Here is a 110,540-nt window from a genome sequence, read left to right as displayed (position 1 = left end):
CCGCTGCACCTGTTCGTGGTGACCAACTCGAACGACGATGGGATCGGCCTGGGAACGGTCAATACGTACCGGATGCTGGAAGCGCTGGGGCGGGCCGATACCCTGCCCGGCGTCGCCACATTGGAGCGGGAAGACGCACGCCAAGCCTCATTGGGCAAGCAGCGCGCGCAAGCGATCGATCAGCAGAATCAGGCCAATCAGGTCATTGAAGACGCGAACGCGTTTCTCAAGACCGAGGACACGGCGTCCACGCGGCAATGGCTGGCAGACGCGCAGCAGAAGCTCAAGCGCGCCACGGCCAAGCGGGCCGAGCTGGAGGCGGAGATGAAGAAGACGCTGCCGAAGACCATCCAGTCCGTGAAGATCGACGGACTGGAAGTGCACATTTGCACGCTGGTTGCCCCGGACTCGCCGCCGAACAATTGGGACTACGTGTATGTGCACGCGAAACTGATGATCGTGGATGATGTGTTCATGACACTGGGCTCGGCCAACATCAACACGCGCAGCATGCAGGTCGACAGCGAATTGAACATCTGCCATGAGCATTCGGGGGTGACGCAGCCGCTCAGAAAGCGGCTCTGGGGAATCCACACGCGGCCCAGTCCTTCGGAGCGCGCTGCTGGCAACGCTCAAAATCCCATGTATGTGGCGGCTGCGAGTGACGATGCTGCTGAAGCGTTCAAGGGATGGGGACAAATCATCAAGCAGAATGCCGATAACCAAGGCAAAAACCGTGCGCCCTGCGCCTCCCTGGTCGGCTTCATGCGTACTTCGAACAAACGCAGCTACCTGGACTGACCGATGAACAAATGCATTCTGATTGTTGCGCTCGCGCTTCTCACTGGCGCCTGCACGAAAGAGGAGAACCCGTTGGCTTCGTTACCCAACATGAGCGCCGTGCGCGCCAATCTTGCCTTCACCTGCGTTCATGAGGCCGATCACCTGCCGCCGCTCGATCCCGAGGTAGACCAACTCTTCCAGTATGGGCGCTATTTGCAGAAGAAGGAGGGGCCGAAGAATTTCAACGAAGTCGCCCGCTATTACCGGATCGCAACAGCGCATGGGCACTACAAGGCGAACAGTAACTTGCAAGGGCTCGTCTCGCAGGGAATCGCGGAGTCGCCGGACGCGCCCAAGGAAACGATTGACCTGGCCGCGCAACTGGTGAACCAGGGCATCCCCGGCGGCTACTACGATATTGGGCACTACCTCGAACTCGGGTACGGTTTGAAGCAAGACGCCGAAATGGCGCTGCGCTACATCCGCAAGGCCGCCGACCTGGGCAATCCCGATGCCCAATACTACGTCGGCAAACTGCTTGCTCCAATTGGTAACGCGCCCGAGATTGCCCGTCAGATGCGCCAGTGCGCGGCGGATCAAGGCCATGGCGAGGCTGCCGTTGAATTGGGTATCGATTTAAAGTCGGACAAGCTTTACTCCGAGGCCGCCAAGGCTTTCCAGCAGGCTGCGGCGGCAGGCGAGACACAAGGGGCATTTGCCTTGCAGCTGGGGTTTTCGTGGGAGCGGGAAGACACCCATCTTAGCGATATCGGCGTAGCAAAGGATCCCGAGCGTTCACGTCGCTACAAGCTGATCGGCGACTTCATCGACAGAAATGCCGGCCGCAATCCCAAGGTCGCCGACATCGACAAGATCGTCCCGCTCCCCCCCGCGAAGCTGCCCCCTTGGGACGGCACCTTCCAATGGGAAAAAAACCAGGCCGCCGCCGTCCCGCCGCAGAAGCCGTCCGACGAACTCATCGAGCGCCTGAGCAAAGCCAAGCATCTCGATCCGGCTACCGGTCTGCCGTTGGCCAAGTCCGAGCAGGTCGCGCAGACTGAAACAGAACCCACGCCCCAACCCACACGTCTGCCGCTCGGTACGATTGCCCGTACTGGAGAGTCTTGTCCGCAGGACGGCGTCTGGTGCGTGAGCCTTGCCAAAGGTGTGGTGGCCGATGCGGAGCGCAGTTTCCTCAAGGGCATGGAGTTGCCGATGCTCACCGTCTACCAGCCGCGCAAATTCGCTTGGATGGACGACTGGTTAGGTGTGCGTCGGCAGACGGTGCAGGCAACGTGGAAGCTGGTCGGCTATCTCGATGAGGCGTGACGCAACGGAGACCGCAAACCGATGAAGCGCTATGTAATTCTGTCCGGCGACAAGACGACAGCCGGTGGCACGGTGCAGGCTACGGCCACGACACTGCACTTGAACAGCGTCCACGTCGCGCACGAGAACGACGACATCGCGTGCCCGGCTTGCCATTCGACCGGCAAGATCCAGTGCAGCGGCGCACCGCGCTTGCCGATGAACGGCCCGGACGGGCGCCGGGTCGCGCTGCACGACGATCTGTGTATTTGCGGGTGCCAGCCGCCGCCGCGGCTTGTGGCTTCCCAAACCGTCATGGGCGCGGGCAGTTGAGGGTTGCCACGTTTCCATTGAGCAAGGACCTATCCGGTGTTTGGTGATCTTCCGCATCTCAACGCTCCGCAGGGATTTTTTACCGCTCCGCTGACGTTCACTCATGGAAGATTTGACCAGTATGGGCACTTTCACCCGATCGTCGAGGCTTGCGGTGCAGTGCGATGCCATCTTTCGCCTGTCGATGCGTTGATCGAAGTCGTGCAGATGATGCAGATCGGCATGGAGTGCCAGGTGGTGCCGGCGGCAGTGGTGGACCACAGCCATTTCAAGGATGCACATGGCAGCGGATACCGCGCTGATATGCATCTGGGCTGGCCTGCCTGCAATGGCAAGCTGATGCTGCGGTTCACCGGGCGTCTGGCCACCTATTCCAGAGCGCTGACGAGTCATCAAGCAGCAGAACCATCGCCGCCGCGTTTACAGGCCGATGAAGGCAGCCTCGCGGAGTTTTCCCGCCTGCGCGAATTGGCCGGGCTGTTCGCGTGGCCCGAAACGATCTCGCAGGTAATGCAGTGGGACCCCGAGCGATTGACCGGAGTGGTCCGGCGGGCCCTCGACACAATCGACATCGGGCACGGGGATGCATCGCAAGTCAACCAGATCGCCATGTTCGATCCTGAGTTCGAGCAGTGGCATTTCGTGGCATTGAATCTGGCCGAACCAAACTATCCGGTTTCATAGCGTCTTGTCGAGCAGGGTCCGCTGGGGCCAATTCGGAAACCCATGGCGCGCGCATTTCCCCGAGCGCTTGACACGCCCGCGCACATCCCCAAGAATTGACCCGTCACCAAAACAGCGGTGACCGGGCGTCGAAACCCGATCAAAGTGAGGTGGACGCCCGCCGATAGGCGGCTTTTTTACGTCCATATGCCTTCGCGCGCCCTTCTCTTTTACGGCGGGCCGGGCGGGGCAGCCCTCGGGCTGGCCGGTGGCCTCCTTTGCCGGTTTTCGACCCCCGCTGTCTGGCCCGCCACCCCTCACGTCGAAATGAGCGGCGGGCCTCCCACCCAAAAAGGAGCCCGCAATGCCCAACACCCCGGCTTGCATCGAGCAAGCCCCCTTGTCGCAATTCCCCGTCCCCTCCCTTGCATTGCAGGATGTCGTCATCGGCAGGACGGAGGTGTGGCGTGCATAAGCCCATCCAGCCTCCGCAGGTACTCGCCCTGACACAGTTGTGCGAGCTGGTGCAACGATTGAGGCCGGAACCCGCGCATGGCAACAAGCGCACCGTGCCCGCCAGCGCGGCGACGCTGCGCCAGTTGGAGGCGACCGGCACTTTGATCTACATGACGACGGAGGAGGCGTGCGCACAACTGCTGAACGTCTGCAACGGCCTGGTCGGTATTCTGCAATTGCTGGATGTGTGGGGCGAGCGCTCGACGGAATGCCGTTGTCTGTACAGCCTGCTGGCGCCGCTCAAGCGTGAACTGGATGGCGCCGTGCAAGACGTGCAAGCCATGCTTTGACGGACGCACACCGCCGGCCGGCTACGGCACATCCGCCTGGCCGGCCGGACCCAGCACATACGGCGCGAACCGCACCACCTCCTCCCCCATCCAGTCGTTGACCGCCAGCAGGCGGTCCTGCAGCGGCTTCACCTCGTTGCGCGCGAACACCAACGCCGCCTTCTCCACATCGCCGAAGCCACCGTTGTTGTTCGGGATGATGCCCATCAACTGCGGCGGCACGCGATGCGCGGCGAGCTGGTCGTCACGGGTGACGTTCTTGATGTTCCAGAATTCATCCTTCGCCGCCACCTCGGACACCGGCAACAGCTGAATCCCATCCTTCTTGCCGTTGGGCGCGTACATGAACAGGTTGCGGAAATTCCCCGGCCCCTTGGCCCGCTTCATCGCCTCGCGCAGCGTGTCGACGTCCTCCTGCTTCTGCGCCGCGTCGGTCATGTAGAGGATGAAGCCCGCGTGACTACCATTCTTGTAGTACCGGCGCCGGAACAGCGTGGCCGATTCGTTGAGCCACGTGGCGTTGAGTGCGGACAGGTATTCCGGTAGGCCGTACACCTCCTGATTGATGTCCGGTTCCTGCAGGTGGAACACCGAACCGGCCGCGAAGGTGTACGGCTGCTGCCAGTTCTGCACGAAAAAATAGGTGCTCAGGTCGATGCCGCGCCGCACATACTTGGCAAGCGGTGCTTCCAGTCGCATAGGCTGGCGCAGCACGTTGTCGCGGCGTTCAAGGTAGGCGTTGCCGAACACCTGCCAGTCCAGCACCAGGCGCTCAAACGTCGCGCGCGACAACAGCGGGTGCGGAATGAACGTGCTGACCAGAATATTGCGCTTCACGTACACAGCTGAGCTGTGATGTGCGGCGGCTCGGAACGAGCGCGCCAGGCCATCCCACGGCAGCGGCGGTTCATACCACTGCCCCATGCGCATGCACTCCACGTAATCCAGCAGTTCGCGCCGATCCAGCACTTCGACCGGATCGCCGAAGGAGAACACTTCGGCTTGCGCGCCTCGGTCGGCGTGGCGCTCGGCCGGCGCCGCGGCCTCATGCACGTGGGCGAATGCCGTGCGCGCGGCGCGGCGGGTCTTGTTGTGACTCATGACAGCTCCAGAATGCTGGTGTTGGTGGCGGTCGCGCCTTCGAGCGGTTCATGCGAAAGCGCGTGCATGCAGGCCCACGCCAAGTCGGCATGGCTGGTGTCCTCCGAGCGGCCGGCCTGATAGGTGACGCGGCCGCCGGCGGCGGTGACGGTTTTCTTGATGGATAGGAAGGATGCGGCGAAATCGGTCCAGCCGGCGTCGAACTCCAATCGACCTTTGGCGATCACGTCGTGCGCCTTGAGTACCAGACGTGTCTTCACATCGACGGAGTAGGTAAAGCCTTCGGCATCCGGGCGGAACTTGCTGACGAGCTGATACACCGCGTCGCCAATACCAGTGCGGTCGATGCCGATGTAGGCCACCGTGTAACGCTCGGTGACGCGGCGGATCGCGGCGGCCTGCTCTTCGTAGTCGATGCCGCGGAACTGGTGTTTTTCCAGCACGCGGAACTTGCCGCCGGCCACCAGCGGGGGCGCGACCACCACCAGCGCGGCGCTGTCCCCGCCCCCGCCGTTTGGGTCGTAGCCGACCCACACCGGCCGATTGCCGAACGGACGCGGAAAGAACGGACGGAAGTCTGTCCACACCTCCCAACTGTCCACCATGCCGCGCATCAGCATGGAGAGCGGAAACACCGATGCGGTGTCATCGATGAAGGCGCACATGAGCAGGTTGGCGAATTCCGGCTCGCTGTACTCCAGGCGGAGCTGATCGAGGTCGAACAGGTTGCAGCCGCCGCGCAGCGCGTCCTCTACCGTCACGATCTGGCGCCACTGCCCGTCCGCGCAGCGCAGGCCATCGCGCAGCGCGGTGTGGCTGATGTCGATCTTGACCTGTGCGTCCTTCGCCTTGCCCCGGTTGAGCAGCGCGCCGGACCAGAACGGATACGCTTCATGGGCCAGGCTGGAGGGCGTGGACAAGTAGGTTTGCCGCCAATGCTTGTGGATCGCCATCCCGGAGGCAACCTTGCGCAGCTCCTGGAACTGCGGCACCCAGAAATACTCGTCGAAGTACAGGTTGCCGTGATAGCTCTGCGCGGTGCGGGCGTTTGTCCCGAGGAAGTACAGCGTGGCGCCATTGGGCAACACCATCGGATCGCCCTTCAGCTCGACCCCGGCCGCGTCCTTGGCGAACTGGACGATGTATTGCTTGAACACATACGCTTGCGCCTTGCTGGCCGATAGAAAAATCTGGTTGCGGCCCGTGGTCAGTGCGTCGATGAACGCCTCGCGCGCGAAGTACCACGTGGCGCCGATCTGCCGCGACTTCAGCAGGTTGCGGATGCGCTCGACCTGCCCCGCCTCGTACCAGACTCGCTGGTAATCGAACATCGCGTCGTGGAACGCGTCCACGAGTTGCTTGTGCTGGTCCTCGCTGACAGCGTTGCGCTCGGGCTGGCGGCGCGCTCCCTTGTTGCGGTTCGCCACCTTCGGGTTCAGGTCGGCCTCGTTGCCTGACGCCTCATACCGGCGCACGCGCGCCAGGCGCTCCATCTGCCGGCCGAGCAGGTCGATCTCCTTGTAGTCCCGCCCTTCCTTCGTGTCCTTGGCGATCAGCCGCGCCATCCGCTCTTCGATGCTGGACGCGACACGCTCCACCGCATCCGTCGCGTCCCACCCATCGCGCCGCTTCCAGCTGTGCACCGTAACGGCCTTGACGCCCAGCATTTCGGCGATGCGGGCGACGCGGTAGCCCTGCCAATACAGCGTGCGCGCAATGCGGCGCGGGTCCTTTTCGGGATCGATGGAGAGCGAGGCAAGCGGAGGCAGCGTGGTCATGCCGCCACGCTACCGATCGTGCGCGCGCGTGCCACGCGGCGCCTGTTGTGGCGCGGGTCCTCACAACATCGCTGCGTTGCCCGCACGGTGGCCGCCGCCGAAGATGGCACCACCACCACTCACCCACGACAGCACCATGGCGAAGTCCACCAAGTTCTTCCGCATTGCGACCGAAGGCGCGACGAGCGACGGCCGCGTCATCGATCGTGATGACCTGATCCAGATGGCGAAGAACTACAACCCGGAGACCTACACCGCGCGCATCAACCTGGAGCACATCCGCGGCTACGACCCGACCGGCCCGTTCAAGGCTTACGGCGATGTGGCCGCGCTGCGCGCAGAAGAGCAGGACGGCAAGATGCGCCTGCTCGCGCAGATCGACCCCACCGCCGATCTGATCGCCATGAACAAGGCGCGGCAGAAGATCTTTTCGTCGATGGAAGTGCGACCGAGCTTCGCGGATACCGGCGAGGCGTACCTGGTCGGTCTGGCCGTGACCGACAACCCGGCGAGCCTCGGATGCGAGGTGCTGCAGTTCAGCGCCCAGGCCAAGACCAACCCGCTCGCCGCGCGCAAGCAGCACCCGGACAACCTCTTCACCGAAGCCGTGGAACTGGCGCTGGATTTCTCGGAGCCGATCACGTACACGCCTGCCGGTGCGCCCGCGAGCCTGGCCGACAGCATCAAGCGGCTGTTCTCCAAACAGCGGAAGTCCGACGACGCCACCGACGCCCGCTTTGCGGACGTACAGGATGCCGTGCAGACCGTCGCGCAGCAGTTGCAGACCACCGGCGAGCAGTTCAACGCGGCATTCAAGGCCATGACCGACCAGCTCGCCGCGCTCAATGCGCAAGGCGCGGAGCGCGATCGACAGTTCCACGCTCTCAAGGCCGACCTGGACCGGACCGACGCCTACGCTGCGCGCCCGCCGGCCACCGGCGGCGACGGTAGCGCAGCCGTCATCACGACCGATTGCTGAGACAGCCGGCCCACCCCCATCCCACCGGAGCCAACACCATGCAGAACAAGACCCGCCGCCTCTTCGCGGCCTACAAGGCTGAAATCGCCAAGCTGAACGGCGTGGATCGCGTCGACGAGAAATTCACCGTCAGCCCGACAGTACAGCAGCGTCTTGAGAATAAGGTGCAGGAATCGAGCGCGTTCCTCTCCAAGATCAACGTCTATCCCGTGACCGAGCAGGAAGGCGAGAAGCTGGGCCTGGGCGTATCCGGGCCGATCGCCAGCACGACCGACACCAGCCAGCAGGATCGCCAGACGGCCGACATTTCGACGCTGGACGGCCGCCGCTATCGCTGCGAGCAGACCAACTCGGACACCCACATCACCTACCAGAAGCTGGACGCCTGGGCGAAGTTCCCAGACTTCCAGACCCGCATCCGCGATGCCATCCTCAAGCGTCAGGCACTGGACCGCATGACGATCGGGTTCAACGGCGTCAAGCGCACGCCGACTTCCAACCGTGTCGCCAACCCGCTGCTGCAAGACGTCAATACGGGATGGTTGCAGCACGTGCGCGACGGCGCTCCCGCGCGCGTTATGCGGGACGGCAAGGCACGCGATCAAATCGTCGTGGGCAAGCTCCAGAAGGACGGTAAGCGGACCCGCGCCGACTACGCGACACTCGATGCGGTGGTCTTCCAACTGGTCAACGAACTGGTGGCCCCGTGGTACGCGGAGGACCCCGAGCTGGTCGTGCTGTGCGGGCGCCAACTGCTTGCCGACAAATACTTCCCGCTCATCAATGCGGATCAGGCGCCCTCTGAGCGCCTGGCGGCCGATGTCATCGTCAGCCAACTGCGTATCGGCAACCTACCGGCGGTCCGTGTGCCGTTCTTCCCGCCCGCTAGCCTGATGGTGACCCGGCTGGACAACCTGTCCATCTACTATCAGGAAGGGTCGCGCCGCCGCACGGTGGTGGACAACGCCCGCCGCGATCGCATCGAGAACTACGAATCGAGCAACGACGCATACGTGGTCGAAGACCTGGACTGTGCTGCCATGGCCGAGAACATCGAGTTCGACCTGACGGACGCCGAGGAGGCCGCGTGACCAACCTGGCCCGCAACCACTTCCTTCGCGTGACGGCCCGACTCGCTGCCGAAGCGGCGCAGGCCGGCAACCCGCTGCGCTACGCGACCGGCCACGAGTTGATGCTGGCGCAGTTGGCCGAGCACAGGCGCCAACTCAAGCAAGTGCAGTCCATGGAACGCAAGGCCGAGGTCAAGCGCACGCTGCTGCCCGAGTACGCGGCCTGGGTGGCGGGCGTGCTGGAAGCCGACACGGGCATGCAGGACGAAGTGCTGATGACGGTCATGGTGTGGCACATCGATGCGGGCGACTTCGCCGGCGCCCTGCCGCTCGCCGCCTACGCTATCCGGCACGGGCTGTCGATGCCTGACCAGTATCAGCGCACCACCGCCTGCCTGATCACCGAGGAATTCGCCAACATGGCTTTGAAAGCGACCGAGGCCGGCGAGCCGGTGGATCTGGCGGCGCTGGGCGAAGTGGCCGAGCTGGTGGGCAGCCAGGACATGCCGGACGAGGTGCGGGCCAAGCTGCACAAGGCCATCGGCTACGCCCACGGCGCGCAGATCGGCAAGGCCAATGCCCCGGACGTGCCCGCGTTGCGTCAGTTCGTGCTGTCGCACCTGCGCCGCGCGCTGGAGCTGCACGACAAGTGCGGCGTCAAGAAGGACATCGAACGCCTCGAGCGCGACATCAAGAACGCAGCGAAGGCCACCGCCCAGGAGGGCACCGGCCGCCGCTGATACCGAGCGTGACCCCGCGCATCGAGGCGGCACGTGGCGACCTTCCGGCATGCCGCGAATCGTCGCCACGTCCACCGCCTCCCAGCTCATCAAGACCATGTCCTCATTCATCGCAGCAGCCCCCTTGCCAACGCCGGCGCAACCTGGCGGGCAGCCGATCGGCAACGACGGCTTTTTCCCGGACATCGACGTTGACCAGGCGTGCGCAGCGATGCGCCTGGACGGGACCGTGACGCCCGAGCGGCTGCGCGCCGCGCTGATCGAAGCCGCGCTGTCCGTCAATGACGAGTTGGCCGGGTGGAAGGCTCGCCAGCTCGCCGCCGGGTTCCTGGAGCTGGGCGCAGTGCCGGCGCAGTGGGTCGATGGCCGGAGCCGCTATGTGCATCGCTACCTGCGCGCGGTGCATTGCACGGCGGCGGCCTGGCTGATCGAGCGCTACCGGTCGTTCGACGCCACCGCAGCGGGCGACCGCAAGGCGGAGGCGGAGAACACATCGGTCGATGATCTGCGGCGCGACGCACGCTGGGCCGTCAGCGACATCGCCGGCACACCGCGCACCACTGTGGAGTTGATCTGATGCGCGTGAGGGCCATCCAGGGCGACACCATCGACGCCATCTGCCGGCGGGTGTACGGCCGCACGGCGGGCGTGACGGAAGCCGTGCTGGCCGCCAACCCAGGCATCGCCGATCTGGGTCCCACCCTGCCCCATGGGACCGAGCTGGTACTGCCTGACATCTCCCCACAGCCGCCCGCGCAAACGGTGCAGCTGTGGGACTGACCCCAAGGATCATCAATGGCTGAACCCATCGCAACCAGTACGTCAGCCACGGCTGTCGCCGTCACCAGCGTAGGCGCAATTTCGTTGCTGCCTGGCGTAGATGCCGGCACCGTGCTTGCCGCATTCGCTGGCGCGGCCGTCTTCGCACTCAATGCCGGCGGCGACCTGAGCATCGCAAAGAAGCTGTCCTTCCTCGTGCTGTCGATCGTGGCGGGCGTCCTGTCGGCACCGCTCGCCGCGTCGCTGATCGCCCGGGCGCTGCCCGCCAACACCGAAGTCAGCGAGGCCGTGGGCGCGCTGGTGGCCTCCACGGTGGTGGTGAAGCTGCTGCTGGCGCTGATCCGCGCGGCCGACAACAGCGACAAGCTGTTGGCCGCCCTGCGGGGTGACAGCAGCGACAACCGTGGAGGAAACCAACCGTGAATGCCCTGTTCATCGTGCAGGCGATGCTGTGCGCGCTGATCGCGCTGCGCCTGCTGCTGTTCAAGCGCGACGGCGCGGCGCACCGCCCTTGGGCGTCGCGGCTCGCCTACGCCCTGATCGTGCTGGCCGGCGCGGTTCCCATCGGCGTGCTGTTCGGTCGGTACGATTGGGCGCTGCTGGCGCAGAACGGCATCACGGCCATCCTGTGTCTGGCCGTCTTCTCGGTGCGCGGCAACGTGGTGGAGCTGTTCCGCATGGGCGGCGGCGCCGACACGTCCTGGCTGGTGCGCCTGCTGCGGAGGTCCGTATGACGATCCTGAAACCAGGCAGCACCGGCGCCGAGGTGCGCGAGCTGCAGCGTCTGTTGGCCGGCCGTGGTTTCTCGGCAGCTGACACCGGGGAATACGACGCGGCCACCGCCGCGGCCGTGCGCGCGGCGCAAGCCTGTTTCGACCTGGTCGTGGACGGCATCGCTGGCCCCAAGACCGTTCAGGCCCTGCGCGTGGGCGCCCGCCAGCCCGGGCACCTGACGGCGGCGGATCTGCAACGCGCGGCGGGTACGCTGGGCGTGCCCCTGGCGGCGGTGCGCGCGGTCAACGAGGTTGAGAGCCGGGGGAGCGGGTTCCTGCCGGACGGACGGCCCGTGATCCTGTTCGAGCGGCACGTCATGTACCGGCAGCTGCGCGAGGCCGACCAGGATGCGGACGCGCTCGCGGCCCGGTATCCCAACATCGTCAACCCGAGCCGTGGCGGCTACGTGGGCAAGGCCGGGGAGCACATGCGGCTCGCTCAGGCCATCGCCATCGACCGCGATTGCGCCCTTGCGTCGGCGAGCTGGGGGTTGTTTCAAGTCATGGGATACCACTGGGAGCGGTTGGGGTATCCGAGCGTCCAGGCATTCGCGGACGCCATGCAAAGCGGCGAGGGAGCGCAGCTCGACGCCTTCGTGCGGTTCGTCACCAGTGACCCCGCCTTGCACAAGGCGCTCACGGGCGGGAAGTGGTCCGCCTTCGCCGCGCTCTACAACGGGCCGGCCTACAAGGACAACCTGTACGACGTGAAGCTGGCGCGCGCCTTCGCACGCTACCAGGCCGAAGAGCGGGAGGCCGCATGAACCGCGCGTTCGCTGTGCTGTGTGTGCTGGCGGCCGTCGCAGGCCTGGGCGTGTGGCTGGCGCACAGCTACGCCGCCGCCGTCGATCGCGCCGACACCGCCGAGAAAGCCGCTGCTGACCTGCGCACGCAGCTCAAGGGCGCGCAGGGCAGCACCGTCACCGTCACGCAGTACGTGGACCGCGTGCAAACGATCCGCCTCAAGGGCGACACCATCATCAAGGAGATTCCGCGTTATGTCCCGATCCAGGCTGATGCTTCCTGCGTTGTTCCTCGCGGCTTTGTGCGGCTGCACGACGGCGCCGCCGCCGGCGCAGTGCCAGATTCAGGTGCCGGCGATGCTGATGCGGCCCCCTCGGGCGTTGCGCTCTCTGCCGTCGCCGGCACCGTCGCCGACAACTACACCGACAGCCACGCCAACAGCGAGCAACTGACTGCCCTGCAGCAGCTGTTGCGCGACCAGGGCGTGACCGTCATCGGGGAGGACGTCGCGCCATGATGAAGCTCACCAGCCTGCGCGACGCGCTCACGGCCGGCGTGCCGCACCTGGCCGCCAATCCCGACGCGCTGCACGTGTTCGTGGACGAAGGGCGCGTGGTCGGCACCGGCGCCCGCTCGCTGTCGTTCGAGTACCAGTACACGCTCACGCTGATCGTGACCGACTACCCGGACAGCTCGGACACCATCGTTGTCCCGGTCCTGGCCTGGTTGCGGACGAACCAACCCGACCTGTTCGCCAACGACGAGCGGCGCCGCGACGGGTTCCGCTTCGAGGCTGAAATCCTGAACCACTGCACGGTCGACCTGTCGATCAAGCTGCAATTGACCGAGCGCGTGACCGTGAAGCCGGCCGGCGGCGGCTACCAGGTCGAGCACCACCCGGAGCCGGTCAACGATGCCGACGACCCGGCGAGCTGGAGGCCGAATTGAGCGAGCCCCGCGAACTAGAGGCATGGCTGGCCGGGATGCTGACCAAGCTGGATGCACCGGCCCGCCGGACGCTGGCGCGCGCCGTGGCCGTCGAGCTGCGCCGGCGCCAGGCTACCCGCATCGCCGAGCAGCGCAATCCGGACGGCAGCCCCTACGTACCGCGCAAGCCGCAGCTGCGGCATCGCGCCGGCCGCATCCGGCGGGCGATGTTCATGCGGCTTCGGCTGGCGCGCTACATGAAGACCCAGGCCGATGCCAACACTGCCGTGGTGACCTTCGCGGGCAACGCGCAGCGCATCGCCACGGTTCACCAGTTCGGCCTTCGGGATCGCGTCAACAAAGCTGGGCTGACGGCTCAATATCCGGCGCGGGAACTGTTAGGCATGGATGGAATGGACATGGAGCACATCACTAATTTACTTCTCTTGCATTTGGGTGCCTAGCAACCGCCAACCCCGATCGCGCGCTTGGTGGCTGCAAAATAGTATCTGATTGCAAGGTCAAGTTTTCGAAGATGTCGTCATGCCTGCACGGAATGAACTCATCTTCGACCTGTATTTCCCTGTCGGTAGCATGGCGCAAAAGCGTGTTCTCTGCTTCCTCCATCTCCTTCGTCACCGATTTGTGCACTTTCTTTAGTGCAACTGAGAGTTTATCCGTAAGGATAAGTTGACGTTTTTTGCTGACGCGCTCACTAAATTCTTGCCTCAACCAGTCATTGATGTACGGCGTGTCCTTATAGGTTACGCCGTAATCAGTATCTCGCGTAACGATAATCACGTGCTTGCCGCTTTCTTTAGAGCAATGAACAATCCATTCCCAGTTTATGGAATCACCTATAGACGTATCATTCTGCTTTCTTGGTGGGTAGCCGAGCACAAAGCGCTTCCTGGCAAGATTTCTGATATTAAAACGCTCTTTCTTTGTTCGCGCCAGATTGTAGGGTGAGTGGTTCTTGAAAAGTCTTTGCAGAATCTTATAGAGCGGATCGTGGTGCGTGGGGTCACAAAGGATAGAGCGTACTTTTTCGCTAACCTTCTTGTGCTGATTTATCAAGTCCCCCTTCTTTTTTTCTATCATTTTGCATGCTTTGATGTCTGCAACAAGGGCCGGAGGCGATAACTTCCCCCAGTCAGGCAAGGAATAGCTATTCAACGCTTCGACGATTACTCGCTGGCGATTCTTCTTGAATTCCATCTCAACTTGAGAGCCGAGGATTAATCTATCCTTGCATTCCTCCAATTGCTGAAGGTACTTTATGCTCACATCGCTCTTTCGGATGCGATAGAAGTCGAGAAGTACGTTTGTGTCGACGAACAATAGAGCGTCGCCTAGCTGCGAGTTAGTGGCCATGAGAGGATGTCCTTTTTTCGATTTATTCCGATCCTATCTCTATGAGGGAACCAAAAAAGGCGTAGGCTTAATGTGTCGGCCATAGGATTCGGTGTAGAACCAAAAAACAGTTCCTTCAAGAAAAAATCGCACAGCCCCTCTCCGGGTATACCCCCCAAACGATAAAGCGGAAAGCTGTTGTAAGGCGCGCCTACACAACACGCAGTAGATGCACCGCCCACGCGCACACGGCACTCTGCGGCCATGGACACCGCAGACCTCGCCCGCCTTCTCGAAAACCTCCTGCGCCTCGGCACTATCGCCGAGGTTCGACACACCAAGCCGCCGGCCGTGCGCGTGCGCACCGGTGGCCTCACCACCACTTGGCGCCCGTGGGCCGAGCGCCGCGCCGGCCGGACGCGCACCTGGAATCCGCCGACCGTGGGCGAGCAGGTGCTGCTGTTCTGCCCCAGCGGCGACCCGGCCAACGCTGTCATCCTGTGCGGCATCCCGACCGACGACAACGACGTTCCGAGCAACGACCCCAACCTGACTGTCACGCTGTACCCGGATGGCGCGCTCACCAGCTACGACCACACCGCCGGCCTGCTGAGCGTGCAGGGCGTCAAGACGGTGTTCCTGGAAGCCGCCGCGAACGTGCTGGTGAAGGCGCCGGACACCGTTTTCGACGGCAATGTCACGGTCAAAGGCCGGTTCGCGTACGAGAACGGCATCGCCGGCCATGGCGGCGAGAACGGCAACAAGATCACCGGCAGCCTGACGCACGAGGGCGGCCAGCTTTCGTCCAACGGCGTCGTGCTGGACAAGCACGACCACGGCGGCGTGCAGCACGGCGGCGACTGGACGGAAGGCACGCGGTGACCGGCATGAACAACGCCACCGGCCGAGCGCTTTCCGACCAGCCGCACGTGGTGCAGTCGATGCGCGACATCCTCTCCACGCCGATCGGCTCGCGCATGATGCGCCGCGACTACGGGAGCCAGGTCCCCGAGCTGATCGACCAGCCGCTGAACCCGGCAACCCGCCTGCGCACCATGTCCGCCGCCGTGTCGGCGTTGGTGCGGTGGGAGCCGCGGATCCGCATCTCCTCAGTGCGGTTCTGGATCGATGCGGACGGCAAGCCCGTGATCGACATCGAGGCAGACCGCGTGGACGGCCCGCGCCGTGAAGCGGCGGGCACGCTGTCCGTGCCCCTTCGGAGCTGACCATGGCCATCATCGACCTGTCGCAGCTGCCGGCGCCGGCCGTGGTCGAAACGCTCGACTACGAAGCCATCCTGGCCGAGCGGAAAGACTACTTCGTATCGCTGCACCCCGCCGACCAGCGGGACGCCGCGCGCGCCACGCTGGAGCTGGAATCCGAGCCGATCACCAAGCTCTTGCAGGAGAACGCCTACCGCGAGCTGGTGTGGCGCCAGCGTGTGAACGACGCGGCGCGCGGGGTCATGCTGGCCTTCGCCGAAGGGGAAGACCTGGAGCAGATCGCGGCGAACTTCAACGTGCAGCGCTTGACCATCACACCGGCTGACGACACCACCGTGCCGCCGACGCCCGCCGTGATGGAGGGCGACGACTCGCTGCGCGAGCGCGCACAGGAAGCGTTCGAAGGGCTGTCCGTCGCTGGCCCGACCAAGGCCTACGAGCAGTTCGCGCGCTCGGCTGACGGCCGGGTGGCGGACGCACGCGCGATCAGCCCGGCCGGCGCGGAGGTGGTGGTCTCGGTGCTGTCACACCTGGGCGATGGCACGGCCGACGAAAGCCTGCTGGCGACTGTACGCACCGCGTTGAGCGATGACGACACCCGGCCGCTCGGCGACCGCCTGACGGTGCAATCCGCCACCATCGTCCCATACCGCATCCGTGCCACGCTGTACCTGGCATCGGGGCCGGCGGCCGAGCCGATCCTGGACGCGGCTGGCAAGCGGGCCGACGTCTACCGCACCACGCGGCGGCGCATCGGTCGCGACATCAACCGCTCGGCGATCACGGCGGCGCTGCATGTGGAGGGCGTGGAAAAGCTGGTGCTGCACGAACCGGTCGCAGACATCGCGCTCGATCTGACCCAGGCGGGCTACTGCACCGCCGTGGAGATCGTCAACGGGGGCACCAGTGAGTAGCGCAACCCTGTTGCCGCCGAACGCGACGCCGCTGGAGCGCCGCGCCGCCCAGGCGGGCGGGCGCATCGAGCGCGTGCCGGTGCCGCTGCGCGACCTGTGGAACCCGGCCACCTGTCCGGCCGAGCTGTTGCCCTTCCTGGCCTGGTCGTTTTCCGTGGACCGCTGGAACCCGGCCTGGCCGCTCGCCACCAAGCGTGCCGTGACGGCCGCCTCCTACTTCGTGCATCGCAAGAAGGGCACGATCGGCGCGCTTCGCCGCGCGGTCGAGCCGTTGGGCTTCCTGATTCGCGTCATCGAGTGGTGGCAGACCAATCCGCCCGGGCCGCGCGGGTCGTTCCGGCTCGATGTGGGCGTGCTGCAAACCGGCATCGACGAGGCCATGTATGCCGAGCTGGAACGCCTCATTGACGACGCCAAGCCGTGTTCCCGCCCGATGCTCGGCCTGCAAATCAGCCTGGAGGTGCGCGGCACCCAGGCCACCAGCGCTGCCGCCTATCTGGGCGACGTGTTGACCGTCTACCCCTACGAGCCACCCGACATCGTCGTGAGCGGCACCGCGGCTGTCTCGGCCGCTTCCCACGCCATCGATACCCTGACCGTCACTCAATAACGCCATGCCACAGACCTTCTTCATCGTGCCGACCGCCGCCGGCGAGGCCCGCGACGCCAACGCCAAGGCGCTTGGCCAGGCGCGCAAGTACACCCACATCGCCGTGGGCGACGGCGGCGGCGTGCTGCCTACACCCGACCGCGCCCGCGCCGCCTTGGTCAACGAGTGCTACCGCGCGCAGATCAACGCGCTATGGCAGGATCAAGCCAACCCCGGCCAGTTCATTGCCGAGCTGGTGATCCCCGAGACCGTGGGTGGCTGGTGGGTTCGTGAGCTGGGCCTCATCGACGCGGACGGCACGCTTGCTTACTACGGCAACTGCCCCGAGACGTACAAGCCGCAGATGGCCGAAGGCTCCGGCCGCACGCAGGTTGTGCGCATGGTCGTGCTGTCGGCCTCGGGCGCCGCTGTCGAGCTGAAGATCGACCCGTCGATCGTGCTGGCGACGCGGCAGTACGTCGACACCACCATCGCCGCCGAGCTGGCGAAGTTGGACGGCAAGCCATCGGTGCGCGTTGCCACCACCGCGAACCTGGCCGCGTTCTCCGGACTGCTGACCATCGACGGCGTGACGCTCGCCGCCGGCGACCGGGTGCTGGTCAAGGACCAGAACGCGGGCAAGGACAACGGCATCTACGTTGCTGCGGCCGGCGCCTGGGCGCGCGCGGCCGATGCCGACGCCGCGCTGGAGGTGACCCCCGGCATGCTGGTGCCAGTGGAGACCGGCGCGGCAAACGGCGATTCGCTGTGGCAGCTCGCCACCGATGCACCGATCACGATCGGCACCACCGCGCTCGCCTTCGAGCTGGTGAGCGGCAAGACGGGCGTGGCGGCCGGCACGTATCGCAGCATCACCGTGAACAGCCGCGGCCAGGTGACGGGCGGCACCAATCCGACCACGCTTGCCGGCTACGGCATCACGGATGCCGTCACGGCCGCGCAGGGGCTGGCCGCCGGTATCGGCGCCGATCTGGCGACCAGCAATAAGGCCGTGGGCGACCTCAATGCGCTGGTGACCCCGGGCGAGTACTACTACACCAGCGATAGCGCCAATGCGCCGAGCAGCCACGGCGTGCTCAAGGTATGGCGGGAGAGTGCGACGATGGTTTTCCAGATCGTCCACTCGTCGGACAACGAAGTGTTCACGCGCTACCGCGCCAGCAGCGGCACGTGGACCGACTGGCGGCAGCTGGTGGGCCAGGCGGGGCTGATCGGGTATTTCGCGCGCTCCACCGCCCCGAACGGATGGCTCAAGGCCAACGGCGCGGCGGTCAGTCGTACGACCTACGCGGCGCTGTATGCCGAGATTGGCACCACGTTCGGCGCGGGCGATGGCGCCGCCACGTTCAACCTCCCGGACCTGCGCGGCGAATTCCTGCGCGGCTGGGATGACGGTCGCGGCGTGGATAGCGGCCGCGGAATCGGCACGTGGCAGTCCGGCTCCCCGGTCGTGCATGACGACGTGGGTGGCATCGCCAGTTTCAACATCACGGCGCTGGGCGATGGCACCAACGTGGCGTGGTCGAACATCGCCGACCCCTGGGTCGGCGCCTTCCCGCTCACGATGTACGACTCATCGGCCGCAACCTTCGTTGACGCCAACAACAAGGGTTTCATCAACATGGCCCGCCCGCGCAACGTCGCGTTCCTCCCCTGCATCAAATACTGACCGATCGACGCCATGACCGACACCGTCTACCACTACCACCCCACCACCGGCGAATACGCAGGCCGCTCGCCGGCGGACCACTCGCCGCTCGAACCGGGCGTCGTGCTCATCCCTGCCCACGCCACCGACCAAATGCCGCCCGAGGCCGGCCCGCACGAGGTGGCCGTCTTCCGCGACGGCAACTGGAGCGTCGCGGCCGACTGGCGCGGCGTTGCCCTGTTCTCCAAGGCGGACGGCTCTGCCGTCACCATCGCCGAGATCGGCACGACGCCGGCGGACGTGAGCGCCACAGAAACCGCGCGGCCCAGCTTTGCACACGTCTGGAATGAAGGGAGGTGGATCGAGGACGCCCAGTTGAAGGCCTCGCAGCTGGTGGCGCTGAGGCAGCGTCTGTGCGACCAGCTCGACGCCGCGGCCGATGCGGTCCGCCTGGCGGTGGTCGGAGATCCGCTGCGCGTAGTCGAATACCAGCGCGCCGCCGACGAGGCGCAGGCGTACCAGGCCGCCGGCTACGTGGGCGATGCTCCGCCATCGGTGCAGAGTGCCGCCGACGCCAAGGGCTCGACCGCCCGGGAGGCTGCCGACGAGATCCTGGCGATGCATGCCGCGTGGAATGCTGCCCTGTACGGCATTCGGTCGCTTCGTCTCGCGGGCAAAGTGCGCATCCGCAACGCGGTATCGGAGGACGCCGCACGCACGGCCGCCGACCAGGCGATCGCCGGCGTGCGCGGCGTCTTGGCGGGCATGAGCGGGGGACAAGAATGAGCAGCGTCCAGCTACTTTTCACCACCACCAACGGCCCCCTGAGCTGGGCGATTCGTGTGTGTACCTGGTCGGCGTGGAGCCATGTGGCCTTGGTGGCCGGCGACCAGGTCATCGAATCGATGCCCGGGCACGGCGTGCGCAGCGTGCCGCTGGCCGGGGCCATCCAGTGCGCGGACCGGTACGAGCTGGCGACGATGCCGGCGCGCGACCCGGCGCGGATCATCGAGGCGGCGGCCAGCCAGATCGGCAAGCCCTACGACTACGAGGCCATCGGCGGCCTTGGCCTGCACCGCGACTGGCAGCAGGCCGATGCGTGGTTCTGTAGCGAACTGCTGGCCTGGTCATTCCACCAGGCGGGCGAGCCGCTGTTCCGCGCGGACTGTGTGCGGCGCGTGACACCGCAACACTTGTGGATGCTCGCGCCGCTCAATCAGCAGGCCTCGGCCGACGTCTTGTTGTAGCGCGCGCCGCCACAACAGCACGCGCGCGACTTCCTCGCGCGTGCGCAGCATCCTACCGGGACGATCCATCGTCGGACCATCCCGGAGGACTGCATGCCAACCGACTACCACCACGGCGTGCGCGTCGTTGAACTCAACGACGGCACGCGCCCCATCCGCACCATCGAGACCGCCGTGGCCGGCATCGTCTGCACCGCCGACGATGCCGACGCGGCCACTTTCCCGCTCGACACCCCCGTCCTGCTGACCAACCCGCAGGCCTACATCGGCAAGGCCGGCGACAAGGGCACGCTCGCCCGCACGCTCGACGCCATCACCGACCAGACGAACCCGCTCACGGTCGTGGTGCGCGTCGCCGGTGGTGCGTCCGAGGCCGAGACCACGTCCAACCTGGTCGGCACCACCACGGCGGCCGGCCGGTACACCGGCATGAAGGCGCTGCTGTCGGCACGTAACCGCTTCGGCGTCACGCCGCGCATCCTGGCCGTCCCGGGGCTCGACAGCCTGCCCGTGGGGACCGAGCTGGTCAGCATCGCCAGGAAGCTGCGCGCCTTCGCCTACCTGTCGGCGTACGGCTGCCAAACCAAAGAAGAGGCCGTCGCCTACCGCAGCAACTTCGGCCAGCGCGAAGCGATGGTGATCTGGCCGGATTTCGTCGGCTGGGATACCGCCGCCAATGCCGAGACCACCCTGTGGGCCACGGCCCGCGCGGTCGGCCTGCGCGCCAAGATCGACAACGACACCGGCTGGCACAAGACCCTTTCCAACGTGGCCGTGGACGGCGTGACCGGCCTGTCGCGCGACGTGTTCTGGGACCTCCAGGACCCGGCCACCGACGCGGGCTACCTGAACGCCAACGAGGTGACCACGCTGGTTCACCGGGACGGCTTCCGCTTCTGGGGCTCCCGCACGTGCAGCGCGGATCCGCTGTTCGCCTTCGAGAACTACACCCGCACCGCCCAGGTGCTGGCCGACACCATGGCGGAAGCCCACATGTGGGCGAACGACCTACCGATGACGCCCACCCTCGTGCGCGATCTGCTGGAGGGCATCAATGCCAAGTTGCGCATGCTGACCCGCAACGGATACCTGCTGGGCGGCGCCGCGTGGTTCGACGCGGACGCCAACAGCAAGGACACGCTGAAGGCCGGGCAACTCGCCATCGACTACGACTACACGCCCGTTCCACCGCTGGAAGACCTCACGTTCCGCCAGCGCATCACCGATCGCTACCTGATGCAGTTCGCCGAAGCCGTCAAGGCGGCTTGAGCTGCGTCCCACCACCTGACAAGGAATCTCCATGGCTCTGCCACGCAAACTCAAACATTTCAACGTCTTCGCGGATGGTGTGAGCTACGCCGGCGAATGCGAAGAAGTCACCCTGCCCAAGCTCGCGCGCAAGCTGGATCAATACCGCGCCGGCGGCATGAACGGCCCTATCGATATCGACCTGGGCAACGAGAAGTTGGAGATCGAAACCACCTATGGTGGCCCGATGCGCGAAATCATCAAGCAATACGGCATCACCACCGTCGCCGGCGCCATGATCCGCTTCGCGGGCTCCTACCAGCGCGAGGACAGCAGCGAACCCGATTCGATGGAGATCATCGTGCGTGGTCGGCACACCGAAATCGACTTCGGCGGCGCCAAGGCCGGCGAAAAAGGCGCCTTCAAGGTCAAGTCTTCGCTGTCCTACTACAAGCTGAGCGTCAACGGCGAAGTCTGGTGCGAGCTGGATTTCGTGAACTTCATCGAAATCATTTTCGGCGTGGACCGCCTGGCCGCGCAGCGCCGCGCAATCGGCCTTTAACCCGGGCGCCGCCCACCTCGCCCGGGTGGGCTGATCCGCCCGGGCACACCTCAACTCTTCATCGCTTTGACCACCATGGAAAAAAAAACCGCAACCATCACCCTGGACACCCCGATCACGCGCGGGGAACAGACGATCAGCACGATCACCGTGCGCAAGCCCGGCGCCGGCGAGCTGCGCGGCGTGAGCCTGATGGATCTGATGCGCATGGACGTAACTGCCCTGCACACGGTTCTGCCGCGCATCACCACGCCGACGCTGACCACCGCCGACGTGAGCAAGCTGGATCCGGCCGACCTGACCCAACTGGCCGTCGAGGTGACCGGTTTTTTGCTGACGAAGGCTCAGCAGCAGGACACCTTCCCGACCGAGTCGAAGACGCCGCCGCAGACATCGGCGTGATCTTCTCCTTCCGCCTGGACGAGCTGTACGCCATGGGTATCGTTGAGCTGATGGAGTGGCGCGAACGCGCGCGCGAACGCAGCGGGGCCGAGGAATGAGCGACGCCCGCCGCCTGCGCCTGGAGGTGGTGCTGGCCGCCGTGGACAAGGCCACGCGGCCGTTGCGCAACCTGATGAACGCCAACAACGACCTGGCCCGGGCCGTGAAGGCCACGCGCGCCCAGCTCAAGGACCTGGAGCGCACGCAGGCCGGCATCGACAGCTTCCGCAAGCTGTCGCGGGACGCGGCCATCACCGGCAACCAACTGAAGGCGGTGCGCGGGCGGGCGGACGAGCTGGCCCGCCAGCTCAAGGAAACCCGGGAACCATCCGCCGCGCTGACCAAGGCCTTCGAGGCCGCCAAGCGTGAAGCGCAGGCGCTCAAGGTGCGGCAATCGGAGCTGGCCGAAAAGCTGCACCAGGTGCGCGGGCGGCTGGCGGACGCCGGTATCGGCACGCAGAACCTGGCGCAGCACCAGCGCGCGCTGCGCAGCCGCATCGCCAGCACCAACGAACAGCTGGAGGCGCAGACCCAGCGCATGGCGGCCGTGACCGCGCAGCAGCGCCGCATGGCTACCGCGCAGCAGGCGGCGGACAAGGTGCGCGCGCGCGCCGGGAGCGTGGCCGCCGTCGGCGCGGGCGCCACCGCGGCCGGCATGGCTGCCGGTGCCCCGTTGCTCAAGGGCCTCGGGGAAGCCAAGCACTACGACCTGGAGAAGCTTCGCATTGGGGCGCTGGGCTTGGGCGACCAGTCCACCCAGGAAGCGCTGGCGTTCGCGCAGCAGATGAAGGCCTACGGCGTCAGCCAGGTTGAGAAAGCGGAGCTGATGCGCGACGCCATGAGCGTGTTCGCGGACACGCATCACGCCGAAATGGTGATGCCGACGCTCGCCAAGATGAAGTTCGCCAACGCCGCCGTGTTCGGCCAGGCCGAGGGCGCGGAGAACGAGCGCAAGTTTGTGGACATGCTCAAGGTGATTGAGCTGCGCGGCGGCCTGGCGAGCGAAGCCGAGTTCAAGAAGCAAGCCGACATGGTGCAGAAGGTCATCACGGCGACCGGCGGGCGCGTGCAGGCTGACGAATGGCTCAACGTCATCAAGACCGGTGGCCTCGCCGCCAAGGGCGCCGATGACAAGGCGTTCTACTACACGCTGGAGCCGCTGGTGCAGGAGATGGGCGGTAACCGCGTGGGGACAGCCATGATGAGCGCGTATCAGAACCTGTACCAAGGCAAGACGACGAAGCGGGCGCTGCACAACCTGGACAACTTCGGCCTGATCGCCGACCGCAGCAAGGTCAAGGAAGACAAGGCCGGGCAGGTGTCGTTCATGGACCCGGGGGCGCTCAAGGGCGCGGACCTGTTCCGCCAGAACCAGTTCGCGTGGCTGGAGAAGGTGCTGCTGCCGACGCTGGCCGCCAAGGGCATCACCGACCGCAAGCAGGTCGAGGACGCAATCGGCAGCATCTTCTCCAATCGCACGGCGGCGGGCCTGTTCGCGCAGATGTACCTGCAGCGCCAGCAGATCCACAAGAACATGCGCCTGAACGAAGGCGCCGCCGGCATCGATCAGCTTGAAACCAGGGCAAAGGGCACAGCCCAAGGCCAGGAGCTGGACACGCTGGCGAAGGTGCACGACCTGGAGAAAGCGCTGGGCGAAAAGGTGTTGCCGCTGTACGCGCGCGGCCTGGAGCTGGTCGGCAAGGCCGCCGAGGGCGTCACCTCGTTCATGCAGAACCACCCAACGCTGGCCAAGGCCGCCGCCGTCGCGGTCGGCGCGCTGGCGGCTTCCCTGCTGGTGCTGGGGCCGATCATGCTGGCCGTGGCGTCCGTGCTGGGGCCCTACGCGATGCTGCACATCCTTTTCGGCAAGCTCGGTGTCACAGGCGGCGTGCTGTCGGGCGTGTTGCGTGGTCTGGCGGGCGCCTTCAGCGTGGTCATGCGCGCCGTGGCGGTGCTGGGCCGAGTGCTGCTGATGAACCCGATTGGCCTGCTGGTGACGGCAATTGCGGTCGCGGCCTACCTGATCTACCGGTACTGGGAGCCGATCAGCGAGTTCTTCTCGGGGCTGTGGCAGCAGGTGAAGACGGCGTTCGACGGCGGTATCGCCGGCGTGTCCGCGCTGATCCTGAACTGGTCGCCGGCAGGCCTGTTCTACGCCGCGCTCGCGCCGGTGTTGCAGTGGTTCGGGTTCGACGTGCCGGCCAAGTTCACCGAGTTCGGCGCCAACATCGTGCAGGGCCTGGCCAACGGCATCCGCAGCGCCATCGGCTGGGTCACGGATGCGGTGGGCAGCGTGGCAAGCGGTGCGATCACGGCCTTCAAGAGCCTGCTGGGCATCCATTCGCCATCACGCGTTTTTGCCGAGTTGGGCGGGTTCACCATGGCCGGCCTTGGGGAAGGCCTCACGCGCGGCCAAGAGGGGCCGCTGCAGGCCGTTCAGCGGGTGGCCGCCAGGATGACCGGTATTGGCGCCGGCATCGCCATCGGTGCGGTGCCGGCCGTCGCATCGCCGGTGCGCTTTGACACCCGGCCGCCGCTGGCCGCCAGCTCGGGCGCTGGCACCGCGGCGCCGGCTGCCGCCGCGCCCATCACCATCGTCATCAACCCGCCGGCGGGTAGCGATGAACGGCTGATTGCGCACCTGGTGGAAGACCGGCTGCGCCAGATCGAGAACCAACGCGCGGCGCGTGGACGCTCGCGCCTCACCGATACGGATTGACCATGATGATGGCACTGGGGCTGTTTGTGTTCAGCCTGGACACGGCCCCCTACCAGGAGTTTCAGCGCCAGGTCGGCTGGCGGCACCCGTCGAACAACCGGGTCGGCCGGCGGCCGGCCCGCCAGTTCACCGGGCAGGACGACGAGACGATCACGCTGTCCGGCAAGCTGCTGCCGGAACTCACCGGCGGCGAGTGGACGCTGGCCGCGCTGGAGACCATGGCGAACACTGGCGATGCCTACACCCTCATCGAGGGCACCGGCCACTACTACGGGCAGTTCGTCATCGAGAGCATGGACATGAAGCGTACCTACTTCTTCCAGGACGGCGCGGCGCGCTCGGTCGATTTCACGATCAAGCTGGTGCGCGTGGACGATGACCTGCTGTCCAAGGTCGTGACCACCGTGACGAAGGCCCTGTCGTGACCGCATCCATGCTCACCAGCGATACCGAGCCGAAGCCCATCTACCGGCTGAAGGTCGGCGACAAGGACATCACGGGCCGCTTCCAAGACCGATTGATTGGGCTAACGCTCACCGACAACCCCGGCTTCGAGGCGGACCAGCTCGACATCGAGTTGGACGACAGCGACGGCCGGCTGGAGCTGCCCGAGAAAGGGGTACGCCTGGCGCTGTCGATCGGCTGGGCGGATACCGGCGTGGTAAGCAAAGGCACGTTCAAGGTGGACGAGCTGGAGCACACCGGCCCGCCGGATCGCCTCACGATCCGCGCGCGTAGTGTGGAGCTGGACGGCGGCCTCACCACCAGGCGGGACAACTCCTACGCCGGCAAGACCGTCGGCGCCATCGTGCAGGCGATCGCCACCCGCAACAAGCTCACGTCCATGGTTAGCAAGAAGCTGGCCGGCCAGGCGATCGCCCATGTGGACCAGACGGGCGAGTCGGACGCCAACTTCCTCACGCGCCTGGCGCGCGATTTCGATGCCATCGCCACCGTGAAGAACGGGACACTGCTGTTCATCCCGGCCGGCGAGCCGACCAGCGGATCCGGCATCGCGTTGCCGAAGGTCAGCATCACTCGGGAGGCAGGCGACACGCACACCTTCCTGGTGGCCGACCGTGAGAACTACAACGGCGTGAAGGCCTACTACCAGGACACCCGCGCCGGCACGCGCGGCGAAGTGGTGGTCGACGCCTCCAACGCCACCGTCACGAAAGAGAAGCGGGACGGCAAGGTCAAGAAGAAGACGAAGAAGGCCGCGACGGTGGCCGCGCAGCCCAACCCGGATAACGTGAAGGTGTTGCGCCACACCTACGCATCGAAGGCCAACGCCGAGCGCGGCGCGCGCGCCGCGTGGCGCAGGATTCAGCGCGGTGTCGCTACCTTCTCGATCACGCTGGCGCGCGGCCGGCCGGACCTGTTTCCCTCACTGCATGCGAGCGTGAGCGGGTGGAAGAAGGACATCGACAACACGCAGTGGAGCGTCGGCAAGGTAACGCACAGCCTGAACGATCGCGGCTACACCAGCGCACTGGAGCTGGAGATCCAGCCGGAGAAGTTGGAAGAATCGGGTACGGCCGCCGGGTGATGGTGCCGGCAGGCGCTGCCGTGTTGTGGCGGGGGCATCGACAACAGGCTGCAGGTGCTTTGCGCGCGCGCACGGGGCATCCTGCCGTTTGATCGCAGGCAACACCGGATTTTTCATGCAGGACATTCGATGCGGCGGATGCAGCCGCAAACTCGGTGAAGGCGAATACACCCGCCTCGTCATCAAGTGCCCGCGCTGTCGGGCCATCAACACCTTGCGGGCCACGAGCCCCGCCCCGGAACGCCCCCGAGCGTCAAATCTTCAGGACGCTCATGTATGCCAACCCCGACACACCGCACCACGCCCATAGCCCCACGGTCGGCAGCCTCTTCGCCGGCATCGGCGGCTTCGACCTCGGCTTCGAACGCGCCGGCTTCCGTACCGCCTGGCAGGTCGAAATCGACCCTATCCGCCGCGCCGTACTCGCAGACCGCTTCCCCCACGCCCAGCGCTTCGATGACGTGCGCGCCTGCGGACGGCGCAACCTGCTCCCCGTCGATGTCATCGTCGGCGGCTTCCCCTGCCAAGACCTCAGCACCATGGGCAAGCGCGCCGGACTCGCTGGCGAGCGCAGCGGACTCTTCTACGAAGTCGTCCGCATCATCAACGAGCTGCGGCCTCGCTGGCTGGTCCTTGAGAACGTCACGGGGCTGCTCTCTTGCAACGATGGCGAAGACTTTGCGGCAGTCATCGGGACCCTTGCCGAATGCGGGTATCTGGGATTCTGGCGGGTGCTTAATGCTCAGTATTTCGGAGTCCCCACGAAACGCCGTCGCGTTTTCATGGTCGCCGGTCTGGGATGCCAGCCCCCCATCGAGTTGCTGGCTGACGCCGGACCAGTGGACAGCCTTCCTCGCGCGCCGAAAGCGCAACAAACTGGCATCGGCCTCGCGGGATGGGCTTACCCTACCTTACTTGCTGGCAGCGCACCCGGCCAAATCAACCTCGGCGGTTCTGGCCTCGTCGCTGTCGAGGACGGATGGGGTGCGATGGTTGAGCGGAGCCGAACGATTGAGCATCATGGGCTTTGCAAGGGACTGGATGCGGCCAACTTTGCAGAAGCTCAAGGTGCCGGAAACGCCGTCAGTCCGCCGGTCGCGGAGTGGGTCGCGCGACATCTCATCGAAGAATGCGCATGACGAGCAATAGCGGCAGCCGAACGTACCTAGCGTCGATGCCCTAGTCGTGCTGTGTCAATTGGTCGTGTTCGATAGCCGGCGACCCAGGAATGGAGAGCGATATCCGCTCCCAGGCAATGCGATTGAGTCTCGCTGATTTTTATTCTGATCAGGCGCTGGGCACCCAGTACGGATCGCGATGCGCTGTTGGGTCGAGCACGCACTCAAAAGTATCCGACTCATAGGCATGCATGATGGCGCCGACAGAGTAAAAGTGGCCGTCCCACTGGCAATCGGACAGAGGCGCATCCGCGAGGACCCAACTCGTTACCAGCGCGGCAACCGCAGCACTAGTGACCGAGACCAGGGCAATCATCTTCCAACGCTGAGGGAAAGCGAGCTGCTGGCGTCTTTTGCGCCGGCCTCGCGATCCGGTAGGGGTTGCTGCTGTGTCTCGAATGGCTCTCGGCGCGAGAAAAATCGTGGTTCCGTTGATGATCTTTTTGACGTCGCCGTGAAATTCAAAACGTGACTTCATACTTCTAGTTGGCGGCCCCTCTTTTTATTGTTAGCCGCTGGTGTTAAGACGGCGGCACTCTACGACAAGCGCCACACTGCCTACTAGCCCCTCCGGAGGGGGGCGGGCTGGGAGGAACAACGGCTAATCGTCCTTGTCGGTACGTTTCTTCTTGCCGCTATCCGTGTGGACCGTCTGGTGGCGGGTTTCGTGGTAATCGCCGCTGATGTTCTTGACGTCGCCCACTGAGCCGTGGAACACCATCTCGTTACGCGTCTTCTTCACCTTCTTTTCTGCTTGAGGCTGAATGCCGCCGATAAGCGCCAGCACTCCAGATCGCCCCCGTGCATCGAGCTTGCGGTAACCCGTCAGCACCATCTCTTCATCGGGTGCCAGTTCCGCGGCCGAATGCTTGCCTGTCAGCACGTACAGGACATCGATGCCGCCTTCGGCCAACGCCATGAGGTAGTTGGCGTCTGGCGCGCGCTCAGACTTTTCATAGAGCACTTGCGTCTTCACTGACACACCGCCCAGCGCGCCGAACTCGGTTTGGTTCAGCCCCTTGCGCTTGCGCTCCTCGGTGAGACGTTCTCCCAGGAATTCCATTCGCTCCACTTTTGCTGTTGAAATTGCACCGTTCGGTGCATATACTATGTGCTGTCCAGTTGACCCGCTTAAGTATATCGACATGTCTATCGCGAAACCCCCGGTCTCTCCCGCCCGACGCGGCATTCTGACGACGCGCCCTGTCAGCGCCCGATTGATGCCTCACGAACTGGCCGCGCTCGAAGCCCAGGCACTGAAGGAGAACCGTTCCCTTTCCAGCATGGTTCGCCTCATGCTCATCAAAGGCATGGAGGCATCCGGCCTTCCGCTCATCGAGCCCTCCCAGGGCTGACTGCCCGCGCTCCGGCCCATCGATCCCGTCGTCCCGGCGCTCACGCGGAGGAACCCTCTCAATGAAACTCGTCTGCCCGCATTGCGACACGCGCATGCATATCCGCACCAGCCGCCCGGTGTCGCTGCTGTCGCGCGAGTTGTATGCCCAGTGCCCCAACGTGGACTGCGCTTACACGTGCGTGGCCATCGTCTCGCAAATCCGCACCATCGCGCCGTCCATGGCGCCCAACCCCAAGGCTTACCTGCCGATCGGCCGGACCCGCCATCTGCCCGGAAACCCGCGCCAGCTCGACCTGCTGCCCGGTTGACGGCGTAGCCCGCTAACCCCTTCCCCTCGCGTTCTGTTTTTTCGCGCCCTGCTCGGCGCGAGGGGCCTCTTTTTGCCCAAAAACCGCCGCGCATGCGGCTTTGCTTGGAGTTTTGTCATGCAACACCTGCCTGAAACCGCTGTCCTGACCTTCGAGAACGTCGAGTTCGATGTGGTCGACCTGCACAACATCCCGTGGCTAAGGGGTATGCAAATTGCCTACGCCCTGGGGTATCAGAACCCTCGGCAGGACATCAAAAACCTGTACGACCGCAACGCTGACGAGTTCACCGGCGAGATGACGCAGATTGTGGAACTGGACACGGCCGGCGGCCGTCAGCCGGTGCGCATCTTCAGTCCGCGCGGCTGCTATCTGCTGGGCATGCTGGCACGCACCGAGCGCGCCAAAGCGTTCCGCGGCTGGGTGCTGGATGTGCTGGAGGGACGCCAGTTGCCACGCAAGGTGGCAACGCTGACCGTGCCGCAGCACTTGGCCGCGCTGCGCTATCGCGGCGCCCTGGTGCGCGAGCTGGCCGCTGCGCAGGCGTTGCCGGTTGCACAGGAGCTGTACGCGAACCTGCTGCATGTCTCGCGCCTGTTGGGCATGTCCGCGCTCCCGTTGGCAAAGCTGGCGCCGATTGCCTGCCAGCAACAACTGCCGGGCCTGGCCTGAGGGGTGCCGCATGAATACCTATCTGATACGAATCACGGCCCCGAACGGTCAGCACCTCCATATGACGGTGCTTGCCTCTTCCCGTGCTGACGCATTCACGCAGGTGTTGCGCGAGCTGGAAGCCCCGGCCCCTGAGAACCCGCCAGCCCGCGACGGCTGCACCCGTCCCGCCGGGGAGGCCGCGTAATGCTCGCCCTGGCAGACCTGTGGATGCTGGCGTCCGCTCTGGTATCGGTCGCGCTGCTGAACTACGGCGCTCACACCCAGCGCTGGGGCGCGCTGGTCGGCCTGCTCGGTCAGCCGGCCTGGCTGTACCTGACAGACGTAACCGGCGAGGCTGGGATGTTCACCGCCAGCCTGTTCTTCACGCTGTGCTACGGCCACGGCGTGTGGCGCGGTTTTTTCTGCCGCCGCCATGGGTAAGCCCGACATCACGGAAGCGGACGTGCGTTGGACCCACCGCTTCCTGCGGCTCACCACGCCCTATGACGCCATGCCGCCCGAACTCCGCGCGGCCGTGGTCGCCGCCGCAAACGCGCTGGCGCCCCGCCTGCGGCGGCACCAGCGCACCAATTCCGACCCCGTTGACCTGAAGCGCCGCGCCGCCGGCGATCTGGACGACTGACTGTTCCACGTTACAACCATGAAAACATCCATCGCTTTCAACATCGACACCAACAGCCTGCAAGGCTGCACCGACGACTACCTTGCCGCTCTGTGGCATATCGCGCAGATCAATCCGGCCTGGAACGAGAGCCACGACGCCGGCGTGCTGGTGGAACACATCGGCCGCGAAATCATCCGGCGGTGGATGCGCGGCGTACCGGTGCCGCTCTGGAACATCCAGGGCGGCGACTACTACCACCAGCAGCTGATTCGTTTTGCGCAATGGAACGGGATTGACTGGGAGGCCATGCCGGTCGGTTCCCTTACCGATGTGCAACAGGCCGTACCGGAGAGCCTGTGATGCGGCTTTGCGAAATCAGGAACGTCCGCTCCGCTTCCCTATTTGGGGGCAAGGGATGAACCCAACCCTCACCGCCGACATCGTGTCCCGCCTGCTGCGCGACTACGACTTCAAGGAGCGCAACAACAAGCTGGAGGCGGGTGTCTGCCCATCCTGCGGCAAGCGCACGCTGTGGACCTTCTCCGACGCTCCCTGGGTCGTCCGCTGCAACCGCCTCAACAAATGCGCGTCCGAGTCCCACGTCAAAGAGCTGTACCCCGAGCTGTTCGCATCGTGGAGCGACCGCTATGTGCGTTCGCCCGACGCCCCCAACGCCGCTGCGGATGCCTATCTGCGCGACGCCCGTGGCTTCGATCTGGCACGCATTGCCGGCTGGTATGTGCAGGAGAGCTACTACAGCCACGAACTGAAGATTGGCAGCGCTACGGTGCGCTTTCCCCTTGCTGCGGGAGCGTACTGGGAGCGCATCATCGACCAGCCCGAGCGGTTCGGCGACCGCAAAGCCACGTTCCATGGGCAATATGGCGGTACCTGGTGGCAGCCGCCCAACCTGCCATCCGAGGCCGGCGAACTGTGGCTGGTGGAGGGCATCTTTGACGCGATTGCGCTTCTGCACCACGGCATTGCGGCCGTGGCCTTGCTGTCGTGCGTCAACTACCCGCGTGCCGCGCTGGCCGCTTTGGTGGAGCAATGCGCGGCTGCCGGCCGAACACGTCCGCGTCTTGTATGGGCGCTCGACGATGACCGCGCCGGCCGTCGCTACATGGCCCAGCACATCGAGCGTGCCCGTGCGGACGGCTGGGCCGCAGCCGCAGCGCTACCCAAGCAGGCAAGCAAGCTCAAATTGGATTGGAACGAGCTGCACCTGCGTGACCGGCTATCGCCGCAACACGTGGGGGAATACCGCTACCTGGGCGACTTGTTCACCGCTGCCAGCCCATCCGAGAAGGCCCGCCTTACCTATCACCGAGGCGGCGACGCACAATTCCCGTTCGACTATCGGAACCGGCTGTACTGGTTCAAGCTGGAACTGGACGCCTTCCAGCGCGAAACCGCCGCGGTGCGCGAAGCACACCCCGACATGCCCGACAACGAAGTGCGCGAGCACGCCGTGCTGCGCGCTGGCGTGGTGCAGATGGTCGCCAACTGTCAGCCCACCGCGCTCTACTACCAGGCCAGCCCGCAAACCGACGAGTCCTGGTACTACTTCCGCGTGGCCTTTCCGCATGATGGCGAGCCGATCAGGGCGACCTTCACCAGTGCGCAGATCGCCAGCAGCAGCGAGTTCAAGAAGCGCCTGCTGGGCGTGGCGCCGGGTGCCATGTATACCGGCACGGGCGCCCAGCTCGACGGCTACCTCGCGCGCCAGCTGGCACGCATCCCCACGGTGCAGACCATCGATTACGTGGGATACAGCAAGGAATACGGCTGCTACGTCTACGGCGACGTGGCGGTCAAGGACGGCCGGCTTTACCGCCTCAATGATGAAGACTTCTTCGACATCGGCAAACTTGCCATCAAGACCATCAGCCAGTCCGCCACCCTGAGCCTCAATACCGATGTCAAGGCCATGTCCGCCGACTGGCTCGCCCTGCTGTGGCTGGCTTTCGGACCCAAGGGGCTCGTCGCTCTGGCCTTCTGGTTCGGCAGCCTGTTTGCGGAGCAGATCCGTTCGGCACACAAGAGCTATCCATTCCTGGAGCTGGTGGGCGAACCCGGCGCCGGCAAGACCACGCTGATTGAATTCCTGTGGAAACTGTGCGGCCGACGCGACTACGAAGGCTTCGACCCGAGCAAGTCATCCCTGGCAGCGCGCGCCCGGAACTTCGCGCAAGTGTCCAATCTGCCTGTGGTGCTGATCGAGGCGGACCGAAGCGAGGAGGGAGCCAAGCAACGCGGCTTCGATTGGGACGAGCTGAAGACTGCCTACAACGGCCGCAGCACTCGCGCGCGCGGGGTCAAGAACGGCGGCAACGAAACCTACGAACCGCCTTTCAGGGGGGCCGTCGTCATCAGCCAGAACGCCGAGGTCAGCGCGAGCGACGCGGTGCTTCAGCGCATCGTGCATATCTACTGCGACCGATCCGCGCAGACGCCCGCCACGCGCGCCGCCGCAGAGGCGTTGGAGCGCATCGCCATCGAGGACGTGTCTGCCTTCCTCCTTGCGGCCGTCATGGCGGAAAACCGCGTGCTGGAGGCATTCAATGCCTGCGTGTCGCGGCACGAACAATTTCTGCTGGAGCGCCCAGAAGTGAAAACGGTGCGCCTGGCAAAGAACCATGCGCAAATCATGGCGATGGTCGATGCCCTGCGGCTTGTCTTGCCGCTGACCGATGCGCAGCACGCCGCCGGCCTAGCCGAGCTGGGCCGCATGGCTGCGGCGCGTCAGCAAGCCATCAGCGCGGATCACAAGCACGTCCAGCAGTTTTGGGAGGTCTACGACTTCATCGAGTCGGCCGACGACGACCGCCCCATCCTCAACCACTCACGCGGAGCCGGCCTGATCGCGATCAACCTCCAGCACATGGCTCAGGCGGCCGGCGAGCGGCGCATAGAGCTGCCCACCATTGAGGACTTGAAGCGCGTGCTGAAGACCTCGCGTCAGCGCAAGTTTGTGGATATCCGCGCTGTCAATAGCGCCATCAGTGCCTATCACAACCGCGAACACCTGCACGCGCCCAAACGGCCGGAGACCGTCAAGTGCTGGGTGTTCGAGTCTGGTCAACGGGGAACCAAAGTATGAGCCAGCACGCATCGAGTGAAGTCACGCCCGAGGAATTTGCGCGCCTGGTTGCGGAGTTGCGCCGTCTCCTGCAGGCCGTGCCGCTGCCGGACCAGCTGTGGGACGCTGCCACGATTGCAGATTGGATGGGCCTGTCAGCGGAAACTGTCGCGGAAGCTGTGGTGGTCCGGGACGGGTTCCCGAAGCCCGTCCAACCTACCGCAGCGCGCCAAGGCAAACGCCTTTGGTTTGCCGATGAAGTCATCCGGTGGGCGCGAGCCAATCGCGGCCGCCTGCCCACCGGCCGGGGGCGCAGGCGTCAAGCCTAAGCCGCCTTCGCAACGCCGTCGAGCTGGTCGGCCAGCTCTTCGGCAGTCGGGTTGTAGTACACCATCAGGCTCTTCAGGTCGCGATGCCCGATGATGCGCGCCAGGGAAAGGACGTCGACGCACTTTGCCAGTTGAGTGCACGCCTCGTGTCGCGTGTCATGAAAATGCAGGTCTTTCAGCTCTGCCTTGGCTACCGCGCGGCGGAACAGCACGTCTGCTGTCGCAGCTGTCAGCCGAAACAGCTGACCCACATCATTGCCAGGCAACAGTTTTAGCCGCTCGATAGCGCTAGCGGGCAACGGCACCTCGCGCCGATCGCCGTTTTTGGTTCGTGGCAAGATTGCCCTTCTCTCTTCAAAGCGCGCTGTGGTTTTGGTCAGCCCCAGCAACTCACTCTTGCGCATGCCTGTATCCAAGGCAACGAGGAAAGCAATGGCCACCTCATGCTGCATCGAGGTAGGCACTTGGCCCTCAACATAGTTGAGTGCAGCGCAGATTGCTTGCTGTTCTTCGGGAGAGATGCGGCGATTGCGCGATGGCGGGTTCGTCGGCCGACGCAGCCCGTGCATCGGGTTCTCTCGAATCCACTTCCACTCGGTACGCGCTACCTCAAATACGGCGGACAGCAGGTTCAGTTCACGGTTGACACTGCTTGCCGCTACCGGTTTACCACTGCGCCCCAGCAACTTGCCGCCCAGTCGAGCGTCGCGCCACTTTCCTATGTCGTCGGTGGTGATATCGCCCACCAGCTTTTCGGGCAAGTCAGGAGTGACGCGGAGAAACAGTTGAAGGCGGATTTCCTCCCAGCGCTTTCCGGTCTTGTGAGGCGCCACTTCCTCAATATATCGGCCGATAGCCTTGCGCAACGTGTGCTTCACAGGCCGGACACCTCGGCTCCGGTCGCGCAGGATGTCAGCCTCCCGCTCGGTCGCCCAAGCGACCGCCTCTGCCTTGGTGTCAAAGGTCTTGCTGTCTCGCACCCCCAGACGGGCAACCTCTACCCGCCAAACGATACCGTTTTTGCTCTTGCGCTTGATGTAAGTAGCCATGTGCTCTTTGGCGTAAATTTGGCGTAACGCCTACCGGCTCTTTACGCCAGAAGGCCCAATTTTACCGTCGAGCGGGCACCTTTTGTCGGCCGCAAATGGCTATACGACGCGCCTTTCCGGCCGATTCCCCGCTTTTCCGGCTGTTTGCCCAAAAGCGATGAAAGTCCGACCCCGGGCACCAAGCATTCCGCATGAAAGGCCAAGCACCCGCTTGGCCTTTTTTGCTTTTCGGGCGACATCGCACGCGCGTATGGCGGCCCCGGTCCGCCCAGATATATCACATCATGATATATTCGGCGCCATTCACCGAACGCCCCCATGCCAACCACCGCCCCACCCCGCCCCCTCAACAAAGCGGACTTCGAAGCCCTGTCCGACTTCCGCTACCACCTGCGCCGCTTCCTGCGCGTGTCCGAAGACCTGATCCAGTCCAAGGGCATCACGCCGCTGCAGTACCAGTTGCTGCTGCACGTCAAAGGATTCGTCGGCCGCGAATGGGCCACCGTGGGCGAACTGGCGGAGCGCCTGCAGGCGTCGCCGCACGGCACCGTGGCGCTGGTCACGCGCTGCGAAGACGCCGGCCTGGTCGAGCGCCGGCCGAGCGCCGCCGATGCGCGCCAGGTGGAAGTCCATCTGACAAAAAAGGGCGAACGCTGCGTCGGCCAGCTGGCGGCGCTGCACCAGAGCGAGCTGAGCGCCTTCAAGCGCGCCTTCCGCCTGCCCGATTTCGAAGCCTAGGAGCCGCCCCATGCAAACCCACGTCCTCCGGCGCGATTTCGCCACCGACACCACCCTGTTCCGCACCGTCGCGCTGGCGGCGGTCATCGCCGCGCTCGCCACGGTCGCGGCAGCGGTGCTGCTCGGCCTGATCCGCTTCTTCACCAACCTGTTCTTCTTCCAGACGCTATCGTTCGCGGACCATTCGCCGGCCGGCAACACGCTGGGCCTGTGGGTCATCGCGGTGCCGGTCATCGGCGGGCTGATCGTGGGCCTGATGGCGCGCTTCGGCTCGGACAAGATCCGCGGCCACGGCATCCCCGAGGCAATCGAAGCGATCCTGTTCGGCAAGAGCCGGATGTCGCCCAGGGTGGCGGTGCTCAAGCCGCTGTCGTCGGGCATCGTGATCGGCAGCGGCGGACCGTTCGGCGCGGAAGGTCCGATCATCATGACCGGCGGCGCGATCGGCTCGCTGCTCGCGCAGTGCTTCCGGCTGACCGCCGCCGAGCGCAAGACGCTGCTGGTGGCGGGCGCCACCGCCGGCATGACTGCCGTGTTCGGCACCCCGGTGGCCGCGGTGCTGCTGGCGGTGGAACTGCTGCTGTTCGAATGGCGCCCGCGCAGCATGCTGCCGGTGGCGGCGGCGTGCGCGGTGGCCGGCTTCCTGCGCGTGCTGGTGCTGGAACCGGGCCCGCTCTTTCCGCTGGCGACCGCCCCGGCGACGCTGCCTGCGCTGGGCTCGTGCGTGATCGCGGGGCTGCTGTGCGGGGCACTGTCGCGTTCGCTGTCGACCGCGCTCTACAAAACCGAAGACCTGTTCGGCCGCCTGCCGATCCACTGGATGTGGTGGCCCGCCCTCGGCGGGCTGGCCATCGGCATCGGCGGCTATTTCGAACCGCGCGCGCTGGGCGTGGGCTACGACGTCATCGGCGATCTGCTGCACAACCACCTGGCCATCCGCATCGCGCTCGCGCTGCTGGTGGTCAAGGCGCTGATCTGGGTGATCGCGCTGGGCTCGGGCACGTCCGGCGGCGTCCTTGCGCCGCTGCTGATGATGGGCGCGGGCCTGGGCGTGCTGCTCGGCCCCGTCCTGCCGGGCGGCGACCCAGGGCTGTGGCCGCTGGTGTGCATGGCCGCCACGCTGGCCGGTGTGCTGGGCGCGCCGCTCACCGCCATCGTGTTCGCCTTCGGGCTCACGCACGACATCAACGCCATCCTGCCGGCGCTGCTGGCGGTGTCGGTCGCGTACGGTTTTGTCGTGCTGACCATGCCGCGCTCGATCATGACCGAGAAGATCGCGCGGCGCGGGTTCCACATCTATCGCGAATACGCGGTGGATCCGCTGGAGCGCCACGCCGTCGACGAGGTGATGACGCGCACCGTGCAGACCATCGATGCGCAAGCCTCCGTGGCCGGCATCCTGGCCGAGCGCTTCGGCCCGACGCAGGCGCACCGCGCGTTTCCGGTGGTGCGTAACGGCGCGCTGATCGGCCTGCTGGACCGCGACGCCCTGCTCGCCGGCCACGCGCGCGGCGCGGCCATGATCGCCGACCTGTTCGGCGCCAACGCGCCGGTGATGGCGCTGCCGGGCGAGACCTGCCGCATCGTCGCCACGCGCCTGGCCGTGCACGGACTGGAGCGGCTGCCGGTCGTGGCCGATGCGCAATCGCGCCGGCTGGTGGGCATTGTCTCGCGCAGCGACCTGGTCAAGCCGTCGGTGGCGTTCTTCGATGAGGAGCAGCGCCGCGAGCGGTTCCGGCGCGCACCGCTGGCAGGCGCCCGCGTGCAGCTCGAACTGCGGCGCAGGCGCGCACGCCGTACGCCGAACTGAGCGGCCGGCTTGCGCGTAAAGGAGTCGGCGCCGCGCTCCTAACCCGCCGCGTGCCGGTTCCGCCCGCTTTCCTTGGCGCGGTAGAGCGCCAGGTCGGCGCGCCTGAGCATCTCCGAAGCGGTGTCGCCGGGGTGGCAGGCCGTCATGCCGAGGCTCACCGTCATGGCCAGTCCGCTGGGCAGGGATTCGTCCGCTTCGGCCACGGCCGCGCGCAGGCGCTCGACCACGCCGGCCGCCTCTTCGAGGGTGGTGCGGCTCATGACCACGGCGAACTCCTCGCCGCCCAGCCGGCCGATCAGGTCGCTGCTGCGCATCACGCTGGTGGCGAGCGAGGCGAAGCGCTGCAGGGCGAGATCCCCCACCGCATGGCCCCAGGTGTCGTTGATGCGCTTGAAGTGGTCCAGGTCCGCCAGGACCAGCACCAGTTGCTCGCCGCGCACATGGGTGCGTGTCAGCACGGTTTCGAACAGGGCGAGAAAGCGCCGCCGCGTCAGCACACCGGTCAGGTGGTCGAAATGGGCTTCGTTGGCGAGCGCGCTGTTGGTGCGCTGCAGGCTCTGATTGAGGTGGCGGGTCACGCGATGGTGCTGGCGCTCCCGCAGCAGGGACCACACCACCAGCACGAAGACCAGCAGCCCGCTGAGGAACAGCACGAAACCCAGCGAGCGATTGCGCTCGTGGGTGGCCAACTGATACGACCACGACCCCAACGGCTCCGCCACCATCACGGTCAGGTCTGCGCTGGCAGTGCGCGAGACTGTCAGCGAGGGGATCTCACTGCCCGCGCGCCACACCATGGCATCGCGCACATCGGCGGGAACCCACGACGGCACCGCCCGCTGCGCCGATGCGGCCGCCTGGTAAGACCACGGCTCGAAATCCACCCGCTGGTACTCGGTGAAGCGCTCGGACGGCGTCATCCGCTGCACGCGCGAATCGGGTAGCGCCTTGCCCACCAGCGAGGCGTCGGTCGACAGGATGATCAGCCCGTTCGCGTCCGCCACCAGCGAGGTCGGGTGCGACACCCAGTGCTGCAGGCGCGACAGGTTGACCTTAGTGCCGATCGCCGCCACCAGGCGGCCCTGGGCATCGTAGATCGGCGCGGCGAAGAACAGCCCCGGCACGCCCGTAATCGGGCCGACGGTGAACTGCTCGCCGAGGCCGCCCAGCATGGCCGCCTTCATGTACGGCTGGAGCGCCAACTGCATGCCGATGAACGAACCGGGCCGCCCCGCGTTGCTGGCCAGCACCACGTAGCCGCGCGTGTCGACCACCCAGGTGTAGTCCAGCCCGAGATTGCCGTTGGCGACGCTCAGGAACGTGCTCGCGGCCCGCACCTCGGGATGGGCCGTTGCCTCCTTGAGACGCAAGCCTTCATCCATCAGGTTCCAGCGGCGCGTATCGACGCGCGCCACGCCGGCAGGAATCGACTCGATCTCCGCCAGCGTCAGCGGCACGGCGCGCAGCAGCGCCACGTCGGCGGTGATCTGGCTGGCCATCCCGTCGGCCACCTGCTCGGCCAGCTGGCGGCGCGCATCGAACGTCTGCCGCAGCTCGCGCGCACCCATCGCATCCGCCACCATGCCGGCAGCGAACCAGCACAGGGCGGCGCCCGCCAGCAGCATCGACAACGCCAGCCCCACCCGCACGATGTGCCGGACGCGGACTTGAGGCGGGCGAGCGGGCTTGGCCACGTCAGCCCCCGCCGGCCAGGAAGTCGGCGACGGTCGGATACCGCAGCGCCAGCCGCAGTTCGCGCGCGAGGCGCACGCTGCGCAGGCGGCGCGATTCGCTCATGAACGAGAGCAGCGCCGGCTCCAGCTGCCGCGCTGCCTCGGCGCGAGCGATGCGCGGCGGGCGCGGCAGGCCGCGCGCGGCGGCCACCGCATCGAAGTAGTCGCCCATGCGCAGCTCGGTGGCATCGCTGACATGCACCACGCGCTGCGGACGGCCGCGGAACAGCGCGGCGATGAGCGCACGGGCCAGGTCATCGGCATGGATGTGGTTGGTGAAGACGTCGTCCTCGCGCCGCAGCGCGGGTGTGCCGCGCTGCAGGCGCGCCTCCGGCAGACGATCGCCGGCATAAATGCCCGGGATGCGCAGGATCGACGTGCGCCAGCCGCCGCCGACGCCGAGCCACCGCACCCGGCGCTCGGCCGCCACCCGCCGCATGGCCCGCGGCGTGGCCGGCCGCACCGGCCGGGTCTCGTCGACCCACGCACCGCCGCAGTCACCGTAGACGCCGCTGGTGCTGGCGTAGACCAGGGTGCGCGGCTGGAGGCGAGATTTCAAGCGGCCGGTACCGCTGCGCCGCTCGGGTAGAATGCGGCGTTTCATGCCACGCGAAGCGGCGGACCCGGCCTTGGCCGGCCCGGCGGCCCGCAGCCGTCCCGGCCGGGACAGCGCCTGGAGCAGCGCGGCCGTGCGCGGATCATCCGTGCCGGCGGCCGGCGGCGGCGCCAGGTGCAGGACACGCGGCGCCAGGCCCCGCAGGCGGCGCAGGGTGCCGATGCGGTCGAGGTCGGCCAGTACCGGCACGGCGCCGGCGGCCTGCAGCGGCGCGCGGCCCACCTCGCGCGAGGTGACGGCCAGGACGCGGAACCGCGACTGCAGGACCGCGAGGCAGCGCTGCCCCACGTCGCCGCATCCAACGATCAGGATGCGCGGACGCCCCAGCTTCCGCGTGAGGAAGGGTGACCCGGCAGCCGCCTGGTCCATCATCGGATGTGCCGCAGCGTGGCGACCAGACACTCTTTTCAACATATTTGGATTGTAGTATGGCTTATCAGATCAACGTGTTGCCCAGCGGCCGCCAATTCCAGGCCGAAGATGGTGAGACCATCCTGGCCGCTGCGCTGCGCCAGGGCATCGGCCTGCCGTACGGTTGCAAGAATGGCGCCTGCGGCTCGTGCAAGGGCCACGTGCGCGAAGGCTCCATCGTGCAGGGCAACCACTCGCCCAACGCGCTGACGGCGCAGGAGGCCACCGAAGGCCGCGCGCTGTTCTGCTGCGCGACGCCGGCCTCCGACGTCACCATCGAGGTGCGCGAGGTGCATGGCGCCGGCGACGTGCCCATCAAGAAGATCCCCTGCCGCGTCGCCTCGCTGGAGAAGGCCGCACCCGACGTGACCATCGTCAAGCTGCAGTTGCCCGCCACCGAGCGCATGCAGTTCCTGGCCGGCCAGTATGTCGAATTCATCCTGCGCGACGGCAAGCGCCGCAGCTACTCCCTCGCCAACCCGCCGCACGCCGACGGCCCGGTCGAACTGCACATCCGCCACACGCCGGGCGGCGCGTTCACGGACTACGTCTTCGGCGCCAAGGAAGGCCAGCCGGCGATGAAAGAGCGCGACATCCTGCGCTTTGAAGGCCCGCTGGGCAGTTTCTTCCTGCGCGAAGCCTCCGACAAGCCGATCATCCTGCTCGCTTCCGGCACCGGCTTTGCCCCCATCAAGGCCATTATCGAGCACGCCGCGTTCGTCGGCATCCAGCGCCCGATGACGCTGTACTGGGGCGGCCGCCGTCCGCGCGATCTGTACATGCACGCAATGGCCGAGGAATGGACGCGCACCCTGCCGGGCTTCCGGTACGTCCCGGTCATCTCGGACGCGCAGCCCGAAGACGGCTGGACCGGCCGCACCGGCTTCGTCCACCAGGCGGTGGTCGCCGACCACCCGGACCTGTCCGGCCACGAGGTCTACGCCTGCGGCGCCCCGGTGATGGTCAACGCGGCCCGCACGGACTTCGCCGCCCAGTGCCGCATGCATCCGGATGCGTTTTTCGCCGACGCGTTCACCTCGGAGGCGGACCTGCACCCGGCCACCTGAGCCCGACCGTTGCGCAAATCCACACGGGGCGAATTTCGTTTTGACTTGAGTGGATATCCGTCTTATTCTTGCGCCCATGAACCAGGCCCAGCACCTCCGACGCCGCCGTACGTTGCCTCCCTCGGGATGCCGCGCGGCTGCCTGCTGATTGCACCTATCGGGTTCAGAGAATTCGACGATCACAAGGCCACGGGCAATCCCCGTGGCCTTTGTCTTTTCCAACCACCGGTTTCATCTTCCTGCCGCCTTTTTCTGGAGCCTCTGCCATGGCGTTTGCTGATTACCCCGTCCAGTCCCTGATGTACATCACCAACCGGCCCGAGATCGTCTTCACCGAAGGCAAGGGCTCGTGGCTGACGGACCACAACGGCAAGCGATACCTGGATTTCGTGCAAGGCTGGGCCGTCAACTGCCTCGGCCACTCCAACGACGGCATGATCGAAGCGCTCAATGCGCAGGCAAAGAAGCTCATCAACCCGAGCCCGGCCTTCTACAACGAGCCGATGGCCAAGCTGGCCGGCCTGCTGAGCGCGCACAGCTGCTTCGACAAGGTGTTCTTCGCCAACAGCGGCGCCGAGGCCAACGAAGGCGCCATCAAGCTCGCGCGCAAGTGGGGCAAGAAGCATAAGAGCGGCGCAGGAAAGAATCGATTCGAGATCATCACCTTCGACCACAGCTTCCACGGCCGCACGCTCGCCACCATGAGCGCATCGGGCAAGGCCGGCTGGGACACCATCTTCGCGCCGCAGGTGCCGGGCTTCCCGAAGGCCATCCTCAACGACATCGCCTCGGTGGAAGCACTCATCACCGACGAGACCGTCGGCGTGATGCTCGAGCCGGTGCAGGGCGAAGGCGGCGTGCTGCCCGCCACGCCGGAATTCATGCAGCAGCTGCGCGCGCTGACCAGGAAACACAAGCTGCTGCTGATCGTCGATGAAGTGCAGGCCGGGTGCGGGCGCTGCGGCACGCTCTTCGCCTACCAGCTCTCGAACATCGAGCCGGACATCATGACGCTGGGCAAGGGCATCGGCGGCGGCGTGCCGCTCTCGGCCCTGCTGTGCACGGATGAAGTCGCCAGCTTCGAGGCCGGCGACCAGGGCGGTACCTACAACGGCAACCCGCTGATGACGGCCGTGGGCTGCTCGGTGATCGAGCAGCTGCTCGCCCCGGGCTTCCTGGCCGGCGTGCAGGAGCGCGGCGCCTACCTGCGCGCGCAACTGCTCGAGCTGTCGGAAGCATTCGGCCTGGCCGGCGAACGCGGCGAGGGCCTGCTGCGCGCCCTGCTGCTCGGCAAGGACATCGGCGGCCAGCTGGTCGAGGCCGCGCGCGAGATGAACCCGACGGGTCTGCTGCTCAACGCGCCGCGCCCCAACATCCTGCGCTTCATGCCGGCGCTGAACGTCACGACCGACGAGATCGACACGATGATCGGCATGCTGCGCACGCTGCTCAAGGCACACGGCTGAGCTTCAACGCTTCACCCCGGGCGGCGCGCGCGGCGCCGCCCTCCATCGCTGTTCCCAACCCGAGGTTTGCCATGGCCGTGACGCACGCAGTTCCGGCCACGGGGATCGTTTTGTCCGACGATCCCGCGTGGCTCCCGCTGGACCAGATCTACCGCTTTCTCTCGCAGGAAACGTATTGGGCCCGCGGCCTGCCACGCGCAGTGTTCGACCGATCGATCGCCCATTCGCTGTGCCTCGCGGCCTACCGCCTGAATGACGACGGCACGCACGGCGAGCTGGCGGGCTTCGCCCGGGTCATTTCGGACCACGCGACCTTCGCCTACCTGTGCGACGTCTTCGTGCTGCCCGAGTGGCGCGGCAAAGGTGTCTCGCACGCGCTGATGCGCTTGCTGCGCGAGCACCCTGAACTGCAGGGGCTGCGCCGCACGGTGCTGGTCACCACCGATGCCGACGGGCTCTACCGCAAGCACGGCTTTACCGACGTGCCCGGTGGCAGCGGCTTCATGCAGCTGCACCGGCCCAATGCCTATCAGGCGGCGGGCGACCCGGCGCAGACCGCTTCGGCCTGACGCCCAAAGAAAAAGCCTCGCTTGTCGCGAGGCTTTTTCCAGGGTGCTACGCAGAAGTTATTCGCCCAGATAGGCGGCGCGCACCTTCGGATCGTCCAGCATCTGCTTGGCGTCGCCGCTCATGGTGATCAAACCGGAGTCCATCACGTAGCCGCGGTGCGCCGCCTGCAACGCCAGGCGCGCGTTCTGCTCGACCAGCAGCACGGTCACGCCCTGGCCCGAGATGTCGCGCACGACCTCGAAGATCTTCTCCACCATGATCGGCGACAAGCCCATCGACGGCTCGTCCAGCAGCAGCAGCTTCGGCTGGCTCATCAGCGCGCGCGCCATGGCCAGCATCTGCTGTTCGCCGCCCGACATCGTGCCGGCCAGCTGGTTGGCCCGCTCCTTCAAGCGCGGGAAGATGCCGAACATGCGATCGATATCGGCCTTGATACCCGACTCGTCGTTGCGCGTGAAGGCGCCCATCTGCAGGTTCTCGACGATGGTCATGCGCGCGAACACGCCGCGGCCTTCCGGCACCATCGCCAAACCCTGCTTGAGCAGGTTGTAGCTCGGCACGCCCTTGATGGACTTGCCCATGTACTCCACATCGCCGCCGGCCCAGCCCTGCAGGCCGGTGATGGCCTTCATGGTGGTGGTCTTGCCGGCGCCGTTGGCGCCGATCAGCGTCACCAGCTCGCCGTCCGCGATTTCGAGATCGACACCCTTGACCGCCTGGATGCCGCCGTAGGCCACCTTCAGGCCGGAGATCTTCAGTACTGTCTGTTTCATGTTCCGCTCATGCTCCATTTCTTCGGCTCAATGCGCGGACGCGCCCAGGTAGGCCTCGATCACGGCCTGGTTGCTCTGCACTTCGTGCGGCAAGCCCTGCGCGATCACCTTGCCGTAGTCGAGCACGGTCAGGCGGTTGCACAGGCCCATCACCAGCTTCACGTCGTGTTCGATCAGCAGGATGGTCTTGCCGTCGGAGCGGATCTTGTCGAGCAGGCCGCGCAGCTCGACCTTCTCGGTGGCGTTCATGCCCGCGGCCGGCTCGTCCAGCGCCAGCAGCTTGGGCTGCGTGGCGAGCGCGCGCGCGATCTCCAGGCGGCGCTGGTGGCCGTACGACAGGTTGCGCGCCGTGTAGTTGGCGTACTTGCCGATGCCGACGTAGTCCAGCAGGTCGTGCGCCCAGTCTTCGATGGACGCTTCCTCTTCGCGCGCGGCCTTGGTGCGGAACACCGCGCCGATCAGGCCGGCCTTGGTGCGCACGTGGCGGCCGACCATGACGTTCTCCGCCGCGGTCATGTCGCCGAACAGGCGGATGTTCTGGAACGTGCGCGCGATGCCGGCCTTGGCCACTTCGTGCACGGCGGTCGGCTGGTACGGCTGGCCGGCCAGCACGAACTCGCCGGCGTCCGGCGTGTACAGGCCCGTGATGACGTTGAAGAACGTGGTCTTGCCGGCGCCGTTCGGGCCGATCAGGCCGTAGATCTCGCCTTCGCGGATCTCCAGGCTCACGTCCGACAGCGCCTGCAGGCCGCCGAAGCGCTTGTTGACTCCCCGGATCGAGAGGAGGTTGTTGTTGCTCATGTGCGTGCCTCCATCAGATGCGGGACAAACCACCGACCCGCGCCTTCTGCGGGCGGTCTTCCTTGCGCGGCGAGGGCCACAGGCCCGCGGGGCGATACAGCATCACCCCCACCATCGCCAGGCCGAACAGCAGCTGACGCAGCACTTCCGCTTCCACGATCACGTGGCCGAACAGCTTGTTCTGGATCGGCTCGGCCAGCGCGCGCAGCAGTTCCTGGAAGCCCACCAGCAGGATGCCGCCCAGGATCACGCCCGGGATATGGCCCATGCCGCCCAGCACCACGATGGCCAGGATGTAGATCGACTCCCACAGCACGAACGATTCCGGCGACACGAAGCCCTGGAACGACGCGAACATCGCCCCCGACACGCCGCCGAACGACGCGCCCATGGCGAACGCCAGCAGCTTGATGTTGCGGGTGTTGATGCCCATGGCCTTGGCGGCGATCTCGTCCTCGCGGATGGCAACCCATGCACGACCGATCCGCGAATTCTGCAGGCGCAGGCACACCGTGATGATGCCCATCGCCAGCAGCACGAACAGGTAGTAGTACATGTGCACCGGCTCGAAGTGGATGCCGAAGATGTCATGCCGCTTCGAGAAGTCGAACCCGAAGAGCTTGACCGGCTCGATCAGGTTGACGCCCTTCGGACCGTTGGTGATGTTCACCGGGCGGTCGAGGTTGTTCATGAAGATGCGGATGATCTCGCCGAAGCCCAGCGTCACGATGGCGAGGTAGTCGCCGCGCAGCTTGAGCGTCGGCGCCCCCAGCAGGATGCCGAACAGCGCCGCCAGCCCCGCGCCCAGCGGGATCACCCACCAGATCAGCAGATGCAGCCCGTTCGGAAACAGCTGATGGATCCACTCGAACTGGTTGGTCAGGTGCGGCGAGCCCAGCAGCGCCATCATGTAGGCGCCCACCGCGTAGAACGCGATGTAGCCCAGGTCGAGCAGGCCGGCAAAGCCCACTACGATGTTCAGGCCCAGGGCCAGCATGATGTACAGCAGTGCGAAGTCCAGCACGCGTACCCAGTAGTTCCCGCCGACGGCGCCCACGAGGAACGGGGCGAAGATGGCGAGGATGAAGAAGCCGAGAAGCGCGGCGCGCGTCTTCTTCGGCGCTTTGAATTCCGTTGCAGTTTCTGTCATGGCGCTCCCCTTCTTATGCACGGTCTGCAACGCGTTCGCCCATGATGCCGGACGGGCGGAACAGCAGCACGCAAATCAGCACAATGAACGCGAAAACATCCTGGTAGTTCGAACCGAACACACCGCCGGTCAGGTCACCGATGTAGCCGGCACCCAGGGCCTCGATCAGGCCCAGCAGCACACCGCCCACCATGGCGCCCGCCAGGTTGCCGATGCCGCCCAGCACCGCGGCAGTGAACGCCTTCAGGCCGGGGATGAAGCCCATGTAGAAGTGGGCATTGCCATAGTTGGTGGCCATCATCACGCCGGCGACGGCTGCCATGGCAGCGCCGATCATGAACGTGGCGGAGATGACGAAGTTGGGGTTAACACCCATCAGGCCGGCCACGCGCTGGTTCTCGGCAGTGGCGCGCATGGCGCGGCCGAGCTTGGTGCGGTTGACCAGCAGCGTCAGCCCGGTCATGACCGCCAGCGACACCAGGATGATGGCGATCTCCTTGCCCGTGATCGTCGCGCCGGTCGAACCGATATCGATCGGCGACGAGGGCAGCAGTTGCGGGAAGGTCAGCGGGTTGCGCGACCAGATCATCATCGCCAGGGTCTGCAGCACGATCGACACGCCGATGGCGGTGATCAGCGGCGCCAGGCGCGGCGCATTGCGCAGCGGCCGGTAGGCGACCCGCTCGATGGTGTATGCGACGACGGCGCAGACCGGCATCGCAAACAGCAGCGCCAGGACCAGCGTCAGCCAGTCAGGCAGGTTGGGGAAGAACTTCTGGAGGAAGTTGATGGCGGTCAGTGCGGACATCGCGCCGATCATCAGGACATCGCCGTGGGCAAAGTTGATGATGCCGAGAATGCCGTAGACCATGGTGTAGCCAAGTGCGATCAGCGCGTAAATGCTGCCGAGCACCAGGCCGTTCACGATCTGCTGGATAAAGATATCCATGAGAACAGCTCCTGCTATGCCTTGCTTTGTTGTAGGCGACGGGATGGCGCGCCCGCAAGGTATGCGATCAATCGGATGGGTAAAGTGTGTGCTGGTAAGCGGCCTGCCGACGCACCCATGGTGAGGGTCTTGTGTAACTGGCGAGGCTATAAAAAACGGCACCGCTAGGGTAAGGCGCGGTGCCGTTTTCCAGGGCGGATAACCCCTCGATTACATCTTCACGACGTCAAGAACGGTCTTCTTTTTGTCCTTGTAGTTGTACAGGGTGATCGAACCTTCCTTCAGGTCACCCTTGTCGTCGAACGCGATGTTGCCGATCACGCCGTGATAATTGGTTGTCGGCATGGCAGCCAGGATCTTGGCGGGGTCCACCGAGTTGGAGCGCTTCATCGCATCGACGACGACCATCACGGCGTCATACGTGAACGGTGCGTAGATCTGCACCGGCGTCTTGAAGCGGTCTTCGTACTTCTTCTCGAAGTCCGCGCCCTTCTCCATCTTCGACAGCGCCAGGCCCGCTTCCGAGCAGATGATGTTGTCGATGGCGTCGCCGGCCAGTTCGGCCACCTTGTCGGTGCACACGCCGTCGCCGCCAACGATCTTGGCCGTGATGCCCAGTTCCTTGGCCTGCTTGGCGAACGGACCGCCGGTGGCGTCCATGCCGCCGTACATGATCACGTCCGGCTTCTTGCCCTTGATCTTGGTCAGAATGGCCTTGAAGTCGGTGGCCTTGTCGTTGGTGGCTTCACGTGCCACCACGTTCACGCCGTCGGCCTTCGCGGTCTTCTCGAACTCGTCGGCCAGGCCCTTGCCGTAGGCGGTGGCATCGTCGACGATCGCCACGCTCTTGGCGCCCAGGGTCTTGGCGGCGTAGTTGGCCAGCGCCGGACCCTGCTGCGCGTCGGTCGCAACCACGCGATAGGTCGTCTTGAAGCCCTGCTTGGTGTAGTCGGGGTTGGTCGACGACGGCGAGATCTGCACGATGCCGGCATCGCTGTAAATCTTCGAGGCCGGGATCGACACGCCCGAGTTCAGGTGGCCCACGACGGCGACGACTTTCTCGTCCACCAGCTTTTGCGCAACGGCCGTACCCGTCTTCGGATCAGCTGCATCATCCTCGCCCACCAGCTCCAGCTTGATCTTCTTGCCGTCGATGGTCAGCCCTTCCTTGTTGACATCTTCCACGGCCAGGCGTGCACCGTTTTCGTTGTCTTTGCCCAAGTGAGCGATACCACCCGTCAACGGTGCGGCGTGACCAATCTTGATGACGGTCTCACCACCACCGGCAGCAGCGGCCGGGGCCGACGTTGCAGCAGGCGCAGCAGCCTGGTCTGCGGGCTTTTCCTCGTTCTTACCGCAGGCTGCTACAAGTGCCACGGCAGCCGCAAGCGGCAGAACTTTGGCAAGCTGAATTTGCATGAATGATCTCCTAGATCTCGCAAGAGCAAAGAGAGCGTCCTGCCTCCCGGCCACTCCCTTTGCGCGGATTGTTTCAATTTGAAACGCGCGAATTGTATCCCCTTTTTTTGCGGATGCAATACGCGTCGCAACAACGATTTTTGCCGTAACTACGCCCTTTTACGGGCTTTCCCCAATGCACAGAAACGGGTGATTTCGCGCAGGCAAACGCGAATGGCAAACAGCTTTAACAAGAAGCGTGCCAGAGCCTTTCCGGGCCTGGGCGTTGGCGCGACGCCAAGCGCACTTTCGTACACAGCAAGGCCGTCCGGAGATCGAATTCTTTTGCAATGCACAAAATAAAACGGCCACTCTTCTGAAAGAGTGGCCGCTATATCGATAAAAGCGCTTTACGCACCGCAATTGTGCGCACCATTACCGTGCGATCAATTAAGCGGACATTTACATCATGCCAATCAATTGATTTGAAGTCCCCTCGGAAGAGGGAAAGACATGTTTTCCTGGATGCCGTCGAGCGGACGCACGGAGCGCGCACCGAGTGCGCGCAGGCGATCGACGATCGACTGCGCCAGCTCCTCCGGCGCGGACGCCCCCGCCGTCAGGCCGACGCGGCGCTTGCCCGCCAGCCACTCCGGCCTGACCTGCTCCGGGGTATCCACCATATAGGCGGGCACGCCCAGCTTTTCGGCCAGCTCGCGCAGCCGGTTGGAGTTCGAGCTGTTCGGACTGCCGACCACGATCACGACCTCGACCTGCGGCGCCATGAACTTGACCGCGTCCTGCCGGTTCTGCGTGGCATAGCAGATGTCCTGCTTCTTGGGCTCGTGCACGGCAGGAAAGCGCGCCTTGATCGCCGCGACGATCTCCTGCGTCTCGTCCACCGACAACGTGGTCTGCGTAACGTAGGCCAGCCGCGCCGGATCCTTGACGGCCAGGCGCGCCACGTCGTCCACCGACTCGACCAGCAGCATGCCGTCGTCGGCCTGCCCCATGGTGCCCTCGACTTCCGGATGGCCCTTGTGACCAATCATGATGATCTCGAAGCCCTGGGTGCGCATCTTCGACACTTCGACATGCACCTTGGTCACCAGCGGGCAGGTCGCATCGAACACGCGCAGGCCGCGCGCCTCGGCGGCCTGGCGAACGGCGCGCGACACGCCGTGCGCGCTGAAGATGACCGTACCGCCCACCGGCACGTCGTCCAGCTCCTGCACGAACACCGCGCCCTTGCTGCGCAGATCGCTCACCACGTAGGCGTTGTGCACGATCTCGTGGCGCACGTAGATGGGCGCACCGAACAGCTGCAGCGCGCGCTCGACGATCTCGATGGCGCGGTCCACGCCGGCGCAGAAGCCGCGCGGCTGTGCCAGCAGGACTTCGGCGTCGGCGCCGGTCACGGGTTCGATCGCAGCGTTCTCGGTCGTGCTCATCACAGGATGCCGATCAGCTGGACTTCGAACAGGATGGTCTGCCCGGCCAGCGGATGATTGAAATCGAACAGCGCCGCGGTCTCACCGACCTCCTTCAGCACGCCCGCGTACTTGCCGCCGCTGGGGGCGTTGAACTCGACGAGATCGCCGGGCTGGTAGTCCTCCTCGAACGAGGAGTTCTCGCGCAGCGTGGCCAGCGATACGCGCTGCAGCAGATCGGGATTGCGCGGCCCGAATGCATGCTCGGGCGCCAGCCGGAACGTCATGCGCTCACCCTCGTGCATGCCGAGCAGCGCCTGTTCCAGCGTCGGCGCCAGTTGGCCCTGGCCCAACAGCAGCGTGGCGGGCTTATCGCCGAAGGTGGTGACGATGTCCGTATCGTTTTCCAGAGCGATCCGGTAATGCAGCGTCAGATAGGAATCCGGCCCGACCACTTTGCCTGCGCCGCCTGCCGGCGCCCCGTTCACCAAATTTTGCACGCTTGACCTGCTCGACCAAAAAGTAACCAGGTATTGTACGTCAGCACCACCCCTCCCGCAGACGCGCCGGACGCTGCACGCGGCGCCGCCTCGCGGCTTTGCTCATCGCATTCCCACGTTCCATGGCAATCGCTGACTGGCCGGCCCACGAGCGGCCGCGAGAAAAACTGCTCACCCAAGGTCCCGCCGCGCTGTCCGACGCGGAATTGCTGGCGATCTTCCTGCGCATCGGCATGCCGGGCAAGAGTGCGGTCGATCTCGCCCGCGAGCTGCTGGCCCACTTCGGCTCGCTCGGGCGCCTGTGTCATGCGTCGCGGCGGGAGTTCTCCGCCATCCACGGCATGGGGCCGGCCAAGTACGCCCAGTTGCACGCGCTGCTGGAGGTGGCGCGGCGCGCGCTCAAGGAAGAAATCGCGTACGGCCAGACCCTCGAATCCCCGCAGAGCGTCAAGGATTTCCTGCGGCTCACGCTCGGCCACCGTCCGCAGGAAGTGTTCGCCTGCCTGTTCCTGGACGTGCGGCACCGGCTCATCGCCTGGGAAGAGCTGTTCCAGGGAACGCTGACCGAAGCCCGCGTCTACCCGCGCGAGATCGCCAAGCGGGCCCTGCACCACAACGCCTCGGCGCTGATCCTGTCGCACAACCACCCGACCGGCCATGTCGAGCCCAGCGAATCGGACCTGATGCTCACCCGTGAGCTGTGCCGGGCACTCGCGCTGCTCGACGTGAGAGTCCTGGATCACATGATCGTCGGCCGCGCCGAGGTCTACAGCTTCCTGGAGCACGGCAAAATGTAGCGCCAACGCCGCGCGTGTCGGCATTCCATTGATCTCGTTGATTCCACAGTGGTTTTGTGTGTATAATCCGCGTTTCGCTGAAGTGTCCCACCTCTACAGTGGCGCTGCGCTTGGTTTTGCACCCGCGCCCGGTCGCAAACTGTAGTCATACGAATCAAGAGTTAGGAGTGCTCCATGGCACGCGTCTGTCAAGTGACCGGGAAAGCGCCGATGGTCGGCAACAACGTTTCCCACGCCAACAACAAGACCAAGCGCCGTTTTCTGCCGAACCTGCAGAACCGTCGCTTCTGGGTTGAATCCGAAAACCGCTGGGTGAGCCTGCGCGTCTCGAACGCCGGTCTGCGCCTGATCGACAAGAAAGGTATCGACGAAGTGCTCGCAGATCTGCGCGCACGCGGCGAAGTCTAATTAGGAGTACATCATGGCCAGCAAAGGCGGACGCGACAAGATCAAGCTGGAATCGACCGCAGGTACGGGTCATTTCTACACGACCACCAAGAACAAGCGCACCAAGCCGGAAAAGATGGAGATCATGAAGTTCGATCCCGTCGCCCGCAAGCACGTCGCTTACAAAGAAACCAAGATCAAGTAATTGGTTTCCGTCGGCATCGCCGGCACCGAGAAACCCGCCTCATGGCGGGTTTTTTGTTGTCCGCCGCAAGCCCGCGAGAGCACGGTGTACACTGCGTCTCTTTCCGGTTCCGATTGACCCGCGGCTGCGCCGGCCGCTGACATACCCCGCGTCCCGCACGGGTTTTCCATGAATTTCGATGTTGCCGTTGTCGGCAGTGGTCTGGCGGGCCTGACCGTCGCCCTGCACCTCGCCGATCACCGCCGCGTGGTCGTCATCAGCAAACGCACACTGCCCGAAGGCGCGAGCGACTGGGCCCAAGGCGGCATCGCCGCGGTGCTCGACTCGAACGACAGCCATGACGAGCACGTCGACGACACCCTGATCGCGGGCGCCGGCCTCTGCGACGAAGCGGCCACCCGCTACATCGTCGAAAACGGCCGCGCCGCCATCGAATGGCTGATCGGCCACGGCGTCCCCTTCACGCGCGACGCACGGGCCGAACTCGGCTTCCACCTGACGCGCGAGGGCGGCCACCGGCACCGCCGCATCATCCACGCCGCCGATGCCACCGGGCATGCCGTGGTGACCACGCTGGTCGACAAGGTGCGCGCGCATCCGAACATCACGCTGCTGGAAGACCATTTCGCCATCGACCTGGTCACCGACGCCAAGCTGGGGCTGCCGGGCATGCGCTGCCACGGCCTGTACGTGCTCGATTGCAAGCGCGGCGACGTCAAGACGATCATCGCCAGCCAGACCGTGCTGGCGACCGGCGGGGCCGGCAAGGTCTACCTGTACACGACCAACCCCGACACCGCCACCGGCGACGGCATCGCGATGGCGTGGCGCGCGGGCTGCCGCGTGGCGAACATGGAGTTCATCCAGTTCCACCCGACCTGCCTGTACCACCCGTTCGCCAAATCCTTCCTGATCAGCGAGGCGGTGCGCGGCGAAGGCGGCAGGCTGGTCCTGCCCGACGGCACGCGCTTCATGCCCGCCCACGACGAGCGGGTCGAACTGGCCCCGCGCGACATCGTGGCCCGCGCCATCGACTTCGAGATGAAAAAGCGCGGCCTGGACTGCGTCTACCTCGACATCAGCCACCAGAGCCCCGCCTTCATTCAGGAACACTTCCCGACCATCCTCGCCCGATGCCTGGAACTGGGCATCGACATCACGCGCCAGCCGATCCCGGTGGTGCCGGCCGCGCACTACACCTGCGGCGGCGTGGTGACCGACCAGCTCGGCCGCACCGACATCGCGGGCCTGTACGCGGTAGGCGAAACGGCCTACACCGGCCTGCACGGCGCCAACCGGCTGGCCAGCAATTCGCTGCTGGAATGCATGGTGATCGGGCGCGGCGCGGCGCAGGACATCCTGGGCCAGCCGGCCACGGCGCCGACCCCGACCCCGATCCCGGCCTGGGACGAAAGCCGCGTGACGGACGCCGACGAGGAAGTCGTCGTCTCGCACAACTGGGACGAACTGCGCCGCATGATGTGGAATTACGTCGGCATCGTGCGCACCAACAAGCGACTGGAACGCGCACAGCACCGCATCGCCCTGCTGCGCGAAGAGATCGCCGAGTACTACGCCAACTTCCGCGTCAGCCACGACCTGCTGGAGCTGCGCAATCTGGTGGAGGCGGCCTCGCTGATCGTCGACAGCGCGCTGTCACGCCACGAAAGCCGCGGCCTGCATTTCTCGCGCGACTACCCGCAGACCCTGCCCAAGGCGCTGCCGACGGTGATGCAACCCGCGCATCGGCGCACCTCGCGCAAGCACTGAGCCGTCTTATTCGACGACGCGCAGGGAGTAGTCTGTCGCGCGCACGTCCTTGGTCAGCGCACCGACGGAGATGCGGTCCACACCGGTCTGCGCAAACGCGCGGATGGTGGCCATGCTCACGCCGCCGGACACCTCCAGCAGCGCCCTGCCCGCCGTCACGCGCACAGCCTCATGCATGGCGGGCTCGTCAAAATTGTCGAGCAGCACGGAAGTCGCCCCCGCCGCCAGCGCCTCTTCCAGCTCCGCAAGCGTTTCCACCTCGACCTGGATCGGCACGCCGGCATCGAGCGCCTGCGCCGCGCGCAGGGCCGCCGTCACGCCGCCAGCTGCCGCGATGTGGTTTTCCTTGATGAGGATGCCGTCGTACAGCGCCAGCCGCTGGTTCTCGCCGCCACCGATGCGCACCGCGTACTTCTGCGCCAAGCGCAGGCCCGGCAAGGTCTTGCGCGTATCCAGCACGCGGGCGCGCGTGCCGGCGATAGCCTCGGCATAGCGCGACGTCGCCGTCGCCACGCCGGACAGCAGTTGCAGGAAGTTCAGCGACGCGCGCTCGGCGGTCAACAGCGAACGCGCCGGGCCCTCGATCTCGCACACCACGGAATCGGGCGCCATGCGGTCGCCTTCGTGCTGCAGCCAGGTCACGCGCAGCGCCGGATCGACAGCCTGCATGCAGGCATCGAACCACGGCGCGCCGCACAGCACCGCGGCTTCGCGCACGATCACGCGGGCACAGGCATGGCGGTCGGCGGGAACCAGCAGGCCGGTGCGATCACCCGTGCCGACGTCCTCGCGAATGGCGGCCGCCACGTTGGCGGCCAACGCCTCGCGCAGCGCCGAGCCGAAGCTGTCGAACGTCGCCTGCGCTGCGCTGGTGGTCATCTGGGTTGCCGTCATGCCGGACCGACTCCTTGGAAGAGTTGCGTATTGGCCGCCAGATCGCCCTGGGGCCGGACTGTCGTTTTCTCGCGCGCGGCGAAGTCCAGCATGCGCGTAATGCAGCGCACCGCCTGCTGGCCGATCTGCGGATCGACGTGGATTTCGTTGCGGCCGGTCTCGAGCACCTCGGCCAGGTTGGTCAAGGCGTTCATCGCCATCCACGGGCAGTGCGCGCAGCTCTTGCACGTGGCGCTGTTGCCGGCGGTCGGCGCCTCGATGAAACGCTTGCCGGGCGCGGCCATGCGCATCTTGTGCAGGATGCCGTTGTCGGTCGCGACGATGAACGCGTCCGCCGGCAGCGACTGTGCCGCAGCGATCAGCTGCGAGGTCGAGCCCACCACGTCCGCCTGCGCTACCACCGATGGCGGCGACTCCGGATGCACCAACACCTTGGCGTGCGGATGCTCGGCTCGCAGCAGGTCCAGCTCCACGCCCTTGAACTCGTCGTGGACCAGGCACGAACCCTGCCACAGCAGCATATCGGCGCCGGTCTGCTGCTGGATGTAGCTACCCAGGTGGCGATCCGGCGCCCACAGGATCTTCTGTCCCTGCTCGTGCAGATGCTGCACGATCTTCAGGCCGATGGAGGACGTGACCATCCAGTCGGCGCGCGCCTTCACGGCGGCGCTGGTGTTGGCATAGACGACGACAGTGCGGTCCGGATGCGCGTCGCAGAAGGCAGCGAACGTGTCCGGCGGACAACCCAGGTCCAGCGAGCAGGTCGCATCCAGATCCGGCATCAGCACGGTCTTTTCAGGACTCAGGATCTTGGCGGTCTCACCCATGAAGCGCACGCCTGCCACCACCAGTGTCTTGGCCGAGTGGTCACGGCCGAAGCGGGCCATCTCCAGCGAATCCGACACGCACCCCCCGGTCTCCTCGGCCAGGTCCTGCAGGTCGGCATCGACGTAGTAGTGCGCGACCAGCACTGCATTCCGCTCCTTGAGCAGACGCTTGATGCGGGCTTTCAGGGCGTCGCGCTCCTCGCGTGACAAAGCCGGCGGCACCTTGGCCCAGGCGTGCGCGACGCAACTGGCCCCGGATTGCGCCTCGGCGAGCATATTCGGGCGCTCGAATTCAACCGTCTTGATGTGGGTTTCCATGGTGGTCTCCCCGTCCGGTGGGCGCCGGGAAAAGTGGCGCGGCAGTATCACAGACGGTGTGTGTGGAGGACGCTGAGCGCGCTGCTTGGTCGCGCCTTGTTAAGAGAATGAATGGAGGAAGTTTACCCAAAAGAAAAGCCCCGCTGCGCAGCGGGGCTTCATCATTGAAGCAGCAAGATCAGGCGTACCGGCGCAGGCGCACGGCGAATTCCTGCAGCGCATGGATGCCGCTTTCCTCCGCCCGCTTGCACCATTCCTGCAGCTGGTGCAGCAGTTGTTCGCGCGTGGCGTTCGAGCGGCCCCACAGCGCGCCCAGGTCGCGACGCATCTCGACGAAGGTGTGCAGCGCGGAATGGTCCGACACGATCTGCGACAGCTGCTCACGCTGAGGCGCACCCAGCTTGGCCTCATCGCGATGGAACCACTTGCGGGCCGGCTTCAGCGCGCGGTATTCCACGTCGCGGGCGTCCTTCAGCTTGGCCAGCTCCTGGCGATAGGCGACCTTGACGGTCTTGGCATAGCGGGCCATCACGTCGTAGCGGTTGGCGATGATCGCTTCCAGCGTGTTCTGGTCAACCGGCTTGACGTCGCCGAAGCGTGCCTTGGGCGCCACCTTCTTGACCTTGGCCAGGCCCACCATCTCCAGCGCACGGATGTAGCCCCAGCCCACGTCGAACTCATACCACTTGATCGAGAACTTGGCCGACGTGGCGTAGGTGTGGTGATTGTTGTGCAGCTCTTCGCCACCGATGATCAGGCCCCACGGGAACACGTTGGTCGACGCATCTTCGCAATCAAAGTTGCGGTAGCCCCAGTAGTGGCCCAGCCCGTTGATGATGCCGGCGGCATGAATCGGAATCCACAGCATCTGCACCGCCCACACGGTCAGGCCAAGCGTGCCGAACATCAGCACGTCGAGGATCAGCATCAGGCCAACGCCCTGCCAGGTGTACTTGGAATAGAGGTTCTGCTCGATCCAGTCGTTCGGGGTGCCGTGACCGAATTTCTGAATGGTCTCGCGGTTCTTGGCCTCGGCGCGGTACAGCTCGGCGCCTTCCAGCAGCACCTTGCGGATGCCGCGCGTCTGCGGGCTGTGCGGGTCCTCTTCGGTCTCGCACTTGGCGTGATGCTTGCGGTGGATGGCGGCCCACTCCTTGGTGACCATGCCGGTGGTCAGCCAGAGCCAGAAGCGGAAAACGTGGGCAGCGGCCGGGTGCAGGTCGAGCGCGCGGTGCGCCTGGCAACGGTGCAGGAAAATCGTGACGCTGGCGATGGTCATGTGCGTCACCACCAGCGTGAAAATCAGGATCTGCCACCAGGCCCAGTTCAGGGTGCCGTTGGCAAGGAAACTCAGAAAGGAGTCGATCAAGTTCATCTCCGTGGTCAACTCGGGGTCATCGAAGCAGCCTGGTCAGAATTGACGGTGCTGCGTCATCGGGCCACTTGTGTCGCCTGGCGGCAACATCGGGGGTGGTTCGGCGGGGGATCGGATGCGGCCGTCCGGCCGCGGTCATGTGCCGGCGCATCGCTACGCTTGCACTGTGACCTCCGCCCCCGCGCATTGCAATGTCGTGCGGCCCTTTGCCGCAAAGCCGATGCCATTGCGACGGTGCCGTCTGATCCTTCTATGGAGCAACTGACATTTTAACCGAATGCCCCCTCTAGACTATGGGGGAAAACCGCCAATTTGACTGAAAACAAAGACTTACCGTTCCCCGGCAGGATGTGCTAGGGACCGACACCAACGCTACGATGCGGCGCCAGAATCACTCAGTGACGACTGCTGCACCGCGAGCGGCCCCAGCAAGCGGACTTCCCGCTGCGGATAGGGAATCTCGACGCCCGCCGCCTTGAAGCGCTTGTAGATTGCCCGATTCAGGTCGGACTGCACGCCCAGCTTGCCGTTGTGCGGATCGGCGATCCATACGCCCAGCTCATACTCGATGCCGCTGTCGGCAAAGGCGGCCAGGAACGCGGCCGGCGCCGGATCGGCCAGCACGCGCGGAACGCCTTCTGCGCAGGCGACAAGCAGCCCAAGCACGACCTCGGGATCGGCCGGGTAGGCGGCCTGCACCCGCACGGCCACGCGAACCGTGCCGCGCTCATTGTGGTTCTGCACCGCCTGGGCGACCATCAGTTCATTCGGCACGAAGGTGTCGCCGTCGCCGTTGCGCACCACGGTATAGCGGGTGCGGATCTGCGTCACGATGCCGGTGTACGTGCTGACCGTGATCTGATCGCCGAGCTTGAGCGAGCGCTCCAGCAGGATGATGAAGCCCGACACATAGTTGCTGGCGATCTTCTGCAGGCCGAAGCCGAGCCCGACGCCCAGCGCCCCGCCGAACACCGACAGCACCGTCAGGTCGATGCCCACCAGCGACAGGCTCAGCAGCAGCGACACCAGCAGCAGCGCCGCCTTGGCCACGCGCGACAGCACCACCTTCAGGTTGGCGTCGATCGCGGCGGCACGGGTGATGCGGCTGTCGAGCCACGAGCCGAACCACATGGCCACCAGCACCGTCAGCAGGATCCACACCACGGCCATCAGCATGGCCGCCAGGTTCACCTTCTGCTTGCCGCCCACCGAGAACTGGATGCCCTCCAGATAGCTGACCACATCGCTGAGCACGCCCACCACGTAGAGCACCATGCCGATCCACATCAGCGTAGTCAGCACGCGCTCGACCAGCACCAGCATCCCGTGCAGATCGCCGTTGGCGGACAACACGCGACGCAGCACATAGAACACGAAATACAGCATCGCCAGGCCGAACAGCGGCACCACGGCCAGCCGGAACACGCTGATCGGCATGACGCCGGTCAGTGCATAGCGTGCCGCGAGCACCAGCAGCCAACCGAGCAGCGGAAACACGGCGCGCTCGAGGCTGGCCCAGGCAAAGCGCAGCGCAAAGCTGTCGCCGGCGTGACGCGCGTGCAGTCGCCGTGCGATCGGCCGGGCCGCCAGCCAGGCCACGCCGAGCAGCAGCGCCAACACCCCCAGTTGCCAAATGAAGCGCGGGCCGCCCAGATCGTCGACGATGTCGCCGATCATGCGCCCCAGCGCGATGTGGTTCAACGGCAATCCATTCATCGGAGCGGTCGGTTAGTCAGGCAGGTACGGCAGCGCGTCGGCCGCGTGCTTCTGCCAGTTGTCGGCGTAGCGCTGCGCGAGGTCGGCGTCGCCGCGCACGATCAGGACGTTCTCGGCGTTATCGCGCTGCGCCGTCTGCGTGAAGTTGAAGCTGCCGGTCACCAGCACCGGATGCGAGCCGCGCGGATCGATCACGATGACCTTGTTGTGCGCGTTCTTGTAGCGCACCTCCAGCGAGACCGGCACGCCGGCGCCGGCCAGTTCCGGCACCCGGCTGCCGCCGGAGCGCATCATCTGCTCGCGGTCCGCCAGCACGCGCACGTCGATGCCGCGGCCGTGGGCATCCAGCAGCGCGCGGGTGATCACTTTGTTCGACAGCAGATAGGCCTGCACCAGCACCTGCTCGCGGGCCTGGCCGATGGCGTCGGCGAGCAGCCCTTCGACGTCGTCATCGGGCGTGAAGGCGGCCTGCATGGTGCCCTTGGCGGGCAGCACCGGCGGCTCGACGCGGGCCAGCGCGGTGCCGCCGCCGGCGAGCGCCAGCCACGCGGCCAGCGCCAGGCCGAGCCCGCGCGTCCTCATGCGCGGCGTTCCAGCACGGCGGCGAAGAAGCCGTCGGTCTGGTGGACATGCGGATACAGCTCGAGGTACGGGCCCATTTCGAGCGGAATCTTCTGGGCCGCGAGCGCTTCCCCGGCTGGCACGAGGACGAAATCCGCATGCTGGGCCAGGAACTGTTCGACCACCTGCTGGTTCTCGCGCGCCAGCACGCTGCACGTGGCGTAGACCAGCCGCCCGCCCGCCTTCAGCAGCCGCGCCGCCGAGGCCAGGATCGACAGCTGCTTGGCCGACATCTCTTCCACCGCCTGGGCCGACTGACGCCATTTCAGATCCGGATTGCGGCGCAGCGTACCCAGCCCGCTGCAAGGCGCGTCGACCAGCACACGGTCGATCTTGCCGGCCAGGCGCTTGACCTTCGCGTCATGCTCGCTGTCGATGCGGGCCGGATGCACGTTGGACAGGCCGCTGCGCGCCAGGCGAGGCCCCAGATTGGCCAGCCGCTTCTCCGAGATATCGAAGGCGTACAGCCGACCGGTGGAGCGCATCGCGGCACCGATCGCGAGCGTCTTGCCGCCGGCGCCCGCACAGAAGTCGACCACCATCTCGCTGCGCTTGGGCGCGAGCAACTGGCACAGGAGCTGGCTCCCTTCGTCCTGCACCTCGACCGTGCCGTTGGTGAAGATGTCGAGTTTGTTCAGTGCCGGCTTGCCCGCAAGGCGGATGCCGACCGGCGACAGCGGCGCCGGCGCGCCCTCAATGCCGGCTTGCGCCAGCGTCGCCAGGACGGCGTCGCGCTCGCCCTTCAGGGTGTTGACGCGCAGATCCAGCGGCGCCGGCGCAAGCCAGGCCTGGGCCAACGTCTCGGTGAAGGCTTGGCCGTGCTGCACAACCAGCGCGTCGAACAGCCAGTCCGGCAGATTGGCGCGCACGCGAGGCGCCAGCGCGGTACGGTCGATGATCGCCCAGCGGTCCAGCCACTCGGCTTCCTGCGGCGTCAGGAACGGCGCGATGGCCTCGCGGCCGACGGTCTGCAGCAGGCCCAGCAGCACCAGGCGCCGGCGCGCCGGGCCGGAACCGCTCTCGGCAAACTGCCCGAACTCGACCTTGCGCCGCAGAACGGCAAAGGCCGCTTCCGCGATGATGCCCCGCTCGCGATGGCCCAGCTCGTGGTGTTCGCGGAAATACTGGCTGACGATCATGTCGGCCGGTGCGGCAAAATGAAGCAGCCGGGCCAGTACCTTGTCGAGATGCTCGAGATGGCTAACGTGCACACCGGTGCGGGAGCGCGGCGCAGCCTGGGGACGCTGCCCCTGCGGAGCACGACCCGCCGGACGCTGAGGACGCCCGTCGCGGGGCTTACCTGCCGCAGGGCCCCGACCGCCCGGAGAACGTTGACGACCCGACCCGCTCATACGGCCTCCCGCATATCGGCGCCGAGCACGAGCTGCGACGCTTCCGGCGACACGCGCACCACGCCGCGCTCCATCTGCAGCCGCCCTTCGACGAACCAGCGCACGGCGCGCGGATAGATGACGTGCTCCTGCTCCAGCAGGCGCGCCGCCAGCGAATCCGGCGTATCGCCAGCACGCACCTCGATGGCGGCCTGCAGCACGATCGGGCCGTGGTCCAGTTCGGCGGTCACGAAATGGACCGTTGCGCCGTGCACCTTGACGCCCATGGCCAGTGCCTGCTCGTGCGTATGCAGCCCGGGAAAGCAGGGCAGCAGCGACGGATGGATATTGAGCAGGCGTCCTGCGTAGCGCTGCACGAAGCCCGGCGTCAGGATGCGCATGAAACCCGCCAGCACCACCAGATCCGGCGCGAAGCCGTCGATGGCCGCGGCCAGCGCGGTGTCGAAGCTGTCGCGGTCGGGGAAGGCCTTGTGGTCGACCACGGCGGTGGCGATGCCGTGCGAAGCCGCAAACCTGAGGCCGGCGGCGTCCGGGCGGTTGGAGATCACGGCGGCGATGCGCCCCGGCCAGCCCTCGGCCTGGCATGCGCGGACGATGGCTTCCATATTCGAGCCGCGTCCGGAAATGAGAATGACGATATTTTTCATCGCAGCATTTTATCAAGTGCGCCGCGCTCCCCCGGTAAAACCATGTGACGCGCGCACAGCGGCGCCCGCCTCGCGTTGTCCAGAGCGTGGTATTTAGCCGACGCGGGCAAGCAAAAACCCTGCCGCGTCAGCAAAAACGGCCATGCGGACGTTGGCGGGCCCTGCCGCGGTCTGATAATCTCGGCACCATAATTCTCCGCACACCCGGGGCCGGGTGCGCAGCCGGACGGCCCAGGCACCCATCGCCACCACCGACGCCGCGCTGCGACAATATGCGGAACATGACCGTGACGGCCATCGGCACCAAGCCCGATGGCCACCGCCCACGCCGGGGCAGCACGCGTACAACAACAAGAGGGCCCTGCCCTCACCGGGGAATAGAATGACGAGCTCGCTGCGTAGCCTGCTGGTGGTCGATGACCACCCTCTCGCCTTATCTGGCACGACCACTTTTCTTGCGCAAGCCCTGCCTGAAATCCAAGTCCATGCGGCCATCGGCCGGCGTCAGGCCCTGGCGCTGATCGACGAGGGCATCCGCCCGGACGTGGTCCTGCTGGATGTCTGGCTGTCCGACTGCACGGGTTTCGACGCGATGCGCGAACTGCGCGGCAAGCTGCCCGAGGCGCGCTTCGCCTTCATGTCGGCCGAGAACACGCCGGAAATCGTCGCGAAAGCACAGGCGCTGGGCGCCATCGGGTTCATCGGCAAGCACGCCGACGCACACGCGTTCTCGCAAGCGGTGGCGGGTATTTTCGGCGGGGACGCGTCGTTCCCATCGGAAGACGACCTGGGCATGGCCAACGGCAAGAACGGCGCCTCCCACGGCATCCCCATCACGCCGGCCGAACTGGGCCTGACGCCGCGCCAGGGTTCGGTGCTGGCACTGCTGCTAGAAGGGCTGCCGAACAAATCCATCGCGCGCCAACTGGGCCTGACAGAGAACACCGTCAAGGAACACGTCTCGGCGATCCTGCAGCGGCTGGGCGTGCGCACGCGCATCCAGATCATCTCGCGCATGGAGCGCTTCCGCCTGACCGGCTCGGCCTGACGCAGGCGCCGCCGCCCGCTGCGGCGCCACTCACACGCATTCCTTCCCTTCAATAAGCCGCCACTTGCGGCTCGGCTGCGCGGCCGCGCAGCCAGCGCTTGAGCAGCACGCGCAGCATGTTCGGGTCCATCGGCTTGGCCAGCAGCAGATAGCCTGCCTCCTCGGCACGGGCCAGCGCCGCCGAATTGCGATCGCCGGTCAGCAGCACGGCGTGGGCCTCGGGATGGCTGACCTGCCAGCGCTCCAGCAGCTGCAGGCCGTCTTCCTTGCCGGGCAGGCGCAGGTCGCAGAAGATGATCTGGGGCCGCAGGCCGCGCATCAGCAGGTGATCGGCCGTGGGGCCGTCTGCCGCGCTGTGCACTTCCACCCCCCATGCCTCGAGCAGCGCATGCCAGGCATTGCGGATCTGGGCATCGTCGTCCACTACGAGCACCACGCCGGAAAAGCGAGGCTGCTCCAGCACGGCGCGCTTCTGCTCGCTGCGCGGCTGGGCGGCCAGCGGCGCCTTGATCTCGGCCGGCACGGGCCGCAGCGCCATCCAGAACATCGAGCCGCGCCCGGGGACCGAGCGCACGCCGTGGGTGCCCCGCAGCAACCGCACGCACTCCTTGTAGATCGCCAGCCCCAGGCCCAGCCCCTGGCTCGGATCGCGCTCGGGGTTCTCGACCTGGTAGTACGACGAGAAAATGTCCTTCTGGTGCTCCGGCGCGATGCCGATGCCGGTGTCCCACACCTCGATGCGCAAGTGCTTCTGCCGCACCCGCAGCGCCACCATCACGCCGCCGTGCGAGGTGTAGCGCAAAGCGTTCTGCAACAGGTTGAACAGCGCGCGGCGCAGCAGCACCGGCTCGGCCATGCCGAACACCGGCAGCGGCGGAATCCGCTGGGTAAGCGCGAGGCCCTTGGCGCGCGCATCGGGCAGGAACTGCTGCACCACTTCCGTGATCACCTCGCCCAGGTCGACCGGCTCCAGCGTCGGCGAGGTCTTGCGGCTTTCCAGCTTGGACAGGTCGAGCAGCGAGCGGAACAGCAGGTCGATGGTCTGCGCGCCCGACGCGAGCTGCTCCACCAGCGGCGCCAGCGACTCGGACTGGTTGCGCGCCCGCAACGCCTCGACCAGCAGCACCAGCGCGTGCACCGGCTGGCGCAGATCGTGGCTGGCGGCGGCCAGGAAGCGCGACTTCTCTTCCGAGGCGGACAGTGCGCGCTGTTTCTCGTCCTGGTAGCGGCGGGCCAGCTGGCGGCTCTCGTTCTCGAGCTGGATCTCGCGCACCAGCGTGCTGTGGATGTTGGCGGCATGGCGCGCCAGGAACGCCGCAAAGAACAGCAGTACGCAACGCACGTACAGGCCGTGCTCGGGGAAGGCCTGCTCGGCCAGCGCGAAATGGGGCGTCAGGATGCCGGTCCCGAGAATCAGCAGGTTGGACGGCACCGGCGCCTGCGACAGCACCGCCCCCGCTGCCACGCCGATGATGACGATCATCAGCAGGCTGCTGAACTCCAGCGACGGCGAGACCAGGTAAAGCCCCGCCGAACTGCCCCAGGCCAGCCCTCCCACCGCCGACATGATGCGCATGCCCGTCCACCACTTGCGGGTGTGCGCCGCCAGCGTCATGCGGGTCATGTCATAGCGGTAGCCGAAATAGAAGCGCAGCCCGGAGGCCGTCAGGCACAGCATGATCAGGCACCAGCCCGCCAGCGCGAGGCGGTTGCCGGAGTCCCAGAAGGCGGCCAGTGTCAGGACCGGCAGGACCACCGAGGCCGCGATCCCCATGGGCGCGCCACGGTGGACGGCGGCCAGCAGCTTGGCGCGCGCATCGAGTTCAAGCGGCGCGCGGCTGGCCAGCCCGAGTTTGGTCAAGAGAGGTCGCAGCGAAGCGGTCAATGGTGTGCAGGGAATCGGATCGGGAATAACGGATTGTGCCGCAAGCCCGTTCCCTGCGGGGACGCCATGCACGTGGCGCATGGGCAATTGTGCAACGCCCTGCATCCCGCCGGCCACCGGGAAGCATGGCATTACCTTATATAATGTGGGTTTTGCCGGTTTTTTGCGGGCGACCGCGCGTATCCGGCAACAAAAAAAACTCTTTTTTCTTCGATCCTCGACGCTCCACGTGAAAGTCTTTCGCGGCCTGCCCAATGCCGAGAGCCGCACGCCCTGCGCACTGACCATCGGCAACTTCGACGGCGTGCACCGCGGCCACCAGTCCCTGCTGGCCCGCGCGCGCGCGGCGGCCGACGCGCGCGGACTGCCGCTGACGGTCATGACCTTCGAGCCGCATCCGCGCGAGTTCTTCATGCCGGACCGCGCGCCCACCCGCATCGCGCTGTTGCGCGACAAGCTGGAAAGCCTGCGCCGCCAGGGCGTCGACCGGGTGGTCGTCGAGCACTTCAATGCGCATTTCGCCGCGCAGACGCCGCAGGCGTTCGTGCGCAATGTGCTGGTCGACGGGCTGCACGCGCGCTGGCTGCTGGTCGGCGACGACTTCCGCTTCGGCGCCAAGCGTGCCGGCGATTTCACCTACCTGCAGGCGGCGGGCGCGCAGTTCGGCTTCGAGGTCGAGCAGATGGGCTCGGTCTCGGAAAGCGGCATCCGCATCTCCAGCTCCGCGGTGCGCGAGGCGCTGGCCGCCGGCGACCTCGAACACGCCCGGCGCCTGCTCGGCCACGGCTACGCCATCAGCGGCCATGTGGTGCACGGGCAGAAGCTCGGCCGCTCGCTGGGCTTTCCCACGCTGAACCTGCGCATCTCGCACCGCAAGCCGGCCGTGTCGGGCATCTTCATCGTGCAGGTGCACGGGCTGGCGGAAAAGCCGCTGCCCGCCGTCGCCAGCATCGGCGTGCGCCCGACCGTGGACGATTCCGGCCGTGTGCTGCTGGAGGCGCATCTCTTCGATTTCCATGCCAACGTCTACGGCCGGCTGGTGCGCGTCGAATTCATGAAGAAGCTGCGCGACGAGGCCCGCTTCGATTCGCTCGACGCGCTCAAGGATGCGATCGCCAGGGATTGCGTCGATGCGCGCCATTTCTTCGGCCTGGCCATTCCGCCGGCCGGCGAATCGCCCGCGCTGCGGCGCGACTTCGCCACCTCGGCCACCGACCGAATTCAGTAGGCGGCCATCACGCTTGCCGCCCGAACACCCTACACGCCACGCAAGCGCGCCCTGCCCCGCGGGACGCGCCTGCACCGACCCTGATTGCCTGAATCCGCCCCAGACCACACCATGTCCGATTCCAAGAAGACGCCCGCGCCGGAGAAGAACAAGTATCCGGTCAACCTGCTGGATACGCCTTTCCCCATGCGCGGCGACCTGCCCAAGCGCGAGCCGCAATGGGTCAAGCAATGGCAGGACAAGCAGCTCTACAAGAAGATCCGCGCCGCGCGCAAGGGCGCGAAGAAGTTCATCCTGCACGACGGCCCGCCGTACGCCAACGGCGACCTGCACATCGGCCACGCCGTCAACAAGATCCTCAAGGACATGGTGATCAAGTCGCGCGGCCTGACCGGGCTCGACGCGGTCTACGTGCCCGGCTGGGACTGCCACGGCATGCCGATCGAGATCCAGATCGAGAAGCAGTTCGGCAAGGGCCTGCCCGTCCAGGAGGTGCAGGAAAAGGCTCGCGCCTACGCTACTGGGCAGATCGCCCGCCAGAAGGTGGACTTCGAGCGCCTGGGCGTGCTTGGCGACTGGGCCGATCCGTACCTGACCATGAACTTCCGCAACGAGGCGGATGAGGTGCGTGCGCTGGGCAAGATCCTGGAAAAGGGCTATGTCTTCCGTGGCCTGAAGCCGGTCAACTGGTGCTTCGACTGCGGCTCGGCGCTGGCGGAAGCCGAAGTCGAATACGCCGACCGTACCGACCTGTCGATCGACGTGGGCTTCCCGTTTGCCGACATCGATGCGCTGGCCAGCGCCTTCCACGTGGGCGCCGACGTGCTCAAGGCCAAGCCGGGCTGGATCGTGATCTGGACCACCACGCCGTGGACGATCCCCTCCAACCAGGCGCTGAACCTGCATCCGGAAATCGAATACGCGCTGGTCGACACGCCGCGCGGGCTGCTGATCGTCGCCCGCGAGCGCGTCGAGGCCTGCCTGCAGAGCTGGCAGCTCGAAGGCTCCGTGCTAGCCACGTGCGAAGGCGCGGCGCTGTCGCTGGTGCGCTTCCACCATCCGCTGGCCAAGATGGACGCCGGTTACGACCGCCTGTCGACCGTCTACCTGGGCGACTACGTGACCACCGATACCGGCACCGGCATCGTCCACTCCGCGCCCGCCTATGGCGTGGAAGACTTCCAGTCGTGCAAGGCGCACGGCATGCCCGACTCGGAGATCATCAACCCGGTGATGGGCAACGGCGTGTACGCGTCGACGTTGCCGCTGTTCGGCGGGCTGTCCATCTGGGATGCCAACCCGAAGATCGTCGAGGTGCTGAAGGCATCCGGCAACCTGTTCGACGCGCACAAGTATGCGCACAGCTACATGCACTGCTGGCGCCACAAGACGCCGATCATCTATCGCGCCACCTCGCAGTGGTTCGCGGGAATGGACGTGCAGCCCAACGACGGCAACGCCACGCTGCGCGAGGCCGCGCTCGCCGGCATCGACGCGACCGCGTTCTACCCGTCGTGGGGCAAGCAGCGCCTGCACAACATGATCGCCAACCGCCCGGACTGGACGCTGTCGCGCCAGCGCCAATGGGGCGTGCCGATGGCCTTCTTCGTGCACAAGGAAACCGGCGCGCTGCACCCGCGCACGCCCGAACTGCTGGAGCAGGTCGCCCAGCGCATCGAAAAGAACGGCATCGAGGCCTGGCAGACGCTGGACCCGCGCGAGCTGCTCGGCGACGAAGCCGACCTGTACGAAAAGAACCGCGACACGCTCGACGTGTGGTTCGACTCCGGCACCACGCACTGGCACGTCATCCGCGGCTCGCACGCGGCCGACCTGTACGACACCTCGGCCGAGCTGCCCGAAGGCCGCCTGGCCGACCTGTACCTGGAAGGCTCCGACCAGCACCGCGGCTGGTTCCACTCGTCGCTGCTGACCGCGTCGATGCTGTACGGCAAGCCGCCCTACAAGGCACTGCTGACGCACGGCTTCACGGTGGACGGCGAGGGCCGCAAGATGTCCAAGTCGATCGGCAACACGATCGCGCCACAGGAAATCGCCAACAAGATGGGCGCCGAGATCATCCGCCTGTGGGTGGCCTCGACCGACTACTCGGGCGAGCTCGCCATCTCGGACGAGATCCTCAAGCGCGTGGTGGAAGGCTATCGCCGCATCCGCAATACGCTGCGCTTCCTGTTGGCCAACCTGACCGACTACGACCATGCCAGGCACGCCCTGCCGCCCGAGCAGTGGCTGGAGATCGACCGCTACGCCGTGGCCCTGACGGATGCGCTGCAGAAAGAAATCCTGTCGCACTACGACGTGTATGAATTCCACCCGGTGGTCTCCAAGCTGCAGACCTTCTGCTCGGAAGACCTGGGCGGCTTCTACCTCGACGTGCTGAAGGACCGCCTGTACACCACCGCGCCGGACTCGGTGGCCCGCCGCTCGGCGCAGAACGCGCTGTACCACATCACGCAGGCGATGCTGCACTGGATGGCGCCGTTCCTGTCGTTTACGGCCGAAGAGGCCTGGCAGGTCTTCGCGCACGGCACGCCGCACGTCGACACCATCTTCACCAGCACCTACTACGACGCGCCGGTCCCGCAAGGCGCCAGTGCGCTGCTGGAGACATGGGCGGCCATCCGCAATGTGCGCGGCGAGGTGACCAAGCAACTGGAAGCGCTGCGCATCGACGGCAAGATCGGCTCGTCGCTGCAGGCCGAGGTGACGGTCTCGGCGGGCGACGGCGTGTACGAAGCGCTGGCCGGCCTGGGCGATGACCTGCGCTTCGTGCTGATCACGTCCGCCGCCAGGCTGGAGCGCGCGCCGGAAGGCGGCGACCTGCTGATCAGCGTGGTGCCGTCGGGGCACGCCAAGTGCGAGCGCTGCTGGCACTATCGCGCCGATGTCGGCCACGACACGGCCCACCCGACCCTGTGCAAGCGCTGCACCGACAACCTGTTCGGCGCCGGCGAACAACGGAGCGCTGCCTGATGGCCACTCGCAACAACGGCAAGAGCAAGGCCGCGGGCAGCAAAAGCGGCGGCGGCCATGGCGTGGGCCCCTGGCTGGGCCTGGGCGTCATCTGGATCCTGCTGGACCAGTTGACCAAAATCGCCATCCTCAAAACCTTCGCCTACGGCGAGTCGCGCCCGATCACCGGGTTCTTCAACCTGGTGCTGGCCTACAACCGGGGCGCGGCATTCTCGTTCCTGGCGGCGGCAGGCGGCTGGCAGCGCTGGTTCTTCACCGGCCTGGGCGTGGCCGCGGCGCTGTTCATCGTGTGGCTGCTCAAGCGCCACAGCGGGCAGAAGCTGTTCTGCTTTGCGCTGGCGCTGATCCTCGGTGGGGCGCTGGGCAACGTGATCGACCGTCTCGTCTACGGCCACGTGGTGGACTTCCTCGACTTCCACCTGCGCGGCTACCACTGGCCCGCGTTCAACGTCGCCGATTGCGGCATCTGCATCGGCGCGGTGCTGCTGATCATCGACGAGCTGCGGCGGGTTCGCCGCTAGGGCGCCCGGGCGCGGCGGCGCGTGGGTGCGGCAAGCGGATCAATACCGCACCGCGTACCACGCCCGCTTGATGTACTCCGCCAGGATCGATCCGCTTTCGTAGATCGGGAATGACTTGGCGAGCGTATCGCCGGGAAAGACGCCCCGCGCGCCCCATGCCACCTCGGGCCAGACCCGGCGGAAAACATGGAGCGCGCGGCCGGTGTGATACCAGCTCGTGACCAGCACGGCGCTGCGCACGGGCGGCTGGCCGGCCAGCGTGCGGCGCGTCATCCGCGCGTTCTCCATCGTGCTGCCGGATTCGCACTCGTGACCGATGCGCTCCGCCGGCACGCCCGCCATCTCCAGACGGCGCACGATCAGCAGGCAGTCGCCCTCGCCGCTGACGAACACGCGCGGCGCCACGCCCGCGTGGTACAGCTCGGCCGCGCCGATCACGCGCTGGCCCGACTCTCCGCCCAGCACGACGATCACATCCGCGCGGCCGGGGACCGATTCCTCCCGCAGCCACGTTCTGGACCCGCGCACCAGCACGACGCCCACCACCAGCGCGACGACGGCACCCAGGCCGATCGCCGCCAGCACATCACGCACCACGGAACGACGCAAAACCATATCGGGAACAAGCGTTTGAGGGAACAATCCGGCCGCCGGACGGCCGGCGGGCAAGCCGGTATCATCGCCACTGTCCGGCAGGACGAACCGGCCCCGGGTTGTATCCTGCCCTCGCGCATTGCGTCAATCGATTTCCAGACGGGCTCCCATGGAACTGCAAGGCAAACATTTCGTGCTCGGCCTGACCGGCGGCATCGCATGCTACAAGTCGGCCGAGCTGGTGCGGCTGCTGACCAAGGCCGGCGCCACCGTGCAGGTGGTGATGACCGACGCGGCCACGCATTTCATCACGCCGGTGACGATGCAGGCGCTGTCCGGGCGGACGGTGTTCACGTCGCAGTGGGACGACCGCGTCGGCAACAACATGGCGCACATCGACCTGTCGCGCGAGGCGGACGCCATTGTCGTTGCGCCGGCCTCCACGGATTTCCTCGCCAAGCTCGCGCACGGCCTGGCCGACGACCTGCTCTCCACGCTGTGCATCGCGCGCGACTGCCCGCTGCTGGTGGCGCCCGCCATGAACCGCCAGATGTGGGCCGCGCCCGCCACCCGGCGCAACGCCGCCCAGCTGCGCGCCGACGATGTCACCCTGCTCGGCCCGGACGCCGGCGACCAGGCCTGCGGTGAGGTCGGCGACGGCCGCATGCTGGAGCCGGAGGCCATTGTCGAGGCGCTCATCGGCTTCTTCCAGCCCAAGCTGCTGCGCGGACGCCGCGTGCTGCTGACCGCCGGCCCGACCTTCGAGCCGATCGACCCGGTGCGCGGCATCACCAACCTCTCCAGCGGCAAGATGGGCTTCGCGCTGGCGCGCGCCGCCGCGCAGGCCGGCGCGGACGTGGCGCTGGTCGCCGGCCCCTGTCACCAGGACACGCCCGCCGGCGTGCTGCGCATCGACGTGCAGACCGCCCAGCAGATGCACGACGCGGTGATGCGCGAGCTGGACACCGCCCGCACCGACGTCTTCATCGCGGTCGCCGCCGTGGCCGACTGGCGCGTCGCCCAGGCCGCCGACAACAAGCTCAAGAAGCAGAGCGACACCGATGTGCCCGCACTGTCGCTCACGCAAAACCCCGACATCCTCGCCACTGTCGCGCGCCGCGCCGATGCGCCGTTCTGCGTCGGCTTCGCGGCCGAGACCGAACGGCTCGAAGAATTCGGCGAAGCCAAGCGCCGGAAGAAGGGCATCCCGCTGCTGGTCGGCAATCTCGGCCACAAGACCTTCGGCCGCGACGACAACGAAGTCGCCCTCTTCGACCCCGCCGGCATCACCCGCCTGCCGCGCGCCGACAAGCTGACGCTGGCGCGCCAGATCGTCGCCGCCATCGCCGAGCGCGTGCAGGGCGCACGGCCATGAGCCGCGACACGACCGTCCGCCTGTCCATTCTCGACCAGAGCCCGGTCATCCACGGCCACAGCGCGCGCGACGCCATCGCCGCCACGGTGGACCTGGCCCAGATGGCCGATGCGCTCGGCTACACACGCTACTGGTGTGCCGAGCACCACGGCCTGCGCGGCGTCAGCAACCCGGCGCCCGAAGTGATGATCGCCCGCGTGGCGAGCGCGACGCGGCACCTGCGCGTGGGCTCCGGCGGGGTGATGCTGCCCTACTACAGCCCGTTCAAGCTGGCCGAACAGTTCCGCCTGCTGGAGGCGCTGTTCCCCAACCGCATCGACCTGGGCGTGGGCCGCGCGCCCGGCGGCGACATGCGCACCGCGCAGGCCGTCGCCATGGGCGACTACAACCGCGGCGACCACTTTCCGCAGCAGGTGCAGGAACTGATCTGGCACCTGAGCGGCACGCTGCCGCCCGACCACCCGGCCCATGGCGTCATCCTGCAGCCCGAGATCGACACCCGGCCCGAGCTGTGGATGCTGGGCTCCAGCGATTTCGGCGGCGCGCTGGCCGCACGGCTCGGCATCCGCTTCGCCTTTGCCCACTTCATCAACCCGCACGTCGGCCATATCGTCGCGCAGCAATACCGCACCGACTTCGCGCCCGGCTTCGAGCCGCGCCCGTACAGTGCCGCCGCCGTCTTCGTGATCGCCGCCGATACGGAAGCGGAGGCGCGCCGCTGCGAGGCCGCGGTCGATCTGCGCCGTGTGCAGATGGCGCTCGGGGTCAACGGCCCGATTCCGACCATCGAACAGGCCGAAGCGCACCGCCATACCGAGCGCGACCAGGCCATCATCGCGCGCGAACGCCCGCGCAGCCTCATCGGCACCCCCGAATCCGTGGCCGAGCAGATGCTCAGGCTCAAGGACCGCTTCGTCGCCGACGAACTGATCGTGCTGACCGTCGCGCCGAGCTACCGGGCACGCATGCGCTCATACGAGCTGCTGGCCCAGGCGTTTGCGCTACCATCTCCGGCTTCCGCCACCCAACCTTCGGCTTGTCCCGCATGAAACTCGACGTCCAGATCCTCGACGCCCGCCTGCACGAACAGCTCCCGCAGTACGCCACGCCCGGCAGCGCCGGCCTGGACCTGCGCGCCTGCCTCGATGCCCCGCTCACCCTCGAGCCCGGCAGCACGCACCTGATCCCGACCGGCATGGCCATCCACCTGGCCGACCCCGGCTATACGGCGCTGATCCTGCCGCGCTCCGGCATGGGCCACAAGCACGGCATCGTGCTCGGCAACCTGGTCGGCCTGATCGATTCGGACTACCAGGGCCAACTGATGATCAGCACCTGGAACCGCGGCGACACCGCCTTCGTGCTGAATCCGATGGAGCGCCTGGCGCAGCTGGTGATCGTGCCGGTGGTGCAGGCCGAGCTGAACATCGTGGACGCCTTCGCGGAAAGCGAGCGCGGCGCGGGCGGCTTCGGCAGCACCGGCCGGCACTGAACACCGCCTCCGTGCATAAAAAAACGGCCCGGGATTTCCGGGCCGTTTTGCTTGGGAACCACCGAACCGTCAGGCTTCCGCCTCTTCCTGTGCGGGCGCGGGCGGCGCCTCGTTCTCGGAGAACTCCAGCTTGACCGCGTCGGCATCGTCCAGGTCCACCGCCACCTTGCCGCCGTTGACCAGCTTGCCGAACAGCAGCTCGTCGGCCAGCGCCTTGCGGATCATGTCCTGGATCAGGCGCTGCATCGGCCGCGCGCCCATCAGCGGGTCGAAGCCCTTCTTCGCCAGGAAGCGGCGCAGCTTCTCGGTGAAGACGGCGTCCACCTTCTTCTCGTGCAGCTGCTCTTCCAGCTGCATCAGGAACTTGTCGACCACGCGCAGGATGATGTCCTCGTCCAGCGAGCGGAAGCTGATGGTCGCATCCAGGCGGTTGCGGAACTCCGGCGTGAACATCCGCTTGATATCGGCCATCTCGTCGCCCTGCTCGCGCGTCGTGGTGAAGCCGATGGTGGCCTTGTTCATCGTCTCGGCGCCCGCGTTGGTCGTCATGACGATGATCACGTTGCGGAAATCCGCCTTGCGGCCGTTGTTGTCCGTCAGCGAGCCGTGGTCCATCACCTGCAGCAGGATGTTGAAGATGTCCGGGTGGGCCTTCTCGATTTCGTCCAGCAGCAGCACGCAGTGCGGCTTCTTGGTGATGGCCTCGGTCAGCAGGCCGCCCTGGTCGAACCCGACGTAGCCCGGAGGCGCGCCGATCAGCCGGCTCACCGCATGGCGTTCCATGTACTCCGACATGTCGAAGCGGATCAGCTCGATGCCCAGGATGAACGCCAGCTGCTTGGCGACCTCGGTCTTGCCGACGCCGGTCGGGCCGGAGAACAGGAACGAGCCGATCGGCTTGTCGGTCTTGCCCAGCCCGGCACGCGACATCTTGATGGCCGAAGCCAGCGCGTCGATGGCCGGGTCCTGCCCGAACACGACCGACTTCAGATCGCGCTCCAGCGTCTGCAGCTTGCTGCGGTCGTCCTGCGACACGCTTTGCGGCGGGACACGGGCGATGCGCGACACGATGTCTTCAATCTCGCCCTTGCCGATGGTCTTCTTCTGCTTCGACTTCGGCAGGATGCGCTGCGCCGCGCCGGCCTCGTCGATCACGTCGATCGCCTTGTCCGGCAGGTGGCGGTCAGTAATGAAACGCGCCGACAGCTCAGCCGCCGCCGTCAGGGCGGACGCCGCGTACTTGACGCCGTGGTGCTCCTCGAACCGCGACTTCAGCCCACGCAGGATCTGCACGGTCTGGTCAATGGACGGCTCCACCACGTCGATCTTCTGGAAGCGCCGCGACAGCGCCGCGTCCTTCTCGAAGATGCCCCGGTATTCGGTGAAGGTGGTCGCGCCGATGCACTTGAGCGCGCCCGACGACAGCGCCGGCTTGAGCAGGTTGCTCGCGTCCAGCGTGCCGCCCGATGCGGCGCCGGCGCCGATCAGCGTATGGATTTCGTCGATGAACAGGATCGCGTTCGGGTTGTCCTTGAGCGACTTCAGCACGCCCTTGAGCCGCTGCTCGAAGTCGCCACGATACTTGGTGCCGGCCAGCAGCGCGCCCATGTCGAGCGAATACACCACAGACCGGGCCAGGATGTCCGGCACCTCGCCCTTGGTGATGCGCCATGCCAGCCCTTCGGCGATCGCCGTCTTGCCGACGCCCGCCTCGCCCACCAGCAGCGGATTGTTCTTGCGGCGACGGCACAGCACCTGCACCACGCGCTCGACTTCCTGCTCGCGGCCGATCAGCGGATCGATCTTGCCGGCCTTGGCCAGCGCGTTCAGGTTCTGGGTGAACTGCTCCAGCGGGCTTTCCTTGCCGTCGCCGGCTTCGCCCTCCGGGTTGCTGTCGCCGTGCTTGGCCGGCTCGGCCTGGTCCTTGCGGATGCCGTGGCTGATGAAGTTGACGACGTCCAGCCGCGTCACGCCCTGCTGCTGCAGGTAGTAGACCGCGTGGGAGTCCTTCTCGCCGAAGATGGCCACCAGCACATTGGCGCCCGTCACCTCCTTCTTGCCGTTGGAGGTCGACTGCACGTGCATGATGGCGCGCTGGATCACGCGCTGGAAGCCCAGCGTCGGCTGCGTGTCCACCTCGTCCGTGCCCGGCACCACCGGCGTGTTGTCGGCGATGAAGTTCTTCAGGTGCGTGCGGAGGTCTTCGATGTTGGCGGCGCAGGCGCGCAGCACTTCCGCCGCCGTCGGATTGTCCAGCAGCGCAAGCAGCAGATGCTCCACCGTAATGAATTCGTGGCGAGCCTGGCGGGCTTCGACAAACGCCATGTGCAGGCTGACTTCCAGTTCTTGCGCGATCATGCTTCCTCCATCACGCACTGCAGGGGGTGGCCCGCCTGCCGTGCATGGGTTGATACCAATTCCACTTTCGTCGCGGCGATATCCCGGGTGTAGATACCGCACACGCCCCTACCTTCCCGATGCACAGTCAGCATGATCTGTGTAGCGGTCTCCCGGTCTTTGCTGAAATATTGCTGCAGAATCATCACGACGAATTCCATCGGGGTGTAGTCGTCGTTGAGCAACAGGACCTTGTACATGGCGGGCGGTTTGAGCGCTTGCTCTTTCCGCTCCAGTACGGTGCCTGCGTCGTGTTGTGGAGTGGTCGCTTGCCGGATTGCCATGGTCTTATTCTAACCACTCCTTTCGAGTTCGCAATTTGGGGAAATGACACCGAGTTCAAGCCCTGCAAACGGTTTGGCCCTGCCGGTGTCCGTTCAACGGCACCCGCGCGGCAGCGCCATCCCGCCCGCGCGTGTGCAACGGCGATCGGCCGTGGTTCCGCAGATGGGGCTGCCCGGGCAAAATTCGAGGGAATGCTCTGAAAAAACTGACCGTTTTTCACGACAGCCCCACCGTCCGCAGCCTTGACACGCTGTGGCTTTCCTCGAACAATCGGATGCAACATGTGCGCTCCACTGCGCCGGGAACACGGCGGCGACGGGCCTCATGCATGGTGAGCCGGGGAGGCCTCACCCCAGTCGACGACAGCTCGACGCACCGCTTCAGGCTGTGGCACCCGCCACGAGAAGACCGATCGCTGACGGCGCGGTTTCGCAACCGCGCCTTTTGTCGTGTATGGCGCGCGACGGACAAGCGATGACTGCGCGGTCCGCTCTGCTCTGCCCGACAGGCACCGCATCCCCGCTCGGACTTGTGTATCCACGGAGGGGTTCTATGGCAAACGGTACGGTCAAGTGGTTCAACGACGCCAAGGGTTTTGGCTTCATCTCGCCCGACGAGGGCGGCGAAGAGCTGTTCGCGCATTTCTCGGCGATCCAGATGAACGGTTTCAAGACGCTCAAGGAAGGCCAGCGCGTCGCGTTCGACGTGACACAGGGCCCGAAGGGCAAGCAGGCCACCAACATCCAGGCCGCCTGATCCGCGTCGCCGACACCCCGCCGGCCTGGCGAGGGTGACCGACCCGCAGAAAGCCCGGCACCGCGCCGGGCTTTTTGCTGCCCGTCTGCGCAGGATGCCGGCCCTGCCGCTCCGAGACGCGACCATGGGGACTTGCAGTCCAGGCACCGCTACCGCATCCGGCTCGAGTGCATCCGGCACCCGCCGCGAATATCCATGCACCAAGGCGCGCCCTCCTTTCAATACATCTACATCAAACCCGCCGTTGCCACCCGCAACCGATACGGAAGCGAAGCCTGTCGCCCTCCAACGAAAGTGACGGAAACGCTATGTCATGGCCCCGCGCTCCACTGGGCCCGTACCGCAAAACAGCCGTCCCGGCACATCCGCGGTACGCGGAAGATTGTTTAGATTTGTCCCGGGGACCCCGGGTTACATTGGCGGCGTCGCGACAAGCGAGAGAGACGCTGGCGCGGCGACACCCGAAGGAGGTCAACGACCTCCCCCTTCGCTCGCCAAGCGTCCCCCCCGGCGCTTGGCGTTTTTTTCGTACGGGCCCTGCATCGCCAGCCGCGCGCATCCCGGGGCCGCCTGCGCGAGCGCGTACTACACTGCCTGCATCAGCACAGCACGCCCGCCCCCTTGGCCGACGGAACCTGCGAGGAGTCTCATGCTGGAAACCGCCGCGCTGGCCGCGGGCTTGTCCTGGACCAGCGGATTCCGCCTCTATCTCGCAGTCTTCGCGGCGGGCGCCCTGGCACGCGCCGGATGGCTGCACCTGCCGCCCGGCCTGCACGCCCTCGAATCCTGGTGGGTGATTGCGCTGGCCGGCGTACTGGCCATCGCGGAATTCCTCGCCGACAAGGTGCCGGGCTTCGACTCGGTCTGGGACGGCATCCACACCTTCATCCGGATTCCCGCCGGCGCCATCCTTGCAGCCGGCGCATTCGGGCAGCTCGATCCGCAGTGGATGGTCGCCGCCGGACTGGTCGGCGGCACGCTGGCCGGGGCCGCCCATGCCACCAAGGCCAGCACGCGCGCGCTGATCAACGTGTCGCCGGAACCGTTCTCGAACTGGGCGGCCTCGTTCAGTGAAGACGTGGCGGCCAGCGGCGGGCTGCTGATGGCGTTCTTTCTGCCGGTGGCGTTCCTGGTGGGGCTGGGACTCCTGCTGCTGGTCGTGCTGTGGCTGCTGCCCAAGTTGTGGCGCGGCATGCGGCGGCTGCGGGACACGGTGAGCCGGCGGACGCCGGAGCCCCCGCCCGCCCGGCCACCGCGCTCGGTGGACTGACCCGGCGGCTACCGAGCACTGAGCGGCGCGCAAGAGCATCCGGACACCCGCGCCACGGCGCGGCGGGCAGCACGTGCCCACCGCGAATGCCAGGGCACCGGCCGCCGGTGCCGTGCCCCGGCCCGATACCTGCGGCCCGGGGTCTGACGTACGGATAGAGACGGTCGCATGATGGCGTCCTCCCCCGCTCAGCCGTGGGTGTGCGGAAATGCGACGCTCAGCATCAGGCCGAGGAATTCGTAGGCGAGCAGCGCCGTCAACGGCACCGCCGCGATCGCCAGCCCGACTTCCCAATGCAGCGCGGTAATGGCCAGCTCGCGCCCGGCCCGCTTGCGCGAGGCTTTCACGAACCAGCGTTCCGGATGTCCGTAACTTGCGATGATTTCCGTGTCGTCTTGCATGATCCGCCCCTTGGTGGCACAGCACACAGCAACGCGGCGGGTTCTGGCGTTCCCAGGACCGGCCTCTCGTAGAACAGGCAAGTCCAATCTAGCTTTGCGGTTTGGGGTAACCGTAAATCTTTGTCAACGCCGGCGCGGCTTCCCGCTGCGGCCGGCAAACAAAAAGGTAATTCCTACCCAAACCGGACCAAAATGGGTTGAATTTCGAGGGTAGGAGTTGCCTGCGGAAGCTTACGCAGCAAGGGTTTCAGGTCCTCATCGCGATGGTTAAATCGGTAGCAGGTTTCAGCCAAGTAAAGATGGAAGAATTTACGGGGCACGCCACGGTACGGATAGAGCCAGTTTTTAGGGTAGCTCCAGAAGCCCTCGATACCGTTGATGTGGTCCCTGCCCACCGGTTTGCCCTTCTCCTTACGCACCACCACGTGGTCACCTCGTAAGCGCAACGTGGCATAGGCCTGCCAGGCGTCGGTGTAGTACAGCGAGCCCTCTCGCGAGTGGGCCTGGATCTGGTCCATGATGGCCGCCTGATCGTGCTGAGCGATCGGCGCTGCCTTCACCTCGCCGTTGCGTTTGACGATGCCGAAGACCACCACCTTGCCGGCTGCTCCCCAACCACGTTTGCCGTGCCGAGCCCCGCCAAACGTGGTTTCGTCGCATTCCAGCGCGCCGGCGAACGGCTCACGCAACTGCTCTTGCTGGGCCATGCAGGCGCGGATCAGCCGATAGAAACGCTCGCGCGATTTGGTGCTGACCGAGGTGTCGAAACGCTGCCGATACACCGGCACACCGAGCACAAACAATTCCAGCAAATGTGTCTTCTCGCGACTGCTCAGACGCACTGAATCCCACACCGACGTCCAACTGAACCGCTTGCCGCAGGCACGGCACTTCAGCCGTCCATCGGACAGCTTGTATGGCCTGCTTGCAGAACACTCAGGGCGTCGTTTCATCGACGGACCAGGGTAACTCTGGTCCGGTTTGGGTGGGAATTACCAAATAAAAAACCCCGGAGATCGTTGATCTACCGGGGTTTCTGGTTCGCCATGAAATGCGGCGAAACGAGCTTACATATGGTCGATCATCACCTGACCAAAGCCCGAGCACGACACCTGCGTCGCGCCTTCCAGCAGGCGGGCGAAGTCGTACGTGACCTTCTTCGACAGGATCGACTTCTCGATCGACGAGATGATCAGGTCAGCGGCTTCCGTCCAGCCCATGTGGCGCAGCATCATTTCGGCCGACAGGATTTCCGAACCCGGGTTCACGTAGTCCTTGCCGGCGTACTTCGGAGCCGTGCCGTGGGTGGCCTCGAACATCGCGACGGAGTCGCTCAGGTTCGCGCCCGGGGCGATGCCGATGCCGCCGACCTGTGCTGCCAGCGCGTCGGAGATGTAGTCGCCGTTCAGGTTCAGCGTCGCCACCACCGAGTACTCGGCCGGACGCAGCAGGATCTGCTGCAGGAAGGCGTCGGCAATCGCGTCCTTGACGACGATTTCCTTGCCCGTCTTCGGGTTCTTGAACTTGCACCACGGACCGCCGTCGATCAGCTCGGCGCCGAATTCCTTTTGCGCCAGCGCGTAGGCCCAGTCACGGAAACCGCCTTCCGTGAACTTCATGATATTGCCCTTGTGCACGATCGTGACCGACGGCTTGTCGTTGTCGATCGCGTACTGGATGGCCTTGCGCACCAGGCGCTCAGTGCCTTCCTTCGAGACCGGCTTGACGCCGATGCCCGAGGTCTCCGGGAAGCGGATCTTCTTAACGCCGAACTCGTCCTGCAGGATCTTGATCAGCTTCTTGGCCTTGTCGCTCTGGGCTTCGAACTCGATGCCGGCGTAGATGTCTTCCGAGTTCTCGCGGAAGATGACCATGTCGGTCTTCTCCGGCTCCTTGACCGGCGAGGGCACGCCCTTGAAGTAGCGCACCGGGCGCAGGCAGACGTACAGGTCCAGCTCCTGGCGCAGCGCCACGTTCAGCGAACGGATGCCGCCGCCCACCGGCGTCGTCAGCGGGCCCTTGATCGAGACCACGTAGTCCTTGAGGACCTGCAGGGTTTCTTCCGGCAGCCACACGTCCGGGCCGTACACCTTGGTCGACTTCTCGCCGGCGTAGATTTCCATCCAGGAAATCTTGCGCTTGCCGGCATAGGCCTTCTCCACGGCCGCGTCCACCACCTTGATCATCACGGGGGTGATATCGAAGCCGGTGCCGTCGCCCTCGATGTAAGGAATGATGGGGTTATCGGGGACGTTCAGGGAGAAGTCTTGGTTGACGGTGATCTTCTCTCCGGCCGGGACCTTGATGTGTTGGTACATGACGACTCCAGTGCAGACCGCTGATACGCGGATGAACGGTGGGGTTTGACAGCACAGCGCGCCGAGCTGGCCGGCTGGCGCGCTGCAATGAACTGGCGATTCTAGCGGTCAACGATGACGCTCTCACGATGCATCGCACAATCCGCAACTCTTATATAAGACACAAGAGTGAATCCCGCATTATGCCGGAAAATTTCGCTATCCGCCATATTCGGGGCGGGATGCCGGCGGGCCCTGCCGGGCGGTGTCTCGGCGATCCGACATCGGCGCGGATGCCGGACGGGCGCCGTGCAACGACCGGTGGCCGCGTCGCGGCTTGTGCGGTCGACAGGGCATCCGCGGCAAGGCGGGCACGCACGGTCCGAAGACGACCGGCAGGCGCGTCGGGACGGCGCTGCCCGGCCGGCATCGGGCCACGTGCCCCAGGCACTTTTTTTGCGCAATGCAACATCCGTCACGCGCGGCCGGACGCCCGCCGCCGCTCCGTCGTCTTCCCAAAAAAAATTCGCGGCGGTGTGTCAACGCGGCCTTCACCCCCTGCGTTATTGCAGATGACTCATTTAGCGGGTCGTTGGTTAACTCACTGATCTATAAAAGGATTTACCATGAAGAAGCTGATCGCTGCCCTGATCGCCGGCCTGTTCGCCACCGGTGTGTTCGCTCAAGCCTCCGCTCCGGCTGCTGAAGCTGCTGCTCCGGCCGCTGAAAAGGCTGCTCCGAAGAAGGCCAAGAAGGCCAAGAAGCACCACGCCAAGAAGGAAAAGGCTGCTGCCGCTGACGCAGCTTCGGCTCCGGCTGCCAAGCAGTAAGTTGCGATCCGGCCGGACCGCTCGCGGTTCGGCTAGCGCAGGAAAAGCAGATGCTCATGCATCTGCTTTTTTTTTTGCCCGCGAATAACGCGCCCTCGTCCGTCCGGCGGAACCTGCGGTGCTGTCAAAATAGCGCCATCTGGTTTGGGTACCGTGCCGCTTCCTCGCAACAGGCAGAGAAGGGGCGGCGCATGGAAATTCGATCGATGTTCCCGACGGTGCGCCACGCACGTACCGCCTGCACGATGGCCACACTCGCTGCACTGACCGCCGCTGCCATCATCGCCGGCTGCGGCGACACCTCCGATTCCGGCGCGGGGACGGCCACGCCGGCCGATGCCGCCACGGCCGACGCCAACATCCAGGCGGCCTGGGTCGAGATCGACGACAGCAACCAGGCCGTGGTGCGCGCCGTCACCCGCTACACGAACGACGCATCGCCGACCGACAGTTCCGTCTGCCCGCTGCTGACCGTGGACGGCACGGCCACCCGCATGAGCCTGCGCGTGGCCGCCGGCATCGTGCCGCAGCGGACCACCGCGAGCGCGGCCAGTGACTCGAAAGCGTCCGCCTTCCCGGTCAGCGCCTGCGAAGCGACGGTGCCGGCCGGCGCCCAGGCGGTGTCGATCGGCCCGCGCGCGCTGCCGCTGCCCAAGGCCAGCCCGCAGCGCGTGGTGATCCTGGCCGATACCGGCTGCCGCCTGAAGACGTCCAGCAATACCTTCCAGGCGTGCTCGGATGCCACGCAATGGCCGTTCGCCACCGCCGCGGCCACGGCCGCCGCGATGAACCCCGACCTGGTGCTGCACGTGGGCGACTACCACTACCGCGAAAACGCCTGCCCGTCGGATGTGGCCGGCTGCCAGGACAGTCCCTGGGGCTACGGCTGGGATGCGTGGCAGGCCGACCTGTTCCAGCCCGCCGCCCCGCTGCTGGCCGCCGCCCCATGGGTGGTGGTGCGCGGCAACCATGAGGAATGCGCGCGCGCCGGCCAGGGCTGGTTCCGTTTCCTGGATCCGCGCGCCTACTCGGCCGCGCGCTCCTGCGACGACCCCGCCAACGACACCACGGCCAATGCCTCGGAGCCGTACGCCGTGACCATCGGCACCGATACACAGGTGATCGTGTTCGATTCCGCGAAAGCGGGCACGAAGGCGCTGGCGACCACCGACCCGTGGTTCCAGACCTACCAGAAGCAGTTCAGCACGGTCGGCACGCTGGCCGCCAGGCCGGGCGTGATGTCGATCTTCACCAACCACCACCCGATCCTGGGCTTCGTGCCGATCTCGGGCGGCACGCCGCTGGGCGGCAACGCAGCACTGCTGTCGGTGATGAGCAGCCTGAACGCCACCGCCTACTATCCGCCCGGCGTGCAGGTCGCCCTGCACGGCCACGTGCATGATTTCCAGGCCATCAACTTCAGCAGCAACCATCCGGCGACCATCGTCGCGGGCAATGCCGGGGATTCGCTGGACGTGGCCCTGCCCGATCCGTTCCCGTCGATCAGCCCGGCCTCGGGCGTGACGGTCGGCAACCTCTCGCACAACAACGCGTTCGGCTTCATGGTGATGGACCGCCAGCCGGCGCCCGCCACCGGCTGGCTGTTCAAGGCCTACACCGTCGCCGGCAAGCTGTTGACCACCTGCACGCAGAACGGCACCAGCCTGGTCTGCGACAAGACGGGATTCGTCGCGCCTTGAGCGGATCGACGATCTGGCGCCGCGTCGCCGGCACTGCCGTGCTGGTCGCCGCGCTCGTCCCGGGTGCGGCGGGGGCCGGATCGGTCGGCGACACGCCCAGGCTGGATGCCGTGCCGCCGCCCGCCGAAGCCGCGTCGTTCCGGCCGGACCCGAACCTGGTCGCGCTGGGCAAGCGGGTGTTCTTCGATCCGCGCCTGTCGGAGCCGCGGGGCACCGCGTGCGCGGCGTGCCACGATCCGGCGCGCGCCTTCGCCCCGACGCTGACCGGCGAGGCGCTGCACGCCGGCGTGCCGGCCGGCAGCCGCCCGGGGCATCTGGCGCCGCGCAGCGCGCCGTCGCTGCTGTACATCCGGTACCTTCCGCGCCGCTACTTCTTCCAGGACGACGACGCCAGCTTCCCCTCGCCGTTCGGTGGCTTCTTCGCCGACGGGCGCGCCGATTCCATCGCCGAGCAGATCCGCGGGCCGCTGTTCAGCCCGGACGAAATGGGCAACCGCTCGCCGCGCGCGCTGCTGCGCAAGGTAGCCGGGACCGACCTCGGCGAGGCGCTTGCGCGGCAGTTCGGCGCCGGGGCCGTGCGCGATCCCGAGCGGATGATCGGCGCGCTCGGCCAGGCGCTGGAGGCGTATTTCCGCAGCGACGAAATGGCGCCCTTCAGCTCGCGCTTCGACGCGTTCCTGCGCCACCGCGCGCCGCTGTCGCCGGCCGAGATGCGCGGACTGGCGCTGTTCCGCAACCCGGACAAGGGCAACTGCGCGGCGTGCCACACCATGGTGGAGTCGTCGTCGCGGCCGGAGCGCTCGCTGTTCACCGATTTCGGCTACGACGCCATCGCAGCGCCGCGCAACCCGCTGCTGCCGGCCAACCGGGATCCGCGGCACTTCGATCTCGGCCTGTGCCGCACCGCGCGCGCGCTCAAGTGGCCCGAGCCCGACCAATGGTGCGGCTATTTCCGCACCGCCGGGCTGCGCAACGTGGCCGTGCGCCAGACCTTCATGCACAACGGCGTATTCCGCACGCTGCGCGACGCCGTGGCCTTCTATGCCACGCGCTCGACCGATCCGGCCCAGTGGTATCCGGGCGGCCGGCGCTTCGACGACGTGCCCGCCCGCCACCAGGGCAATGTCAACGTGAACGCCGTGCCGATGAACCGCCGCCCGGGCACGGCGCCGGCGCTGACCGACGACGAGATCGACGACATCGTCGCCTTCCTGCGCACCCTGACCGACGCGCGCTACGTGGCGCGGATGCCCGACCCGGCTGCGGACAAGGCCCGCCCGGCACAGGCCACGGGGCCCGCCGGACCGACGGTCGCCGCCGAACGCCGCGCCGCCAATACGCCGTAACAACTTCGGCGGCCGGGCACCGCGCCGCCGCATTGACGGCGGCGGGCCGAGTGCCGATCATGGAACGTTTCGTTGGCTCTCCCTCTCTGCCCCATGACCACCCTGTCCCGCCTTCTTGCCGGCCTGTCCCTGGCCGTGGCCGCCACCGGCGCGCTCGCGCAGACGCCGACCGGACCGAACACCGGCCTGCCCACCGTCGACCTGACCATCGGCATGTACAAGGTCCATACCGAAGTGGCCGCCACGCAGCCGGCGCGCGAGACCGGCCTGATGTTCCGCAAGTCGATGCCCGACACGGCCGGCATGCTGTTCGTGTTCGACGAATCGGCGCGCCACTGCTTCTGGATGAAGAACACCGACCTGCCGCTGTCGATCGCCTTCATCGACGACAACGGCGTCATCACGGATATCGCGGAGATGAAGCCGCAGACCGAGGACAACCACTGCCCCACCCGGCCGGGCCTCTACGCGCTGGAAATGAACAAGGGCTGGTTCACCCGCAAGGGGATCAAGGTCGGCACCAAGGTCGGCTCGCTGCCCCGCTGACACGACAACCCATCCGACCGGACGAGGAAACCACCGCATGCAAGCTTTCGACAACAACCGTCGCCGCTGGATGCGGCAGGCCGGGGCGCTGGCCGCCGGCTCCGTCGCCGCGTCGTCCGGGGTGTGGCCGCTGGCCTCGCGGGCGACGCAGCCCCAGGGCACGCGCCTGATCCTGCTCGGCACCGGCGGCGGGCCGACGCCCAAGAAGAACCGCTCGGCGCCGGCGCAGGTGATCGTCATCAACGGCGTGTCGTACGTGGTGGATTGCGGCAACGGCGTCGCGCGCCAGTACGTGAGCGCTGGCCTCACGCTCAAGGCGATCCGCCACGTCTTCATCACGCACCAGCATTCCGACCACAACGCCGACTACGGCGCGCTGATGCTGCTGGCCTGGGGCACCGACCTGACCGGCCCGGTCGATACATGGGGCCCGCCCCCGCTGGCCGCGATGACGGCCAGGTTCCTGGAACTGTACGACTACGACATCCGCACCCGCATCGCCGACGAGGGCCGCCCACCGCTGGCGCCGATGCTCCATCCGCACGAACTGACCGAAGGCGGCCTGGTGATGCAGGACGCCAACGTGATGGTGACCAGCGCGCTGGTCAAGCACCCGCCGGTGTCGCCGGCCTTTGCCTACCGCTTCGATGCGGCGGACCGCTCCATCGTCATCTCGGGCGATACCGCGCCCAGCGAGAACCTGGTGCGCCTGGCCCACGGCGCCGACGTGCTGGTGCACGAGGTGATGCACCTGCCATCGCTGGACAAACTGTTGTCCACCGAGCCGAATGCCAAGACGCTGCGCGAGCACCTGCTGGCAAGCCACACGTCCGCCGAGGACGTCGGCCGCATCGCGACCGAGGCCAAGGTGAAGACGCTGGTGCTGTCGCACTTCGTGCCGGGCGGCTATCCGTATCTGGACGATGCGGCGTGGCTCGACGCCGTGCGCCCGCACTTCAAGGGCGAGATCATCGTGGGGCGCGACCTGCTGGAGATCTGATCCGATGCGCCGGCGCGCCTAGCGCGCCTCGGCGCAATCGCGATAGACCGTGCTGCGGCTGGCGGGCAGGGTTTCGTCGGTCAGGAAGCCGGTGGGGCCCTTGGTCCACCAGACGTACCGGCCGGAGGCATAGCGCGCGCCCGAGCCGGAGACGACATTGGCGAACACCAGCGTCTTGCCGTCGAGCACGATGGTGGCCAGCGGCGTATCGCCCACCGTCATGTATTTCACCGTCAGCGACTTGCCGTCCTGGCACGCGTAGCGCACGTCGCGCGGGTCGCGGATCGGCAGGGCGGCGTAGGCGCGGGCCTGGTCGATGGCCTTGTCGATGCCGGCCTTGGCGAAATCGAGCGCCGTGTTCATGTCTTCGGACGACATGCCGGGCACGGGCGAGGATTGCGCCCGCGCCGGCTCGCCGGACACCCCGGCTAGCACGGCCACACTGAGCACCACGGCACACGGGAGTCTGCGCATCGGGTCGGTCTCCTGGGAAGGCAACGAAAGCCGGTTAGACGCGGATGCCGCCGAAAAGTTAGCCGGGCGCGTCGCCGGCGTCACCGTCGGGCGACAGCACGAAGGACACCGGCCCCAGCCGCTCGGGCAGTGCGTCGGAGAGCGCGCGGGCGGCCTGCGCGAAGCACGCCACCAGGCTGTCGGCCAGCGACGACGGCGCGTGATGCTCGGCGCGCATGGCGCGGACCTCGAAGGTCTGCGCGGGCTCCAGCGCAAACAGGGCGATGCGGTCCATGCTGCCGGTGGCGGCCGTGAACTGATCCAGCATCGTCACGCCCAGCGCCTCTTCCACCAGCGAACGAGCCAGCGAATACGTCTGCACCTCCAGCGTCGACCGGGGCGCGAGACCGCTGCGCGCCAGCGTCTGGCCGACCAGCGAGCCGATCGACATCTGGTCTTCCAGCGCAATGAAGGGCCGTTCGGCGACCATGCGATGCAGCGCCGGCCCATCGGCCCCCGCATCGACCCAGGCGCGCGGCGCGGCCAGCAGGATGCGCCCCTGCGCCACCGGCGTGGTGCCAATGGCCGGATGCACCGGCGGCGCGAAGGCGAAGCCGACGTCGATGTCCTGCGACAGCAGCCCCTGCACGATCTCGGCGGTGTGGTGCGTGAACACGCGCACCTGGGTATCGGGATGGCGCTGCGAGAAATGCCGCACCGCCGGCGCGAGGATGCTCGGCGCCAGGCTGGGCGTGGCCGCCACGCGCAGCCGCCCCGCGCCCTTGTGGCGCAGGTTGGCCGAGACGCGCCGCACGCGCTCGACCTCCTGGTACAGCCGCTCGACCTCGGTGAACAGCTCGAAGGCCTCGGCGGTCGGCTGCAGCCGGCCCTTGGTGCGGTCGAACAGGCGGAAGCCGAGCTGCAGCTCGGTGTGCTGCAGCACGCGCGTCACCACCGGCTGCGACACGGCCAGCATGCGGGCCGCCTCGCTGACGGTGCCGACCAGCATCACGGCGCGGAACACTTCGATCTGGCGCAGGCGCATGGCGGCGCGGTCCTCGGTCAACCATCCGGAAACGTTGATTGTGGCATCCGGTGCAAGCCCTCGCCTAGGCCTGGGCACCGGGCATCGGCGTGGCCGCCGTCCCCTGCGCCTCCAGCGCGTCGAGGAAGACCCGCACCTTGCGCGGCACCAGCTTGCGCGCGGGCATCAGCGCGTAGACCCGCAGCGGTGTCGGCTCGTAGTCGGACAGCACGCGCACCAGGCGTCCGGTCTCGACTTCCGCGTCGCCCACCGAGCGCGCCATGCGGGCCACGCCCAGGCCGCGCACCGCGGCGCGAGCGCGCATCTCGGCGTTGAGCGTCTGCAGGCGGGGCTGGATCGGCACTTCGAAGGGCTCGGCGGTGGGCGCCCCGGCCGGCCGGAACACCCAGCTGGCATCGTCCGGGCCGGACAGGCACGGCCAGCCGGACAGGTCGGCGGGTGCGGCGAGCGGCGCGCGCCCGGCCAGCAGGGACGGCGCCGCATACAGCGCGCGCGGGATCATCACCACGCGGCGCGCCACCAGCGACGAATCGGCCAGGGTCTGGTCCACCATCACGAACACGATGTCGTAGCCGCTGGCGAGCAGGTCGGGCTGCTCCCACGAGATGTGCACCTGGATCTGCAGGTTGGGGAAGCGCGCCAGCGTCTGGCAGACCGGCTCGGTCAGGTGCTGCGCGCCGACCTCGTACGGCGCGGCGATGCGCAGCGTGCCGGAGACGGTCTCGCTGGCGGCGGTCGTGTCAGCGTGGACTTCGCGCAGGCGCTCGAACAGCGGCGCGATGTCGTCGTAGAAGTGCGAGCCGGCTTCGGTCAGCCGCAGTTGGCGCGTGGTGCGCGTGAGCAGGCGCACGCCCAGCGACGCCTCCAGCCGCGAGACGGCGGCGCTGGCGCTGGATTTGGGGATGCCCAGCGCCTCGGCGGCGGCGGTGAAGCTCCCCGCCTCCACCACGCGGCAGAAGGTCTCCCAGTCGTTCCACTCCATTGTTCGCATGACTGGACAGTGTTCCCAGAGTTGAGCGTTTATCCGGCGGGCGGCCAAGTTTATGCTCGGCTCCCATGTCGCTGCAAATCCTGCCGCCCGCGTCGATGCGGGCATTCCCGCATTTCTCGTCCGCCCGCATCCACGCCTTCGGCCTGGCGATGGGGCTGTCGACCGGGCTCGATTTCGTGTCGTCGCAGATGATGGCCGTGGCGGGGCAGCATATCCAGGGCGGCGTGCACGCCGATCCGCAGGCGTACCTGTACGCCGTCACCGCCTATGCCGTGGCGGCGGTGGTCGCCAACCTGGCCATCGGACGGATCGCGGCGCGCATCGGCTACCGCATGTTCTCGCTGATCGGCATTGTGCTGTTCGGCGTCGGCTGCGTGGTGTGCGCGCAGTCCAACAGCATCGACATGCTCGTCGCCGGCCGGGCCATCCAGGGGCTGGGCGCGGGCGGGCTGTTCTCGGCGTCGCGCATCCTGGTGCAGCTGACCACCGACCCCGACGAGCGCATCGCCCCCATGCTGATGTTCAGCGTCGGCCTGTTCGGCCTGACCACCATCGCGCCCTGGATCTGCGCCGAGGTGCTCGAATACAGCGAGTGGCGCGTGATCTTCTGGCTGGAGCTGCTGCTGGCGGCGGCGGCCTGGCTGGCGATGTTCTTCCTGCCGCCGGAGCGCCACCAGCCGCGCACCCGCGCCGCGCGCCGGCCGCACGAGGCGCCGCCGGCCGAGGGCCGCCTGGACTGGATCGGCGTGGGCGCGATCGCGATCGGCGCGCTGGCGTTCCTGATGGGCCTGTCGGAGCTGCGCTACAACCGGCTGACCGCTACGCCCGCGATTCCCCTGCTGCTGCTCGGCGGCGCGGCCGGGCTGCTGCTGGCTGTGCACCGCCTGCGCACGCATCCGGACCCATGGCTGGACCTGACGCGCCTGAACGGCCGCCGCTACCTGTGGGGCATCGGCTTCTACGGCATCTATTACCTGATGAGCGGGATCTGGTCGTACCTGTTCCCGGCGGTGTCGCAGGGCGGGCTGGGCTTCACGTTTCGCACCACCACGCTGTTCCTGATGATCAGCGGCGCGGTGTCGATGGTGGTGGCGATGATCTTCACGATCTGGCTGCCGTTCTTCTTCCGCAAGCGCCGGGTGATCGCCATCGGCTTCGGCATCTACGCGGCCGCGGCGCTGCTGCTGGCGACCAGCCTGATGCCGGGGGCGCCGGACTATGCCTTCTTCCCGGTGTCGTTCCTGGAAGGCATGACGCCGGGCGCGGTGATGATCCAGGTGGCGATGATGACCTACCTCGACCTCGACCGCGAAGACTTCGCGCATGGCTACCAGATGAAGAACATCGCGCGCCAGTTCGCCACGGCGGTCGGCACCGGGCTGGCGGCCACGATGCTGCAGACGCAGCAGGCGGAATCGCGCGCGCTGATCGTCGCGCATGTCACGCGCTTCACGGCAGACCTGCAAGCCGCCGGCCCGCTGACGGCCGACCGGCTGGCGCGCCTGTCGGCCGAGATCGACCGCCAGGCCACGCTGCTGGCCGGCACGCAGCTGTTCAGCGGGTTCGCCGTGGCGTGCGGCGTGTTCGCGGTGGTGGTGATGGTCCAGCGCTCGCTGCGCTGAGCGCTAGGATTTCTGCAACGCGTACTTGCCCGCGCCCGTCACGGACAGCAGGATCAGGCCGCCCATGATGCTGAGGTTCTTGTAGAACTGCACCATGTTGGCGGTCTGCATCGCACCCTCGACGTTCCAGTAGGTATGGGCGATCAGCGCGGTGCCCAGCACGAACAGCGCCATCAGCAGCGCCAGCGGGCGGGTCCAGAAGCCGATCAGCAGAGCGATGCCCACGCCGAACTCCATGATCACCGCGACGATGGCCGCGAGCATCGGCATCGGCGCGCCCACCGTCCCCATGTAGCCGACGGTGGCGGAAAAACCGGTCAGTTTGCCCCAGCCGGAAATCAGGAACAGGAGCATCATCAGCACGCGACCGAGCAGGATGAGCTCGTCGCGCCAACGTTCGATGGCTGCGTTCATGGCGGCCTCCAGGCCGAGTGGCAGATACCTCAAGTCTAGGCGCTGACCGTGCCAAGTGTGGTTTCGAGCGCATCGAGTATGGGCCGAATCACACGTAATCTATGAGCCGCCTCCCTTTCCTCGCGCGCATGTCCCACCATCGCTTCGCCTGGCAGAACCCCTATCCCACCGTGCGCATTCCGCTGTTCGCGCGCAATGTCGTATCGACCTCGCATCCGCTGGCGGCGCAGGCGGGACTGCGCATGCTGCTGGCCGGCGGCAGCGCGGTCGACGCGGCGATCGCGGCGGCGGCTATGCTCACCATCGTCGAACCGGTGTCGTGCGGCCTGGGCAGCGATGCCTTCGCCATCCTGTGGGACGGTGCCCGCCTGTACGGCCTCAATGCGTCGGGCGCCGCGCCGCAGGACTGGAGCCTCGGCTACTTCCGCCGCAAGTACGGCGAAGACGCCCACGGCCACCCCAGGCGCCCCACGCGCGGCTGGGACACGGTGACGGTGCCGGGCGCCGTCTCGGCCTGGGCGACCCTGCATGAACGCTTCGGCAAGCTACCGTTCGCCGATGTGCTGGAGCCGGCGGCGGAGATCGCAGAACGCGGCCACGCCATCGCCCCCATCGTCGCGCACAAGTGGGCGGCGGCGATCCCCGAGCTGCACGGCCAGCCCGGCTACGCACAGGCCTTCATGCCGCACGGCCGCGCCCCCGAAGTGGGCGAGAAATTCCTCCTGCGCGATGCGGCCGCCACGCTGCGCCGCATCGGCGAAACGCGCGGGCGCGACTTCTATGAAGGCGAGCTTGCCGAGCGCATCGCCGCGCATGCGCATGCATGCGGCGGCGCGCTGACCGCGCAAGACCTGCGCGACCACCGGCCCGAATGGGTCACGCCGATCCAGCAGCGCTACCGCGGCTACGACGTGCACGAGCTTCCGCCCAACGGCCAGGGCATCGCAGCGCTCGCAGCGCTGGGCATCCTCGAGCGCTTCGACCTCGGCGCCCTGCCGGTCGATTCGGCGGATACGCTGCACCTGCAGATCGAGGCGATGAAGCTGGCGTTCGCCGATCTCTACCGCTACGTGGCCGACCCGCGCGCGATGGACGTCACGCCGGAGCAGATGCTCGACGACAGCTACCTCGACGCGCGTGCCAGGCGCATCGACATGGGCCGCGCCGGCCATCCGGGCTTCGGCATGCCGCGTGCCGGCGGCACCGTCTATCTGAGCGCGGCCGACGAGCGCGGCATGATGGTCTCGTTCATCCAGTCCAACTACATGGGCTTCGGGTCGGGCGTGGTGGTGCCGGGTACCGGCATCAGCCTGCAGAACCGGGGCGTCGGCTTCTCGATGGATGCGCGCTCGGCCAACGTGGTGGAAGGCGGCAAGCGGCCGTTCCATACCATCATCCCGGCGTTCCTGACGCGGGACGGCGCGCCGGTGATGAGCTTCGGCGTGATGGGCGGCGACATGCAGCCGCAAGGCCATCTGCAAACGCTGGTGCGCATGCTCGACTACCACCAGCAGCCGCAGGCCGCCTGCGATGCGCCGCGCTGGAAGGTCAACCGCGATTTCACGCTCGACGTGGAAGCCGCGCTGAACGCCGACACCGTCGCCGCCCTGCGGGCGCGGGGCCACCGGCTCAAGGCGGTGGCCGATCCGTACATGGATTTCGGCGCGGGCCAGTTCATCTGGCGCCTGTCCGACGATGCCGACCACGGCTACGTGGCCGCCAGCGACAGCCGCCGCGACGGGCACGCCGTCGGATACTGAGCGCCAAACCCATCCGACACATCGCCGCGGGCTCCCAAGCCCCCTGCTCAGGTCGTGCGATGCGCCCGCTCCGCGCCCCCCTTCACGCCCGCGCGCACCGGAAGCTTCAGCTACCGGCGTACCAATGCGAGTCCCACGCATCTGCCCGGCGCACATGCCGCGTCCACGCCCGGTGATGCCGCCGCGACGCGGCCGCGCGCCCGGGCGCCGGGGCCTCCTCCGCCGTCTCCGCTTGGGCCGCGGTGCGGGCCGATGCGGTCGGCACCTGCGCATACACGCGCGCGTCCATGCGATCCTGCGCGGCGGATACCGCATCGGGCGCACCCACCGCGCTGGGGCTGACCGCCGTGGCCGCCACGTTGGCCGCATCCTTCGCCGCCGAGGGCGTGCGGGCCATCAGGTGGTCCAGCCACGGCGCATGCGCCATGCCGATGTAAATGGCACCCCCCACGGCAATCAGCACGGGCGCCACGCTCAGGAACGTGCCGGAGAACAGCCGCCGCATCGCGCGGCGCCAGCGTGATCCCGGCAGCGCATCGGCTACCGCTGCCGGCGTCTCGGCGGCATCGCTCGCCGGCTCGGCAAGTCCCGACATCTCCGCCGGATCGGACGGATGGGCAGTGGGCGAAGCAGGCAGGCGCATGGGAGAACTCGACTGTGATTGCATGGCAGACGCAAGGGTCTCGCCAATGTGATGGCGGTCGCGCATGACGCGTGCGTGAGGCGCCATGACACGGCGCGGGCAGCTTCGCTCAGCAAGTTTCCTGCCGGGCCTGGCGCACCGCGGCCAATCGGGCCAGTCTCGATGGATCCGGGCGTCCGTGGCACGCGCAGACATTTTTCCGGACGGCCGGCATGCGCGGATGGCACGAGGCCGGGTAGACTTTGCAAAGTTTGCCGGGTGCAACACCCGGGGGTCTGCGCAGCAAGGAGAGAGACGTGCGTTGGGATGACATGCGCGAAAGCGAGAACGTCGAGGATGATCGCGCATCCTCGAGTGGCGGCGGCTTCGGCGGCGGGGGGATGCGCCTGGGCGTGGGCGGCATCGCGCTGGTGGCGGTGGTCGGCCTGCTGATGGGCAAGAACCCGCTGGAAATCCTCGGCATGGTGATGCAGGTGTCGCAGAACGCGCCCGTGCAGAGTGCACCGCATGGCGCCACGCGGCCCACCGGCGAGACCGACAACGACCACAGCAAATCAATGGTGAGCCACGTGCTGGGCGACACCGAAGACACCTGGTCGCAACTCTTCAAGCAGGCCGGCCGCGCCTATCAGCCGCCCAAGCTGGTGCTGTTCCGCCAGGGCATCCGCTCGGGTTGCGGCGACGCCACTTCGGCGGTCGGCCCGTTCTACTGCCCGGCCGATACCAAGGTCTACCTGGATCTCGGCTTCTTCGACGAACTGCGCCGCCGCTTCGGCGCGCCGGGCGACTTCGCGGCCGCCTACGTGGTCGCGCACGAGGTCGGCCACCATGTGCAGAATCTGCTCGGCGTCTCGGAGAAGGTCAGCCGCGCGCAGGCCGGCCAGTCGCAGCGCGTATCGAACGCGCTGTCGGTCAAGCTGGAACTGCAGGCCGACTGCCTGGCCGGCGTGTGGGGCCACTACGCGCAGCAGCGCGGCCTGCTCGAGCGCGGCGACCTGGAACAGGCCCTCACCGCCGCGCACGCCATCGGCGACGATACCCTGCAGCGCAACGCCGGCCGCAGCGTCGCGCCCGATGCGTTCACGCACGGCACCTCGGAACAGCGCATGCACTGGTTCCGCCAGGGCTTCGACGGCGGCGATATCCGGCAGTGCGACACCTTCCGCGCCGGGGCCGATGCCTGACGCGTCAGCGCCCGCCTGAGCAGTCCAGCAGCGCCCCCGTCACGTACGACGCCGCATCCGACAGCAGCCAGACGATGGTCTCGGCCACCTCCGCGGCGGTGCCGGGCCGGCCCATCGGCGTGGCGGCACCCAGGCGCTGGGCACGATCCGGCTGGCCGCCGCAAGCGTGGATCTCGGTGTCGATCAGGCCGGGGCGCACCGCGTTGACGCGCACACCCTCGCGGCCCAGTTCGCGCGCCAGGCCCAGCGTCATGGTGTCCACCGCGCCCTTGGAGGCGGCGTAGTCGACATATTCGTGCGGCGAGCCGAGCCGCGCCGCCGCCGAAGACACATTCACCAGCGCACCGCCCGCGCCGCCGCGCGCGGTCGACAGCCGCCGCGCCGCTTCGCGCGCCACCAGGAACGCGCCCAGCACATTGATCTCGAATATCGCGCGCAGCCGCTGTGCGCTCATGTCGGCCACGTCCTGCGCGGGCGCCACGATGCCGGCGTTGTTGACCACACCGTGCAGCGCGCCGAAGCGGTCCTGCGCCGCCTCGAACAGCGCCATCACATCCGCCTCGCTCGACACATCGCCCTGCACCGCCAGCAGCCGGCCGCCGGCCTGCTCGACGAGGCCCGCCGTCTCGTCGGCGGCCTGCCGGTTGCCGCGATACTGGATCGCCACGGACCACCCGCGCCGCGCGCACAGAACCACCGTGGCGCGGCCGATGCCCCTGCTGCCGCCGGTGATGACGATGGTCTTGGACATGCGCCGCTCCCGAAGTGGTGTCGAACCCGCATTGTGCCTGCCGCGGCCGCCTTCCGAGGGCGGCGTGTGACCGAGGGAAATGTCCGAATCCGGCCAACGCGATGCGCGCGCCGGGACTACACTGGGCCGCGAATCCACCGGCCTTCACCATGCACCTCGACCCCGACGCCTGCTACCACGCCGTGCAATCGCGCGACCGGCGCTTCGATGGCTGGTTCTTCGTCGGCGTCACCTCCACCGGCGTCTATTGCCGCCCGATCTGCGCGGTGCGCACGCCGCTGCAGAAGAACTGCCGCTTCTTCGCCTCCGCCGCCGCGGCCGAGAAGGCGGGTTTCCGCCCGTGCCTGCGCTGCCGCCCCGAGCTGGCGCCGGGCCACAGCCTGGCCGAGATGTCATCCAGCCTCGCCCGCGCCGCCGCGCGCATGATCGACGAAGGCTTCCTGCAGCAGCACGATCTGGCCGCGCTGGCGGCAGCGGTGGGCGTGACGGATCGCCACCTGCGCCGCATCTTCCGCGCCGAATTCGACGTCTCGCCCATCGAGTACGCGCAGACGCAGCGCCTGCTGCTCGCCAAGCGGCTGCTGACGGACACCGCCATGCCGGTCGGCGACGTCGCATATGCGGCCGGCTTCGGCAGCGTGCGGCGGCTCAACAGCGGGTTCGCCGAGCACTACGGCTTCGCGCCGACACGGCTGCGCACCCGCGCCGCACCGGTATCGCGCGGCGACGACGGCGCCACGCTGATGCTGGGTTACCGCCCGCCCTTCGCCTGGCACGCGCTGCTCGACTTCCTGCGCGCGCGTGCCGTGGACGGCGTCGAGGTGGTCGACGCGCACAGCTACGCCCGCACCATCGCGCTCGACTATGCCGGCCGCCGTCATGCCGGCTGGCTGCACGCGCGCGACGTGCCGCAACGGCATGCGATCGCGCTCACGCTGTCGGCCAGCCTGGTGCAGGCGATGCCGCCGGTCCTGGCCCGCGTGCGCCGCCTGTTCGATCTCGATTGCCGGCCCGACCTGGTCGACACGCACCTCGGCACGCTTGCCGCCGGCACGCCCGGCCTGCGCGTGCCGGGTGCGGTGGACGGCTTCGAGATCGCCGTGCGCGCCATCGCCGGGCAGGTCGTTTCGCTAGCGCGGGCGCGGCGCATCCTGGCCCGCCTGGCGGCCGCCTATGGCACGCCGCTGGCGCAGCCGCGCGCCGGATTGCCGACCGCCTTCCCGTCCGCCACCGCGCTGGCGAGCGTGGACCCGCAGGCGCTGTCCGGCGAAACCGGCCTGCAGGCCAGCCGTGCCGCCGCCGTGGTGGAAATCGCCCGCGCCATCGACGCCGGCCGCCTGCGCCTGGAACCGCTGGTGCCGCTCGCGCCCACGCTGGCGGCGCTGCAAGCGCTGCCCGGCATCGGCGAATGGACCGCGCAATACATCGCCATGCGCGCGCTGGGCTGGCCGAATGCGTTTCCGCTGGGCGACTACGTGCTGCGCAAGCGCCTGGCCGATCACGATGGCACGCTGCCGACACGCCACGCCATGGCCACCCGGGCGGAAGACTGGGCGCCATGGCGCGCCTATGCCGCCATGCACCTGTGGCACCGCGACGATGCCCTGGCTCCGACCCCATGACCGCCATGCTCCGCCTCACCTTCGCCGGCCCGCTCGGCGACCTGCTGCTGATCGCCACCGACACCCACCTGACCGGCGCGTTCTTCACCGGGCAGAAGACGATCCCGGCCAACGCGCACCAGCTGCGCACGGGTGCCGACGCCGCCCTCCTCCTCGAGGCCCAGGCACAGTTCGAAGCCTATTTCGCCGGCCGGCTACAGGTGTTCGACCTGCCGATGGCGCCCGCCGGCACGCCGTTCCAGCACGACGTGTGGCGGCAGCTGTGCGCGATCCCCTTCGGCGAGCGCTGCACCTACGGCCAGATCACCGCCCGGCTCGGACTCGCCCGTGAACATGCGCGCGCGGTCGGCACCGCCGTCGGACGCAACCCGATCTCGATCGCCATCCCGTGCCATCGCGTGGTCGGCGCGGATGGCTCGCTGACCGGCTATGCCGGCGGACTACCGCGCAAGGCCGCGCTGCTGCGGCTGGAAGGCCATCCGGCACAGGTCGGCGCACGGCTGCCGATGCCGGCCGATCCGCGCCAGGCCGCGCTGGCGCTCGCGCCTGCATGAATCGCGGCAAGCGCGGACAATGCTGCCTGCCGGCTCCGCACAGGGACACCGACCACCCGTCGGCCCCGTTCGCACAACCATAACGAGACCACCATGCGCCGCTCCGATGCCATCGAACTGCTGATACTGGCCGCCCTGTGGGGCGGCTCCTTCCTCTTCATGCGCGTCGCCGCGCCGCCCTTCGGCCCTGTCGCGCTGATCGCGCTGCGGGTGGCGATCGCCTCCGCCTTCCTGCTGCCGGTGCTGGCCATGCGCGGCGGCCTCGGCGCACTGCGCCCGCACTGGCCGCACCTGCTGGCGGTGGGCGTGCTGAATTCGGCGGTTCCCTTCTGCCTGCTCGCCTATGCCGAGTTGACGCTGACGGCAGGCTTCACCTCCGTGCTCAACGCGGCCGCGCCGCTGTTCGCCGCCATCGTCGCCTTCGCCTGGCTGGGCGAGCGGATGTCGGCGTGGCGCGTGCTGGGGCTGGCGATCGGCTTTGTCGGTGTGATCGTGCTGGTGGGCGGCTCGTCGGCCCTGGATGCCAGGCAGGGCGGGCGGGCGGTGGCCGCCGCGCTCGGCGCGACCGTGCTGTACGGCCTGGCCGGCAGCTATGCCAAGCGCTACCTGACCGGCGTGCCGCCGCTGGCCGTGGCAACCGGTAGCCAGATCGCGGCGGCAGTCGTGCTGGCGCCGCTGGCGGTATGGCTGTGGCCGGCGCACACGCCCACCGGCAGCGTCTGGCTCCATGTGATCGGCCTCGGCATCGCCTGCACGGGGATCGCCTATATCCTGTTCTTCCGGCTGATCGCGCATGTCGGCCCGACGCGCGCCGTGTCGGTAACCTTCCTGGTCCCGGTATTCGGCGTGCTGTGGGGCATCCTGTTCCTGAGCGAGCAACTGACGCTGAACATGGTGGCCGGCTGCGCGGTGATCCTGCTGGGCACGTCACTGTCCACCGGCGTGCTGGCCTCCGGCAGGCGCGCGGCCGCCGGCACGGGCAGCGGTGCCGACGACAAGGCGTCACCGCTGCGCTCGGGCCGCTGAGGACGACGCCGAAAGCCGCCCGCCGGCCGGGCACTCAAGGCCGGCGGAACACGCCGCCAGGACAGCCCTCGCCCACCCGGCGATGTCCCGTCCCCGAACGCGGCAAATGCGACCGCCCCGCTCGGCCGGATATATATTGGAGGATTGCCGCCCCGCTATCAGCCGACCGGCGACAAACCGGTCGTTAAATCCGCAGATGCGCTTGCCGACTCCCAGCGTTATTGCATTGCCGACATGCACATATCCAGGACATCGGGACCTCCTTTCGGAGGATATGACAATCGGTTTCAGCCCATTTTACGAAACCGGATTGTAAAAAAAACCCACGCCCCGTAGCAGCGCGAAAAACCTTCCATGGCGGTATTTCGCGGATTCCCGGATGATTTAACAATCCATACAGACAGAATTAAGGGCAATAAAGCCCACTTCACAATTTTCGATTTTAGCGACCCGATAATCCGACTTCAGAAACCTGCATCACCGAAATGCGGTTTTATCGGGTTATATGTTGATTTTCTTTGTTATGCTCGGGCCTCGGTCGATGAGGAGCGTGCAAGGGATGCGCCGCGGTTCGCCTGACAGCATCCCCGTTGCGGACGCAAGCGCTGCAGCACAGCCGACCATGCACGCTCCAGTCAAATTCGTTGAACACGCGCATGCTGGACGTCTACCTGAACAAGCACCTGATCGGTCAATTGTCGTGCGGCCGCAGCGGTTGGGCGTTCCGTTACGATCCGCGCTGGCAGAGCGCTTCCCATGGTTTCGACCTGACCCCGACGTTGCAACGCAGCGCCGGTGACATCGCCGATACGGCCAAGGCACAGCCGGTACGCAACTTCTTCGAATACTTGCTGCCCGAATCCGCCCGTGTCGTACCCAAGGCCGCCACCGCCGCGCTGGATCACCTCGCGGAACACGCACCGAACCTGGATGGCCCGCTGACACTGGTCCCCATCGGCCACAAACCCATCAACGGCCACGCCGACGGCCTGACCGAGCGCGACCTCGTCATGCAATTCAAGCAGAGCGTGAGCCGGACCGGCCCCGCCATACCGCTGCACGTGGCCGAGCCTGTCGCGCGCTACGGTACGTCGCCGGAAGACGAGGCGATCCGACTGCCCTTTCTCTCATCCAACGGCCTGCCGGTATCGATGTGGCTCGGGCGCTTTGCCGCTCCGGCCAATGCCGCGCAGTCGAGCCATTTCGTGCGGCTGGACCTCGGCGAAGACGCCAGGCTGCCCTACGCCACCATCAACCATTGCTGGGCCACGCTGCTGGCCCGCAGCATCGGGCTGGAGACACCGTTCCTCGGCCTGCGCCAGTTTCCGGAAACGGCCGCGGTGGTGCAGCGGCTGGACCGCACGCTGCGCTGCAAGAGCGACGACACCGCGCTCATCCAGGCACGCTACGTGGTCTCTGCGGTGCAGTTGCTGGGCCTGAGCCCGAAATACCGTTTTCTGCCGATCACCGTCGAGCAGGTCGCCGAGTGCGCGCGCCTGTGCGCTGACGTGGCCTCCACCACCGCCTCGCTGTTCCGCTGGATGGTGTTCTGCCTGCTGATCGGTGGCCGCAACGCCTCGGCGGGCACGCTGCATTTCCATGTCGGGCCCGATGGCATCCGGCTGGCCGCGCATGATCACCTGTTCTGTGCAGCGGTCTATGCGAACGAATGGGACGCCGATGCGCTGTCGTCGCTCGACGGCGAGCGCGCGTCCGATGTGCAAGCGCGCTACGAGGCCATCGACCAGGACGCGCTGCTCGCGCTGGCCGACCATCTCGGCTACGACGCCACCCAGGCGCGCCGCGAAGTGCTGCGCCTGATCAGCATGCTGGCGCCGCAATCGTCGTTCGTGGCGACGCACCTGTCGCAGGCGCTGGGCCACTCGCCCACGCGGGCGGCGGAAATCGACTTCCTGGCGCGCATCCACCGGCATGTGTCGGAGACTGCGCGGCGGCTGGGCGGAAAATCGGCCGAAGTCTGAATTTGCAGCGCCCAGCCTACAGCGCAGCCAGGCTGACGGAACCGTAGCGGACGTAGCCGTAGGCAGCCAGCGTATCCATCGCTTCGGCTTCGGCGCGGGCGAATGCCAGCGCCAGCGAATCCGGGCCGCCTTCACCGGCGGCAAAGGCCTGGTAGGCCTTGAAGGCCGCCCGCGGCGACACGCCGCTGCGGTCGAGCACACCCTGCGCTGCTTCGAGCGCGGCGCGGATCGCTGTTGCCCCGGGCGGGGCATCGCGAAACGAAAGCTGAAGACACGACGTCGGAGTCATTCCGCGCTGCGATCCCAAAGAGCGGCACACCCAGCCCAGTCTAGGAGAGCCCCAAGCCGGTGCCAAGCGGGCTGACGGCCGCTGCCTGCGGCATGCCATCAGCGGGCTCCGTCGCGCTGAAAGCGCTCCAGTGCAGCCGCCGCCGCGGGTCCGGCCTGCCGCTTCCACTCAGCCACGGTCTGTGCGGCGGCGGCCTGCAGCGCACCACGCAGTTCGGGCGACGGCGTCTCCACGATGGCCACATGGTTGTCCTGCATGCGGCGCGTGTTCTCGGCCAGCCGCGTCTGCAGCCGACCCCATTGCTGGAGTTCGGTCATTTCCGCAGCCTGGTCGACCGCGCGGCGCACCTCGCGCGGCAGCGCAGCATAGGCACGGGCATTGACGGTCGCGAACGACAGCGGCATGGCGTAGCCGATGGCGGTGAAGTTGGGCAGCCACGTCCACAGCTTGCGGCCCGCGCCGCCGTCACCGGAGGACAGCACCGCGGTGATGCTGCCGTCGGCCAGGCGCGGCATCAGTTCGGTGAAGGCGAGGTTCTCCGCCTTGGCGCCGGCGGCCTGCATCACATGCTGCGAGGTGGCATCGTAGGTGCGGACCGCCAGCGCGCGCAGCGCCTCGACGCCCGGCACCGGCTGCTTCGACCACAGGCCGGTGGCCGGCCACGGCGTCACGTACAGCAGATGCAGGCCCTGGCGCTCGAATGCCTGCGCATACAGCGGCCGGGCGAGATCGGCCAGCCGGTGCGCATCCTGCGCGGAGGCCGCGACAAACGGCAGCGAAGACAGCGAGAACACCGGATCGATGCCGGCCAGCGCGCCCCCGAACGCATCGCCGGCCTCCAGCCGGCCGTCACGCTGCGCGGTCGGCATGGCGGCCGACTTGATGCCTGCCGCCGCGTCGTAGGACGGCACGATCTCCAGCGCGCCGCCCGTGCGCAGTGCCACTTCGTGCGCGAATGAGGCCACGCCCTCGCCCGGCATGGCGGTGGCCGGATACTCGGTGGCCATGCGCCAGCGCTCGACATCGGCGGCCTGCGCGGCCGATGCGGCGGCCATGGCGCAGGCCAGGATGGCCAGCGCCTGCCGGATGAACGCCCGGCTTCCCTGCAACAACATGGTGATCCCCCGTCTGGTTGGCGGCGCGGTCCGTGCGCGCCGCTCGTGTGCATGAATGGGTGTGCCAGCGAGACGCCTATCCGGGCTGCCCCGGAGGGCACCCGCCGGCATCCGGTGGCATCATCGATTCGCTTGACGAAGCAACAATATCGCATCGACACCATGCGATGCAAGGAGACCCCATGACCACTCGTGCGATCCGGCGCAAGCTGACCGCGCTTGCCTGGCTGCTGGCCGGCACCGCGCTTCCCGCCCTGGCGCAGACGCCGTCCGTCCCCCAGGGAAACACCGTTGCCGCAACCGATGGCGGAATCGACGTCGTGCAGCTCAAGCCGGCGGTCGAAGCCGTGGTCAACGCGGACTACCCGCACCTCAATGCGCGGTGCAAAGACCTGCATACGCATCCGGAGCCGGCCTTCCAGGAAACGCGCACCGCCGCCCGGCTGGCCGCCGAGATGCGCAAGCTCGGCTTCGACGTGACGGAACAGATCGGCAGGACCGGCGTGGCGGCGATCTATCGTAACGAGCCAGGGCCTACCGTCCTGGTGCGCACCGAGCTCGATGCCCTGCCGATGGAAGAAAAGACCGGCGTCGAAGCCATGTCGCTCACGGTGATGCATACGCTGCAGTGGAACAAGGCCGCCGGCCAATCGAGCTAGCATGTGAAGGTGCGTGGCCCGGGTCGAGGCCGCGCCCGAGCCTTTTTCATTGACGGGAGTCCCCATGTTTGTCCGCTTCATCCGCAGCACCGCCCTGCTGCTGTGCGCCTGCGTTGCCGCGCCGGCCCTGGCGCAGGCCACCAACCGCCTCGACGAGATCCTTGCGCGCGGCACGCTGCGCGTCGGCTCCACGGGCGACTACAAGCCCTTCAGCTACAAGACGCCCGGTGACGGCCGCTTCATCGGCCTGGACGTGGACATGGGCGAACGGCTGGCGAAGGCCCTCGGCGTGAAGCTGGAAGTGGTGCCGACCACGTGGTCGACGCTGATGCGCGATTTCGGCGAAGACCGCTTCGACATTGCCATGAGCGGCATCTCGGTGACGCTGGAACGGCAGAAGAAGGCGTTCTATTCGATCCCGTACCAGCGCGACGGCAAGACGCCGATCGCCCGCTGCGAGAACCAGGACAAGTTCCAGACCCTGGAACAGATCGACCGGCCCGGCGTGCGGGCGGTGGTCAACCCGGGCGGCACCAACGAGAAGTTCGCGCGCGAACACCTGAAGCAGGCGCAGATCCGCGTGTATCCGGACAACGTGACGATCTTCAACGAGATCATCGCCGGACGCGCCGACCTGATGATGACCGATGCGGTCGAGACGCGGCTGCAGCAGAAGCTGCATCCGGAACTGTGCGCCGTGCATCCCGACGCGCCGTTCGATTTCTCCGAGAAGGCCTACCTGCTGCCGCGCGACGTGGTGTTCAAGAACTTCGTCGATCAGTGGCTGCGGCAGACGATGGAGAGCGGCGAGTTCGCGCGCCGCTTCGATGCCTGGCTGGCGTATCCGTGGAACGCGCCCGCCAAGTGAACTAAGCCTCGGCGGCCGGGACCGCCCTCCGGCGTCAGTGCAGCGCGGGTTGATTCCCGTGCTGCAGCGCCAGCGCATCGCGCAGCAGCGCATCGGTCATGTCCCGGCCGAGCAGCTCGGGATTGAAGCGCGCGGAGAAACGCGTGGAACACGACTCGACCTGCAGCACGACCTGGCCCGGCGGCAGCAGTTCGATGTCGACGTGAATGTCCTCCTCACCCTCGGTAAAGGAGTGCAGCAGGGTCAGCGCGCGGTAGCCGTCGGCGCGCTCCACGGCGGCCTCCGTCCACGCGGGCGCCAGCACGGCGCAATCCACCAGCATCTCGGGCTCGTCGGGGTGATACAGGTGCAGGCCCATCATGGTGGACGCGGCATTCGCCACGGCGGCCCACTTGGACGTCGGCACCAGGTCGCCCAGCAGGCGGACATCGTCGAGCGCGGCATCGGTCTGCACGAACGCCGCGCCCAGGAAAAAGGCCGTCTCATCGCGGAAGCCGCCGGCGGCCGTGCGGCGCCACAGCCGGTGGCTGCTCTTGGCGCCCAGCACCACCTGCGTCAGGACCTTGGCCGCGCGCGCGCCATCGGCGCCCGACCACTGCGACACCGCGCCGTGCGAAAACAGCCGATCCGCCATCACCAGCCCGACGCCCGGCGGCAGGCAACGCGCCTCCAGCCACCTCGCCAGCGCGTGCACGCCGCTGAACGGCATGTCCGGTCGCCCGATCGCGTGCGCCCTGACGCGCCCGTTCTCGGGCACATGGAACGGTATGGCGAACAGCCTCGCCTGATAGGCGACGCCATCCACCTCGAAACGCGCGATGGAACCGGATGTGTGGGACATGATCGACCTTCCTTGCTGCAGAAGAGCGGCGTGACGCCGCCCGTGCTCCCTACAACGGCTATGGGGTAGAAAAGGTTTAGCCGGAAAAAAGCCCTCTTTCTCGCGCTGTTCTGCGGTTTGCTGTAACGCGCTGCAACAGAATGCGACCCCTTGTCGCTGAATTTTTGCGGGCACGGCAGGTCAGACCTTTCTCCTAAGGGTTCCCACTCGGATCACATTGATGTTGCAAATCAATGACTTGGGTTGGAGAAGCGGTAGACGGCAGGTCACGATTGTTCTTGTTTTTTGAACAAATAGTTTAATTGATCTGCTTTTTTACCATTCGAGCAACGACTAAGCTTTTGTCATCGCGTTACCGCAGTGCAGCAAGCCCCCCTAGCCCTGCAGCGACAACGCCTGGTCCTGAAAGGAGTTCACGATGAAAACCCAACGCCTCATCCTCGCCTCGCTGATCGCCATTGCCGCCGTTCCGGCCTTCGCCGCCGTGCAGAAGACGGATCCCTACACCGATGGCCAGGCCATCACCAAGGCCGACCCGTACACCGATGGCGCACGCGCCGACAAGTCGGACCCCTACACGGACGGCGGTCTGCGCCAGGCGAATCCGTACACCGACGGCCAGCGCACCGCCCCCGCCGACAGGTTCACCGACGGCCAGTAAGCCATCACCCTCTCCCTCCCCGATGCCGGGCGCCCCATGGGCGCCGGTGCCGGATTCAAGGCGACCGTCCCGGCCGCCTTATTTTTTGTCCGCGAGGCACGATGCCCCGGCATGTGCCGTCAGCAGCACCCCTCTGCGGGGTGAGGCTTGGCGCGCGCCCCTCAAGGCCTCGCGGACGCGTCCGATATGAAAGACAGCAGGCATTGGCACGGCCGCGTTCTCCTTGTGCGAAACGCCCCGGCCAACGCATCGGATCGTCGGACAACACCAACATGCGCAAGCGCATCGCAATCGAACACCTGCAGGTCGGCATGTACCTGGAGGAATTTGTCGACTCATGGCTGGACCACCCGTTCTGGCGGGCCCGCTTTCGCGTCGAAGACACGGCCCAGCTGCAGCGCCTGCGTGCGAGCGGCATCCGCGAGGTGTGGATCGATACCTCGCGCGGCAAGGACGTCGCCGCCGGCGCGGCTGCGCCCGCAGCGGCCGACATGCCGGCGCCCCCGCAGCCGCAGCTGGAAACCGCCATTGCGCCGCGCGCGGCCACGCTCGCCGACGAGATGCGCCGCGCCGCGCGCATCATCGACAAGGCGGGCATCGCGGTCCAGGCCATGTTCGCCGAGGCGCGCATGGGGCGGACCATCGAAGCACGCGATGCGCAGCCGCTGGTGGAGGCCATCTCCGGCTCGGTCGACCGCCACCCCGGCGCGCTGGTCAGTCTGGCGCGCCTGAAGACCAAGGACCGCTACACCTTCCTGCATTCGGTGGCGGTCTGCGCGCTGATGGTGGCGCTCGGCCGCCAGCTCGGCCTGTCCGATGACGAAGTGCGCGACGCCGGGCTGGCCGGGCTGCTGCACGACATCGGCAAGATCGCGATTCCGCCCGAGGTGCTGAACAAGCCGGGCGCGCTCACCACCGACGAGTTCCGCCACGTGATCGGGCATCCGAAGGCCGGATACGACATCCTGGTCGGTGATCCCAGCATGCGCGACATCGCGCTCGACGTCTGCCTGCACCATCACGAGCGGATGGACGGCACCGGCTATCCGCACAAGCTGGCCGGCGAGAACATCTCGCTGTTCGCCCGCATGGGCGCCATCTGCGACGTCTACGATGCGGTGACCTCCGACCGGCCCTACAAGAAGGCATGGGAAGCCGCCTATGCGATCCAGCGCATGGTGGAATGGCGCGGCAACCATTTCGACCCGATGGTGTTCCAGGCCTTCGTCAAGAGCGTGGGCATCTATCCGACCGGCTCGCTGGTGCGGCTGCGTTCGGGCAGGCTGGCGGTGGTCATGGAACATGCGTCCGGCGCATTGCTCTCGCCCACGGTCAAGGTATTCTTCTCGATATCCTCGGGCACGCGCATCACGCCCGAAGTCATCGACCTGGCGCAGACCGGCGACCAGATCGTCTCGCGCGAAGAACCCGGCGACTGGGGCCTGACCGACCTCCACGAACTTTGGATACACGGCGACTGATCCGCAATCCGTTCCTGCGGCGCCTCCTGGCATGGATGGCGCTCGGATGGCTGGCGTGCGGCACGCTGGCCTGGGCGGAAGCGCCGCTGCGGATCGGCTCCAAGCGCTTCACCGAAGCCTACGTCCTGGGCGAGGTGCTGACGCAGGCCGCCGCCCCGCACGGCCCCGCCGAACACGTTCCGGGACTCGGCAACACAGCGATCGTCTTTGCCGCGCTCAGGAGCGGCAGCATCGACCTCTATCCCGACTACCTCGGCACCATCGCCGCCGAGATCCTGCACCTGCCGCCCGCGCAGGCGGCCAATCCGGACCAGGCCGCGCTGCTGGCCGACGTCAACCGCGCGCTGGCGCCGCTGGGCCTGGGCGCGGGCGTGCCGCTCGGCTTCGAGGACACCTATGCGCTCGCCATGCGCGAGGCCGACGCCGAACGCGAGGGCATCCGCACGCTGGCCGACCTGGCGGCACACCCCGCGCTGCGGCTGGGGCTGTCGCACGAATTCCTCGGCCGTGCGGACGGCTGGCCGGCGCTCGTCCGGCGCTACGGCCTGCCGCAGCAGCCGACCGGCCTCGACCACGGCGTCGCCTACGACGCGCTGCGCGCCGGCCAGACCGACGCGATCGACATCTATTCCACCGATGCCCGGATCCGCCGCGAACACCTGCGCGTGCTGGAGGACCGCGCGCACGTCTTCCCCCGCTACGATGCCGTGGTGCTCTACCGGCTCGACGTGCCGGCGCGGCACGCGGCGCAATGGCGGGCGATCACGGCGCTCGCCGGCCGCATCCATCGCGACGAGATGGTGGCGATGAACGCCGCGGTCGAACTGGAGGGCCAGCCCTTCGCGCGGGTCGCGGCGCGGTTCCTGGCCGGCCACGGCATGCCTGCGGCGCGGGCGGAGGCACCCACGCGTGCCTTCCTCGCGCAGCTGGGCGATGGCCTGTGGCGCCTCACGCGGCGGCATCTGGCGCTGGTGGCGATCTCGACCGGGGCGGCCGCGCTGATCGGCGTGCCGCTCGGGCTGCTGGCGGCGCGGCGGCGGATCCAGCAGCCGGTGCTGGCCATCGTGGGCGTGCTGCAGACGATTCCGTCGCTGGCCCTGCTGGCGATGCTGATTCCGCTGGTCGGGTCGATCGGCGTGGTGCCGGCACTGATCGCGCTCACGCTGTATGCGCTGCTGCCGATCGTGCGCAACACCATCGTCGGGCTGGAACAGGTGCCCGACGGCCTGCGCGATGCGGCGCTGGCGCTGGGCTTCACGCCGGCGCAGCGCACGCGCGTGGTCGACCTGCCGCTGGCGCTGCCGGTCATCCTCGCGGGCATCAAGACCGCCGCCGTGATCAGCGTCGGCACCGCGACCATCGCGGCCTTCATCGGCGCGGGCGGATACGGCGAGCGCATTGCCACCGGCCTGGCCCTCAACGACAGCGCGATCCTGCTGGCGGGCGCGATCCCGGCCGCCGTGCTGGCGCTGCTGGTGCAGGGCGCCTTCGAAGCCGCCGAAGGATGGCTGCGGCGGCGCCGGCAGCCGCCCCCGCCGCGCTAGCAAGCGCGCCGGGCCACCTTCCATTACCATGCGCGGTTGTCCTGCCGACCGCGTTGACCCGCCCCGCCTGCCCATGACCACGCTTTCGTTTTCCACCGCCCTGCTCGTCGCGGCGGCCGGCGTCTATGCCGGCGCGCAGAATGCCCTGGCCGGCGGCGGATCGTTCATCACGTTCCCGGCGCTGCTGCTGGCGGGGCTGCCGCCGCTCGCGGCCAACATGACGTCGACCATCGCGCTGTTCCCCAGCCAGATCACCTCGTCGATCGCGGGACGCAAGCTCGCGGCCGGCGTCTCGGCGGGCCAGCATCACCTGTCGCTGACGCAGCTGATCGTCATCAGCCTGGCCGGCGGCGTGCTGGGGGCGCTGCTGCTCCTGGGCACGCCACCGTCGTTCTTTGCGCGGCTGGTGCCTTACCTGGTGCTGTTCGCCACCAGCGTGTTCGCGTGGGGCAGCTTCCGCCGCAAGCCGCTGCACGCCGCGGCCGGCATGCCGACCTGGGCGCTGGCGCTGGCGCAGTTCGGCATCGCCATCTACGGCGGCTACTTCGGCGGCGGCATCGGTTTCCTGATGCTGGCGGCGCTGACCGTCGCGGGCCAGCAAGTGCGCACGGCGGGCGCCACCAAGAACGTGCTGGCCATGACGATGAACGCATCGGCGGTGGTGGTGTTCGTGTTCTCGCCGCAGGTGAACTGGGCGGCCGTGGCGGCGCTGGGCGTCGGCGGCATCGTGGGTGGTTTCGCGGGCGCGTGGCTGCTGCACCGGCTGCCGGAGAAGATGCTGCGCGGCTTCGTGGTCGTGGTCGGCATCGTCCTGACCGTCTGGCTGTTCATGCGGGCCTGAGGCCGGGTGCCCGCGCTCGTACCGCCGCCGCATCGGCCAGGCGCCGCTGCCGGCGGCATGCCGTGACACCGCGCGCGCCAACGAAAAAGCCGACGTCATCCGTCGGCTTTTTTGCTTGGGACAGGCACCGCATCAGACGATGCCCGTGGCGTAGAACATGGCAATGACGAAGAACACCGCGGCCGTCTTGATGAGCGTGACGCAGAAAATGTCGCGATAAGCCTCGCGGTGCGTCAGGCCGGTCACCGCGAGCAGCGTGATGACGGCGCCGTTGTGGGGCAGCGTGTCCATGCCGCCCGAGGCCATCGATGCCACGCGGTGCAGCACCTCCATCGGGATGCCGGTCGCCTGCGCGGCCTGCACGAACGCGTCGGCCATGGCGGCCAGCGCGATGCTCATGCCGCCCGACGCCGAGCCGGTGATGCCGGCCAGCGTACTCACCGTCACCGCTTCGTTGACCAGCGGATCGGGAATCGCGCGCAGCCCCCCGGCCAGCACCAGAAAGCCCGGCAGCGCCGCGATCACGCCGCCGAAGCCATATTCCGATGCGGTGTTCATCGCCGCCAGCAGCGCGCCCGCCACCGCCGACTTGCTGCCCTCGGCAAAGCGGTCTTTCACCGCACGGAAGCCAGACACCACCACGACAACGATGCCGATCAGCAGCGCGGCCTCCACCGCCCAGATCGCGGTCAGCTTGTCGGCCTCGACCGTCAGCGGCTTGGGCAGGCCCGGCAGCGCCACGGTGACGAGCTTGCCGTACCACTCGGGAATCCAGCGCGTGAACAGCAGGTTCATCACGCCCACCAGCACCAGCGGCAGCAGCGCGACCAGCGGATGCGCGAGCTTGCCGCCTGCCGCGGTGTCGGGCTCGTTGACGAGCCTGGCGAGGCCGGCGTCGTAGCCATGGCCCGCGCGCACGGCCGCGCGGCGGCGCCACTCCAGGTAGGCCATGCCCACCGCCAGGATGAAGATCGCACCGGCGGTGCCCAGCCACGGCGCGGCCCACGAGGTGGTGTGGAAGAACGTGGTGGGGATGATGTTCTGGATCTGCGGCGTGCCCGGCAGCGAATCCATCGTGAACGAGAACGCGCCCAGCGCGATGGTGCCCGGGATCAGCCGCTTCGGGATATTGCCCTGGCGGAACATCTCCGCCGCGAACGGGTACACCGCGAACACCACCACGAACAGCGACACGCCGCCGTAGGTCAGCAGCGCGCACACCAGCACGATCGACAGCATCGCCCGCTGCGCGCCCACCACGCGGATGACCGACGCGACGATCGCGCGCGAAAAGCCCGACAGCTCGATCACCTTGCCGAACACCGCGCCGAGCAGGAACACCGGGAAGTAGAGTTTGACGAAGCCGACCAGCTTCTCCATGAAGATGCCGGCAAAGACCGGCGCCACGGCGGACGGGTCGGTCAGCAGCACCGCGCCCAGGGCGGCGAGCGGTGCGAACAGGATCACGCTGTAGCCGCGATAGGCGGCGAACATCAGGAATGCCAGGGCGGCAAGGACCACGACAACGGACATCGGCCTGTCTCCTCGTATGGTTCTGATGTGCCGAGGATTGTATGCCGCGTTGCAGCAGTCCCTGCTTACGCAATCATCCGTATTGAACTGCGTGCGGAATTGGCCTTCGCCGGCCGTCCGGCGGTGTCTTCAGTGACGCCAGCCGCGTCCGCCCCAGCCGCCGCGGCCACGGCCGTCCCAGCCATGGTGGCAGCCCCAGCAGCCGCCGCTGGAATAGCCAAACCAGAGGCTGCCGTAGACGGGGGCAGGATAGTATGCGGGGCCGTAGTAGTAGTCGTAGGGATAGGCCGGATACGCTGCGGGGGCCACGGCAACCGGATTGCCGTAGGCGTCGTAATACGGCGCGACCACGCAGCCGCCAAGCAGCGTCGCCGCGCAAAGCGCGAGCACGGCCGGCAGGAAGGTGGCGCGGCGTTTCGGGGTCGGGTCCATCATGTGCTCCGTCGGATGCCTGTACTTAAGGATTGGACAACGGAAGACCGCTCCGATTCCAGGGAGCGGACTGCCTTGCAGGTTTCTTCACAAGTTCCCCCGGCACCTCCGCTCGCGCCGGCACGCGCCGTCGGCATTCACAACGCAGTTGCGCATCGCTGGCTGGCGCCGCTGTCGCCTGTGCCGCGCGGTGGCCGCTGGCATCGTCAGCACGCGCACACCGATGGGTCATCGCGCCGGCACGGCGATCGGGTAAGGCGCGGAGGCCGGGCACTGCGTCAGGTCATGCCACCGGCCGCTCGTCCTGCGCGGCCAGCAGTGCGGGATTTTCCAGGACCCGCACGCCCGGGGCATCCACCCGCGCCGCCGTCACCAGCGCGGCGGCCACCGACTCCACCGGGACCGGCCGCCACGCCTGCGGCACCAGGCCGCCGACCGCTTTCGACAGCGTCTGCGCCACGCGCTCCCCGAGGCGGAATGCCGCACGCTCGCCGAGCAGCAGAGACGGCCGCACCACCGTCACCGACGGAAAACCCACCGACAGGATCGCCGCCTCGGCCTCGCCCTTGCAGCGGTTGTAGAACACGCTCGACCGCGCATCGGCGCCCAGCGCGCTGACCAGCAGGAAATGGTGCGCACCGGCGGCGAACGCGCGCCGCGCGATCTCGGCCGGATAGTCCACGTCCACCCGCCGGAACGCTGCCTGCGAACCGGCGTCGCGCAGGGTGGTCCCCAGCGCGCAGATGACGATGTCGGCGGCCAGCACAGACTGCGTCTCGGGCGCATCGAGCCGCGCGAAATCCACCACGCATTCGCGCAGCCTGCCGGGCAGCGCCTGGCCTGCTGTCAAGGCTCCGGGCCGCCGCACGAGCGCCGTCACGCGGCCGGCCCAGGTCTGCGCGACCAGCCGGCGCACCACGGCACGCCCCACCAGCCCGCTCGCGCCGACCACCAGGACCGAGGGCCCGCGCGGCTGCTCCGCCCCGCTGGCATCGGCCGTGAAGCCTTGTGCAACAAGCGTTTGCCGATCCGTCATGATGTTCTCCCTGAAGTCCGTGAGCG

The 110,540-nt window shown here is 66.9% G+C and carries 117 protein-coding genes and 1 pseudogene (1 of these 118 running past the window's edge); 77 read left to right on the top strand and 41 right to left on the bottom strand.

All coding sequences use genetic code 11. From position 1 onward, the window contains the following. From GO999_RS04760 to GO999_RS04740, 5 genes are all read left to right on the top strand, one after another. Positions 1-801 carry the 3' end of a Tle5 family T6SS lipase effector gene (locus GO999_RS04760; RefSeq protein WP_211906604.1) on the top strand. The gene continues 1,206 nt to the left of window position 1, outside the view, so the window shows 801 of its 2,007 coding nt (coding positions 1,207-2,007); the start codon falls outside the window, past its left edge; its stop codon occupies positions 799-801. A gap of 3 nt (positions 802-804) precedes the next feature. Next, positions 805-2,112: an SEL1-like repeat protein gene (locus GO999_RS04755; RefSeq protein WP_197369602.1), complete on the top strand. Its 1,308-nt coding sequence runs from the start codon at positions 805-807 to the stop codon at positions 2,110-2,112. A gap of 21 nt (positions 2,113-2,133) precedes the next feature. After that, positions 2,134-2,424: a PAAR domain-containing protein gene (locus GO999_RS04750; protein ID WP_058907760.1), complete on the top strand. Its 291-nt coding sequence runs from the start codon at positions 2,134-2,136 to the stop codon at positions 2,422-2,424. Between the two features lie 36 nt (positions 2,425-2,460). Next, entirely contained in the window at positions 2,461-3,108 is a 648-nt protein-coding gene (locus tag GO999_RS04745) for a hypothetical protein (protein WP_071653990.1), read from the top strand. 446 nt (positions 3,109-3,554) lie between these two features. Next, positions 3,555-3,893: a DUF1484 domain-containing protein gene (locus GO999_RS04740; protein ID WP_197369601.1), complete on the top strand. Its 339-nt coding sequence runs from the start codon at positions 3,555-3,557 to the stop codon at positions 3,891-3,893. 21 nt (positions 3,894-3,914) lie between these two features. Here GO999_RS04740 and GO999_RS04735 read toward each other — a convergent pair whose 3' ends face one another. After that, entirely contained in the window at positions 3,915-4,994 is a 1,080-nt protein-coding gene (locus GO999_RS04735; protein ID WP_211906603.1) for a phage portal protein, read from the bottom strand. Then, positions 4,991-6,772, bottom strand: a complete 1,782-nt coding sequence (locus GO999_RS04730) for a terminase ATPase subunit family protein (RefSeq protein WP_211906602.1) — start codon at positions 6,770-6,772, stop codon at positions 4,991-4,993. Before GO999_RS04730 ends, GO999_RS04735 begins: the two co-directional genes overlap by 4 nt. A gap of 136 nt (positions 6,773-6,908) precedes the next feature. Between GO999_RS04730 and GO999_RS04725 the strand changes: the two genes are divergently transcribed. From GO999_RS04725 to GO999_RS04675, 11 genes are all read left to right on the top strand, one after another. Continuing rightward, positions 6,909-7,751: a GPO family capsid scaffolding protein gene (locus GO999_RS04725; RefSeq protein ID WP_071895530.1), complete on the top strand. Its 843-nt coding sequence runs from the start codon at positions 6,909-6,911 to the stop codon at positions 7,749-7,751. Positions 7,752-7,789: 38 nt separating this feature from the next. Continuing rightward, positions 7,790-8,842 carry a phage major capsid protein, P2 family gene (locus GO999_RS04720; RefSeq protein ID WP_211906601.1) on the top strand — a complete coding sequence of 351 codons (1,053 nt, stop codon included), beginning with the start codon at positions 7,790-7,792 and terminating at the stop codon, positions 8,840-8,842. After that, the gene (locus GO999_RS04715) at positions 8,839-9,561 is read left to right on the top strand and encodes a phage terminase small subunit (RefSeq protein ID WP_211906600.1); all 723 of its coding nucleotides are present in this window, start codon (positions 8,839-8,841) and stop codon (positions 9,559-9,561) included. The genes GO999_RS04720 and GO999_RS04715 overlap by 4 nt, the downstream gene beginning before the upstream one ends. A gap of 97 nt (positions 9,562-9,658) precedes the next feature. Beyond that, positions 9,659-10,138 (top strand): head completion/stabilization protein, encoded by a 480-nt coding sequence (locus GO999_RS04710; protein ID WP_211906759.1) that lies wholly within the window; start codon positions 9,659-9,661, stop codon positions 10,136-10,138. Continuing rightward, positions 10,138-10,341, top strand: coding sequence for a tail protein X (locus GO999_RS04705; RefSeq protein WP_211906599.1), 204 nt, complete (start codon positions 10,138-10,140; stop codon positions 10,339-10,341). Before GO999_RS04710 ends, GO999_RS04705 begins: the two co-directional genes overlap by 1 nt. 15 nt (positions 10,342-10,356) lie before the next feature. Continuing rightward, positions 10,357-10,764, top strand: coding sequence for a putative holin (locus GO999_RS04700; protein ID WP_211906598.1), 408 nt, complete (start codon positions 10,357-10,359; stop codon positions 10,762-10,764). Between the two features lie 23 nt (positions 10,765-10,787). Next, complete coding sequence (locus GO999_RS04695; protein ID WP_211906758.1) at positions 10,788-11,075, top strand: phage holin family protein; 288 nt, start codon at positions 10,788-10,790, stop codon at positions 11,073-11,075. Further along, entirely contained in the window at positions 11,072-11,878 is an 807-nt protein-coding gene (locus GO999_RS04690) for an N-acetylmuramidase domain-containing protein (RefSeq protein WP_016727332.1), read from the top strand. The genes GO999_RS04695 and GO999_RS04690 overlap by 4 nt, the downstream gene beginning before the upstream one ends. After that, on the top strand, positions 11,875-12,375 hold the full coding sequence (locus GO999_RS04685; protein ID WP_211906597.1) for a hypothetical protein: 501 nt from the start codon (positions 11,875-11,877) through the stop codon (positions 12,373-12,375). Before GO999_RS04690 ends, GO999_RS04685 begins: the two co-directional genes overlap by 4 nt. Next, positions 12,372-12,806, top strand: a complete 435-nt coding sequence (locus GO999_RS04680) for a phage tail protein (RefSeq protein WP_015985096.1) — start codon at positions 12,372-12,374, stop codon at positions 12,804-12,806. Before GO999_RS04685 ends, GO999_RS04680 begins: the two co-directional genes overlap by 4 nt. Beyond that, positions 12,803-13,249 (top strand): phage virion morphogenesis protein, encoded by a 447-nt coding sequence (locus GO999_RS04675; RefSeq protein WP_197361858.1) that lies wholly within the window; start codon positions 12,803-12,805, stop codon positions 13,247-13,249. Before GO999_RS04680 ends, GO999_RS04675 begins: the two co-directional genes overlap by 4 nt. Here the strand turns inward: GO999_RS04675 and GO999_RS04670 are convergent. Beyond that, on the bottom strand, positions 13,218-14,159 hold the full coding sequence (locus GO999_RS04670) for a PIN domain-containing protein (protein ID WP_071654002.1): 942 nt from the start codon (positions 14,157-14,159) through the stop codon (positions 13,218-13,220). The genes GO999_RS04675 and GO999_RS04670 overlap by 32 nt on opposite strands. A gap of 243 nt (positions 14,160-14,402) precedes the next feature. Between GO999_RS04670 and GO999_RS04665 the strand changes: the two genes are divergently transcribed. The 16 genes from GO999_RS04665 (at position 14,403) to GO999_RS04590 (ending at position 27,438) form a co-directional block, all read left to right on the top strand. Continuing rightward, positions 14,403-15,020, top strand: a complete 618-nt coding sequence (locus GO999_RS04665) for a phage baseplate assembly protein V (protein ID WP_211906596.1) — start codon at positions 14,403-14,405, stop codon at positions 15,018-15,020. Further along, positions 15,017-15,364 carry a GPW/gp25 family protein gene (locus GO999_RS04660; protein ID WP_211906595.1) on the top strand — a complete coding sequence of 116 codons (348 nt, stop codon included), beginning with the start codon at positions 15,017-15,019 and terminating at the stop codon, positions 15,362-15,364. Before GO999_RS04665 ends, GO999_RS04660 begins: the two co-directional genes overlap by 4 nt. Positions 15,365-15,366: 2 nt before the next feature. After that, complete coding sequence (locus GO999_RS04655) at positions 15,367-16,275, top strand: baseplate assembly protein (RefSeq protein ID WP_211906594.1); 909 nt, start codon at positions 15,367-15,369, stop codon at positions 16,273-16,275. Further along, positions 16,268-16,885 (top strand): phage tail protein I, encoded by a 618-nt coding sequence (locus GO999_RS04650; protein ID WP_197369732.1) that lies wholly within the window; start codon positions 16,268-16,270, stop codon positions 16,883-16,885. The genes GO999_RS04655 and GO999_RS04650 overlap by 8 nt, the downstream gene beginning before the upstream one ends. 4 nt (positions 16,886-16,889) lie before the next feature. Further along, positions 16,890-18,554 carry a phage tail protein gene (locus GO999_RS04645; RefSeq protein ID WP_211906593.1) on the top strand — a complete coding sequence of 555 codons (1,665 nt, stop codon included), beginning with the start codon at positions 16,890-16,892 and terminating at the stop codon, positions 18,552-18,554. 12 nt (positions 18,555-18,566) lie between these two features. Beyond that, positions 18,567-19,319, top strand: a complete 753-nt coding sequence (locus tag GO999_RS04640; RefSeq protein ID WP_211906592.1) for a phage tail protein — start codon at positions 18,567-18,569, stop codon at positions 19,317-19,319. After that, positions 19,316-19,780 carry a YiiX/YebB-like N1pC/P60 family cysteine hydrolase gene (locus tag GO999_RS04635; RefSeq protein ID WP_089190771.1) on the top strand — a complete coding sequence of 155 codons (465 nt, stop codon included), beginning with the start codon at positions 19,316-19,318 and terminating at the stop codon, positions 19,778-19,780. Before GO999_RS04640 ends, GO999_RS04635 begins: the two co-directional genes overlap by 4 nt. Positions 19,781-19,873: 93 nt before the next feature. Then, a complete protein-coding gene (locus GO999_RS04630; RefSeq protein ID WP_211906591.1) occupies positions 19,874-21,049 on the top strand; it encodes a phage tail sheath protein in 1,176 nt (391 codons plus the stop codon). Between the two features lie 31 nt (positions 21,050-21,080). Next, positions 21,081-21,590 (top strand): phage major tail tube protein, encoded by a 510-nt coding sequence (locus GO999_RS04625; RefSeq protein ID WP_016722208.1) that lies wholly within the window; start codon positions 21,081-21,083, stop codon positions 21,588-21,590. Between the two features lie 75 nt (positions 21,591-21,665). After that, on the top strand, positions 21,666-21,992 hold the full coding sequence (locus GO999_RS04620) for a phage tail assembly protein (RefSeq protein ID WP_021155107.1): 327 nt from the start codon (positions 21,666-21,668) through the stop codon (positions 21,990-21,992). Continuing rightward, complete coding sequence (locus GO999_RS04615; RefSeq protein ID WP_003267618.1) at positions 21,989-22,090, top strand: GpE family phage tail protein; 102 nt, start codon at positions 21,989-21,991, stop codon at positions 22,088-22,090. The genes GO999_RS04620 and GO999_RS04615 overlap by 4 nt, the downstream gene beginning before the upstream one ends. Beyond that, positions 22,087-24,750 carry a phage tail tape measure protein gene (locus GO999_RS04610; protein ID WP_211906590.1) on the top strand — a complete coding sequence of 888 codons (2,664 nt, stop codon included), beginning with the start codon at positions 22,087-22,089 and terminating at the stop codon, positions 24,748-24,750. The genes GO999_RS04615 and GO999_RS04610 overlap by 4 nt, the downstream gene beginning before the upstream one ends. Before the next feature lie 2 nt (positions 24,751-24,752). Beyond that, positions 24,753-25,175 (top strand): phage tail protein, encoded by a 423-nt coding sequence (locus tag GO999_RS04605; protein WP_211906589.1) that lies wholly within the window; start codon positions 24,753-24,755, stop codon positions 25,173-25,175. Beyond that, positions 25,172-26,299, top strand: a complete 1,128-nt coding sequence (locus GO999_RS04600; protein WP_211906588.1) for a phage late control D family tail protein — start codon at positions 25,172-25,174, stop codon at positions 26,297-26,299. Before GO999_RS04605 ends, GO999_RS04600 begins: the two co-directional genes overlap by 4 nt. A gap of 115 nt (positions 26,300-26,414) precedes the next feature. Continuing rightward, on the top strand, positions 26,415-26,609 hold the full coding sequence (locus GO999_RS04595) for a Com family DNA-binding transcriptional regulator (RefSeq protein ID WP_211906587.1): 195 nt from the start codon (positions 26,415-26,417) through the stop codon (positions 26,607-26,609). After that, on the top strand, positions 26,572-27,438 hold the full coding sequence (locus GO999_RS04590) for a DNA cytosine methyltransferase (protein ID WP_211906586.1): 867 nt from the start codon (positions 26,572-26,574) through the stop codon (positions 27,436-27,438). Before GO999_RS04595 ends, GO999_RS04590 begins: the two co-directional genes overlap by 38 nt. A 148-nt stretch (positions 27,439-27,586) precedes the next feature. On the opposite strand, the gene GO999_RS04585 is transcribed toward GO999_RS04590, so the two are convergent. Both GO999_RS04585 and GO999_RS04580 read right to left on the bottom strand, forming a co-directional pair. After that, the gene (locus GO999_RS04585; RefSeq protein WP_155740405.1) at positions 27,587-27,955 is read right to left on the bottom strand and encodes a hypothetical protein; all 369 of its coding nucleotides are present in this window, start codon (positions 27,953-27,955) and stop codon (positions 27,587-27,589) included. A 123-nt stretch (positions 27,956-28,078) separates the two neighbouring features. Beyond that, positions 28,079-28,540 carry a helix-turn-helix domain-containing protein gene (locus GO999_RS04580; protein ID WP_071615573.1) on the bottom strand — a complete coding sequence of 154 codons (462 nt, stop codon included), beginning with the start codon at positions 28,538-28,540 and terminating at the stop codon, positions 28,079-28,081. Positions 28,541-28,622: 82 nt separating this feature from the next. Between GO999_RS04580 and GO999_RS04575 the strand changes: the two genes are divergently transcribed. The 9 genes from GO999_RS04575 (at position 28,623) to GO999_RS04535 (ending at position 33,832) form a co-directional block, all read left to right on the top strand. After that, positions 28,623-28,832, top strand: a complete 210-nt coding sequence (locus GO999_RS04575) for a hypothetical protein (protein WP_127591882.1) — start codon at positions 28,623-28,625, stop codon at positions 28,830-28,832. A 61-nt stretch (positions 28,833-28,893) separates the two neighbouring features. Next, positions 28,894-29,142, top strand: a complete 249-nt coding sequence (locus GO999_RS04570) for an Ogr/Delta-like zinc finger protein (RefSeq protein WP_016721650.1) — start codon at positions 28,894-28,896, stop codon at positions 29,140-29,142. Between the two features lie 117 nt (positions 29,143-29,259). Continuing rightward, positions 29,260-29,814: a BRO-N domain-containing protein gene (locus GO999_RS04565; protein WP_118887990.1), complete on the top strand. Its 555-nt coding sequence runs from the start codon at positions 29,260-29,262 to the stop codon at positions 29,812-29,814. Positions 29,815-29,824: 10 nt separating this feature from the next. Then, complete coding sequence (locus tag GO999_RS04560) at positions 29,825-30,001, top strand: hypothetical protein (RefSeq protein WP_155740407.1); 177 nt, start codon at positions 29,825-29,827, stop codon at positions 29,999-30,001. Continuing rightward, the gene (locus tag GO999_RS04555; protein ID WP_197369554.1) at positions 30,001-30,237 is read left to right on the top strand and encodes a hypothetical protein; all 237 of its coding nucleotides are present in this window, start codon (positions 30,001-30,003) and stop codon (positions 30,235-30,237) included. The genes GO999_RS04560 and GO999_RS04555 overlap by 1 nt, the downstream gene beginning before the upstream one ends. Further along, entirely contained in the window at positions 30,230-30,439 is a 210-nt protein-coding gene (locus GO999_RS04550) for a hypothetical protein (protein ID WP_197369555.1), read from the top strand. The genes GO999_RS04555 and GO999_RS04550 overlap by 8 nt, the downstream gene beginning before the upstream one ends. Before the next feature lie 18 nt (positions 30,440-30,457). Continuing rightward, a complete protein-coding gene (locus GO999_RS04545; protein WP_211906585.1) occupies positions 30,458-30,781 on the top strand; it encodes a hypothetical protein in 324 nt (107 codons plus the stop codon). 55 nt (positions 30,782-30,836) lie between these two features. Further along, on the top strand, positions 30,837-33,524 hold the full coding sequence (locus tag GO999_RS04540; protein WP_211906584.1) for a toprim domain-containing protein: 2,688 nt from the start codon (positions 30,837-30,839) through the stop codon (positions 33,522-33,524). Further along, positions 33,521-33,832: a hypothetical protein gene (locus GO999_RS04535; protein ID WP_211906583.1), complete on the top strand. Its 312-nt coding sequence runs from the start codon at positions 33,521-33,523 to the stop codon at positions 33,830-33,832. The genes GO999_RS04540 and GO999_RS04535 overlap by 4 nt, the downstream gene beginning before the upstream one ends. Here the strand turns inward: GO999_RS04535 and GO999_RS04530 are convergent. Beyond that, positions 33,829-34,881: a tyrosine-type recombinase/integrase gene (locus GO999_RS04530; RefSeq protein ID WP_058907792.1), complete on the bottom strand. Its 1,053-nt coding sequence runs from the start codon at positions 34,879-34,881 to the stop codon at positions 33,829-33,831. The two genes, GO999_RS04535 and GO999_RS04530, sit on opposite strands and share 4 nt — an antisense overlap. Positions 34,882-35,199: 318 nt before the next feature. Between GO999_RS04530 and GO999_RS04525 the strand changes: the two genes are divergently transcribed. Both GO999_RS04525 and GO999_RS04520 read left to right on the top strand, forming a co-directional pair. After that, positions 35,200-35,619 carry a MarR family winged helix-turn-helix transcriptional regulator gene (locus tag GO999_RS04525; protein WP_011002349.1) on the top strand — a complete coding sequence of 140 codons (420 nt, stop codon included), beginning with the start codon at positions 35,200-35,202 and terminating at the stop codon, positions 35,617-35,619. A gap of 10 nt (positions 35,620-35,629) precedes the next feature. After that, positions 35,630-37,429, top strand: a complete 1,800-nt coding sequence (locus GO999_RS04520; protein ID WP_211906582.1) for a chloride channel protein — start codon at positions 35,630-35,632, stop codon at positions 37,427-37,429. A gap of 38 nt (positions 37,430-37,467) precedes the next feature. On the opposite strand, the gene GO999_RS04515 is transcribed toward GO999_RS04520, so the two are convergent. Both GO999_RS04515 and GO999_RS04510 read right to left on the bottom strand, forming a co-directional pair. Next, positions 37,468-39,123, bottom strand: a complete 1,656-nt coding sequence (locus GO999_RS04515) for a sensor domain-containing diguanylate cyclase (RefSeq protein ID WP_028853521.1) — start codon at positions 39,121-39,123, stop codon at positions 37,468-37,470. Between the two features lies 1 nt (position 39,124). Then, positions 39,125-40,150, bottom strand: coding sequence for an NAD-dependent epimerase/dehydratase family protein (locus tag GO999_RS04510; RefSeq protein WP_211906581.1), 1,026 nt, complete (start codon positions 40,148-40,150; stop codon positions 39,125-39,127). 56 nt (positions 40,151-40,206) lie between these two features. Here GO999_RS04510 and GO999_RS04505 point away from each other — a divergent pair, with 56 nt between their 5' ends. The 3 genes from GO999_RS04505 to GO999_RS04495 all read left to right on the top strand — a co-directional run bounded on the left by GO999_RS04505 (position 40,207) and on the right by GO999_RS04495 (position 43,291). Next, on the top strand, positions 40,207-41,256 hold the full coding sequence (locus GO999_RS04505; protein ID WP_211906580.1) for a CDP-6-deoxy-delta-3,4-glucoseen reductase: 1,050 nt from the start codon (positions 40,207-40,209) through the stop codon (positions 41,254-41,256). A gap of 266 nt (positions 41,257-41,522) precedes the next feature. Next, positions 41,523-42,722, top strand: a complete 1,200-nt coding sequence (locus GO999_RS04500) for an acetylornithine transaminase (protein WP_016724148.1) — start codon at positions 41,523-41,525, stop codon at positions 42,720-42,722. A 71-nt stretch (positions 42,723-42,793) separates the two neighbouring features. Continuing rightward, on the top strand, positions 42,794-43,291 hold the full coding sequence (locus GO999_RS04495) for a GNAT family N-acetyltransferase (protein WP_058907797.1): 498 nt from the start codon (positions 42,794-42,796) through the stop codon (positions 43,289-43,291). Between the two features lie 57 nt (positions 43,292-43,348). Here the strand turns inward: GO999_RS04495 and GO999_RS04490 are convergent, their stop codons facing one another. The 7 genes from GO999_RS04490 to GO999_RS04460 all read right to left on the bottom strand — a co-directional run bounded on the left by GO999_RS04490 (position 43,349) and on the right by GO999_RS04460 (position 50,293). Continuing rightward, on the bottom strand, positions 43,349-44,065 hold the full coding sequence (locus GO999_RS04490; RefSeq protein ID WP_021155331.1) for an ABC transporter ATP-binding protein: 717 nt from the start codon (positions 44,063-44,065) through the stop codon (positions 43,349-43,351). Between the two features lie 27 nt (positions 44,066-44,092). Further along, positions 44,093-44,866, bottom strand: a complete 774-nt coding sequence (locus GO999_RS04485) for an ABC transporter ATP-binding protein (protein WP_011002357.1) — start codon at positions 44,864-44,866, stop codon at positions 44,093-44,095. A gap of 13 nt (positions 44,867-44,879) precedes the next feature. Further along, positions 44,880-46,016, bottom strand: coding sequence for an ABC transporter permease subunit (locus GO999_RS04480; protein WP_211906579.1), 1,137 nt, complete (start codon positions 46,014-46,016; stop codon positions 44,880-44,882). A 13-nt stretch (positions 46,017-46,029) separates the two neighbouring features. Further along, positions 46,030-46,965, bottom strand: coding sequence for a branched-chain amino acid ABC transporter permease (locus GO999_RS04475; RefSeq protein ID WP_011002359.1), 936 nt, complete (start codon positions 46,963-46,965; stop codon positions 46,030-46,032). A 210-nt stretch (positions 46,966-47,175) separates the two neighbouring features. Then, positions 47,176-48,384: a branched-chain amino acid ABC transporter substrate-binding protein gene (locus GO999_RS04470; protein ID WP_058907798.1), complete on the bottom strand. Its 1,209-nt coding sequence runs from the start codon at positions 48,382-48,384 to the stop codon at positions 47,176-47,178. 455 nt (positions 48,385-48,839) lie between these two features. Beyond that, entirely contained in the window at positions 48,840-49,814 is a 975-nt protein-coding gene (ispH, locus tag GO999_RS04465) for a 4-hydroxy-3-methylbut-2-enyl diphosphate reductase (protein WP_028860890.1), read from the bottom strand. Next, positions 49,814-50,293 (bottom strand): FKBP-type peptidyl-prolyl cis-trans isomerase, encoded by a 480-nt coding sequence (locus tag GO999_RS04460; RefSeq protein WP_028860891.1) that lies wholly within the window; start codon positions 50,291-50,293, stop codon positions 49,814-49,816. The genes ispH and GO999_RS04460 overlap by 1 nt, the downstream gene beginning before the upstream one ends. Before the next feature lie 122 nt (positions 50,294-50,415). Between GO999_RS04460 and radC the strand changes: the two genes are divergently transcribed. The 4 genes from radC to nadB all read left to right on the top strand — a co-directional run bounded on the left by radC (position 50,416) and on the right by nadB (position 53,452). After that, a complete protein-coding gene (gene radC, locus GO999_RS04455) occupies positions 50,416-51,090 on the top strand; it encodes a RadC family protein (RefSeq protein WP_211906578.1) in 675 nt (224 codons plus the stop codon). 174 nt (positions 51,091-51,264) lie between these two features. Continuing rightward, positions 51,265-51,498 (top strand): 50S ribosomal protein L28, encoded by a 234-nt coding sequence (gene rpmB, locus GO999_RS04450; protein WP_003262398.1) that lies wholly within the window; start codon positions 51,265-51,267, stop codon positions 51,496-51,498. Positions 51,499-51,511: 13 nt separating this feature from the next. Further along, complete coding sequence (gene rpmG, locus GO999_RS04445) at positions 51,512-51,682, top strand: 50S ribosomal protein L33 (protein WP_003262397.1); 171 nt, start codon at positions 51,512-51,514, stop codon at positions 51,680-51,682. Positions 51,683-51,850: 168 nt separating this feature from the next. Beyond that, on the top strand, positions 51,851-53,452 hold the full coding sequence (gene nadB, locus GO999_RS04440; RefSeq protein WP_211906577.1) for an L-aspartate oxidase: 1,602 nt from the start codon (positions 51,851-51,853) through the stop codon (positions 53,450-53,452). 6 nt (positions 53,453-53,458) lie between these two features. Here the strand turns inward: nadB and nadC are convergent, their stop codons facing one another. From nadC to purN, 7 genes are all read right to left on the bottom strand, one after another. Next, on the bottom strand, positions 53,459-54,346 hold the full coding sequence (gene nadC / locus GO999_RS04435; RefSeq protein ID WP_016725921.1) for a carboxylating nicotinate-nucleotide diphosphorylase: 888 nt from the start codon (positions 54,344-54,346) through the stop codon (positions 53,459-53,461). Further along, entirely contained in the window at positions 54,343-55,491 is a 1,149-nt protein-coding gene (gene nadA / locus GO999_RS04430; RefSeq protein WP_011002366.1) for a quinolinate synthase NadA, read from the bottom strand. The genes nadC and nadA overlap by 4 nt, the downstream gene beginning before the upstream one ends. A 178-nt stretch (positions 55,492-55,669) precedes the next feature. After that, positions 55,670-56,866 carry a DesA family fatty acid desaturase gene (locus GO999_RS04425; protein WP_011002367.1) on the bottom strand — a complete coding sequence of 399 codons (1,197 nt, stop codon included), beginning with the start codon at positions 56,864-56,866 and terminating at the stop codon, positions 55,670-55,672. 372 nt (positions 56,867-57,238) lie between these two features. Next, positions 57,239-58,582 carry a mechanosensitive ion channel family protein gene (locus tag GO999_RS04420; protein ID WP_011002368.1) on the bottom strand — a complete coding sequence of 448 codons (1,344 nt, stop codon included), beginning with the start codon at positions 58,580-58,582 and terminating at the stop codon, positions 57,239-57,241. Positions 58,583-58,594: 12 nt separating this feature from the next. Beyond that, positions 58,595-59,164, bottom strand: a complete 570-nt coding sequence (locus GO999_RS04415; RefSeq protein WP_011002369.1) for a phospholipase D family nuclease — start codon at positions 59,162-59,164, stop codon at positions 58,595-58,597. Further along, positions 59,161-60,555 carry an RsmB/NOP family class I SAM-dependent RNA methyltransferase gene (locus GO999_RS04410; protein WP_211906576.1) on the bottom strand — a complete coding sequence of 465 codons (1,395 nt, stop codon included), beginning with the start codon at positions 60,553-60,555 and terminating at the stop codon, positions 59,161-59,163. Before GO999_RS04410 ends, GO999_RS04415 begins: the two co-directional genes overlap by 4 nt. Continuing rightward, positions 60,552-61,202, bottom strand: coding sequence for a phosphoribosylglycinamide formyltransferase (gene purN / locus GO999_RS04405; RefSeq protein ID WP_011002371.1), 651 nt, complete (start codon positions 61,200-61,202; stop codon positions 60,552-60,554). The genes GO999_RS04410 and purN overlap by 4 nt, the downstream gene beginning before the upstream one ends. A 382-nt stretch (positions 61,203-61,584) precedes the next feature. Between purN and GO999_RS04400 the strand changes: the two genes are divergently transcribed. Then, on the top strand, positions 61,585-62,250 hold the full coding sequence (locus GO999_RS04400) for a response regulator (RefSeq protein ID WP_028853529.1): 666 nt from the start codon (positions 61,585-61,587) through the stop codon (positions 62,248-62,250). A gap of 49 nt (positions 62,251-62,299) precedes the next feature. Here the strand turns inward: GO999_RS04400 and GO999_RS04395 are convergent, their stop codons facing one another. Then, complete coding sequence (locus GO999_RS04395; protein WP_019718366.1) at positions 62,300-64,135, bottom strand: ATP-binding response regulator; 1,836 nt, start codon at positions 64,133-64,135, stop codon at positions 62,300-62,302. A gap of 229 nt (positions 64,136-64,364) precedes the next feature. Between GO999_RS04395 and GO999_RS04390 the strand changes: the two genes are divergently transcribed. From GO999_RS04390 to lspA, 3 genes are all read left to right on the top strand, one after another. Further along, positions 64,365-65,363, top strand: coding sequence for a bifunctional riboflavin kinase/FAD synthetase (locus GO999_RS04390; RefSeq protein ID WP_016724137.1), 999 nt, complete (start codon positions 64,365-64,367; stop codon positions 65,361-65,363). 111 nt (positions 65,364-65,474) lie between these two features. Next, positions 65,475-68,357: an isoleucine--tRNA ligase gene (gene ileS / locus GO999_RS04385; RefSeq protein WP_019718365.1), complete on the top strand. Its 2,883-nt coding sequence runs from the start codon at positions 65,475-65,477 to the stop codon at positions 68,355-68,357. Then, positions 68,357-68,878, top strand: coding sequence for a signal peptidase II (gene lspA, locus GO999_RS04380; protein ID WP_011002376.1), 522 nt, complete (start codon positions 68,357-68,359; stop codon positions 68,876-68,878). The genes ileS and lspA overlap by 1 nt, the downstream gene beginning before the upstream one ends. A 39-nt stretch (positions 68,879-68,917) precedes the next feature. Here the strand turns inward: lspA and GO999_RS04375 are convergent, their stop codons facing one another. Next, entirely contained in the window at positions 68,918-69,493 is a 576-nt protein-coding gene (locus GO999_RS04375) for a YdcF family protein (protein WP_028853530.1), read from the bottom strand. A gap of 148 nt (positions 69,494-69,641) precedes the next feature. On the opposite strand from GO999_RS04375, the gene coaBC reads away from it, so the two are divergent. The 3 genes from coaBC to dut are packed head-to-tail and all read left to right on the top strand — an operon-like array spanning position 69,642 to position 72,339. Then, the gene (gene coaBC, locus GO999_RS04370; RefSeq protein WP_011002378.1) at positions 69,642-70,847 is read left to right on the top strand and encodes a bifunctional phosphopantothenoylcysteine decarboxylase/phosphopantothenate--cysteine ligase CoaBC; all 1,206 of its coding nucleotides are present in this window, start codon (positions 69,642-69,644) and stop codon (positions 70,845-70,847) included. After that, a complete protein-coding gene (locus tag GO999_RS04365) occupies positions 70,844-71,896 on the top strand; it encodes an LLM class flavin-dependent oxidoreductase (protein WP_071507062.1) in 1,053 nt (350 codons plus the stop codon). Before coaBC ends, GO999_RS04365 begins: the two co-directional genes overlap by 4 nt. Beyond that, complete coding sequence (gene dut, locus GO999_RS04360) at positions 71,893-72,339, top strand: dUTP diphosphatase (protein ID WP_019718361.1); 447 nt, start codon at positions 71,893-71,895, stop codon at positions 72,337-72,339. Before GO999_RS04365 ends, dut begins: the two co-directional genes overlap by 4 nt. A 69-nt stretch (positions 72,340-72,408) precedes the next feature. Here the strand turns inward: dut and clpA are convergent, their stop codons facing one another. Both clpA and clpS read right to left on the bottom strand, forming a co-directional pair. After that, on the bottom strand, positions 72,409-74,697 hold the full coding sequence (clpA, locus tag GO999_RS04355) for an ATP-dependent Clp protease ATP-binding subunit ClpA (RefSeq protein WP_011002381.1): 2,289 nt from the start codon (positions 74,695-74,697) through the stop codon (positions 72,409-72,411). Continuing rightward, positions 74,694-75,020 carry an ATP-dependent Clp protease adapter ClpS gene (clpS, locus tag GO999_RS04350; RefSeq protein ID WP_011002382.1) on the bottom strand — a complete coding sequence of 109 codons (327 nt, stop codon included), beginning with the start codon at positions 75,018-75,020 and terminating at the stop codon, positions 74,694-74,696. Before clpS ends, clpA begins: the two co-directional genes overlap by 4 nt. Positions 75,021-75,573: 553 nt before the next feature. On the opposite strand from clpS, the gene GO999_RS04345 reads away from it, so the two are divergent. Together GO999_RS04345 and GO999_RS04340 are read left to right on the top strand one after the other, a co-directional pair. Beyond that, positions 75,574-75,777, top strand: a complete 204-nt coding sequence (locus tag GO999_RS04345) for a cold-shock protein (protein WP_011002383.1) — start codon at positions 75,574-75,576, stop codon at positions 75,775-75,777. A 649-nt stretch (positions 75,778-76,426) separates the two neighbouring features. Further along, positions 76,427-77,047, top strand: coding sequence for a DUF4126 domain-containing protein (locus tag GO999_RS04340; RefSeq protein ID WP_011002384.1), 621 nt, complete (start codon positions 76,427-76,429; stop codon positions 77,045-77,047). Between the two features lie 188 nt (positions 77,048-77,235). On the opposite strand, the gene GO999_RS04335 is transcribed toward GO999_RS04340, so the two are convergent. The 3 genes from GO999_RS04335 to icd all read right to left on the bottom strand — a co-directional run bounded on the left by GO999_RS04335 (position 77,236) and on the right by icd (position 79,766). Then, a complete protein-coding gene (locus GO999_RS04335) occupies positions 77,236-77,448 on the bottom strand; it encodes a hypothetical protein (protein WP_016724132.1) in 213 nt (70 codons plus the stop codon). A 173-nt stretch (positions 77,449-77,621) separates the two neighbouring features. After that, positions 77,622-78,401 (bottom strand): IS1595 family transposase, encoded by a 780-nt coding sequence (locus GO999_RS04330; protein WP_426224842.1) that lies wholly within the window; start codon positions 78,399-78,401, stop codon positions 77,622-77,624. Between the two features lie 114 nt (positions 78,402-78,515). Continuing rightward, on the bottom strand, positions 78,516-79,766 hold the full coding sequence (icd, locus tag GO999_RS04325; protein WP_016725925.1) for an NADP-dependent isocitrate dehydrogenase: 1,251 nt from the start codon (positions 79,764-79,766) through the stop codon (positions 78,516-78,518). A 605-nt stretch (positions 79,767-80,371) separates the two neighbouring features. Here icd and GO999_RS04320 point away from each other — a divergent pair. The 5 genes from GO999_RS04320 (at position 80,372) to GO999_RS04300 (ending at position 85,167) form a co-directional block, all read left to right on the top strand. Beyond that, complete coding sequence (locus GO999_RS04320; RefSeq protein WP_011002408.1) at positions 80,372-80,575, top strand: hypothetical protein; 204 nt, start codon at positions 80,372-80,374, stop codon at positions 80,573-80,575. A 191-nt stretch (positions 80,576-80,766) separates the two neighbouring features. Further along, a complete protein-coding gene (locus GO999_RS04315) occupies positions 80,767-82,275 on the top strand; it encodes a metallophosphoesterase (RefSeq protein WP_211906574.1) in 1,509 nt (502 codons plus the stop codon). Next, positions 82,272-83,621, top strand: a complete 1,350-nt coding sequence (locus GO999_RS04310; RefSeq protein WP_211906573.1) for a cytochrome-c peroxidase — start codon at positions 82,272-82,274, stop codon at positions 83,619-83,621. Before GO999_RS04315 ends, GO999_RS04310 begins: the two co-directional genes overlap by 4 nt. Before the next feature lie 93 nt (positions 83,622-83,714). Next, a complete protein-coding gene (locus tag GO999_RS04305; RefSeq protein ID WP_011002411.1) occupies positions 83,715-84,167 on the top strand; it encodes a DUF192 domain-containing protein in 453 nt (150 codons plus the stop codon). Positions 84,168-84,204: 37 nt separating this feature from the next. Then, positions 84,205-85,167, top strand: coding sequence for an MBL fold metallo-hydrolase (locus GO999_RS04300; protein ID WP_211906572.1), 963 nt, complete (start codon positions 84,205-84,207; stop codon positions 85,165-85,167). Between the two features lie 18 nt (positions 85,168-85,185). Here the strand turns inward: GO999_RS04300 and GO999_RS04295 are convergent, their stop codons facing one another. From GO999_RS04295 to GO999_RS04285, 3 genes are all read right to left on the bottom strand, one after another. Next, positions 85,186-85,641 (bottom strand): MliC family protein, encoded by a 456-nt coding sequence (locus tag GO999_RS04295; RefSeq protein ID WP_011002413.1) that lies wholly within the window; start codon positions 85,639-85,641, stop codon positions 85,186-85,188. Between the two features lie 58 nt (positions 85,642-85,699). Continuing rightward, entirely contained in the window at positions 85,700-86,665 is a 966-nt protein-coding gene (locus GO999_RS04290) for a LysR substrate-binding domain-containing protein (RefSeq protein ID WP_011002414.1), read from the bottom strand. A gap of 64 nt (positions 86,666-86,729) precedes the next feature. Further along, positions 86,730-87,647 (bottom strand): LysR family transcriptional regulator, encoded by a 918-nt coding sequence (locus tag GO999_RS04285; protein ID WP_028860901.1) that lies wholly within the window; start codon positions 87,645-87,647, stop codon positions 86,730-86,732. Between the two features lie 74 nt (positions 87,648-87,721). On the opposite strand from GO999_RS04285, the gene GO999_RS04280 reads away from it, so the two are divergent. Next, positions 87,722-89,278, top strand: a complete 1,557-nt coding sequence (locus GO999_RS04280) for an MFS transporter (protein ID WP_011002416.1) — start codon at positions 87,722-87,724, stop codon at positions 89,276-89,278. Between the two features lie 3 nt (positions 89,279-89,281). Here GO999_RS04280 and GO999_RS04275 read toward each other — a convergent pair whose 3' ends face one another. Then, a complete protein-coding gene (locus tag GO999_RS04275) occupies positions 89,282-89,692 on the bottom strand; it encodes a DoxX family protein (RefSeq protein WP_011002417.1) in 411 nt (136 codons plus the stop codon). A 128-nt stretch (positions 89,693-89,820) separates the two neighbouring features. Between GO999_RS04275 and GO999_RS04270 the strand changes: the two genes are divergently transcribed. Beyond that, complete coding sequence (locus GO999_RS04270; RefSeq protein WP_165591197.1) at positions 89,821-91,452, top strand: gamma-glutamyltransferase family protein; 1,632 nt, start codon at positions 89,821-89,823, stop codon at positions 91,450-91,452. A 106-nt stretch (positions 91,453-91,558) separates the two neighbouring features. On the opposite strand, the gene GO999_RS04265 is transcribed toward GO999_RS04270, so the two are convergent. Beyond that, positions 91,559-92,095: a hypothetical protein gene (locus tag GO999_RS04265; RefSeq protein WP_019718352.1), complete on the bottom strand. Its 537-nt coding sequence runs from the start codon at positions 92,093-92,095 to the stop codon at positions 91,559-91,561. Between the two features lie 296 nt (positions 92,096-92,391). Between GO999_RS04265 and ypfJ the strand changes: the two genes are divergently transcribed. After that, a complete protein-coding gene (gene ypfJ / locus GO999_RS04260) occupies positions 92,392-93,279 on the top strand; it encodes a KPN_02809 family neutral zinc metallopeptidase (protein WP_019718351.1) in 888 nt (295 codons plus the stop codon). A 4-nt stretch (positions 93,280-93,283) separates the two neighbouring features. Here ypfJ and GO999_RS04255 read toward each other — a convergent pair whose 3' ends face one another. Continuing rightward, positions 93,284-94,030, bottom strand: a complete 747-nt coding sequence (locus tag GO999_RS04255; protein WP_211906571.1) for an SDR family oxidoreductase — start codon at positions 94,028-94,030, stop codon at positions 93,284-93,286. A 149-nt stretch (positions 94,031-94,179) separates the two neighbouring features. Between GO999_RS04255 and GO999_RS04250 the strand changes: the two genes are divergently transcribed. The 4 genes from GO999_RS04250 (at position 94,180) to GO999_RS04235 (ending at position 99,214) form a co-directional block, all read left to right on the top strand. Continuing rightward, the gene (locus tag GO999_RS04250; protein WP_071011409.1) at positions 94,180-95,652 is read left to right on the top strand and encodes a DNA-3-methyladenine glycosylase 2 family protein; all 1,473 of its coding nucleotides are present in this window, start codon (positions 94,180-94,182) and stop codon (positions 95,650-95,652) included. After that, positions 95,649-96,206, top strand: coding sequence for a methylated-DNA--[protein]-cysteine S-methyltransferase (locus GO999_RS04245; protein ID WP_069079106.1), 558 nt, complete (start codon positions 95,649-95,651; stop codon positions 96,204-96,206). Before GO999_RS04250 ends, GO999_RS04245 begins: the two co-directional genes overlap by 4 nt. Positions 96,207-96,299: 93 nt before the next feature. After that, entirely contained in the window at positions 96,300-97,232 is a 933-nt protein-coding gene (locus GO999_RS04240; protein ID WP_211906570.1) for a DMT family transporter, read from the top strand. 656 nt (positions 97,233-97,888) lie between these two features. After that, positions 97,889-99,214 (top strand): HipA domain-containing protein, encoded by a 1,326-nt coding sequence (locus GO999_RS04235; RefSeq protein WP_028853544.1) that lies wholly within the window; start codon positions 97,889-97,891, stop codon positions 99,212-99,214. A gap of 16 nt (positions 99,215-99,230) precedes the next feature. Here GO999_RS04235 and GO999_RS04230 read toward each other — a convergent pair whose 3' ends face one another. Next, on the bottom strand, positions 99,231-99,503 hold the full coding sequence (locus GO999_RS04230) for a hypothetical protein (RefSeq protein ID WP_011002426.1): 273 nt from the start codon (positions 99,501-99,503) through the stop codon (positions 99,231-99,233). Between the two features lie 98 nt (positions 99,504-99,601). Next, positions 99,602-100,618 (bottom strand): TRAP transporter substrate-binding protein, encoded by a 1,017-nt coding sequence (locus GO999_RS04225; protein ID WP_019718345.1) that lies wholly within the window; start codon positions 100,616-100,618, stop codon positions 99,602-99,604. Positions 100,619-100,800: 182 nt separating this feature from the next. Between GO999_RS04225 and GO999_RS04220 the strand changes: the two are divergent. Together GO999_RS04220 and GO999_RS04215 are read left to right on the top strand one after the other, a co-directional pair. Further along, positions 100,801-101,211, top strand: a pseudogene (locus GO999_RS04220) (hypothetical protein); the annotation flags it as partial. Positions 101,212-101,341: 130 nt separating this feature from the next. Beyond that, a complete protein-coding gene (locus GO999_RS04215) occupies positions 101,342-102,145 on the top strand; it encodes a transporter substrate-binding domain-containing protein (protein ID WP_011002429.1) in 804 nt (267 codons plus the stop codon). Positions 102,146-102,179: 34 nt separating this feature from the next. Here GO999_RS04215 and GO999_RS04210 read toward each other — a convergent pair whose 3' ends face one another. Further along, positions 102,180-102,986 (bottom strand): hypothetical protein, encoded by an 807-nt coding sequence (locus tag GO999_RS04210; protein ID WP_011002430.1) that lies wholly within the window; start codon positions 102,984-102,986, stop codon positions 102,180-102,182. Positions 102,987-103,404: 418 nt separating this feature from the next. Between GO999_RS04210 and GO999_RS04205 the strand changes: the two genes are divergently transcribed. The 4 genes from GO999_RS04205 to GO999_RS04190 all read left to right on the top strand — a co-directional run bounded on the left by GO999_RS04205 (position 103,405) and on the right by GO999_RS04190 (position 107,513). After that, the gene (locus tag GO999_RS04205; protein WP_011002431.1) at positions 103,405-103,647 is read left to right on the top strand and encodes a hypothetical protein; all 243 of its coding nucleotides are present in this window, start codon (positions 103,405-103,407) and stop codon (positions 103,645-103,647) included. Positions 103,648-103,919: 272 nt separating this feature from the next. After that, positions 103,920-105,128, top strand: coding sequence for an HD-GYP domain-containing protein (locus GO999_RS04200; protein WP_211906569.1), 1,209 nt, complete (start codon positions 103,920-103,922; stop codon positions 105,126-105,128). After that, entirely contained in the window at positions 105,110-106,672 is a 1,563-nt protein-coding gene (locus tag GO999_RS04195; protein ID WP_023470452.1) for an ABC transporter permease/substrate-binding protein, read from the top strand. The genes GO999_RS04200 and GO999_RS04195 overlap by 19 nt, the downstream gene beginning before the upstream one ends. A gap of 73 nt (positions 106,673-106,745) precedes the next feature. Further along, on the top strand, positions 106,746-107,513 hold the full coding sequence (locus GO999_RS04190; protein ID WP_211906568.1) for a sulfite exporter TauE/SafE family protein: 768 nt from the start codon (positions 106,746-106,748) through the stop codon (positions 107,511-107,513). Between the two features lie 132 nt (positions 107,514-107,645). Here the strand turns inward: GO999_RS04190 and GO999_RS04185 are convergent, their stop codons facing one another. From GO999_RS04185 to GO999_RS04175, 3 genes are all read right to left on the bottom strand, one after another. Next, on the bottom strand, positions 107,646-109,046 hold the full coding sequence (locus tag GO999_RS04185; RefSeq protein ID WP_019718342.1) for a GntP family permease: 1,401 nt from the start codon (positions 109,044-109,046) through the stop codon (positions 107,646-107,648). Between the two features lie 129 nt (positions 109,047-109,175). Beyond that, positions 109,176-109,478: a hypothetical protein gene (locus tag GO999_RS04180; RefSeq protein ID WP_020371751.1), complete on the bottom strand. Its 303-nt coding sequence runs from the start codon at positions 109,476-109,478 to the stop codon at positions 109,176-109,178. Positions 109,479-109,761: 283 nt separating this feature from the next. Further along, positions 109,762-110,514 (bottom strand): oxidoreductase, encoded by a 753-nt coding sequence (locus GO999_RS04175; protein WP_016724105.1) that lies wholly within the window; start codon positions 110,512-110,514, stop codon positions 109,762-109,764. Positions 110,515-110,540 lie beyond the last annotated feature (26 nt).

The sequence above is a fragment of the Ralstonia nicotianae genome (genome assembly GCF_018243235.1).
Taxonomy (GTDB): Bacteria; Pseudomonadota; Gammaproteobacteria; order Burkholderiales; family Burkholderiaceae; genus Ralstonia; species Ralstonia nicotianae.
This window is presented reverse-complemented; position numbering and strand designations above follow the sequence as displayed.

Excerpts from the sequence above, each read along its gene's own strand:
- GO999_RS04755 (WP_197369602.1), top strand. The coding sequence starts at position 805 with ATGAACAAATGCATTCTGATTGTTGCGCTCGCGCTTCTCACTGGCGCC.
- GO999_RS04750 (WP_058907760.1), top strand. The coding sequence starts at position 2,134 with ATGAAGCGCTATGTAATTCTGTCCGGCGACAAGACGACAGCCGGTGGC.
- GO999_RS04735 (WP_211906603.1), bottom strand. The coding sequence starts at position 4,994 with ATGAGTCACAACAAGACCCGCCGCGCCGCGCGCACGGCATTCGCCCAC.
- GO999_RS04730 (WP_211906602.1), bottom strand. The coding sequence starts at position 6,772 with ATGACCACGCTGCCTCCGCTTGCCTCGCTCTCCATCGATCCCGAAAAG.
- GO999_RS04725 (WP_071895530.1), top strand. The coding sequence starts at position 6,909 with ATGGCGAAGTCCACCAAGTTCTTCCGCATTGCGACCGAAGGCGCGACG.
- GO999_RS04720 (WP_211906601.1), top strand. The coding sequence starts at position 7,790 with ATGCAGAACAAGACCCGCCGCCTCTTCGCGGCCTACAAGGCTGAAATC.
- GO999_RS04710 (WP_211906759.1), top strand. The coding sequence starts at position 9,659 with ATGTCCTCATTCATCGCAGCAGCCCCCTTGCCAACGCCGGCGCAACCT.
- GO999_RS04705 (WP_211906599.1), top strand. The coding sequence starts at position 10,138 with ATGCGCGTGAGGGCCATCCAGGGCGACACCATCGACGCCATCTGCCGG.
- GO999_RS04700 (WP_211906598.1), top strand. The coding sequence starts at position 10,357 with ATGGCTGAACCCATCGCAACCAGTACGTCAGCCACGGCTGTCGCCGTC.
- GO999_RS04695 (WP_211906758.1), top strand. The coding sequence starts at position 10,788 with ATGCTGTGCGCGCTGATCGCGCTGCGCCTGCTGCTGTTCAAGCGCGAC.
- GO999_RS04690 (WP_016727332.1), top strand. The coding sequence starts at position 11,072 with ATGACGATCCTGAAACCAGGCAGCACCGGCGCCGAGGTGCGCGAGCTG.
- GO999_RS04685 (WP_211906597.1), top strand. The coding sequence starts at position 11,875 with ATGAACCGCGCGTTCGCTGTGCTGTGTGTGCTGGCGGCCGTCGCAGGC.
- GO999_RS04680 (WP_015985096.1), top strand. The coding sequence starts at position 12,372 with ATGATGAAGCTCACCAGCCTGCGCGACGCGCTCACGGCCGGCGTGCCG.
- GO999_RS04670 (WP_071654002.1), bottom strand. The coding sequence starts at position 14,159 with ATGGCCACTAACTCGCAGCTAGGCGACGCTCTATTGTTCGTCGACACA.
- GO999_RS04665 (WP_211906596.1), top strand. The coding sequence starts at position 14,403 with ATGGACACCGCAGACCTCGCCCGCCTTCTCGAAAACCTCCTGCGCCTC.
- GO999_RS04655 (WP_211906594.1), top strand. The coding sequence starts at position 15,367 with ATGGCCATCATCGACCTGTCGCAGCTGCCGGCGCCGGCCGTGGTCGAA.
- GO999_RS04645 (WP_211906593.1), top strand. The coding sequence starts at position 16,890 with ATGCCACAGACCTTCTTCATCGTGCCGACCGCCGCCGGCGAGGCCCGC.
- GO999_RS04640 (WP_211906592.1), top strand. The coding sequence starts at position 18,567 with ATGACCGACACCGTCTACCACTACCACCCCACCACCGGCGAATACGCA.
- GO999_RS04635 (WP_089190771.1), top strand. The coding sequence starts at position 19,316 with ATGAGCAGCGTCCAGCTACTTTTCACCACCACCAACGGCCCCCTGAGC.
- GO999_RS04630 (WP_211906591.1), top strand. The coding sequence starts at position 19,874 with ATGCCAACCGACTACCACCACGGCGTGCGCGTCGTTGAACTCAACGAC.
- GO999_RS04625 (WP_016722208.1), top strand. The coding sequence starts at position 21,081 with ATGGCTCTGCCACGCAAACTCAAACATTTCAACGTCTTCGCGGATGGT.
- GO999_RS04620 (WP_021155107.1), top strand. The coding sequence starts at position 21,666 with ATGGAAAAAAAAACCGCAACCATCACCCTGGACACCCCGATCACGCGC.
- GO999_RS04610 (WP_211906590.1), top strand. The coding sequence starts at position 22,087 with ATGAGCGACGCCCGCCGCCTGCGCCTGGAGGTGGTGCTGGCCGCCGTG.
- GO999_RS04605 (WP_211906589.1), top strand. The coding sequence starts at position 24,753 with ATGATGATGGCACTGGGGCTGTTTGTGTTCAGCCTGGACACGGCCCCC.
- GO999_RS04595 (WP_211906587.1), top strand. The coding sequence starts at position 26,415 with ATGCAGGACATTCGATGCGGCGGATGCAGCCGCAAACTCGGTGAAGGC.
- GO999_RS04590 (WP_211906586.1), top strand. The coding sequence starts at position 26,572 with ATGTATGCCAACCCCGACACACCGCACCACGCCCATAGCCCCACGGTC.
- GO999_RS04585 (WP_155740405.1), bottom strand. The coding sequence starts at position 27,955 with ATGAAGTCACGTTTTGAATTTCACGGCGACGTCAAAAAGATCATCAAC.
- GO999_RS04580 (WP_071615573.1), bottom strand. The coding sequence starts at position 28,540 with ATGGAATTCCTGGGAGAACGTCTCACCGAGGAGCGCAAGCGCAAGGGG.
- GO999_RS04575 (WP_127591882.1), top strand. The coding sequence starts at position 28,623 with ATGTCTATCGCGAAACCCCCGGTCTCTCCCGCCCGACGCGGCATTCTG.
- GO999_RS04570 (WP_016721650.1), top strand. The coding sequence starts at position 28,894 with ATGAAACTCGTCTGCCCGCATTGCGACACGCGCATGCATATCCGCACC.
- GO999_RS04565 (WP_118887990.1), top strand. The coding sequence starts at position 29,260 with ATGCAACACCTGCCTGAAACCGCTGTCCTGACCTTCGAGAACGTCGAG.
- GO999_RS04560 (WP_155740407.1), top strand. The coding sequence starts at position 29,825 with ATGAATACCTATCTGATACGAATCACGGCCCCGAACGGTCAGCACCTC.
- GO999_RS04555 (WP_197369554.1), top strand. The coding sequence starts at position 30,001 with ATGCTCGCCCTGGCAGACCTGTGGATGCTGGCGTCCGCTCTGGTATCG.
- GO999_RS04550 (WP_197369555.1), top strand. The coding sequence starts at position 30,230 with ATGGGTAAGCCCGACATCACGGAAGCGGACGTGCGTTGGACCCACCGC.
- GO999_RS04545 (WP_211906585.1), top strand. The coding sequence starts at position 30,458 with ATGAAAACATCCATCGCTTTCAACATCGACACCAACAGCCTGCAAGGC.
- GO999_RS04540 (WP_211906584.1), top strand. The coding sequence starts at position 30,837 with ATGAACCCAACCCTCACCGCCGACATCGTGTCCCGCCTGCTGCGCGAC.
- GO999_RS04535 (WP_211906583.1), top strand. The coding sequence starts at position 33,521 with ATGAGCCAGCACGCATCGAGTGAAGTCACGCCCGAGGAATTTGCGCGC.
- GO999_RS04530 (WP_058907792.1), bottom strand. The coding sequence starts at position 34,881 with ATGGCTACTTACATCAAGCGCAAGAGCAAAAACGGTATCGTTTGGCGG.
- GO999_RS04525 (WP_011002349.1), top strand. The coding sequence starts at position 35,200 with ATGCCAACCACCGCCCCACCCCGCCCCCTCAACAAAGCGGACTTCGAA.
- GO999_RS04520 (WP_211906582.1), top strand. The coding sequence starts at position 35,630 with ATGCAAACCCACGTCCTCCGGCGCGATTTCGCCACCGACACCACCCTG.
- GO999_RS04510 (WP_211906581.1), bottom strand. The coding sequence starts at position 40,150 with ATGATGGACCAGGCGGCTGCCGGGTCACCCTTCCTCACGCGGAAGCTG.
- GO999_RS04505 (WP_211906580.1), top strand. The coding sequence starts at position 40,207 with ATGGCTTATCAGATCAACGTGTTGCCCAGCGGCCGCCAATTCCAGGCC.
- GO999_RS04500 (WP_016724148.1), top strand. The coding sequence starts at position 41,523 with ATGGCGTTTGCTGATTACCCCGTCCAGTCCCTGATGTACATCACCAAC.
- GO999_RS04495 (WP_058907797.1), top strand. The coding sequence starts at position 42,794 with ATGGCCGTGACGCACGCAGTTCCGGCCACGGGGATCGTTTTGTCCGAC.
- GO999_RS04490 (WP_021155331.1), bottom strand. The coding sequence starts at position 44,065 with ATGAAACAGACAGTACTGAAGATCTCCGGCCTGAAGGTGGCCTACGGC.
- GO999_RS04485 (WP_011002357.1), bottom strand. The coding sequence starts at position 44,866 with ATGAGCAACAACAACCTCCTCTCGATCCGGGGAGTCAACAAGCGCTTC.
- GO999_RS04480 (WP_211906579.1), bottom strand. The coding sequence starts at position 46,016 with ATGACAGAAACTGCAACGGAATTCAAAGCGCCGAAGAAGACGCGCGCC.
- GO999_RS04475 (WP_011002359.1), bottom strand. The coding sequence starts at position 46,965 with ATGGATATCTTTATCCAGCAGATCGTGAACGGCCTGGTGCTCGGCAGC.
- GO999_RS04470 (WP_058907798.1), bottom strand. The coding sequence starts at position 48,384 with ATGCAAATTCAGCTTGCCAAAGTTCTGCCGCTTGCGGCTGCCGTGGCA.
- ispH (WP_028860890.1), bottom strand. The coding sequence starts at position 49,814 with ATGAGCACGACCGAGAACGCTGCGATCGAACCCGTGACCGGCGCCGAC.
- radC (WP_211906578.1), top strand. The coding sequence starts at position 50,416 with ATGGCAATCGCTGACTGGCCGGCCCACGAGCGGCCGCGAGAAAAACTG.
- rpmB (WP_003262398.1), top strand. The coding sequence starts at position 51,265 with ATGGCACGCGTCTGTCAAGTGACCGGGAAAGCGCCGATGGTCGGCAAC.
- rpmG (WP_003262397.1), top strand. The coding sequence starts at position 51,512 with ATGGCCAGCAAAGGCGGACGCGACAAGATCAAGCTGGAATCGACCGCA.
- nadB (WP_211906577.1), top strand. The coding sequence starts at position 51,851 with ATGAATTTCGATGTTGCCGTTGTCGGCAGTGGTCTGGCGGGCCTGACC.
- nadC (WP_016725921.1), bottom strand. The coding sequence starts at position 54,346 with ATGACGGCAACCCAGATGACCACCAGCGCAGCGCAGGCGACGTTCGAC.
- nadA (WP_011002366.1), bottom strand. The coding sequence starts at position 55,491 with ATGGAAACCCACATCAAGACGGTTGAATTCGAGCGCCCGAATATGCTC.
- GO999_RS04425 (WP_011002367.1), bottom strand. The coding sequence starts at position 56,866 with ATGAACTTGATCGACTCCTTTCTGAGTTTCCTTGCCAACGGCACCCTG.
- GO999_RS04420 (WP_011002368.1), bottom strand. The coding sequence starts at position 58,582 with ATGAATGGATTGCCGTTGAACCACATCGCGCTGGGGCGCATGATCGGC.
- GO999_RS04415 (WP_011002369.1), bottom strand. The coding sequence starts at position 59,164 with ATGAGGACGCGCGGGCTCGGCCTGGCGCTGGCCGCGTGGCTGGCGCTC.
- GO999_RS04410 (WP_211906576.1), bottom strand. The coding sequence starts at position 60,555 with ATGAGCGGGTCGGGTCGTCAACGTTCTCCGGGCGGTCGGGGCCCTGCG.
- purN (WP_011002371.1), bottom strand. The coding sequence starts at position 61,202 with ATGAAAAATATCGTCATTCTCATTTCCGGACGCGGCTCGAATATGGAA.
- GO999_RS04400 (WP_028853529.1), top strand. The coding sequence starts at position 61,585 with ATGACGAGCTCGCTGCGTAGCCTGCTGGTGGTCGATGACCACCCTCTC.
- ileS (WP_019718365.1), top strand. The coding sequence starts at position 65,475 with ATGTCCGATTCCAAGAAGACGCCCGCGCCGGAGAAGAACAAGTATCCG.
- lspA (WP_011002376.1), top strand. The coding sequence starts at position 68,357 with ATGGCCACTCGCAACAACGGCAAGAGCAAGGCCGCGGGCAGCAAAAGC.
- GO999_RS04375 (WP_028853530.1), bottom strand. The coding sequence starts at position 69,493 with ATGGTTTTGCGTCGTTCCGTGGTGCGTGATGTGCTGGCGGCGATCGGC.
- coaBC (WP_011002378.1), top strand. The coding sequence starts at position 69,642 with ATGGAACTGCAAGGCAAACATTTCGTGCTCGGCCTGACCGGCGGCATC.
- GO999_RS04365 (WP_071507062.1), top strand. The coding sequence starts at position 70,844 with ATGAGCCGCGACACGACCGTCCGCCTGTCCATTCTCGACCAGAGCCCG.
- dut (WP_019718361.1), top strand. The coding sequence starts at position 71,893 with ATGAAACTCGACGTCCAGATCCTCGACGCCCGCCTGCACGAACAGCTC.
- clpA (WP_011002381.1), bottom strand. The coding sequence starts at position 74,697 with ATGATCGCGCAAGAACTGGAAGTCAGCCTGCACATGGCGTTTGTCGAA.
- clpS (WP_011002382.1), bottom strand. The coding sequence starts at position 75,020 with ATGGCAATCCGGCAAGCGACCACTCCACAACACGACGCAGGCACCGTA.
- GO999_RS04345 (WP_011002383.1), top strand. The coding sequence starts at position 75,574 with ATGGCAAACGGTACGGTCAAGTGGTTCAACGACGCCAAGGGTTTTGGC.
- GO999_RS04340 (WP_011002384.1), top strand. The coding sequence starts at position 76,427 with ATGCTGGAAACCGCCGCGCTGGCCGCGGGCTTGTCCTGGACCAGCGGA.
- GO999_RS04335 (WP_016724132.1), bottom strand. The coding sequence starts at position 77,448 with ATGCAAGACGACACGGAAATCATCGCAAGTTACGGACATCCGGAACGC.
- GO999_RS04330 (WP_426224842.1), bottom strand. The coding sequence starts at position 78,401 with ATGAAACGACGCCCTGAGTGTTCTGCAAGCAGGCCATACAAGCTGTCC.
- icd (WP_016725925.1), bottom strand. The coding sequence starts at position 79,766 with ATGTACCAACACATCAAGGTCCCGGCCGGAGAGAAGATCACCGTCAAC.
- GO999_RS04320 (WP_011002408.1), top strand. The coding sequence starts at position 80,372 with ATGAAGAAGCTGATCGCTGCCCTGATCGCCGGCCTGTTCGCCACCGGT.
- GO999_RS04315 (WP_211906574.1), top strand. The coding sequence starts at position 80,767 with ATGGAAATTCGATCGATGTTCCCGACGGTGCGCCACGCACGTACCGCC.
- GO999_RS04305 (WP_011002411.1), top strand. The coding sequence starts at position 83,715 with ATGACCACCCTGTCCCGCCTTCTTGCCGGCCTGTCCCTGGCCGTGGCC.
- GO999_RS04300 (WP_211906572.1), top strand. The coding sequence starts at position 84,205 with ATGCAAGCTTTCGACAACAACCGTCGCCGCTGGATGCGGCAGGCCGGG.
- GO999_RS04295 (WP_011002413.1), bottom strand. The coding sequence starts at position 85,641 with ATGCGCAGACTCCCGTGTGCCGTGGTGCTCAGTGTGGCCGTGCTAGCC.
- GO999_RS04290 (WP_011002414.1), bottom strand. The coding sequence starts at position 86,665 with ATGCGCCTGCGCCAGATCGAAGTGTTCCGCGCCGTGATGCTGGTCGGC.
- GO999_RS04285 (WP_028860901.1), bottom strand. The coding sequence starts at position 87,647 with ATGGAGTGGAACGACTGGGAGACCTTCTGCCGCGTGGTGGAGGCGGGG.
- GO999_RS04280 (WP_011002416.1), top strand. The coding sequence starts at position 87,722 with ATGTCGCTGCAAATCCTGCCGCCCGCGTCGATGCGGGCATTCCCGCAT.
- GO999_RS04275 (WP_011002417.1), bottom strand. The coding sequence starts at position 89,692 with ATGAACGCAGCCATCGAACGTTGGCGCGACGAGCTCATCCTGCTCGGT.
- GO999_RS04270 (WP_165591197.1), top strand. The coding sequence starts at position 89,821 with ATGTCCCACCATCGCTTCGCCTGGCAGAACCCCTATCCCACCGTGCGC.
- GO999_RS04265 (WP_019718352.1), bottom strand. The coding sequence starts at position 92,095 with ATGCGCCTGCCTGCTTCGCCCACTGCCCATCCGTCCGATCCGGCGGAG.
- GO999_RS04255 (WP_211906571.1), bottom strand. The coding sequence starts at position 94,030 with ATGTCCAAGACCATCGTCATCACCGGCGGCAGCAGGGGCATCGGCCGC.
- GO999_RS04250 (WP_071011409.1), top strand. The coding sequence starts at position 94,180 with ATGCACCTCGACCCCGACGCCTGCTACCACGCCGTGCAATCGCGCGAC.
- GO999_RS04245 (WP_069079106.1), top strand. The coding sequence starts at position 95,649 with ATGACCGCCATGCTCCGCCTCACCTTCGCCGGCCCGCTCGGCGACCTG.
- GO999_RS04240 (WP_211906570.1), top strand. The coding sequence starts at position 96,300 with ATGCGCCGCTCCGATGCCATCGAACTGCTGATACTGGCCGCCCTGTGG.
- GO999_RS04235 (WP_028853544.1), top strand. The coding sequence starts at position 97,889 with ATGCTGGACGTCTACCTGAACAAGCACCTGATCGGTCAATTGTCGTGC.
- GO999_RS04230 (WP_011002426.1), bottom strand. The coding sequence starts at position 99,503 with ATGACTCCGACGTCGTGTCTTCAGCTTTCGTTTCGCGATGCCCCGCCC.
- GO999_RS04225 (WP_019718345.1), bottom strand. The coding sequence starts at position 100,618 with ATGTTGTTGCAGGGAAGCCGGGCGTTCATCCGGCAGGCGCTGGCCATC.
- GO999_RS04215 (WP_011002429.1), top strand. The coding sequence starts at position 101,342 with ATGTTTGTCCGCTTCATCCGCAGCACCGCCCTGCTGCTGTGCGCCTGC.
- GO999_RS04210 (WP_011002430.1), bottom strand. The coding sequence starts at position 102,986 with ATGTCCCACACATCCGGTTCCATCGCGCGTTTCGAGGTGGATGGCGTC.
- GO999_RS04205 (WP_011002431.1), top strand. The coding sequence starts at position 103,405 with ATGAAAACCCAACGCCTCATCCTCGCCTCGCTGATCGCCATTGCCGCC.
- GO999_RS04200 (WP_211906569.1), top strand. The coding sequence starts at position 103,920 with ATGCGCAAGCGCATCGCAATCGAACACCTGCAGGTCGGCATGTACCTG.
- GO999_RS04190 (WP_211906568.1), top strand. The coding sequence starts at position 106,746 with ATGACCACGCTTTCGTTTTCCACCGCCCTGCTCGTCGCGGCGGCCGGC.
- GO999_RS04185 (WP_019718342.1), bottom strand. The coding sequence starts at position 109,046 with ATGTCCGTTGTCGTGGTCCTTGCCGCCCTGGCATTCCTGATGTTCGCC.
- GO999_RS04180 (WP_020371751.1), bottom strand. The coding sequence starts at position 109,478 with ATGGACCCGACCCCGAAACGCCGCGCCACCTTCCTGCCGGCCGTGCTC.
- GO999_RS04175 (WP_016724105.1), bottom strand. The coding sequence starts at position 110,514 with ATGACGGATCGGCAAACGCTTGTTGCACAAGGCTTCACGGCCGATGCC.